Below are 105,532 nucleotides of genomic sequence, written 5' to 3'. Positions count from 1 at the left end.
CGCGAGACGATTGCGGGATTGCGGAGAGCGCGTCCACACGCAGAAGTGTGCCACATAATTAGCACAGAAGTTCGCCAAATAATTAGCAAAACGACAATCTGTGGTCGTCGCAAAAAGATTTATTGGTAGAACCGCTTCCCATCGCTGAAGCCCCCGCAGATGCAGATACGCTGGGTATATTCACCGCTTTTGGGGATGGATCGCAACGCGCGGCGCTTCCGGTAGGCCAGGTACTACGAACAGTTTGGGTTGATTGATCTGCTCGTCGGGATAGCGCAAATCCAGCAGTTTTCCGACGCGAAGGGACAATTCAGATAGTTCTGCGAGCGCAGTCTTCATATATTTGCTTGCTTCTGGTCCACCCTGACTGGCTAAGAACATTGTGTTCGTCAAGCTCTGAAGAGGATTGTTGATCTGGTGCGCCAGACTGTGCGCGCGTTCTGCTGATGCTTCCACCCTTGCTAGATGCCGGGCTTTTTCATTCAAAGCCTGTTGCCTAATAATCACGGCGACGTAGTCCGAAAGGCTTTTCAAGAGTTCGTAATCCTGCCGGTCAAACGCCTCCTCCGATCCGTGCGAGACGGCCCAAATAGTGCCTCGGATCTGCTCTGTTTCCCATGGGATGAGGATTCCATCTGTAATCGGCTTGGCGGTAACGCCAAGGAAGTCGTAGTAGGCCTTTTCAAGTCGGTAGAGATGGGGTCTGCCCACATCAAGGCACGTACCGCAAGGACTGAAGAATCGAGGCGTCCGACCCCCAAGATATTGAGAGAAGCTTCCGGCGATGGCGACCCATCGGAAGGTCGGCTTCCCTTCGAGATCGGGCTCCTCCAAACTGATTCCTGCGCTATCCGCGTTGCAGCAGGTCATCGCGACGTTGACCAATTCCTGAAGGACGTCCTCTGGATGTGTGGCAAATGTTTCCGTCAGGCGACGGAGTGCGTCGAACGGCTGTTGGATGTCTCTCGGCTTCGCAGGTCTATTGAGAAATGACTCATCGCTGAGTAAATCTCGGAGAGACATTCCAGTGTCAGTCGTCGTGCCCAAGCTGCACCTCTGAAAAAATCCTACGCCACCAGAGCTGGGACAGCCAGGGAATTAGGTTCATTGCACGTCCGCAAATTCAGGACAAACTACAAGCGCACCCCGCTCTCGGGATGGGGGAAGAGTTGAAAACCAGCCCGCCGCTTGCCAAGGGAACAGCTCACGCCCTAGTCATCCAACGCGAACGGGCCAGTAGTACGAGGGCTCGCATCAAACCTCGCTCCCTTCACGTCGTGATGCCGCCGCATATTCACTCAGGATGTCGGCTCCGTGAACTTGTCTGAGAGAGTCATCGCCCGACTTGCCGAAACCTGGCCAATTCCGGCACAAACAACGATAGTTTGGTGTATGGATGCTCTAGCTGTCACACTTTACGGCCCGTATGTGACAGCAGAATGGGCAGATGCGAACCGATTCCGCTCTTGGGACCGGTTACCTCGGTTTGCAGTCCACGGGAACTAAAGATTTAGCAAAATCAACTCCATAGGCCAGATTGGGAGCGTCGTAAAGGATAGACCAGCTTTTCCAAGGAGTTTGACCACGATGCATACAACAAGTAGAACCATCCTAAAAGCACGACGTCTTATCCTTCCTTGTCTGGCAGTGTTGTTTTCGGGTTTGGCATTGCCGCTCTTTGCGGCACCCGGATCGAACCCAGTTCCCTTTGTGATCTCAACACCATCGGCGATACCCGGCGCCGTTCTCAGCCCCGGCAACTACACCATTCAGATCGTAAATCGACTCTCGGATCGCGTTGTCCTTAGAGTCGAGGGTAGCAATGGAACTATCCACTCCACATTTCTGGCAGTCGAAGATGCGAAGTTGAGCAAACCGCGCACAAGTGGTCCTCTCGCGTGGGCCAACCCGGTGGAAGGAACGAAGTACCTGCGAGGTTGGTCCTTCAACGGCGCTCCTTCAGCCGTGGAATTTGTCTATCCGAAGGACGATGCAGTCAAGATCGCCACGGCAAACCCTGCGAAGGTTCCGGCAGTGGACCCGGGTTCGGAGGGAAAGCCTGTCGACAATACTTTATCGCAGAGCGATATGGAGCTCCTGAACCTGTGGTTGCTGCACCTTGAGCAGGTCGAAGGCGTCCAGGGAAGCATCAAGGCAGAGCGGTACCAGCAGGCTGCGGCTCCCAAACCAAAGCCGGTGATCGCGGCCCTTCCCCACATGGCCAGTTTGGTTCCCGTTCCCCTCGTCTGGCTCTGCGGATTTGCATCGGTACTCGTTTCCGCATGGCTGCGTGTGATTCGTAGAAGAGCTGTCAGGAGAGGCCATGCCGCGCTGGGTGCACATTGAATCTTTGTTCTGGATCGTAGGCGTGTGCTGCCTGGGATATGGAACTTTTCTTGCGGCGCAGGCTAACGCTTACCGCAACTCTGCTGCCCTGCTCGATGGGCAGCAGGCAGGCGGGGGACCGTCAGGTACGCCGCATATCCCGATTCAACAGAAGCCGCGAGATCAAGACCAGGGTGATCCCATCGGACGTATCGATATTCCTGCGCTTCACCTCACAGTGCCGATCGCCGGGGACTACGACCCCGGGAGTCTGCGCAAAGGGGTCGGGTATATCCCCGGGACGGCTTTGCCTGGAGGACTTGGGACGGTAGGGCTGGTCGGACATCGCGACTCCTTTTTTCGTCCACTCCGCAACGTGAAGAAGGCCATGGAGATCCAGCTGACGGACCGCACAGGAACTTTTCGTTACGGCGTCGATTCGATGGAGATCGTCACACCTGAGCGAGTAGATGTACTGGATGCTGGGACCGAACCTGGCCTGACACTGATCACCTGTTTTCCATTTGACTATGTCGGATCAGCGCCAAAACGATTTATTGTTCACGCACACCTGCTTTCTTTAGTTCCGGAACACATTCTGTCTTGGTAAAGAGGGCCTCTTGAGATTTCAAACGATAACCCGGATTCCGGGTCAGAGTCCGGAGCAGGTTTTGGGGGTATTGGAAGTTTGTCTTCGTTCGGTATCGAAGGATGTCGTGCGTGAGGGTAGGAGAATCACGCTCTTCGGGCTAGGCCCTTCGCCTCGTGGAATCAATCGCCGCGACAGAACTGTCATAGACGTCAACGCAGAGGATGGCGTAACCACGATCGATGCGGACGTCAGCTTCCAGGCGTCTGCGTTTCTGGGAAATACTCCGCAGGGTAGTGTCGTACAGGCGAAGCTCGATCGCGTATTCGAGGATTTGAGGACACAGCTGGGAGTGGATCGGTGGCTCACGTCTGCGCAGGAGAAGACTCCTGTCTCCGCAGAGCCAGAGACACTTGCTTATTTCGAGGCGCTGCCGGAAGCACCATTGGCAGAGGAAGCCGGGCTCTCGAGTGCCACCGATGAAGTCTTCGAAGACAGATCCTCCGGTGAGCTCGAGCCGTCGGTGACCTCTTCGAAGGCGGAGACGTTTGTCGAGACGGTCCCCGAAGAAGTTCCCGATGCAAAGATCGCTGAGATAGAGATACAGCCTGAACCGGAACCTGTGGAATCGACCGCCGCGGAGGTATATCGTACCCCGAAACCTTCGGCAGAAGAGCATGAGGAAAATGCACCATCCACGCCCATCGTTAGGCCCGAGCCGATCGTCGCTGAACCCCCGCCTGCGTCACAGGCCGCTGCAGAGAAGGTCCAGCCGGAAGTTGTAACTGTTCAATTCCCGCCAGCGGTAAAAGAAGCCCTGGCTTCTGAAGAGAAGCAGCCGAAGCCCCCGCCGCAAACAGTGGGTGTTGAGCCCCGATCTGCCGAGTACAGACCTGTGAGCGCGGGCAGGCCCAATCTGCCGACAGCAATCGCGATCGCCACGCCTGGCGCTGTCATGTCGAAGCCCCCCCCGCAAGAACCTCTCAGGGCAACGCAGACTTTTTCTACCCGCTCTTCCAATACGCTGCTAAATGGCTTGAACTCCGAAGATGACGAAAATAAGTCCCGGCTTCTGAAGTGGAGCGCACGGGTGGCAGCCATCATCGTTCTCGTTGTCGCCCCGGCCGCCTGGCTCTATCTTCCCCGTCATCTGGAAGAGAGGGCTCCCACAGCTCATGTGCATCAGCCGCCTGCCGCTTTGCCGCAGGCATCTCCAGCGCAGCCCGCGGTAGAGACTCCTGCCCCGAAAGAACCTGGCTCGGATAAAGATCCAGCGGCGGTGGTGAAAGATTGGGAGCTCGCGCTGCGTTCCCGCGATGCCGTTGCCCAGGCTGCTTTCTATGCCGACCCGGTCGGACGATACTTCCTTCGTCACGATGTCAGCCGGGATAAGGTTCTGGCCGACAAACAAGCGGCGATCGACAAGCGTAAGGGCATCTGGACTGTGAAGATGGAGCGAGTAAACCTAACACGTAAGGGCGGTAGAAACGCGAAGGTAAATCTGGTAAAGCACTATATGGTGCAGGAGAACGGTGAACCCGTCTCCGAGTGGTTTGTCCCCTCCCAGCTTAAACTGGTCCGGGCCGATGGCAAGTGGCAAATCACCTCGGAACGCGATCTCGGCTTGGCGCCTTCGATGGACGATCTGGATTACTGAAGCGTCTAGCCCTTCTGTTTTCAGCGGGGCCAGTACCTCTTCCGCATGCCCTTCAGGCTTGCAAAGCACTGCAGCGGGTGACAATCGCCTTCGGCAAAACGATAAGTATTCACCCTCGCTTGAGGTTGCGTTTCGAATCGCGCATGTCTTCGGCGTTCCGCTGGAGCAGGTCTTTCAATACAGCCCACCACGCTCCCGCGCGAAGTGAGTCGCAGGAAATATTTCCGGAAGGGCCGCCAGTCACTCACGCCGGCGCCGCTGCCCCTTCAAACGACTGTGGAGGCAACTGGCCTTTTCGAGCTTTAATCGATACAGCTGAAACCCAGTTGTTTGGATCCAGCGCCTCGGTCTTCTGAAGGCATAGGTCACGCGTGCACAGAGAGTGGAATTGTTGTTGACTGGCTAGACGGTTACCTATAGAATGGATATGTGCCAAGACCCAAGAGCGACGAGAAGAGGACCGCGATTCTGGAGGCAGCGACGCGCATCATCGTGCTGCAGGGCCTGAGTGCGCCTACGATGGTCATCGCTAAAGAAGCTGGCGTTGCGAACGGATCGCTCTTTACCTACTTCGCGACCAAGACGGATCTCTTCAACCAGCTTTATCTTGAGCTAAAAATGGAGATGGCAACCGGCGCGATGAACTTTTCAACGGATGCCGAAGTCCGTGAGCAGTTCTTCGACCTGTGGAAGAAGTGGATGAACTGGACGATCTCTAACCCGGAGAAGCGGAGAGCACTCGCACAGCTCAACGTATCCGACGAGATCACTCCAGAGACGCGCGCAGTGGGACACAAGATGATGGCCCCGGTCGCCGATTTGCTGGAACGTGCTCGCGCCAACGGACCCATGCAGAAAGTGTCAAAGGGTTTCCTGATTGCGCTTATGAACTCTGTGGCGGAGGCGACGATGGATTTCATGACGCAGGATCCGGCTAATGCAAAGAAGCACCGCAAAGAGGGTTTCGATGCCCTATGGCGGATGCTGAGTTGATTTTTTTGGCAACAATAACAACTGTCTAGACAGACAATATATAAGCAAAATGGAGAGTGAAATGTCGATAGCAACAGATGCAGTTACCCCAAATAAAATTGCGATTGTTACCGGTGGCAGTCGTGGAATTGGACGCAGTGCGGTAGAGAACCTCGCGCGGCGCGGCGTCCATACGATCTTCACGTACCACACGCATAGAACGGACGCGGAGGCGGTGATTACCGCGGCTAAGGACGCAGGAGCGGAAGCCATAACCTTACAACTGGACACCGGCACCGTCGCACCGTTCGGTGTCTTCGTCGAAGGTGTGAAAGATGCTCTCGCTAAGCTCGGAGCGACGCGCTTTGATTTCCTGGTGAACAACGCCTGGAACAGTCACCGCAACATGCCTTTTGAGACGGCGACCGAGGAAGAACTCGACAACATCTACAACGTCCACTTCAAAGGCGTCTTCTTTCTCACGCAGAAACTTCTTCCTCTCATCAACGATGGTGGCCGGATCGTCAACGTGTCGACAGCACGAACTCGCATGATCGGTCCGGGCGGTTCCGTCTATGCCTCGATGGAGGGCGCGCTTGAGGTACTGTCCAAGCACATGGCGAAGGAACTTGGCCCGCGGAGGATCGCTGTCAATGTTGTGGCGCCGGGAGCTACGGAGACAGATTTCAGTGGAGGAATCGTCCGCGACAATCCTGCCGTGAACAGAAGGGTGGCGAAGGGGACAGCGCTGGGGAGGGCAGGTGTTCCCGACGACGTCGGTCGGATGATTGCGTCGCTGCTCTCAGAGGACAATCGCTGGATCAATGCGGAACGTATCGAGGTTACGGGTGGCTACGTTTAGGCGGTCCATACACCTTAGCGATTTAGTTCTACAAAGAGGATTGATTCAATGAAAACAGTCGTTATGACAGGCGGAACTGCCGGTTTCGGTGCAGTTGCCGCCAATAGAATCTCCGACACTCCAAACACGAGACTGATCCTTGGGGCGCGAGACAACAAGAATTCGTCGATCGAGACCCTGCCGTTGGATCTGGTGAGCCTTTCGAATGTTCGGTCCTTCGTTCACTCGCTCACGGAGAAGTTGGACGGCACAAAGATCGACATCCTCATTCTGAATGCCGGGGCGCAGTTCGGAAACACCAAGCATCGGACCGTTGACGGATTCGAATCCACATTCGCAATCAACCACCTTGCGCACTATCTTCTGCTGAGGCTTCTAACGCCCAACCTCGCGAAGAACGCCACCATCGTCGTCACCACGAGCGATGTCCACGACCCCAAGATGGTTCCATTCGGACCGAAGGAACTCAATCCCGAGGCGCTGGCTCATCCCAAAGCTAAGGGCAAGGGCTTTATGCCAGGAATCAAGGCTTATGCAAGCTCGAAGCTCAGTAATCTCCTTACGGCGCGTGCCTTCGAGGCCTCCATCGATTCGCAGATGAATGGCATGCGGGTCATTGCCTACAATCCTGGACTGACCCGCGGCACGTCGCTGTTTCGCGAATGGCCTTGGTGGGCAAAGTTGATGATGACGGTGGCTTCCAGACTTCGGACCGCGAACACGCTCGTGCAGGCAGGAAATGCGATTGCCGATCTGGGTTTCGGAACGATTGTGCCGCCGTCTGGCCGCATCTACGCCTCACTCGTGAAGGGCAAACTAACGTGGCCGGATCCTTCGGATTTGACGCAAAGTGAGACGACCATAAGGGGATTGTGGATGGAAAGCGCGCAAATGGTCGGACTGCCTGGACAAGCTGAAGAGAAATACTAACGCCCGCTAAATCCGCCACGTCTGCTGCACATATGTGAGGTGCCGCTCGGGGAAGGATGTGGAAACGCTACGATCGGATCAGTACTGATAAGTCGGCTTATCGTCAGTGACAGTGTAATCCCAGCAAAACATGGTTTTCAGAAACGGAAGCGAAGTTGTCGAAATCCGACTATTAGGAAATATCATCGTTTCGGCGCCGCTTCACTTGCGTCACAAATGGATTCTCATCAAGTGCTCGGAACGTGCAAGCTGGCCCCGGGTCAATTAGCCACTCCGGGAACAGTCCTTTATCAAAGCAAGATTGTGCAGAACTCTCCGAGGAGGCAGTTGATGAGACGCTTAGTGTTTGTCCTTACGTTACTAGTAGCAGGCTTGGCTTATGCTGGCCAGCTCACCAATCAAGCTTAAGAAGAGCGAGCAATTCGCACAGTGTTAGCCAGGTTTTATGCCGGGTGGAATGCACACGACCCAGACGCAATGGTCTCCATCTATTCTGAAGACATCGATCACATCAATGTTTTTGGTGAATGGGATAAAGGAAAAGCGTCGATTCGCGAAGACCTTGTCGCCATTCATTCGGCTTCCGCCCGCAATAGTCAGAGGAATTACACCATCGAAAAGATCCGCTTTCTTCCCGGCGATGTTGCAGTCGTCCAGGTATCTACAGTGCAGGTGTCTTCCCAAAGTACCGCGGGGCCTACGCTAGGAACCTACGTCATGCAGAAACAGAATGGTAAGTGGCTGGCAGTCAGCTTCACCAACGTGGAACCTCACGCCCCGCCATACAAGCGATAGGTCCACCCACCGTCCTTTGGCGCTGCAGCGGTCCGGACACAATACATCCCCCACCGGCCCAGCACAACCCAGCGGCAAAAGGTCGGGCAGTGTGACGGAGCTGTCATGACGGTGGTACGAACATGGTACACGGCCTTTTGCCAGTCCCCATTTATTCATAGCGCAGGGCAGTCACAGGATCGACCCGCATCGACGAGACGCCGGAATGTAAGTCGCGCCGGCGCAAGAGACAGAAAAGAGTTGCGACACTAACAAAAATTATCGGATCGGTGGCGCTTATTCTGAAGAGAAGGTTGGAGATGAAGCGTGTGATCGCATCAGCTTGATGACATGCTCGGCCACGTTCTGGATGTCCTGGTCGTTGGGCATATAGGCGATGTTCAGCCCCAAATCTCCGACGACGGCGTCGATCGCAAAGCCACCAGCATCTTGTGGTAAGAGATAGGCGAGATCGCCATAACCGGTGCCGTCGATCTTCCGAATCCCATGGCCCCGCACCGCGGCCATCCGAGTCATCATGGCCATGAAAAAACTGGTGACTTGCACCATCGATGCCGACCCTGATCGGCAGCCGCTGCCCCGGTATCGTCACCAGGCACATTCTGAGGACCGTGTACGGCAGAGAGCCCCCGACTTCCTGGCTCTTCGCCGTGCAATCCTCAACTGTTCCGATGGGGCCATGAGCTGCTGCGATCGCACGGCCTATGTTTTCGCAGCTCGGAGCCGCTGCCGCCGGGGGTTGACCGGGGCGGCAGAAGTGCTGAAAGGCGATGCCAGCACACCAACGGCGATGATCATAAATAGGCTTCGACGCACGCTCACTCCTACCAGTCGCCCATCGGGCTAGTTCACCATTATGTGTCTCGAATACTGAGGCATCGAACTGTTGTCGCCTAGCCTCTGCTTAGACTATAGATTAGCCTCGGACAAGACCACCAAGCAGGCCTCGGAATTGACGCTGACCTGTACGGGATAAAGATCCCCACATCCCCTCCTGAAACTGTCAATCACGGCGGGAAGTTCGGAAGCACTCAATCGAAGGAAGATCATTCTATGTAGGCAGTGGCGCTCTCTGTTAGTTTCGCCATGGGGTACGCAGGGTTTGCCGCACCATTCACAGGGAGCGTGTAGCACTAACGCCGAAGCATCTCCATAGTTAGATGGATCACGCCGATTTCAGGTCAGAGCAGGATTTGGTTTCTCCGGCCCCGGACCTCACGTTTTCGGCGACTACAAACAATAGCCGATGCCAAGACGTACTACCCCAGAGACAGTGATCGTGTCTCAATGTACTCGTATGATTATATCGAGCTCGAAGGATGGAAGAGAGAGGGACCATCTCGCGAAATCAAAAGCGATCCTGTACCTCTTAGGCTGGTGTCTTAGGCTCAACTTCGTTTTCCTTTAGGCGATGTATTTTTCCAGATACCCTGCCGTCAGGGAGATATTGTCACAAACGGTCGCACCGAAGCCACACGAGAGCTAATCGGGACACCGTTCAACTCATGCGCCTGATTCGCTCTCGGGCAGCACGAGCAACATAAAGACGATACCGATGGAGGCGAACATACGAAATGCCTCTTCCTGGCCGTTCCAGAGCTTCGATTGCCACATCAGGAACCACTCGCCGCCTACACTGATAAAGGCGAATAACCACAGCAACAACCCGAGAGTGAGAGCGAGGGTTGAGAAAGACTTGGCGGCGTTGAAGGCAGCCGCCGGTTTGCGAATTGCCCGCAGGAGATGAACGACTCCGATCCACGACAGCACCGTGACGACCGCTTCCCACGCGATAATTCCGTCGTAGAATATCGTTTGGACGAGGGGTGAGTGGATCGCCCTCCACATGCCACGATTTCCTGGAAAGGTTGTATCCATCAGCAGAACGTGGTGCACGAATTGATAGTTCGATCCATAGTCAGTCAGGTTGTTGAAGACGACCAACGTGTAAAAGAAGGCAACGGCTGCGACTAGTGCAACTTTCGCGAGGCGCAGGGTCATCTCTGCTGTTCCGTCGCGAAGGTTTTGAAGTAGGCGGTCAACGCAGAGAGAGTCGCTTTGTCATACATCGGGAAGCCCGGCATGTGAGCGAAGGCATTCACCGATCTGGGGTTCCTGATGTAATTGGCGAATTTATTGGGGTCTGCAATCGCGGTGTGACCAATCGTAGTCCATGGTATACCGGCCTTGTGGCCACCATAGGCTCCTTCGTTGTGGCAACGGAGGCAATTACCCCGGGCGATGCGATAACCCGATATTTCGGGCGAATTCAGGGGAAAGCTCTCGGCCGGGTGAATGGCGCTGAAGACCGCAGTCTCATTCAGGAACCGCAGTTCGAAGACGCCGTTGGGAATCTGCGACATCTCTGAATACGCAAGGACCCGATAACGGGGAGCGAACGACGCGTGCGAGATCAGGTATGGACCGTAGGTTCCACCGTCACTGTTTCGCTCCTGTGCGTTCAGCCTTTTCCCGTTGATACGCAGGACAAGGATGGGATGGTGTGTCGCACGATACTCAAAGGTGTAGTGACCTTCGTACTGATCGTCGCAGATGGCAGCAACAAGGGTATTTTGCTGGGGTATGTTCAGCATCCGCAGAAGATCGTCGAGATAGATGCCGGTTATATACGTCTTCCCTTTGAAATTGGAGTCGTCTTCAACCGTGAAGGTGACTTGAGGAAGTTTAAGAAGGTCTGAGTAGGCGACGTAGCGGTGAGATCCCGGAGGCAAATCGGACAAGTTGCCAGAGAGCTTGAGATCGTTTGTCGCGAGACGCGTCTCGTGCATCGGCAGGCTCTGTTGAACAGTAGATTTATTTGCTCCCGGCAGCGCCATCGGAAGGCAGGTTGCCACCACAAGAATACGACCCATCCATGCAAGGTTGATATTATCTACGGCGATCACTGGACCACACTCCCTGAACCAAATCTTCTAGTGATTTAAACCCTCGTCCTGGGCATATATTCCGCAAGCGAGTCACGAGGGCAGGGCCGGCATGGTCCTCATTGGGATGCCCGGTATCGAGAAGCGCATCACCCGCTTTCCGCAGTTATATTACTGGAGCCATCGTAAGATCAGGCTTACCGTGGCGGCGAGCCGCGTGGAATGCCGTAATCCTTGTATGGCTTGCGAGTAACTTAAGATAGGACTGCTCCGCGGCATTCGAGGAGGGTCTGTGCAAATTTCAGATTCAGGTTCGATGCTGCGTTGCCTAGTCGTCACGGCTCTCGCCATCACTGGGCCAACATAAGGGATCATTTGAATATCCTTGTGTGCTTTGGCTGGAACCGACAACGCGCTTAGTCAAAGTCGCCTCCGGTTGTAAAACACCATGGCGGTCCGGTTTATTCCCTTGAAGTTTTTCAAGCTTGACTTAATGGTATTACGCTATCATTATTATTAACATTTGAAAAAAATTTGCCCTCAAGAGGAACTCAATATTCCCCATGTATTCCAGTAAGAGATTTCTGTTGTACTTTCTTCTTTGCTTGTTATCTGGCCTCCATTCGTTCGCTCAGGAGTCGCAGTCAGAAATCTCGGTACAGGGCGAAGCTCGGACCAGCAACGGTGAAAGGCTCACTGGCGCTGTAGTCCGCCTACTCAATTCATCGGATAAAACTGTCGATTCGGTCAAGCTTAGCGACTCCGGAGGGTTCAAGTTTCAGAACATCTACCCAGGGGACTATCGCCTTCAAGTCTCCGTGTCCGGGATGACTGTGTACGACAGAGAACTTCCTCAGTCGGCTTTTAAAGGAAATAGCATTGATGTCGAGATCACATCTGAGAAGGTCCTTGCAGATCTCGCGCTATTGCATCCGGAGCAGACGGTTGAGGTGACGGCGATTCGTCAATCAGAAGATGTGCAGACCTCCGCTGCCTCGGTGAGCGTTATCTCTCGAAGAGAATTGCAAGCTCGCAATGTCCAGACACTCGACGAGGGCTTGGATCAGGTACCTGGTCTGTATGTGCAGCGCATTCAGGGCTTGGCCGATACGGAGACCGCAGCGCTTTTGAGAGGCTTCAATGGACCGAATCGAACTTTGGTTTTACTCGATGGCCAGCCGATCAATGACTCTTTCTTCGGCGGTGTTCCCTGGAATGTAATCCCCGTTAATGATGTCGAAGGAATTGAAGTTGTTCGAGGACCCTTCTCGTCACTGTATGGCGGGAATGCTCTTGGTGGCGTGATCAGTATCCGGACACGACGACCTTCCCAACGCAGTTTTGACGTCGGTGAAGAGTACGGTTCGAACTCGACAAATCGCAATCTGGCCCATCACTCGGAATCCTTCGGCAAGTTAGGTCTCGTCCTTGGATACGAACGATTGAAGTTCGGCGGATATCAAAACGCTCCGATCACAGCCTTTCTCTTCCCGGGAACGGGAGATCCGGTCTTAGGCGCGAAGCTCACCAGCGATCCTTATGGAGACCAGGTCGTGCTCGTAGGCAACGGCGGTCGAAACTGGCTCAGCCAATACAGTCTGCGAGCGGCGGCAGACTACGCCTTCACGAACGCGACGAACCTCCGAGTGCAATACATTCGTGAGAGTCTCACGTACGGTCATGGCCCCTATGCAAGCTTCTTGCGTAACGCGGCAGGTGTGCCGGTGGATACGGGCCTCTTCCAGGTCTCGACGCCGAGTGGTATTCAGGCCTTCGAGATTAGTCCCTCCTCCTTCTTGCAGGTTCCCGGGGGCCAGCAGACTAACTTTCTAAGCGCCTCTGTCTCGCATGCGTTTAACGACAACCGCGCGGTGCGCGTCGACGCCGGCTACAACGCACTACCGACCTCGCACTACAGTTCTCCCGATCCAACCTCTATACTCACCGGTGGTGCTGGAGCCTATACCGACACCAACGCCAACAACTTCCACGCGAACAGTCAGTACTATCAGACCTTTCATGGCAACCTCCTCACCTTCGGCGACGAAGTTCGCCATGATGAAGCGAAGAACGCGAGCTACGCGATGTCGGATTGGCTGCAGCCCGCAACACAGCAGCAGCAGACCTATCTGGCCTATGGCCAGAGTGTCAATGAAGCAGTCTACGCTCAGGATGAGGTAACGCTCTTCTCTCAGCTCCGTCTGGTTGCTGGAGGTCGTTACGAGTATTGGAAAACCTACAGCGGACTCATCAACGACTACAGCTCGCTCACCTCTCGAACACTCTATTCTGACCGAACCGATCACTTCCTCGGGGGTAAGGTCGGTGCATCCTATAGTCTGCCAGGCGGAGCGATCCTGCGCGCCAGCGTAGGATCGGCCTTCCGCAATCCAACCATCTACGAGCTCTACGCCGCCTTCAACGCCGGTGGGACGATCTACGCAGCAAGTCCGAATCTCCGTTCAGAGCATGTTCGCAGTTGGGAGGCGGGTATTAGGAAGTCCTTTACGAGCCGCTTGAACCTGGATCTCGACTACTTTGAGAACGACATCAGCGGCCTCATCTACCGCTCTGCCGATCTCGCCGTCGATCCAAGAGGGAATTACCTGGTGAACGTCAACGCTGGCAGCGGACGTACCCGTGGCGTCGAAGTGAGTCTGCAGCAGAGGATTCTTCCATGGCTGAACTTCCGGCCAACCTACACCTACCTGCAGGCGATCATCACCGATAACCCAGCCGATCCGACGACGGTGGGCAAGTACATTCCTAATACGCCGAAGCATATGATCGCGGGCCAGCTACTTGCCGTGAAGAGTAAGTGGACCGGCGCTTTGACCGCTCGTTATGCCAGCGCGACCTTCGAGACCGATCAGAACCTCGATACGATTCGTGGGGTTCCCGGAGCTTATGACCCGTTCTTCCTGATGAACGTTAACGTCAACTATCGAGTCACGAATCACGTCGAGCTCTCCGGCACCAGTGACAACCTGCTTGACAGGCAGTACTTCCAGTTCTATCGCACACCGGGGCGCTCTACCTACGCCGGTGTTCGGTTGCACTTCTGAACTGCATCGCCAACGCATGAGAAGGCTCGTACGAGAGGAAGCTGTCATGAACGTGGTTAAGAGAACACAAGCTCTGCTCGTTGTTGTGATGTGTGCTGTCGGCTCGGTCTGGTCGCAGCAAGCAGCCTCGTCTGAATCGAAGAGCATCCCGAACGTCATCATCGTCCTGCACAGTTCGCAGGTGATGCCCGTCGCGATGGTCCAGTTTCAGAAACGCTTTGGCACGAACGTCTGTGACTGCTCGCTTCTGCGAGAGGACGATCTCACACCCGAGCGACTGCTTCAGGCGAAAGTGATCTTCATGCAACACCCCACCATCGAGATGTTGGAGAGGCTAAGGCCTGCTGCGAAGCAGGCCTTAGCCCACGGGCTTCAGGTCGCGACCGACGTTCCAGAGTTTCTTGAGCGTGGATGGAATGCGGAGCCGTCGGTGAAGTTGACGACCAAGCTCATGCCGTACTTCAATAATGGTGGAGAGGAAAACATGCTCAGCTTCCTGCTGAGTATGTATCAGGCAGCGGGAGGAAAGTTATCAGACCCCATTCCTTCTCCCATCCAGATCGCCAACACCGGAATTTATCATCCCGACGCACCGAAGATCTTTCCCACGATGTCGGAGTATCTCGCCTGGTACCGAAAGGCAAAGCCCAATCAGGGGGAGATGGTCACGGTCAATACCTTTTATAGCTATATCAAGGATCGAGACACCGCCGTCATCGACGGGTTGTTGCGCGAGCTAGAGCGACAAGGCATGGCGTCCGCCGCAGTCGTCGGCTTTCCCCACGCAAGTCTTGCCAAGCTCTTCGATCAGCCATCGACAGATCCCATTCGCCTGATGATGATGTTCACACTGGCACTCGGTAAGCCAGAAGATCGCTTGCTGCTCGCGAAGCAAAATGTCCATGTCATGAACCTAATGATCTCGCAACAGACGCGCGCCGCTTGGGAGGCAGCGGATAAGGGCATCACTCCAGATCGCATCAACTCGAGCCTCTCGAATCCAGAAGCGGCTGGTGCAACCGAGCCGATCGTCGTTGGCACCACTGAAGTGGGTGCAAAAGGTATTCCACCTCATCTTGAGGCCATCCCGGAACGCGTACACGCCGCAGTGGCGCGTGCACACCGCTGGATCGTGCTGCATGACAAGCCGAATGCTGAGAAGAAGCTCGCAATCATCTACTACAACAATCCTCCAGGCAAAGGGAACATTGGTGCCAGCTACCTCAACCTCGCTCCGAGTATCCGAGCCGTTCTTGAGACTCTGAAAGCGGCTGGATACAACACAGGCGAAAGGCTTCCGACAACGGACGAGATTCTGACCCAGCTTGCAAAGGTCGGCCACAACGTCGAGAACTGGGAGCCGGGTGAGTTGGATGCAATCGTGCGCAAGGGCGGAGCGATCCTCGTTCCTGTCGCCCAGTACAACAAGTGGTTTGCAGAGTTGCCAGAGAAGTTCAGGAACGCAGTAAACGATCGCTGGGGCAAACCAGAGGACGCGAAGCTGATGGCGTGGACCTCTCCCGCTGGCAAGAAGTTCTTTGTGATTCCCGGAGTGCAGCTTGGCAACGTCTTCTTAGGCCCGCAATTGCTTCGCGCCTCGTTCGCGGAGCACACGAACGTCCAGCACAGCGCGACGTTGCCCCCTCATCATGGCTACGTCGCATCGTTCCTCTATTATCGCAATACGCTCGGAGTCGATGCCATGATCCAGATGGGACGGCACGGTACCCTCGAATGGCTTCCAGGAAAGAACGCTGGTCAGGCTGGATGGGACACCAGCGAAGTTCTTCTTGGCGACCTTCCAAATATCAACTACTACATTATGGACGGAGATGGCGAGGCGATCCAGGCGCGACGTCGCGGCGCTGCTGTGCTCATCTCCCACCTGACACCGATGCTGGCTAAGACGGGCTTCGAGGAGCGCTTTGGAACCTTGAACGAGGCGCTGAGCCGCTGGACAGAGACCCACGAAGCTGCTCCTCCATTGGCCGCAGAGTACGTAAAGACAGCATCAGCGGAGATGGATCGTCTTGGTCTGATTAAGCAAATCAACCTCGATATGGGCAAGCCGGATGAGGCTATGGAGAAGGCAATCTCCTTCCTAGACACAATCGAAGAGTCTCCTCTCCCGTTGGGCCTCCCGACGCTCGGCCAGCCTCCCTTGGAGGACCGTATGCGTGCTGGTCTTGAAGCCTTCGTCGGCAACGGCTTCATGTCTGATGAGGAGAAACTCGTGGCTCCGTACATCAAGCAGTGGAGCGATGCGATCTTCGAGGGCCGTGACATCATTGTTCCATCCGATCTTCCAGAGAAGACGCGTGCCAAGTCAGTCTCAAGCATCGTTGAGGCGCGCACATGGATCGCCAATCTCCGCATCTCTCCCGCACGGGAACTTGATGAGTTGCCAAAGGTGCTCCATGCCGAGTATCTCCCAAGCGGACCAGTGGGAGATCCTCTCAATGTCCCGTATGGGCTCCCCACTGGACGAGACCTGCATCAGGGCGATCCGAATATGCTCCCCACGCGCGCTGCATGGGAACTGGGCCAGCGCATGGGCGATGAGCTACTCGTCCGCTACAGGCAGGATCACGGCGAATATCCGGATCACATTTCCATGATTTTGTGGCAAGGAGAGTCTGGCCGCACGCAGGGAGCGATGGAGGCTGAGGCTCTGTATCTCATGGGGACACAGCCTGAATGGAACGGGCGTGGAGCGGTCGATCGCGTCTCACTCATCCCTGATGCAAAGCTCACCCATCCGCGCGTCAATGTCGTCTTCACCGCAAGCGGGCTGTATGTGGATGGGCTTGCCGAGAAGATCATCCTGCTCGACCGTGCCGCACGCATGGCTGCCGCCGCTGGTGAAAACGCTCTAAGTCGACAGAACCGTGAGACAGCGAAGGCCCTTATGGCAACGGGAATGAGCGCAGAGCAGGCAGCTGAGTACGCTGGTGCGCGTATCTTCTCCACCGCACCCGGTAACTATGGCTTCGGTCTCTCCAACATGGTCGAGCAGTCGCGTGATGTCGACGAACATCAGACGATGGCCGATCTGTACCTCTCCAAGATGAACTATGTCTACTCCGAGAAGACCTGGGGCACCACGGTTCCGAAGCTCCTTCAAAATCAGTTGAAGGGCAACCAGGTCGTGTTGCACAGTGTGACATCGAATCTCTATGGCGCCGTCGATAACGACGACGTGTATCAATGGATGGGCGGCCTAAGGATCGCCTCCGAAGCGGCGGGAGCCCATCCGGAGCTTGTTATCAACAATCTGCGGCGCACCGGACACGAGAAGGTCGAGGGAGCTAGGGACTTCATCGCGACCGAGCTGAACGCGCGCAACTGGAATCCAAGGTGGATCAGCGAGATGCAGAAGGAGGGCTACGCCGGAGCCCGCGAGATGACCAAGGCCGTCGAGTATCTCTACGGTTGGAAGGCAACTGCCCCCGAGACCGTCTCGCCCGAGGTCTGGAAGAAGATGTACGACGTCTACGTTAACGACGACTATCACCTTGGCGTGAAGGAGTTCATGGAGAAGGCGAACCCAGCTGCGCGACAGGCATTGCTTGGACGGCTGCTTGAAGTGGATCGGCAGGGGACCTACAGGTTCACCGCAGGAGAGCGTCAGCAGATGATCCAGGAGTATGCTCACAACGTCGCGAGGAATGGACTCGCATGCACTGCCAACACCTGCGGCAACGAGAAACTGAAAGACAGTATCAACGAGCAGGTGCGGCAGCTCTCGCCGAAACAGTTCAAACCAAATGAGCAACGGGAGTTCAAGCGCACAGTCCAACGGACTACGCTGGTGCCAAAGCCGTCTCCTGCCAAACCTCTGAACGAGGTAAAGGTCAGTTCGCCGCCTCACCTTCCGAGCTCACTCAAGGGTTACAAGATTACCTACATCAGAATCGCTGAGATCACTCGATCTACCCGCCGATTGGTGAGTGAACATTTCAGGGTGTTTTTGGCTATGTGGTTCATCTCAGTCTTCGGAGGTGTAATCCTTGGCTTCGCTCGTAGAAGGTGGCTTAAACATAACTTCCTCCAGCTTATGCCTAGGGGTTGATCGTCGTCGGAACGGTGACGATAGCTATCGAAATTGTTGGGTATGGTAATAATCATCGCAAAGTGCCCGTAAACCCGCATGAAGACTGAGCCTAGGATGTAGAGTCCGCTCGCCCCACAATCGGTTCAGATGGATATGGAACTTGCGTACACTTGGCACTGCCGGATCGGCAACTCTCCGAGTTGTAGGCGAATAATCCGGCAAATCGAAGCATCAAGCATGAGGCAATTTTAGCTGCAAATTCGATTCGCAGCTCCGTCAGAAGTGAGCTCTATCGAGTGCGCTCCCGAATAGCCACCTGACTTCCGGCGTCAAAGAAGTGGTCTCTTTCTATTTGTATTGGTAAGCTAGTAGCGACACGATTATGCCTTCGAGTATTCTTCAATCCCGGAACACAAAGCAAAAGGATGCGATTCGGCAGGCACTGCTTTCCGCGGATCGGCCGTTGTCTCCGAATGAAGTCCTAGCGATAACGCAACAGCAAATTGAGAACATGAGCCTTGGAACCGTCTACCGAAACATTGCAACGATGACGGACGAGAAGTTCCTCACGGTGGTCGAGCTTCCCGGAGAAGCGCCCCGATATGAAGTAGCCGGAAAAGAACATCATCATCACTTCCATTGCAGGACTTGCGGGAGGGTCTTCGAGATGAGTGGTTGCGATATCCAGGTCAAACCGAAACTCCCGCGTGGATTTCGCGTGCTTGGTCATGAGTTTTCTCTTTTTGGACTTTGCGCAGACTGCAGATAGAAGGGCGATCTGAGAACCGGCTTTTGTGGCTGGTCAGACGTTATGTAGAAGCTTTTCTATCTTGTCGGCCATGTTCAGCCAAGTCGTCGCTGAGTGTCGATCGATTGACCTTCTGGCTTTTGAATTGGCGACTCTCTGAAGTTGATACTTTGCTGAAGTCCGATTCTTAATCCATTCTTCATAGACTGCAATCCACCGCAGCAAACCAGGCATCAATCGAAGGTCTCGCTCACGGGGTAGTCCCTCCATCTCTTTACCTTGCCAGCACGCGCAGAGAAATGCGCATCGCGGTACAAAGGAATACCGATTCAAGAAGATTCCTTTCTCACCTCCGTAGTAGAGGCCGAATCCCCACAACCTCACATATAAGGCGTCGGCCACCATCATGGTGTATTGGCTCGATCCGGTCAGGCCCTCTGGCGGTCTTTGACGTTGAAATCCATAGTCCAAAAGAAGGTTCCCCGCTGGGCACTTGATGTCCTGTCCCCAAGACAGGCACTGTCGATGCAAGAGGCTCGAGCCTGCCTTGATTACGTCATAGGGAATTTGTTGTTTGTGCATTTAAGTTGAGCTGTGTGGAGATAAGGGGTCGCGATCTTTGGGCTTGGTTAGTGGTGACGCGAGCAATACAATTTGCCTATGCTTTGGCTTCTCGATACAGGACGTGCTTCCGCACGACGGGATCGTACTTTCGTAATTCCAGCTTTCCACTTTGCAACTTAGGGTTTTTGTTTGTCGTGTAGAAATGCCCGGTTCCTGCCGTAGAAACTAGCTTGATGATGGTTCTCATGAGCCGAATCCTTTCTGCAATGCGGCTTCGACTCCAAGCTTCTGCATCATCCTCAGGGCTCGTGTACTGATTCGCATCCTAACGAAACGTTTCTGTGAAGGGATCCAAATGCGCTTCCGTTGCAGGTTGGGTTCCCATCTGCGCCGGGTTTTGTTGTTTGCGTGCGAAAGTTTGTTGCCGCTTCGCGTCCGTTTGCCTGTGATTGGGCAGATCTTCGCCATGCTTCCTCTCCTTATGCTTCGATTGCAGTACCATCGCTAAACATAGCTGCGAAGGGATCGTTCCAACGTTTCCAACCCTCAGGTCCCGCAGACATCTCTTCATTAGTGAGGAGCGCATCATTCAAACGGCGTTCGAACTTCGGCCGATCCATCTGGACGCCGATGAAGACAATCTCCTGTCTACGATCCCCGTAAGGAGCCTCCCAAACCTTTCCGATATACTCCGGCGTATCCGGGTCGTGCTCCGCATCGGAATCGACCGCTAGCCAGTGAGCCTGCGGCTCGACAGAGAGGGTATTCCCTGCGATGGAGAATAGGATGAGGTCGTCGTGGTGCGAAGATAACCAGGGGAAGCCCTTTGCGCGCAAGACGTTGGGAAATCCTTCGTCGGTGAGATCCTCGAGTCTCTCTGGATGAAACGGGCGCCTAGCGCGATAGACGAAGTTGCCGATTCCATATTCTTCGGTTTCTGGGGTGTGCGTCCCGTTTAACTCACGCACCCAACCGGCGGACGTCTCCGCCGTCTCCATGTCGAACAAATTGGTATCGAAAATGAGATGCAGCGGGACGCGGCCGCTGATGGTGATCGATCGTTGGGGTCAATAGGAGCCCATTTTCGCCATCCAGGCGCTCTTCGTTGTTAGAATCCCGCCAGGGCTTGCAGTGACTGGCTCTAAGGTGAGCAGGGTTGTCCACTTGGGTCACTCGACAATGAGTCTCGATCTGCATCACTCGCTGCTTGTACAGACCCTGACCACGGCGGGCAATAATCAACGTCTCCCGATCGGTTTCGGGGAGGGTCTGTAGCTGTTCGAGCGATTGTTCGATGTGATGCTCCCAGATCTCCAGATCCGCTGTTTCTGGACGAACAGAGGCGAAGGGTAAAACCTGGGCCGCGCGAGCCACTAATAATTCTGCTTCCGTTCCGATAAGTCCGATCAGAGCTTGTGCCATGAGATCGGGGACCTCAGCGAGATAGACACCCTGCTTTCCGTCTCCGGAGTTCTGCAGCGGCGAGTATCGATCGGGAAAGGTTTGGAGCAACAAGCCCATGTGATCTTTCGGACGTATCCTAGACCGGAGGTGAGTGAAGTCAACCTGAACTCGCCATCCTATCTTTTCCCAATTCATTCCGACGGAACCAAATTCTGGAGGCTTCGGGCTCTCGTAGCAATAAGAGCCGACGATCCCGATAGCCATGATCCGGGTGTCGACAAAGGAGAAAACCATGTCGCCGGGCGCAGTCTCGCGCATGAACTCATAAAAGGGATTTCTTGCGCCGTTGGAGTTACGCTTTGGGGACCATAAGTAGCCGCCGCCGATCTCGTGGCGATGCGTCTGATTCTGATTGACCCACCAATAGCGCATTCTCTAATCAACCTGCGACGTCTATCGGAATTTGAAACCAGGTTGGGGTAACCCTGGTCCATCGGGCACAGGAGGGCTACTTATGACGTCCGTAGCGGCGTGAACCGGTTGGGCTGGTGTAGTGTCCCCCTTTGTGGCTGGATCCCCCGCGATGGTACGACCCGCCATGAGATGAGATATGGGATCCGCCGCCATAATACGGACGGGACCCGCTATTGCGGGAAGAGGTGGTGGAATGGGAACCACTGCGACCTCGGGCGAAGGACGGTGTTGCAAGCAGAGAAACCCCAACCACGAGGGTGGGGAGAAGGCGTTTCAGGGTCATCGTTCACTCCAAAACATAATTGATGAATGCCGATAACTTTACATGTTAGAGTCTGGAAGCAATACTTTTATTTTCCAAACGCAGCCCTCTTCGGAGGGCATATTTTTGCGCTGAGGAAAGAACGGACGACATTCCATTTGTCCGAGGTCAGGTGCGGTGTTTATCCAGCTTCCGAGAATTGAACGTTCTCAGATGCCAGGCGCTTCATGTCATCAGAATTCGACGCCGCTCCCTAGGATCTGGCCATATCCTGTGGGGGCTGTAGCGGTCATTTGCGGAAATGCGAACAGCTTGCGCACTGAAAGCGTGTGACATCATCTAAGTGCGTTTGTCGTTACTAATCCACGAATCACTCCCGGATTGCCCGCCACCTCAACATTACCCCATGATTTTCGCCTCGCACTCTCAACCACGAAAGCTGGTTCCGCATCAAACCAGAACGTCAAACCTTTAGGAGTTGACCATGATCAACGCGAAGAAGGCGTTCAGCAGTTTTTCGGTGAACGATATTCAGAAGGCAAAGGAATTCTATGGCAAGACCCTCGAGCTGGACCTTTCCAGCGGTCCAGAAGGTACGTTGGTTGTGCCACTTTCCGGTGACACCAAAGCTCTGATGTACCCGAAACCTAATCACGAGCCGGCCACTTTCACGGTTCTGAATTTTCCCGTAGAAAGCGTAGAAAAAACTGTCGAGGAATTGAGCCGACGCGGCGTGCAATTTGAGGTTTATAACGAACCGAGCCTGAAGACGGACGCGCGCGGAATCTCTCGCGGGAATGGGCCAACCATTGCATGGTTCAAGGATCCTGCAGGGAATATTTTGTCGGTAGTGGAAGCGGCTTAAACACAATTCTAACCGCTGGAATGATGAGTCCATTAAGAGATTGGCAAGCGTTGGAGGGACCAACTATGGGGCAACGAGTTTTGCATTTCGAAGTCATCGGGACAGATCCAGCCAAGCTACGAACCTACTACAACGATCTTTCGGATGGGAGTTCGACACGAGCGGCCCGATCTCGGAGGCTGTCTCCCAAAGGGGAAATTACGGCTTCGTGAACCGCAACACGACCAGTGACGGGACGGGCATTCCCGGCGGCGTCGGCGGAGGCACAGGCTATCAAAGCCATGCACTCTTTTACGTCGGAGTTCCCGATGTCGAGACCGCGCTCGAAAAGGCCGAGAGCCTCGGAGGGAAGCGCTTGACGGCCCCCGAAATCAAGCCTGGGGGAGGCCTGGTTGTCGGCCACTTCAGCGATCCCGAAGACAACTTGATCGGCTTGCCGGCCCGAAGTAAGGTGATGCTTCGCTGGCATGGTCGATGGACACAGATTGTAGGTAACGGAGACCGCCGAAGAAATCTACTAGACGATGTCGTTCGGACGGAGTTATGAACTCTTTCGTCCCTACTCTGTTTTCTCGGCGGAGTTTTGTCCGCACATACCTATTTACAAAATAGGTATTGTAGCCATACCATTTCTGGGATGGCGAAAAATCCCGAACATCGCGACCTTTTCCCCGGCGCACTGGAGATCATGATTCTCCAATCGCTGCGGTTGAAGCCTATGCATGGTTATGCGCTGGTGAAGCACATCAAGCAGGTTTCCGACAACCTGCTCCAGGTGGAAGAGGGTTCGCTCTATCCGGCGCTGCAGCGAATGCTGAAGGAAGGCTGGCTGGAAGCTGAGACTGGGACCTCGGCCAAGGGTCGACCAACGCGAATTTATCGGCTTACTGATGCGGGCATTCGTCATCTCGAAAGACAAGTTGTCAGTTTCGAGAGGATGTTTGAGGGATTTACCCGTGTGCTTGCCGCAGCCAAAGCATAGGAGGTGTGGGTTGTCGCGATTCAGTCGCTACTTCTTCAGAAATCGCCGGTATGACGATATCTCTGTCTCCATTCAGGAACACATTGACGAGCGGATCGATGAACTGATGGAAGAGGGCATGTCGCGCCATGAGGCCGAACGAACCGCGCGTCGCGATTTCGGCAATGTGACACTCCTCCAGGAGCGGAGCCGTGAAGTGTGGCAGTGGCAGAGACTCGAATCGCTGCTCGTGGATCTGAAGCATGTGTGCCGCCGGCTGCGGCGGTCGCTGGGGTTCGCGGCCACCGTGGTGGCCACGCTCGCCATTGGCATTGGGGCGAATACAGCTGTGTTCAGTGTGGTCAACAGCGTGCTGATCCGGCCGCTGTCCTACCCTGAGCCGCAGCAACTGGTTGCGATGCGTCTGCTCGCCCCCGGCGCGGCCGGGCTGGCCAACTTCCGGGATGAACTGCGTATGTCGGCCTCGATGTATCTCACCTTTGCGGCGCACAATCGTACATTCCAATCCGTGGGGGTATGGCAGCCGGGGACTGGAAGCATTACGGGACTCGGGCAGCCCGAGCAGGTTGATACGGTTCTGATTACCGATGGCGTTCTCCAGACGTTGGGTGTGCCTGCCGCCGCCGGGCAATGGTTGACCGTTGCGGACCAGGACCCGCGTGGGGCGCGGCGGGTGATGCTGGGCTATGGATACTGGCAACGGCGGTTTGGCGGCGACCCGAGTGTGGTTGGCCGCGTGATCAGCGTCGACTTGACACCGCACGAGATCGCCGGCGTGATGCCGCGCGGATTCAAGGTGGTCAATTACGACTTCGACCTGCTAGAGCCGATGGCATTCGATCCGGTCAAGCAACCGCTGGCCGGCTTTGCGTACCGTGGCATCGGGCGGCTCCGACCGGGCGTTACGATCTCGCAGGCCGACGCGGATTTGGCGCGTCTGCTCAATGTCTGGATGGATTCGTGGACGAACGGTCCGGGCACCAATCCGCACTTTTACGAGACCTGGAAGATCACGCCGGAGCTTAGGCCTTTGAAGGATCAAGTGGTCGGCAGCGTCGGCAATGTGCTGTGGGTAGTTATGGCGACGATCGGCGTAGTGATGCTGATCGCATGCACTAACGTGGCCAACCTGCTGCTCGTGCGTGCCGATGGGCGCCAGCAGGAGCTTGCGGTCCGCTCGGCGCTCGGGGCGGCACGATGGCGGATTGCCTGCGAGCTGTTGTTGGAGAGCGTGACGCTTGGCCTGCTAGGCGGTGCAGCCGGCGTGGGAGTTGCGTATGCGGGACTGCGCTTGTTGATAGCGATTGGACCGGAGAATCTGCCGCGTCTTAGTGAGATCTCACTCGACGGCCAGTCGCTCGCGTTCACCCTGATTCTCTCGGTGCTCTCCGGGCTGCTGTTCGGCTCGATTCCCGTGCTGCGTTACCTTCCTTCGCGCCAAACCGTGCCGCTGATTGGTTCCATGCGAACGGCAAGCACGAGCCGCGAGCGGCAGCGCGGACGCAACCTTCTGGTGGTGGCACAGGTCGCTATGGCGCTGGTGCTGCTCATCAGCGCCGTCCTGATGATCCGTACCTTCCATGCGATGCGCAACGTCGATCCGGGCTTCTCCGATCCCGCGTCGCTGCAGGTGATGCGCGTTTCGATTCCGGAGACGCTGGTTCGCGATCCGCAGACAGTCGTGCGGATTCAGAACAGCATCCAGGACAAACTCGCCGCGATTCCCGGAGTTTCCTCTGCAGGCTTCGCCGTTTCAGTTCCCATGAGTGGAGCAGAACCGGCCTGGAATGAAATAACCATCGAAGGAAAAAGCTACGAAGGCGAAGGGCCTCCGTTGCGCCTGTTCAACTACGTCTCGCCGGGTTATTTCCATACCGCCGGCACGAGAATGGTCGCGGGGCGCGACTTTGCATGGACGGACATATACGGCCTGAGGCCAGTGGGTATCGTGTCTGAGAGTCTGGCTCGCGAGCTATGGGGAACGCCCAACGCAGCTGTCGGTAAGCGGTTCCGCGAATTTTCCAGCATGCCGTGGCATGAGGTGGTCGGTGTAGTTCAGGATGTGCGCGAGAACGGTATCGACCAGATCTCACCCGCAACCGTGTACTGGCCTTCGATGATGCGAGACATCTTCGGTCCTGGATCTTTCGATGCCAGGCGCACTGCTTATTTCGCTTTGCGGAGCGGCCGGGCGGGGACGCAAGCCTTCATCAACGAGATGCAACAGGCCGTCTGGTCGGTGAATTCGAATCTGCCGGTTGCGGCAATCAGCACCATGCAGGATATCTACAGCCAATCTATGACGCGCACTTCATTCACGCTTGCCATGCTGGCCATTGCCGGAATAATGGCGCTCGCTCTCGGCATCCTCGGCATCTACGGTGTGATCTCGTATGCGGTCTCGCAGCGCACACGCGAGATCGGCATACGGATGGCGCTGGGCGCGAAGAAGAGTGAACTGCTGTGGATGTTCGTTCGCTCAGCGTTAGTGCTTACCGGAGTTGGCACAGCTGTTGGCCTTGGCGCGGCAGCCGGCCTCATGCGTCTCATGCGAACGCTATTATTCGGCATCAGTCCGCTCGATCCGGTCACGTTCACAGCGGTACCAGTTGTCCTGGTTGCTGCAGCGGCACTGGCAAGCTATCTGCCGGCTCGCCGCACCGCTGCTGTCGATCCCGTCGAAGCGCTTCGAGCCGAGTAATTAGGCTGCGGGATCCGTAGCTGCAGCCATAGGCCGGAGGCTGCCAACTCGATTAGGAACCATATGTCGGCTCTCTCATCAGTAATTGTATGCAGGGGCTATGTGCGGCTCAGCTTGGGCTAAGGCCACGGCTACGTTTCCTCGCGTTCGTGCTCTTTCTCGGATTGAGTAGCGGCTTGCCGAACGGTGTAGTTCCAGTTGCGAAGGAGTTTTCAATTGAAATTGCATCAGGGAAGGTCGCCACCACTGCAAACCTGTAGCTGAGGTGCTGATGGATGTACACGCGTGTCATGGCGTCCAGAGACAGCTTCCCTGCAGCAATCTGATTGATTTGGTCTGACGTGAGTTGCGGCAGAACTAGTCTGTCGCAGACATAGACTCCGAACTGATCTCCCGATCTTCTTCCGTACCAGTGACTCCCGAGCCGATCACGAATGCCGCGCATCCGTTTGTGCTCGACGGTCAGGTCAAGGCCTCGGCCGGCAATGCCGACATAGATAAACTCCGGACCTCTCCAGATGGTGTAGACCCCTGCTTTTGCTAGAGGAAGGTCATCGTGAAGGCCTTCGCTGAATGGATAACTTCTGCCGCTGGTAAGGGAATGAAATATTTCAGGAGGGATATTGCTCGCCCGGTCGTCCACGTTCCGGATCATATCTCATGTATGTCTCTCGGCTGTCAGATGCGCACCCTCAAACCAAGCCGCGAGAACCGAATATTCTCAGGTGCTGACCCGTTGTGTTCCCTAATTCTTGAACCTTTAGATCCGGCCAGAAACTAGCCATATGCAAGTTCGGAGTGTGGGACCAGAGACTTAATGAGTGCATTGCCTAGTTGTCAACAACTGAGAATCGAACTTGCCGATAAGTTGACTTCCGAGGAAGTGCCATATGGGTCTCGCCAATGAGAAAACACGAACGGACGTCTGGCCTCAGTCGAACAAAGTCGGCGGTTGATCCGCGAGGTAAAGCTCGGAGGCCTCATTAATCTGAAACTCGACGGCGAGAGGTCGGGTTCGATTGAGGATTTCATCCAGTACCTCCGGTTCAAGTTCCCACTCGGCACGGATTGCCCTTGCGTCCGCAATCACCCGCTTACTGAGCTCGGATTCGGTACCACGCGACCCTTCGCCAAGCGGTTCAATACCCATTGCTTCCAAACGCTCATAGAGCGGCAACAGGGCTTGCTCGGGCTTTCGGAAATATTCAGATCCCCGGATACGGATAAACCGCCAACCAAGGCGTTCTAATATGGCCTGCCGTTCCAAGTCAGCTTGAAGATTCTCAAGGGTATGAAAGCGATCTCCGTCACATTCGATCGCAAGCCGCTCCTTTGCGCCCTCGACAACGAGATCGATTCGATAGCTGCCCACCTTCCACTGAGGAGTAACCCGGAAGCCTTTCATCTTCAGGTCCTTCATGACGAGCCGCTCGAACTCGGAATCAACAGCAGCGGATGATTCCCCAGGCTTGTCCATCGCTGCAGCAGGATCATGTGCATGATCCAGTAGCCGGCGGCGCAGATCGGCAGCGGTGAGATTCGACTGGCGGTCCATCGAATGGACTATCCAGAGCTGATCCTGAGCACGGCTGGCGGCGACGTTGTAGCGCTTCTTGTACATGTCGCGTGCGCCGGCGGCGACAGTATGCATCAGTCCTGGAGCTTTTGGAGAGTCCACGAATGACAGAAACACAATGTTCCGCTCATCGCCTTGGAAATGTGCCGGGTTCCCACACATCAGTTTGCGCTCGTCGTATACAGCAGCGCTCAATTTATGGCGGAGCAACTTGTCAATGAGAGCCGCTTGGCTATTGCCGACCATCGCGATGACACCAAACGTCGCCCCTGCGTATTCAGGAATGCTGATGGCAGCCGCGATCAGAGACGCGATTGTAAGCGCTTCTTCATCGTTATGATCTCCACGTCGTTGACCGTCGGACACGCAGCACGTCACTAAAGGAGGTTTAACCTTGATTGAGGTCGTGTCTCGCAGAGGCTTAATTTGTCTGTTGTATGAAAGATTGTTGCTGAACTGAATGATTTCCGGTGCGCAGCGGAAATGCTCACGAAGACAGACTGTCCCTCCGAACGATTGGCGAGCCAAATCATACAAGGACAATTGCCCGTCGTAGAGGTGCTTGTTCGGAATTTCTTTGAGATATGTCTCTTGGAGCGCCGCAATTTGCTGTACTTGCTGCCCAACCGCGTCTGGACTCACTTGCTCATGATCTCCAACAACGATCACTTCCTTTGCCATCCAGAGAGCTATAAGGCCGCCCAGGTCGCATTGACTCGCTTCGTCGATGATGACGACATCAAAGGTCGTCTTTATGGGGTCAAAGCTATCTACAACGCGCGACATCGGCATGATCCAGACGGGAACCGCGTCTTTGCATTGATTCATGAGCTTGCGAGCCTCGGATAGGAAGCGTGCTGCCTGTATTCCAGTCCCTGCTCCCACCCGGCGCATCGTATCGACCCAGCCTTGAAGCGCGGTGCGCTGGTCTTGCCTGTTCGTGATTCTGTTCAGCTGATGCTTCCATGCCAAGCGATCGATCAACTCGGACGTTATGTTGAATACTTGTCTCTGGCAGGAGTCCAGTTCCGACTGCAATGCGTTCACATGGACGGAGTTTCTTGCATCCAGCTCCTGGCTGTATTGTCTCCATATCCACGCCGATTGTGAGTTTCCCGGGGCGAAGGAAGCGGCATGCGGTTCTTTCCGCTGAACGATGCTCTCTGCCCAACCCGGCGCGAAAGGCTTCAGTTTCGCAAGGAGCTTCTGGCGGAGTTCGAATGCCGGACGAAGAGCGATCAAAGCTCTCAGCCGTGCATAGGATGCGGAGTATAAGTCTCCGTCAAGTGAGGACGCTGCCCGCCGCAAGTCTCTGACGACGTTTGCCGCCGAACCTGACGAAAGCCGGCTTAGCTTCTCGACCGTTCTTTCAAGCTCATTCCTCCGCAGTTGGAGAAGACGAACGCGGATCAGATCGCCAACCTTTGATGCATGCCCCTTGAGCGTTTGCAGCTCTCCGTCAACGGTTAGGGCCACGGGCTGACTGGACGCAAACGCCTTCCACTCCAGGCCGAGTTCTACAAGTTCCGTCTTCAAGGGCTGCCATTCAGCGTCGTGCCAGCCAAGGGCTCGATCTATGCTCCCTATCGCTTGGTAGGCGATTTGCTCCGGCTGATACGTCATGTCGACCGTCGCCGTCGTCGTTGAAATTGCCAGCCAACGACTCCGCAAGTCTTGCCGCTGCAACTCCAAATCGCAAAGCGACTTCAAGCAGCGGAAGTCTTCAATGGTCGAGGGGGTTCGTTCCTCTACACGCGAGTCGTCCATTAACTTCTTCCACTCACGCTTGATGAGAAGGGTTAGGCGTCCGAGCCCTTTTCCGGCCGAGAGCGACGTTATGATTTCGTCTAAAAGTTGCTGTTGTTCCTTCAAGGGTGCTGTCGGAAGTTGGGGTCTCAGCAAGACTGATTCGGCCTCCATCACGATGGCTCGCTCCCGAACTTCGCGCGCAAAGGTAGTCAACATTCGCCAAGACCGCTGAGCAGATTCCCCCCGAATGCCGGCGAGAATGCACACATCAGTCCACGGTTCGGCGCTTGTCGAGAGGACCCGTATTACAGTCGGCACCCGAAACGCGAGTGCCTTCAGCCTTTCCGCAAGTGTGGCCGTCTCATTCGGCTGCCAGAACCTCAAAAGCGGGTGTTCATTGGCGGTTGCTAGACCCTCTGACTCGCTCACGACGGACTGAAAGTCCTCGGGACTGAGCAAGTCCGCCAAGTCGGGCAGTTCGGAGTCTAATTCGGAGATGTCGTGGTCGCTGAGTTCTTCATTCGAAGCATAGAGGGCAGTTACTTCCTCTGGGCCGAGCGGCAAGACCGCCAAGGGCTTCAAAGGGCTTGGTATCCACTCCAGCGTGTCTCGCCCTTTCCTGACGTATCGAGCAGCATCGGCCGGTGATATCTCTTCATCGCCGATGCGTATAGTTCTGTATTCGCCGAGCGCCGCTGAAAGTAGTTTTCTACGCAACTCCTCGATTCGGTCGAGTAGCCGTTGGCGCTCAATCTCCAAGCGGATCGCTTGGGACTCTAGCTGCTGTGCCGAATCTGACCCCAGCCGCGCCGTTATGCCGCTTACGGAGGCCTCAAGCTGTCTCCTCCCAACCTCGTCGCTGGAGACAACGCTCACGCAGAGAGGTTGCAGTTCAGGCACAATCTTGTCCCTCAGTACTCGTAATGGCTTGCTTGCTTGACTAGTAACCAAAACGGTCTTGCCTTGAGCGAGAAGATCGCCTATCAGATTCGCGATGGTATGCGTCTTGCCGGTGCCTGGCGGGCCCTGGACCAGCACTGTCCTTTGGCTTCTCAGCCGGTGCGCGATCTCGAATTGTTCGGCATTCGATTCCTTACTAAATAGGACCTTCCTGTCATCCAAACGCCGTTTTTCTGGCGCGTCCGTAATCGGTCTGGAACCGTCGCCGCCAGACCCTCCTTCACCGAGCCCATGTAGCGTCCCCTCTAAACCACTGCCGACCACGCCAACGATCTTGAGGATGGCTTCCGAAGCCGACGTTCCGGCGGCGATTGCCTGCTCAATGGCGGTGAGCGCACGGCTGAACCCAGTATCTCGTCGCCTAAGGAACAGCACTTGTTTCCTATAAAGGCTCGGCTTATCTGCGGGGGAACTCGTCTTGGACTCGGCGAAAACCCCGTTTCCAAAACGCTGGATAAGGCCCTTGAGAAATGCGGAGGTCTCGTCGGCTCCGAGGGGAGAGTAGCCACCGCCGTCCAATTCCTCCTGGAGCGCATTGAGATATCTGCCCTCCATACCGAGCACGGTCAAAAGCGCCACATAGAGTTCGGTGGACTTCATAGCAGTTGTGACGGTGAACTCGGGAACCTTCGGATTGAAATCAAGCTGCAAGGTGTGCGTCAAGAGGGGATGATCGACCTGTGCCGCGCTATGCAGCAAAAAGCCGTCTCCGACAGCCAGTTCCCACAATTCGTTCTCCCGTTCGAGCCTGCCGTGCACTTCGTACAACTTCTCGAACAGCTTCAGCGCGGCCTTAGCCCGACGGTCCGCATCACTCCAGATCCGAAACACTCGAATCCAAGTGTTAAATTCCTCGACGCGCTCTGAAGCGTCGTCGAACCGTTCGATCACTAGCTCATCTTGGACAACGGTGTCGCGTTGTGGGATCGGTTGAGGTTCCTGCTGTGTTTTCCAATCGGCTTCGAGCCATTCGAGAAGTACATCGGGTGGGTTAGGGGGGTCGGCGAGCTTCGCTCGACCTACCTTGAGCAAAACCCATCCGGATGCACTATCACTCGAGGCGGGAGGTGTGAATTGGATAGTCTCGTGATGCGGCACTTCGCCCAGGTATTGTGACCATGGCTGTTGCATGATGTTGCGCGCACATGGCGTCTTTATCTGTGTGTATGCAATGACATACTCGAACAGATTTCGGACGAGTTCCTGTCCGGGTGGTGGCATCCTGTGTCCTCGAAGAGTTGCTCTATTGGGTACTTCAAGAGATGAAAAAGTCGATTTGTTTGGTGTGAGACCGCGATCATGAATCTATCAACAGAAACCGAACGCTGATTCAGCTGCCTTACTTAACGATGAGCCATATACTGCACCCTAGGATAGCGTCCAGTCTAGCGGGAACGATGCGGCAACAACAGAAAATTCACTCTTCGTTTTCGTCCTCTCCTGTCGCAGTAACTAAGATGAGATGCTCTGGATCTTCGGTCTGTTCGATATCTTCATCGTCTGCCCCGGCAGCCTTGAGAATATTTGCTACTTCTCCCAATACCTTCTTGCTCTTTCCAAGTGAAGACGTATTTCTGGCACCAAGGGCTGTCAGGCTTAATGAGCGTTTCGCAATCTGATTTTCAACTCTGCGTCTGCTGCTCCCGAAAGCCTCGTTTACAGAATCGAGGGCAAGACTCAATTTCGCGAAGTCTGCGAGGAATTTGACGATTTCGCCATTCAGTTTGGAACCTTCATCCGCAATCCGCTGCGCATTCTGAGCGATTTTTTGCTCGTTCCAGCCAAACTGGACAACTTTAAGAAGTCCGATAAGTGTTCCAGGCGTGGCCACGAGGACCTTCCTCTTTAAGGCTTCCTCCATAAACGTCGGTTCTTTCTCTAGGGCCATAGCTAGGAACGATTCGTTTGGTAGAAACATCACGACGAAGTCTGGACTCTCTGCGATTTTCTGCATGTAGTCAGTTTTTGCTAGATCCCCGACGTGTTTCCTTACGGACTTTCCATGATTTATCAGCGCCGTTTGTCTTTCGTCATCTGTGGAGGCTTCGATATAACTTAGAAAGTGAACCATTGGAGTCTTAGAGTCCACGGTTATTTTTCGCCCTCCTGGCATTCGGACTATCATATCGGGCCTGAGAGCCTCATCCTCTGCGCTTAGCGTGGTTTCCTGGAACTCAACATCGCAGTGCTCCTCCATACCCGCCAGTTCCACACAGACCTTTAGTTGAACCTCACCCCATCTTCCTCGCACATTCGGCCTCTTTAGCGCGTCTTTGAGAGCGCCCGCTTGCTTGGCCACTTCCACAGCAGAGGTGATTGACTGTCGTAGTTGTTCCTCGATTGTTCCGAATGCTATTGCTCGCGTTGCCTCCATCTCTCGAGTCGCTTCACCAACGGCTTTAATGCCTTCTTCTATAGGTCTAACAAGGCTTTTAATCTCTTCTTGTCTCTTATCTAGTTCGCCTTCAGCGGCTTGGTGTTGTAGGGCCAGAACACGCTTTGCGGTCTCTAGGAATTTCTCGCCGTTGTCTTTAAGGGCCTCCGCGGATAGCTCAGCGAATTGCGCCCTGAATGCTGTTTTAGTTTCAGCGAACTGTATTCGCTCGTCTCGAAGGGCTGTTTCTCGCTCAGCGATCGTCGATGACATCGCCGCCCGATCTATTTCCAGCTCAGTCAGCTTTCTCCTGTTTTCTGTGGCCTCCTCGGACATTGCAGTAATCTGATCTTTCAGTTCGCTAATTGCTTTGTCTCGATCGCCTACACAGGCCGTTGCAGTCGAGTGCTTTCCGGTCAAATCAAGAATTGCTAAGCGATTCTTTTCCGACTCGGCAGTCAATTCGCCAATTCGGTCCGCACCCCCCCTCCAGATGGAGATTTCAATCTCCAGCCTCTGGCGTGACGCGTCTAATTCGTTCGCACGTAGTCGCTCCGTAATCGCTTCAGTTTCGGCGAGCTTCACCCGGGGCTTGACCAAAAAGTAGACTGCTAGGCCGCCTATGAGTAAACCGACCAAAATCCAAAGAGCTTCCATATGTGAACGAAGTATATGGGGTGATGACTGCTTCGCTTCACCGCCCCCACCTACAACTTTTTGGTACCCTTCCATTGTGCTCTGGTATGAAGCGCGCATCTGCTTATATCCTTGGCGGGAAGAGAATCGGTTGGTCTACAATCTCTCAACACTGGGGAATGCGCGCAAGCACCGTAGCGTGCCTCCCAGTCAATTCTGGGTGGGGAACAGAAAGGTCTCAGGAGCTGGCCACAAACCGACTATGCGGAGGATTATCCTGATTGCAGCATAATCCACACTCTGGAGATTCCTGTCGATGTCTGAACTCACTCTTATGCCCCATGCGGCCGAGATGACCGCCCTAGTAGAACGGGCAGAGGAATTCGTTCGGGCCGCCAAAGCGCCCGCCACTATTCGGGCATACCGCTCCGACTGGGAGCATTTCGAGGCGTGGTGTCAGGGTCATCAGCTTCCCTCGCTTCCCGCCACGCCGGCAACGGTGGCCCTTTATATCGCCGATATTGCTTCCTTCCGCGCGGCAGGAACTATCACACGGCGGCTCACTTCTATCACGAAGGCTCATCAGGCCGCTGGCGTCGAAACACCATCTACGACACGCCATCTGGTCGTGGGCGAGACACTGAAGGGAATTCGGAGGACCATCGGAACGGCTCAGAAAGGCAAAGCGCCCCTCCTGACTAAAGACCTTAGGAAGATCGTCGAACACCTCCCCTCGAGTCTTATCGGTGTACGGGATCGAGCGCTGCTACTCGTCGATTATGCGGGAGGTTTCCGACGATCTGAGATCGCAAACCTGACGATCGAGGACGCGAACTTCAGCGAAGACGGGTTGGTTATCATCTTGAGGCATTCTAAGACCGATCAAGAAGGGCACGGACGAAAAATCGCTATCCCCCAAGGAGTCCATCCTGACTCATGTCCGGTGAGGTCGCTCCGGCAGTGGATTTCTGCAGCTGGAATGGAGGCCGGTCCTCTATTTCGGCGGGTATCCAGACATGGCAAGGTCGGTAAGAAACCCCTAAACAAGGATTCCGTCGGTTTAATCGTCAAACGGGCTGCGGAACGGGCTGGCTATGATAGCTCCACCTTAGCCGGACACAGTCTGCGCGCCGGCTTGGCTACCCAGGCAGCACTGAATGGAGCTACGGAGATGACGATCATGAAGCAAACAGGCCATCGCTCTCTAGCCATATTGCGGCGATATATCAGAGACGGCGATTTGTGGCGCAATAACGCAGCTGCGACTCTCGGATTATGAGTGGCTAGCTGTTTTAGTGGACAATCGAAAGTGGGACACCAAGCTGCTAATGGAGATCCTTTGGTGGCGCCTTGAAGCAAGAGTGAAGGCTGGCCCTATTTCTAGTGACGCTGGCTAAAGCAGACGAATCCAGGAGATCGCATATCGTTGGCCACCGATGAACATGTCTTGCACGTCTGCAATTCATCTGTCTCCAGAAAATCCCCTTCTTAAAAACCATTCGAGGAATTCAAAGTTAGTTTTTGTTTCAGAGATAGCATTCCAGGCTGGCCTGATCTGAGACGGCTCTCGGTAGGTATGGCAATATTCTAGTCACGCTATGAACTGCGGCAGAAAAGCAACGAGCTTAGGGCTGGTTTCGCTCCACTAAGATGAGGAGCCCGCTATTTACCTCGTGGTTCTCGGGCTGATGCGGGTACGGAAGAGTTGACATCGTTAGAACAAAATGGCGGTCTAATCAATACTTCTGATCATCACATGCGAATATATTCAGGTACCGCCGGAGAATAGGAGACGCTATTCCATGTCCCCCTCTCAAGAACTTTCTAGCAGAGATTTTCCAAAGGCATAATGTCCAAGAAGTCAAATAGACAGAAGCAACTCCCGTTAGAATTACGCAACCAACTGCGGGGCTCACGAGATGCGTTCGCACTACTTTCAACTCTCAGGCGATCCGTCCCTTCATCGCAGCTCCAAAGGTTATTTGAGTGGGTTCCGAGAACTAGAAAAACTGAACCATCCTTGTGGGATAGGTTGTTTCCCCGGCGCCTTACGTCCCTTGGTTCGGGTCGTATTCTTCTTCCAGTCTCTTTAGAACGAGAGATTCAATGGTGTGCGTTTTCGTTTTTAGCAAATAGTGAAGCATTAAGAGTATTCGCTGATATGCGTCGCCAATATTTTGATGCGCTGGTCGTCGGTGATTACGAGAGTTGCACAGGCTTACTGGATGTCCTCGATCGGGACTGCGGGTTTTCTTTGTGGAGTATCGGACAGCGTATCACTCTGTTGTCTCATTCCGAAGGGCTCGAAGCCCAAAAAAAATTTAGTGCGCGCATACACGAAACCGCTCCGAACTCATTGGCGACATTCTACGCATATCACCACTCCCGAAGAGCGGAGCCAACGATCAATCCGCTTAAGTTTGCATCAGATTTCTTAGACTTATCATCTCGCTGGAATCTTGAAGAAGATTTCGCATCGTATCTGAACTTTCTCATTGCTCGAGAAATGCCATCAACACATCGAGCTGTCGCCGACGTATTGCTCTATGCGCAACGAACCTCTCTCATCGATTTGTACGAAACCTTCGTTCAATGTGCCGTGTTCCATTTCTGCCATGTCGAAGAGAATCCGGCTTCTGCTCATTTTGGTTATGTATTGGAACAGTTGGCCGCTGTTATTCCTGACAAACGTCTGGGCCGGTTGCTATATATTTGGCGAAGTACCACTGCATATCTTTCTCCTGCTGATTTTCGGTCCGAACCATTTATCAGATGTTTATTCACAGGTGATTTGTCAGAAGCTAGACGATTGTGTCACGATCGCCGAGATGTTTTTGGGATCATCTTCAGGGCAATTCTCAGTGCTGAGGATTCAGTCGCTGCACCCCAAAACGATATAACCGCTCCGTTAGCAATAGAGAGATCGATCACTCAGCTTTATAAGAAAGATCGACTCGGTGACGACATCTATTTGGATCTTCTGCGTCTAATAGAACCTATATCTGGAAGCGAACCCTACGCATATATTACGAACGTAGCAGATGATCAAATGACGAGCCAGCCTCAGCTCCCAACCGCCAGTTGGAAAGAGCAATTCGTCACAGTAAACACTTTAGACACTAGTCTCCTTCGGTTCCCACCTTTGGATCGGAGAGACTTCGTCGAAGGCTTAATCAAATTCTTGCAATCGTCAGCATCCGCTCATGCCCATGTGTTGACGGAATCATCACAGAATTTTGCCAATCTCACACCTTCCCACGACCGTGACCTGCGAATCATGCACGCTTTGGCAGAGGACGATTTGGATTCAGTTCTGTCGCTTACCGCTAGTGCGACAGTGGAAGAGTTTCCATACCTTCGCAGAAGAAGATTGAGGGCCAGGGCAGTTGCGCTACTTAAGTCAAATCTCCTTCTGGAAGCACTGGGCCTGATCATTGATACGTGTATTGCGGACGCTGGTTCGATCCGAATGGTGCCGCTCAGCGAATGTGTGGATTGTTTAGATAAGAAAACTCTTAAGAATCTGCGCTCTCATATCGAGGTTCCGATCATTTTTGACCTCTACACAAGGCACGAGGATGACAAATACGGCGATCTACGCGGGTATGCGTATGAAGACTTTCTCATCGCTCATGGTTTGGAGCGTCCTTCTCAGATTGATCCCATGACTATCTCTCTCGAGATGTCCTACGCAATCTACTATCTGCGACACGTTTGTGTTCCGGAAGTTATGCAGGTTTCGACCGCCTTTCAGAGCTCAAGAGAATTGGAGGAAGAAAGGATCGCAGTGTGTGGGATTCTTGAGCGCCTTGATCCTGCTAACTATGAGGTCTATGAGACTGAGATTAGAACAATTACACGACGCCAGGTCATTCAAGGTGGAGTGCGTCAGATTGAACAAAGCAAAATTTCAATAGATGCTGATCCACTGAAGCGGTGGGCAGACCGCAATCTTTCAGATGGGTTCAATCGATTTCGCAGCCTCATTGCTGCAGGCATCGTACCCGATGCTGAGAGCATACGGTCGGTATTGCAAGGACATCACCTCGCAGTACAAAACGCTTTGACTGATATTCCTCTCAATGAGGCTAGTCATTTGTTGGTTCAAATAGTATCCATATTCGTGGATCAATGTTTTACGCATGCCTATCATGGTCTTGATTGTTATCTAAGTATGAGAGTTCGCCACGGGGTCTTAGCGGGACAAATGCGCGCACCCCTTGAAGACGAGCACTTGATAACACAGAAACGTGCCGGAACAATTCAATACGCGAGGAACGAATACTGGTTTGAGCAAATATCTCAAATTGATTTTAGGCTAGCGGTAAAAGTAGACGAGCAACTGCGGCGGTTCTCTGCTGAATACGACGCCTTCATTGCGGACTTTGTTGATTCGCGAATGCAAATTCAAAGCGACGATAAACCTGACGGACTTTTTGATAGTCGTGTATCGGAGGAGTCGATCCTCAGCCTAAGCAATGTGGCTGGAGCTAATTCATTCGATACCTTCGTTGATCAAATGATAGAGGTTTTTTGGGGCGTTGTTGAGGACGATTTGGCGAAGGTAAGGGAATATATTGGGTTTGGACTCACTCCTCGTCTAAACGAGATCTTTACGAAACTCCTGAAGCAGATTGAAGAGACTACTCGTGGGCACGAAACTCACGAACTCAACAACTCAATACGTGTGTCGCAAACGAAGGCTCAGAATGCTCTCGAAGCAACGAAAGATTGGTTTAAGACAAGTCAAATTGTCACGCCAGTGAGCTTTTCGTTCGAAGAACTTGTCCATATCGGTCTAGAACAAGTGAAGAAGCTTTGGCGCGAGTTTAACCCGACGTTAGATCTGACTACTGCCGAGCTCCCAAGTTTCTCGCAGCTTGTTCGGTTTTCCGATATCTTTTATTTGATTTTTGGAAACATCGCCCGTCATAGCGGCATGAAGAACCCAAACGTAAACGTCTGCGCGACGTTGGAAGAAGCATCACTACTGATTGACGTGAAGAGTCAAGTGGCAGATGGTGTCTATTCAAATCATATCGAGGATCATGTGAGACGAATCCGAGAGAAAATTGAAAGCGGAGAGGAATTAACTGCAAGCAGATTGGAAGGTGGAACCGGACTCATGAAACTGCGGAGTCGCTTGGGCACGCTAACACCCCAGCCGCTTCAGTTTGGCTTTGAAGGTCCCAACGCATTTGTAGTGCGGATGACCGTTCCATTATCCGCGGGTTAGCTACAAATCGGGCTATCGTGAATGGAGGTTGTTATGCATGTTTTGGTTGTGGAAGATGACGACAATAAGAGGCTGCAATTAGGTAATCTTCTTGCTCGGCTACCAAATATAAAAATCTCGAATGCGCGGTCCCTTCAATCCGGCTTGAGGGCCGTTCGCAACGAGGATTTCGATCTAATCGTTCTGGATATGACTTTGCCAAATTTTGATGCAGGCCCCGATGAGGCCGGTGGACTCACGCATCCATTCGGCGGCAGGGAATTCTTGAGTCAGATGGACCGATTTGACAGGATTATACCGGTGATTGTCGTCACTCAGTTTGAAACATTCGGCAGGCCGCCACATGTGTTGAAGCTCGCTGATTTGGGAGAGGATCTCGCCAGATCCTACCCGGAGACGTACCGCGGGATGGTTTATTATCACGCTGCGGTCGAGGGGTGGCAGAGCGAATTGGAGTCTCTTATTTCAAAAACCATTCGAGGGCTAAATGAGAATTCTCGTCATTGAAGACGATGCGGATAAACTCCGACGGGTTCTTCAAGCGATTCAAGAAGTGCCTGATCTGACCTTGGACCACGTGGTGGTGGCGAGAGACGCAATCGAAGGAAAAACCAAACTCCGGCAAGTACGGTTCGATTTGATGATTCTGGATCTAGCTATACCTGAACGATCGGATCAAGTGCCAACGCCATTAGGCGGAATCTCTCTACTCGACGAAGTGATGGAGCGTGACATCTATTTGCGTCCTCGAGAAATTGTTGGTCTGACCGCTTATGAAGAGGTGAGAGATACTGCGGCTCCGCGATTCGCAGAAGATCTCTGGGACGTTGTGTTTTATGATCACTCGGCAGAAGACTGGAAGGTTTTCATTCAGAGAAAATTAAGACATCTGCAACTTGCAAATGCAGTGACGGATGAGATCGAGTATGGAGTCGACCTGTGTATTGTGACAGCTTTGCCCTCATTAGAATTGCAAGCTGTCCTCAACCTAGATTGGCATTGGAGTATAAAACCCTCGCCTGGTGACGGTACTGTTTACCATCATGGCTCATATGTCTCTGATGGAAAAAGCCGGAAGGTTGTTGCATGTGCGACGCCCGGAATGGGGATGACTGCTGCCGCGGTAACCGCAACAAAGATGATTTATACCTTCCGTCCACGCTATCTCGCGATGGTTGGCATTCTCGCGGGTATTCGCGGAGCAAACGAATTTGGTGACATCATCGTGGCAGATGCGGTTTGGGATTGGGGAAGCGGTAAACACTTGGTGGATGGCGGTTCCCCTATCTTTTCGGTGGCACCTCGACAAATTCCGATTTCTTCGTACGTTCGCGGTAAGTTGATTTTGATGGCGAACTCCTCGGAAGTTTTCGATGAAATTCGAAGATCATGGCAGGCCGACTGCCCAAAGACTAATCTTCGGATGCACATTGGACCAGTAGCCTCCGGAGCCTCTGTCCTGGCAGACCAACAAGTAGTGCGGTCGATACGGGAGCACAATCGTAAACTGTTGGGGGTTGAGATGGAGCTCTATGGTGTGTACGGAGCGGTTGACGAATCGCCTCTACCTCAGCCCAAAGTGATAGGCATGAAATCGGTCTGCGATTTCGGAGATGAGGTGAAGGATGACCGATATCAGCGCTATGCAGCGTATACGAGCGCACAAGCCCTCCGAATCTTAATGGAGCGTTTCGTCGTTTAGAAAAATATGCGGATAACTGCAAGTACATTGAGCTCGATTGAACGATCGGCGACATCCGGTAGTGTTGGATGTTCCGAAATGTCAGGCGCGGACTTGCGCTTAATTAATGCGGTAGCCGGTTCTGTAATGGAATGCTGTTAAACCCAGGAAGTTCTAAAAGGACCAGGAGTATCAGTCTGCACCGGAACAGCCAGAATAGGCACAACAATGACCTTTCAAGGTATCGTGTGAAATTTCATGCAACGCTGACGGTCTGTTCACGACTAAGGTCACCCCCGATCAATTTGTAGAGGTAACTGGATATGGCTCAAGTAATCCGGGTACTTGAGTTCTGACATCTGAGAAACTCCTCTTCTCAGATGTCAGAAAGGATCAATAGCAAGATCGACTCACTGACGATTGCACTTGTTTCTCCAACCAGACCACCCCAACATCGATATTTTTTACGTTCTCCGCGTTGCGACACAGTTACGCCACGCATGAGTGATCGGCCGGCAGCCAAAAATGCGCACGGAGATCTGAACACTGTCTTGTCGCAACGGATGAACATGATGATCTCTCAGGTAGCAGCGCCATTGAGCGAACGAGTGGCATGTCCCATGCAGAACTAGCAGTGATCGAACAAGAGGCCTAGGATGCACCATAATAGCTATCGAATTTAGCTATCGCTGGGTTTTACCCAAAAGCTTTATGTGGCGTATGCCTTTGCGGATACCCTTTCCGGAGATTCCGTTGTCCTCCAATTCAGTCTGGCTCAAATCCAGAATTCGCGAGAGCGACCCGAAGCTTTGTGATGGCATCTCGCATGTTGCAGGCATTATGGTGGTCCAAGGCGCATTCCTGAATGTGTTCCCATCGAATCCGAATGAGGAATTGAGCTAAATCTATTCCCTCATCCTCGGATAGATCAAGACTTACAGGCGTACGGTGTGTTGACATGGGGACCATTAATACTGCGGTTTGCATTTTTTTGCAACTAGAACGTAATCACCGTCATGACAGCTCTAATTCGAGCCATTGTCCAACTGAATTGGAAATTTGAGTTCTCAGCGGACGAAAGCATACGGCGGAAGGGAACTGCCGCCTTTTCATTTTGGACACCCCGCAGCAGCGGTGGGATACTCGCTGCCACCTCCCCTGAAATCCGTTAGGAGCCTTCTCTATCGCTGGGCCGCGCATGGCCCACCTTGTGCCGCATGCTCCCAGACATCCCAGACGCAATCTTCTGCTCCGTTTTTCGAATCATCTGCGGCCACAACGAACCCGGATCCGAGTTGAAAACCACCCCAGGGTCCGCGGGGAGAATAAACCACGCGCCCAGTTCCACTTCCTTCCGTAATTGATCGCTGTCCCATCCCGCATGACCCAGATAAACATGAAAAGCTTGTGGGTCGGGCCGCATCGCAAGGGTTTGTTCTAAAAGAGTTTTCGTGGAAATCAGGTAAACCCCACCGAAGATGCGATCAGCCCCTTCGACCTTGTCCGGCGACTTGAGCAACGCAATCACCGATGGAACTTCGACTGGACCTCCTAGATAGGCTGGGTCGGAACGGTCTTTTGTCCCTGGGAGGCTCTCCAGGACTCGCGAAAGCGCAAGGTTTGTCCGCCGGTTGAGAATTAGTCCGACGAAACCTTGGTCATCGCTGTGAACCAGCAGGATCACCGTTCTGGCGAAATTCGGGTCAGCTAGGTTCGGGCTCGCGACCAGTAACTTGCCGACGCCCAGATCCTTGGCGTCCCTGGAGTAGGCCGGAACAAGCACGGCCGGCGGTGTTTCGCTCCTCGTACGGACTACGTTGACCCGGTGCGATCGACCTGGCTCATTGGCCGGCTGGCCGCCATACCAAGGCAACCAATTCGCGGCGAGCGCGGGCCCGAGCAGGAGGCTGCCCGCCTTGGCCACATTAAGTTCTTTGGTGTAATAGTTCAACGTTCCTGCCGCCGCAAAGACGAAATATCCGGTGCCCATACAGATTAAGACAAGGACTGCACTCAGAAATGCACCCAGCTTCCCCAGATTTGATTTTGGGGCCATACAGGAATTCTAGAGCGTTGAATCAAGTTGCGGGACTGCCCATTTCGAAATCAATTCTCTAATCGGAGGTTTCCGCAAAAGCTGTCGACGCGCCAGCATGGTCTCCGAAACGACCGCGGAGAAAACTTAGCGCCGAGGCAAAAGCAAAGATTGCAGCGGCTCCACTAAGCGCGGTGAGCGAAGGCGAAGAGGGATGCATAGCGGCTGCGGGCCTGTCCCTTTGATACTCAGAGCCTATACATTTAACGCCCTGAATGAAGGAGCAAACGCTCGTTCAGGGGTGTGACACCACGTCAAAGTGATGATAGATATATCATCAAACCCCGATCATTTCTCCAGTGGAATTTTCGGCGCTCTGGACTAAGCTTGTTAAGTTGCTTCTGAAATCGTGCTGGTGTCAGAGAAAGATATCGTTCAGCTGAACCGAGACCTGATTGCCCCATATAAGCTGCGAGCGCCGGTAGCATCCGATTGAGATCAGCACCGTTCCTGATCCACGATGTGATCCTGTGCACCGCGAATGTGCATTTTAGATCGCATAGCCTGGGCTGATACGAAGCTCCGTCGAACCGCGAAACACCAGCCTTCTTCCGAATCTTTTCGAAATACCGGGCAGCATTTGCCGCGCTAATAGGTGCGTCATTTTTTGTGATCAAGAAAGTCTGGCCGAGATGGCTTCGCTTGGTACGCCACTTAACATATTTACGCAAAATCTCAGCCAGGCCCTCCCCTATCGGAATTTGGCGATCTCTGGGCCCTCTTCCCTCTATGTTGATCAAGCGTTCGGTGAAACGAACATCATTAAGGTGCAGGCGCAGGATTTCTTCGGTTCTCGCACCCGTTGCATATAGAAGCAGCACTAGGGTACGCATGACTGGGGCATCGATATGGTCTCTGCTGTTTTGACAGTATGTAGTAGCTTTCAAGAGGTCACGCAATTGATTGCGGCTGAATATATATGGAACGAAGGTTGAACGTGGCTTCGGCCTTCTAGTGGGCATTTCCAACTCAGGCATTTCGTGCCTATCTGCCCAATAACTAAAGAAGTTGGACAAAATTCCATATTTGGCATGCCAATGAAGGCATCCGCAATTGGTCTCGTTAAGAAAAGAACTTACAAGGTCAGTCGTGATATTGCAGAGGTCTGTGTCGCCGAAACGTCGAGAAAACCCATTTAGGGATTTCCGTCCATTTGCAAACGCGTATCCGGTCTGACGCTTAAGGTCGATATATTTTGTGACGGCTAAAGCTAATTTCAATTCAACCATCGCAAGCTGAATGATGCCACCTGTTCCAGTGTCTTCAGGTCAAACTTCGCGTAGATGCTCACCGAAGACATGTCAGAATGCCCTAGGAAGTCTGCAACATCCTTCAACGGCGAGCCTTCACGCAAGAGCTTTGTGGCGCAAGAATGTCGTAATGCGTGAAGGCCAAAATTCTCAGATTTTATATTCAGATACCTCATTCTTTCGGCAACGATGGCATACGTAACCGTGGGATTCATGGGTCGATAAGGTGGTCTGATCGCGATGAACAAACTTCTGCATGAGCATTTCGCGCGCCCATTACGGAGATAATTCAGAATTTTCTCGCCGACTTCGAATTGAAGCGGAAATTGTTGGATTTGCCTTGATTTGCCCCGATGAACAGTGATTGTTTCAGCTGTCCAATCGATGTCGCAAAGTCTCAAACGCGCCACTTCACATTGTCGCAAGGCATAGATTGCACTTAGCGCCACAAACGCCGCAGCCCTCAAATCTGAGGGTGTGGATCCGAATCCATGGTCGAGTAGACGTCTGACGTCTCGCCACTCGGGGCCTTTGGGTTTGTTCTCATATCGACAGACTGGTTCATAATTGATTCTTGGAGCTATTTTAGAAACGTTGAAACCGTCGGACGTTGCGTATCGAAAAAACGCGCGCAACGCGGCGACTATCCCGTTGATTGTCTTGGGTCGGAAACCGCGTTCGCGGCAATGTTCCAAGTATTCCTCGACATCCCCAATATCAATCTCGGCAAACGACGGAATCCTCGTACCTGCCCATACAAGAAACTGGGTTGCACGCCGCAAATAGTGGCGCGTGGAATAATCTGAGCGCCCACAGTCCACAGTTATGTGACGATTAAACCGTTCGAGTAAAGTATCACTTTCATTCTTTACTGTAACCATAGGGCTGATGACGTTCGCAAATTGAAACCATCTCATCGCGACGGTGCTGAAGTATTTTGGAGATTTAGAATGCCGTCCTCTACCCCGATAGGAGTCCTTGCACCACCGCGCGGCGGCATCCGCCACTTCCGAAGTTTGAATTGATCGCAATGACTCTAATCCTAATAAGCGAACGATGTTAAGAAGAGTCGCCGCGATTGCTTTGAGCTGAATTATCGCTATCCCTCGATCGTAAAGGAAGGTCAGAAAAGCCTCTCGCTCGAGCAAAAGGGGAGCAGCTCGATGACGAAGACGTGTGCTTTCGTAGGTGAAGATCCGGTCGATCATTGCCAACTCTCGAGCTGTCGACATTCCTAGCGTAACGTCCAAGAACTTTAGATTCGAACCTAGCCCACGTCAATCTAAATGAAGGCCTAGATCTAAGTATTTCAGTAGGTTTGCAGTTGGCTATTTATCTATTGCTGATAGCTAAATTTGAGTCTTCGTGCAAACCACGAAGAGCTCTAGGGCAGACCACAACTGTCGACGATTGTTGTTCTGCTACTAGATCCGTGCAGAGCAGGAGATCCTTTGTTTTGTTTGTCTCAGGTATCGGCAGATCCTTCTGACGTTTTTAGCCGCCCGATGCATGCTGGATCCCGATTATGGATCTCGTGAAGTGCTTAGGACGCCTATTTTTTGGTTTGCCGAAGACTGAACTTTCCAGGAAAAATCTTGACAAAAACAACGCAGGGTGGAAAAATTTCTCGCCGATGTGTGTTGTTCTGAACACACAAATACATATTTATTGGTCCAGTGTCAGGACCGGGGAGTTTGTATTTCCCACTGTTGTTAGACCAAGCCGACCGAGAGAGCCGTTCGTATCTTTCTAAAATCGTGAATCGGTGCGGTGTTTCCTTTATTCATCGATGCTCTGTGGGCGCTCGTTCGAGCATACCCTTTAATGACACGGCACCGGACAATCGCGATCCTGTATGAACTTTTTCGATTACTGTCGATCATATCGCGACCAACAGCGGAGGTAGTCAGATTTGTAGAGCTCATCACGAGACGGGAGTTGGTTAGGCAAAACCTCTGACGGTGCGAGGTGTCAGATGCCGGTAAAGAAAATTCTCAAGAATTATCGGAGCTTGACGGGATTCATAGTCGCCGAAAATGGCAATCCTGTTCATTATCAGTCTTCCTTAGAACGTGATCTCATCGTCATCGCGGATTTCCTATCCCATTCGATAGTCGAGCGGTTCGAGGAGCAGCCCTGCAAGATCAAGTACAGTTACGGTAAAGCGCCGTTGCGTCCCTATACCCCTGACCTTTGTGTTTGGTTCAGACTGGGAGGTGGGCCGTTCATTCGCCGTTGTTCTACCGCAAAACCTTGGCTGATTGAGACGAAATACAGGTCGGATCTGGTCAAGAATTGGAACGATTATCGACCTCGGTTCCGTGCGGCAATTCGATTTGCGGCCTTGTCCGGATACGCCTTTCATCTGATGACCGAGAGGTACGTCAGGACCCCATTGCTTCGAACTGCTCAATTTTTGCGGCCGTTTAGGAGAATTCCATTAGATCCCGAATTCGCTACAAGCATTATTGGTTTCGTGAAGGTCACGGAAACACCAACACCGGCGACGATCTTAGCTGCGCTTGTTGGAAATGATGAGAAGGCTAGACTGCGAGCTTTGCCACAGTTCTGGCGTCTTCTTGCGTTTGGGGAACTCTCCATGAATCTAAAACAACCGCTCACAATGAACACACGAGTATGGCAAAGGGGGCGATGATTTATGCCCGGCAATGTCGTAAACCTCAAACCTGGCTCCGAATTACAAGATAGTAGGGGTCGCTGGGTAGTGACTAGCTCGATCGATTTACAAACAATGTCGATCCACAATTTATCTACTGGCGAACGCGAAATATGCAAGCTGGCCACTATCGCTTCGCGGTTCTTTGGCACCTCGCGGTTATCTTCAGGGAAGTGCCGCATCATGAGCCAAGAGTGTCTTGCGCTGGCACAAAAACGACTGGGCCTACTTAAACCGTTTCTCAATCCGGCGCACAGAACTCGTTCAGCGATCAAGAAGGTTGCCAACGACCTTAACAAGCACCACTCGACAATCTATCGTTGGCTAAAAAAATACGATGAGACGCAGTCTGCATCAGTGTTCGTTGCAGAGACTCCTTCAGGTGGGAGAGGTAAAAAAAGACTTGCCTTACCCGTAGAGAAAAAGATGCTGGAGATTCTAGAGCGCGAGGTTAAAAGACAACCTAGGCCAGAATGGGACGAACTCGTGAAAATTGTGCGCGGCACGATCCGGGCAATGGGTTTCTTCCCACCCCACGAGAACACGATTCGTGACCGCTGGCAACATGAGATCGGCAAAGCGAAACAAGCTGGCAAGAGGACATGGCCCGACCATTATGATCCGGGACCTTGCGTTTGGCAGATAGACCACCTCAGGGTCAACACTATGGTTGCCGATGAGGAATTTCGCTTCTATCTTGAACGTCCGTGGATCACGATCGCAGTCGATGTACTTAGCCGAGCGATTCCGGGGTTTGCAATTTCAGACACACCGGACGCTGATTCTGTCGGTCTGTGTCTTGCTCGATGCATTCTTCCAAAGGATAACTGGCTCAAAGAACTCGGGGTACCCGGCGAATGGCCCATCCATGGACTGCCAATGACCATTCACGCTGATAACGCTAAGGTGTTTAGAGGAAACATGTTGAAGCAAGTCTGTTTGGATTACGGAATGGACTTGCAGTGGCGCAAAGTGATGACTCCGCAATACGGAGGGCACATTGAGCGCTACGCTGGAACGCTTTCGAAGTTCTTCAATTCGTTGCCTGGCACCACAGGTCCGGCCCCTGACTGCAATGATGCCTACGACTCGGCGGCCGAGGCCTGCCTCACACTGAACGAACTCGAAATTCTTGTGGCGGATGAAATTGTAAACCGCTACCACCTTAGCAAGCATGCTGGAATTGGAGGGTTAGCACCTCTCGAAAAGTATCGCCGTTGCATACTGGGAACGGATGATCAGCCCGGAACAGGATTACCGTTTGTACCACTCGACGAACGTAAACTCCGGATCGAACTCAGCCCGATTTTCTATCGAACGATCCAAAAAACAGGAGTCGAAATCGACAATATCCAGTACTACGATCCAATCTTGGATCCGTTTATTCAAACTGCCAAGAAGGGCACCAAATATAAATTTCACCGTTTCAACGGCTTCATTGCGCCAATCTATTTCTGGAATCCTAACGATGAGTTCTATTACGAGATCCCTTATAGGAATCTCGAGCACGACATCATCAATATCCATAATCTCCGTGAAGCGCGAAGTGAAATCATCAAAGCGCGGGAAGAGCTTAACGAAGCTCACATCTTTGAGTATTACTGCCGCAAGCGAGCTCGCGAGGACGAAGCTAAGGAAAAATCAAGAATGGCACGATTGGCAATTAGTAAGCGTCCAGAGAATCTTGCTCTTTCGGGACGCCTGAATGTACCTGTACCGGCTGTACCAAAGATGCCGATTTTGCCTGATCAACAGGAGGTTGAAGGCGAGTGCGAGCCCTTCGAACATCTGGAGGAATTATGATCACATCCCAATTGATGCGGAGAGCGGAATCTCTGCTCCAATCCTCTGATCAAGACCGAATCGAGTATCTCAGGTCTGATAGGTGGATTGGATACGCCGCCGCCGAGGACATTCTGGCTCATCTAAATCGCCTCATAACCGGTCCGAAAAAAACCCGCATGCCTGGTTCGCTTATTGTCGGACGTTCCAACAATGGAAAAACCACCCTTGTAGAATACTTCCGCGATAAAACTAATCCTCCCGAAGATCCTGAAGCGGAATGCAGTCGATTCCCTGTTGTTCTAATTGAAGCTCCGCCAACTCCGACCGAAACCGGCATATATCGATATCTTCTTGAGGCGGTGCGGGTACCAGCATCTGCCCAACGGGGCCCAGAGTCACTCTTTATTCAAATCCTTTCGGTATTTCCTGCGTTGGGTGTAGAGATGATCATATGTGAGGAGATTCACAACACCCTCGCGTGTAGCGGGAAACAGCAGCGTCGAGCCTTAAATACTCTTAAGTTCCTCACTAATAGACTTGGAATTTCGCTCGTTCTGACCGGTACCCGTGACGCATTCAATGCTCTTGAAGTCGATGATCAGAGCGCCACAAGATTCCCCCCTGTCTGGCTTCCTCAATGGAAGCTCGGGCAAGAATATAAGAGGTTGCTGTTGTCGATTGAGAGATTTCTCCCGCTGAGGAATCCGTCTTATCTTAGCCAACAGCCAGAACTTATGAATTCTATCCTCACGATGAGCGATGGAACGATCGGTGGGATATGCGACCTGGTCAATGCGGCGGCAGAAGTTGCCATCCGAGATCAGTCCGAAGCTATATCTCCATCAACCGTAAAAAAAATAAAGTGGATCCCTTTGCGTGAGGGCAGAAAACATGCGATGACAGCCCTCTAGATGTATGTGATAGGTGGATGATTGTGTACAACGACAACATTAATCTGTTGGGATGTAGACCGAAACCATTACTTGATGAATTGTTCTCCTCATGGTTGATTAGAGTCGCTCATGCGCAGAACCTGAAGCTCCAGACGTTCTGTCATATGGTGTGGCCGAACGTCGCATTGTGGAATCGCGACTGCGATCGTCGTGCAAACTCCAATGTGGTCACCGACCTCGCAGATATGACAGGAATTTCTAAGGATGAGGCATTTGCTACTCTTCTGACATGCTACGAAGGCATTCTTTTCGACCGGACGACTCGAACCGGACACACTAAATGGATTCTTCCGCTGGGAGTTTTCCATCGCTTGAGACGCAGAAGGGGTCTTCAATATTGCCCTCAATGCCTTCAAAGTCAAACGCCATATTTCAAAAAGACGTGGCGGCTCTCTCTCTATACAATTTGTGAGGAACACCAGTGTTACCTCCATGATGCGTGCCCTCACTGTGCTAGACCAATTCATCCGCATCGCGGGGAAATGGGGGATAGAAAGCGCGTCGAACCGCGCGGCATCTTTCGTCTGCTGTATGTGTGGCTGTGACCTTAGGGAGGCCTGTGACAACGAAAGAGTTCCTGGCGCACTGTTCAGATTGCAGCACGGTCACTCACTCATATTGAACCATGCGATAGATCCGCCTGACTCGGAAAGCACCGCGTCGTACTTCAATACACTCGCTCAGATTCTAGGTCTCATCACGAGCACCCGCCCGCGCGCGTATAGATTTCGGAAACTTCTCTCTGAAGCATCAGGAGTTTCAATATCTGAGATCACACCCAAGGAAAGGTTTCCTATACACTTCGACGCATTTTGCGTTACTGACCGAGCCAAAGTACTGCAAACAGTCGCATGGCTTTTTGATGATTGGCCGGCGAGGTTTCGATCACTGATAGTCCTGGGTAAACTCCGAACCTCCGATCTAAAGGGCCAGCTTGTTGATGCTCCGGAGTGGTTCTCGGCCGCTATACGTAGACCGATGCGATATCGTCCCGCTCTCCTCGCTAAGAGGCGGCCGTTCCGTGGTAATCCCCTATCGATGTTAGCGGACGACGGATTCCAATGAACTCAAAATAGGGAGTTTTGTTGGTGAAAATATTTAAGTTATGGGCCAGAGGTTATGACTTTGTTGCCTCTCGGAATAACTCTGACAGCGGTTCGCGGAGAAGGTCCTTTGGCGAGAGACAGCCGCATGAGGATTACCGTTGACGGTTGCACAACCTGCAATGCCAAGTGCCTTAACGCGATACAGAGATTTCGCGCGAGTGTTTCTGAAGGTCCTAATAACTTCTCTGTAGATCGTCATACATGATCGTCGGGCCCGCCGCCAAATCGGAATTGAGCACGACAAATGCTACCCATGTTGCCGGAGTTCGCTAGAATCGTCATGCTATGCAACGCACTTCCGCAGCCTCCCTGTCAGCGAACGAGATCCTCGGTCTTCTTGACAAGGACGAGCTCGCTGACCTTGCCAAACAAGTTGAATCACAAGGGAGCGGTACGACTGAGGCACTTCTGGCCCTGTCCCCCGCTCGGTTGCTGTTTGAGATGGTGAAGTTGCGGCTGCCATTTGTCCGAATGATGAATGATGTCGCGACGATGCTCGGCCAAATTGAAGCGAACCTGAAAGGAAACATTCGGTTCATCGTTTTACCCGGACTAGCGTCCGAAGTTGAACTGGATTTCGGGCCTCAACTCCGCGGAGCGGTAGCGACCGCGCTAAATCAAAGCTTCCTTGTAGAGCACTCCCAATGTATAGCAAAACGACTGAGCGATTTAGACCGCCTTGTCCACTCGATTTGCGAGAACGTCAAATCGACGCGTGTCAGTCACAAGGGTCAGAGGGCAGAAATGCTTGAGCGCCAAGCTCAGATGTCTGATCCGGCGAGAGCATTACTATATCTACGGTTAGCAGAAAAAGACACGCGCTACCAGTTCGAATACAACCCGACCGATATTTATCGACTGAAAGGTCTGAGTGAAAGGCTGGAGGAGCTGGAGGCATTGATAAAAAAGGTTCTGGTGGCAAGTCCAGATATTTCGGCGCTGATTTCAGGATTGCCTGAAGGCGTTGTCAAGTTGTCCGCTGTTTTGCGGCAAAAAGCGCGCTTAGGTCCGATCAGTCTAGGCTATCCAATAGCGAGGCGAAGAGTTGAAGATGGCAAGTTCAATACTGTTGAACGTGCTGCGTATGACTTGCGAGAGGCAACCTTGGCAGCAAGCGAGTATGCGGACGCCGTGGACGGTATCTATGACTTCTTGAATCTTCAAATCTGGCGGCAGCGCTGGCGGGTCTACGAGTTATGGGTCCTTGCGCGAATTGTCCGGGTGATGATTATCGAAGGGGCGTTGATTGAGGACCACAGCGCAGGATTCGTGAGTCCACGAAGCCCGCGAAGCCGCCATCAATCTCATTCAGGTGAAATGGAAGACGCGGATACTGTCCCAGTTGCAGAATGGACCAGCCCGCTGAGGCGAACTGCAGCGAATGTTTCCCTAGGCGAAAAATGTTCGCGCGACATCGAAAATATAACGTTGACGTAGCTTGCCGCCCATGGTAGGTTCAGGAGCATTCCCGGGCCATGATCCGAAGTTGAGTTGTGCTTAGGTTATGGAGCCTCATGGCTTCAAATCTCGAGCGGTGGAGAAGTTATGCTCGTTGACTCGATAGGCTACTGCCGAGAACGGCCAATTAGATTTCTTTTTCGAATCGTCTTGCTATCGTTCTCGTGTCTTCCAACCTTGTTTTGTCAGCAAGAATTAAACCTTACAATAGCGGGTCAAAATATTCATCTAGTTCAACGTCCGGGTTCTCTGGCAATAAGAGTGGTCAAACCTTCCGTGGATATTGCGGTCACCGAGAGGTTCACTAATGTTTTTCAAACTGTTCAGGCAAGGACTCCGGACGCCGGGTTGCTTGGGATATCTAAGTCGACAATCGCAGGCGCACTTCCCTCGAGTGCAATTGCCTTAGAAAGAACCAATCAGATTCAACAAGTTCCGGTGTATGCAACCGATTCGGATTCAACAGATGTCGCGCTTTTCCCTGAGTTGATAGTCCAGTTCAGAGAGGGAACAGGCGACGATGTCGCTCGGCAAAGGCTCAGAGTATATGGAGCGCAAGTAGCAACTGCCACACGGATCCCTGGACGATATATCGTGAGTATGCCCCATCCCGAGAGTGTGGTCGCTGCCACTAAGAACATGCCGAAGTTCGTAAAGGAGATCTTATACGTCGAGCCGAACTTCTATTTCATCCATCGGTCAAATTCGCTCCCTCTAAAGCCTTCGGAAAAAGCTCCAGCGCCCTTACAGCCGTCGACCGTGCCCGCAGCTAATAGCTTTCCAGACCAGTGGACGCTCTCGAGCACACCTATCGATTTTGGCATCGTTCATTCGTGGACAGCATTCTCTGCGAAAGGCGACAATGTTAGGGTTGCCATAGTAGATGACGGCGTAGATCTCAATCACGAAGATTTGAAGGATGCCATCGAATCATATTGGGATACTACGACACGAACACCAATAGGAACAACAAGTCAGCTTCCCTATATCCTTCAACCTGAAGCAGTCCACGGAACGGCTTGCGCAGGCATTATTGCGGGAAGAGCTTTCAACGGAAACGTGATGGGTGTTGCCCCCAATGTCAAAATCATCGCAATAAAAGCTGCAAATTACGTAACGATAGACGGAGAACCGCAATGGGTGAACAGCACAGCCGCGCTGGCGGATGCCCTAGATAAAGCCAGCGAACTTGGCGCCGACATAATTAGCGCGAGTTGGGGGATGCCAAACGGATTAGTTTCTCAGGATATAGCACTCGCGATCGACCGCAGTCTCAACGGGAAAAATAAAAGGCTTGTTCTTCTATTTGCTGCAGGTAATGTGTTCGCGTCCGATCAACAACAAAAATTTGATATGGATTTTCCGGCAAGTTTGGCTGCTACAAAGTTGGGGGTAATCTCAGTCGCAGCTAGCTCACCTTGCGACGAGCTAAAGAGCTATTCCAGCTGTGACAACCAGGCCAACTGGTCGTCTAGGTATTTGCCAGTGCCCACGATTGTCGCCCCCGGAACTGCAATGCAGACGACCATACCGAACAACTCCTATTCCTCCTTTTCCGGGACCTCCGCAGCCACACCGTTTGCTGCGGGCGTCATTGCGCTCTTGATGAGTAAAGAACCCTTACTCACACGAGAACAGATCGTTTCTCGTATAACTCATTCGGCTAGATCCGTCGCAATGGGCAACACTCGGTATCCGCGTCTAGATGCATTCTGTGCTCTATCGGGCGACTCTGCTTGCCAAAACTAACTGGTATAGCCATCACACTCATTAGCGGTGCTTTGCACGCTAGTGGGTTGATGTCAATTGGTCAGCAACCTAAGCCTAATACCACCTCAGATTCGCAGATATTTGCATTTATGTCTAAAGACACTGGCAAGCCTAGGGGTGCCAATTGTGCTGCGATTCGTGTAAGCCCGCGATGCATGAGTCTATCTATCCCTCAAGCCAGCGATTTTGGAATATTCGTATGTTCGTGTTCATCAAAAAACGAACGACTCCAGGCTGCCTTCGTGGATTTCAGCAGGCATTTCCAACTACTGCAAGCTGAAGTGACAAGTTCGAATCGCGGTTGGGTCATCTACACGCGGGACGTCAAATTACTGATCACCCCCGGAAAATCGCGGAATGAGGTCGTTGCCAATCTTTATAAGACACCGTTTACAGTGTCGGATTCCGATCAGCTTTCTCCTTATCGATTATTCGTTCGCAGAAAAGACGGTGCTATACCCACAAGAAACGATCTTGATCACCTTAGGGCCTCTTTGGGACTTGATGTAGAAGTAGAAACAATTGTTATATCGAGATAAGCGAAAGGACCACCCAACATGGTTCGCAATTTGATTTTGCTCATTGCATTTGCCTTCGCGTTTTCAATGGTTAACACTGGCTTTGCTCAATCGACCGATTCGGACGATCTTTCGGTCAAGATCAGTGATTTACAAAAACAACTGCAACTTGCCCAAGCGAAGCTGGCTCTTGATGAACAGAACACTGCGTCAGCTGCGCAGAAATTGAAGGACCAAACTGATCTTGTTACGGCCCAAAGCAATTTACTCTCTGCTAGACTTACAGAACTGCAGAATAAGCAAGCGCTCGCTCAAAGTGCTTTGAGCCTAGGCACTTCATCGTCGAATGCTCAAAGCGATTTTGCAACTGCACAGCTCAAAGCGCTGCAGTCACAACAATCACTGTCGGATAGTGCTGTCAGTCTTAAAACCGATTCGGTTAACGCCCAGAATGATTTTGTTTCGGCACAAAATAACCTTCTTAATAGCCAGATTACCGGCATGAAGATGTTGCTGCCCTCGGTACAATCTGGCGTCCAAGGCTCAATATCGGGCGACGGGGGCACGATTAGAAGTACAGTCGAAGGTTGGAAGGCGCTAAACCCTGTTGTGGCGTCGTTGGCGGGTCGAGTTCACACGGACCTAAACGTCCCATCGAGAGGATCTGCCTGCAACGTCATAGTGAATCCGTCAAATCTTGATGACTATGTACTCTCGAAATGGCTCACAGGCTCACTGAACGCCGTCTCCAAAGCTTTACCAAATAAAATTATTTCCCTAAGGAATCAAACACCTAAAGACCTACTATCGGTAAATTCCCAACAGGGTGCTGGCCCATCGGGACTGTTGGCTATTCCGGCCCTCAGTGGCGCGGTGGTTGACTCCATTGTAAGTATTTCAAAACTGTTCAGGGTAGACAGATCTATAACCGGGGGGTCGATAACTACTTCAAATGAGGTGTTATTTAATGCATGGGCGGCGGGATTTGCCGGAAAATGCCAAGTTTTAGACATTGATCATTTACTCGTGCCAAATGATCAATACATAACAATTCTAGAGCAATCAAAATTCGAAGCGAGCATAAAGGCTGTCTCAGAACCCCTGGCCGAACTCGACCGGCTTTATCAATCAGTCAGCGCTACTGCAACGGCGCTCGAATCAGATCCAACGCTATCCAAAGCGAAAGCCGCTCTCTATGACACCGCTGTTGCTCGTTGGAAGGATACGAGCGATAAGCTACATCAAGCTATCGATCCAATCGCCTCCATTCCGATTACGTCAACAGATAGCTTAAGTCTCAAGATCCTGCGCGGGGTGATGTTGGATAATTTTTTTGAGACTCAACATGGTGCAGTGCTCTATTCGAAGGTGGAAGCACTCGGCAATACTCGGGTGATAAAGAAGACTACTTTTGTCTCAGATAAGGAGTACGAATCTATAGGATATGTAGTTTCTTTTCGTTTAATCGATCAGTCGGGAAGCGTGATTGACGCCTCGATCAACGCAAGCAACTCTCCTTATACTCGTGAGCAATTGCCATGATTTGCTAAACATTCATCCAATGCTTGTGGTCACGCCGACTCGTAAATCGATCATCTACTGGGGACGATTGTAGGCAAGTTGTGCGAATTCTGCCAGTGTTGGGGGCAGATCGACTCGATGAGCGCCCCGGGATTTCAGCGTTGGCCTATCGATTGAAAAACTGGCCAAAGGTAAGACCGAAGGGTGCACAGACGGTCATTTCAGTTGGCGCGCCTACAGACGGGTACTTACATTTTATTGTGCGGTAGTTAGCCCAGAAAGAGCCGCCTGCAGGGCGACATCGGCGGACTCGTCCGGTTGGCTCATAGGCTCTGGAAAGGAAACGTCCGGTTCGATGCCTTCGTTGTACACACGATTCGATCGATCTGCGTTGACTGCGTTGTTGAGCAACAGAGTAGCTCCATCGGACAGCGGGTATTCCGAATTTGAACTTGACAGCCCATAGGAATGGGTTCCGAACAACCGCGTACGTGAACGACTTTCAAGGGCGACGGCAATTGCTTCTGCGGAGCTCGATGTGCCACTCTCGATGAGAACGGCCACAGTTGGTAGCTTTGAGAGTGTCAGCGGAGGATTAGGCTAAATCCGTTCACATGGTTTCGTCTTTCGTCGCTTTACGCGTGAAAGGCCCGACTACCAGGAACCGCTAAGCGGGATAGTAACCTGTCGCCAAATTGGTGTCTCTTTTTTCGTTGAAACCTCGATGAGTGCATTGGCGATTTATCGCTCTTCGAGAACTTGGATTTCGCTTCCTATGTCCAGATGACGAGAAGAGCGTTTTCTATGAGCAGGTCACTGATGTCAAGGTTTGGCTTTCTATCTTTTCCTTCATAGAGCTTTTTTGTTGCTGGTTGCATTGCGGCGCCCTGTTGCTCTCCACCGGGTTTCTATTCGCACTCTGGATAAGCTGACTTGATGCGAGCTCGGTGCCGGTTGGGGTTCGAGAGGAGAGTCGATGCTGCTATTTATCGGTCGGCCTCGAAGGACAAAACGCTCACGCAGTCATCGGAACACGGTGTCGTCGCAACAGGTAAACATGGTTATCTCCTAGGCTACAGCGTCGTGGAACGGGATGTATGGCTCCTGCTTAGTCCAGATGCGATGAAGCAAGACAGCGAGCTTACGAGCAACGGCAACGACGGCCTTGCTCTTGGCCTGCTTGCCACCTCGTGCTGCCAGATGCGGGCCCCCACTGTCGGAATGCCGAGTCCCTTCCCGTGAGGTCGGAGGATGTGGTTCGCACACTCGATCAGCAGACTTCGGCGGAGATCGGTTTTACCCCGAAGCTTTTTGCGCGTATTACGCGGTTCCAAGTGGCATTAGACACAAAACGTGGTGCGCCGCGTTGGTCGTTGATGAACATCGCCCATCAGCTTGGTTACTTCGATCAGATGCATATGGTGCGAGATTTCCAGAGTTTGGGTGGCGCCCTACCGGGAGAGGTTCTTACGCAGATCGGAGACTACCAGCAGTGGTCTTTGGGGCCACAGGATCGTCCGTATACCTTTCCGACATGATGTGTTGTCGTTGTTGCGCTCCCAAAGAATCTCCAAATGGGGTCCGCTGATATGTAAGTCAGCTTGCATTTGATGATCACCAGCGCTGCAAAATCTCATTTGGTGCTAACAGTCAGCTTGCATTTGATGATCACCAGCGCTGCAAAATCTCATTTGGTGCTAACAGTCAGTATGGAGTGACCGGCGCCGATGCGCTGACCGTGGGTTAGGCTGTGAGTTCAGAAGGACGCACAGCTCAGAGCCACAAGCGGAAGGGAGCCGGTCATGAAGGAAAAGCTACGATTTTTGGGTTTGGATGTCCATGCCGAAACGATTGCCGTGGCGATCGCCGAGCCAGATGGCGAGGTACGAAGCCTGGGAACGATTCCGAACCGCACCGAATCGATACGCAAGCTGATCAGGAAGCTTGGCCCAGTAGAGAAGTTGCGAGCCTGTTATGAGGCAGGACCGACGGGTTATGTCGTTTACTGGCAGCTGGCAGAACTGGGCATCCAGTGCGAGGTTGTCGCACCCACGCTGGTACCGGTCAAGGCTGGTGATCGAGTAAAGACGGATCGGCGGGATGCTGAGAAGCTGGCACGTTGCTATCGATCGGGAGATTCTGACGGCGGTGTGGGTTCCAGATGAGGGTTCCGAGGCGTTGCGGGATCTGGTGCGTGCCCGCGAAGCAGCCAAGCAGGATCAGATGCGGGCACGGCATCGGTTGAGCAAATTTCTGTTGCGCTCAGGCCAGCGTCCACCGACCGGAGTTCGGCCGTGGACACGCCCCTATCTGATCTGGGTCGCGCAGCTACGTTTCACACAGATAGCTCAGGAGGCCACGCGACAGGATTATCTGCACGAGGTCGAGCACATGCGGGAGCGGGTAGCGCGCCTAGAGCAAGCCATCACCGAGGCGGTGAAGCTGGCCTCGCCCGCGTTACAACAAGTCATTAACGATCTACAGGCACTGCGCGGTATCGCAGATATTTCGGCTGTGACCATTGCGGCCGAATTGGGCCAGGTATCCCGCTTTGGCAGTGCTCGGCAACTGATGGGTTATTGCGGTGCTGTGCCCAGCGAAGACTCCAGCGGCAAGCGAACCAGACGCGGAGGCATCACTAAAACCGGAAACGCGCACTTGCGAAGAATCGTCGTCGAAGCCGCATGGAGCTATCGTCGCCCACCCTGTATCTGGTACGGACTGCGCAGACGCCAGGAGAGCATCTCCGAAGAGGCGAAAGAGATTGCGTGGAAAGCGCAACACCGGCTGCACAAGCGGTATATGAGACTGGGCGCAGCCGGCAAGGACCAGAGGAAGATCGTCACAGCAGTAGCCCGAGAGCTGCTGGGCTTTATCTGGGCTATTGGAATCAGAGCCGAGACTATTTCCAGGCAGCAAGCTGCAGCCTGACAACAACCAAAGCAAAAACAAAACTTCCTAAGAAGGAAAAAGCTAAGAACAGTGAATCGATGAACGCTGACACCCATCTCGAACACAGGGCCAGCAGCAGCCAGGGCAGGCACGAAGGAGAACCCTCGCTTGGCCTATGCGACAGGCTCGACCGGACTCGCGATAACAGTCAGAGGCAGCTCCCGACGGATCATGATTATGCGGTTCCGACCCGCGAATATCAGACTGATCAATCGTCGCTCAAAACTGCTCCGACTGCTGCTCGCTCTGTCTTCGGGAAAAGAAAACGCAAACCACCAAAACATCCCACAGATCGCGCCCAGTTGACACGGTCACTCCATATCAGGCCAATGCACTCATTGAACCGAGACCAGACCTTGAGGACAGGTCTGACCAAGTTTCGTTTTTCACGTCAAGAAGTTTTGGTGCATCCACTTCGCAGTTTTGAAAAATTGCTGCATCGACTCGGCATTTTTGCAGCTTTGGTGCATCCACTTCATAGTTTTTGTCGCATCCTCTTTATATGTAAGTTATTGAAATCTGGTTGAGGTTGTCGCATCCTCTTTTGTCTCTGACACCAGAAGAGGGTGCGACAAATACAAAAGAGGATGCGAAAGAAGCGCCCTAAACGCGAAATAAAACCGAAAACTGAGGCAAGCCTCACGCTAAAGCAGAGCTAAGAGGTGAGACCACCCCCCTACGGAAAGAGTGGTTCAACGAGATCGAAGCCCCTGATCTTGAGGTCGGCGACGACATCATTCCTGAGGAATTCAACTCGGATGCGTGGTGGAAGGCGCGATCTTAGCTATGACGTTTCCGAAAACGCGACTCTGCGGGTGCTTACCGGAATGGTCGCGGCAATCCCATTAGAAGGGCGAGCTGCTACGCTGACATCCATGCAAACGAAGACTATTTATGTCCCAATGCTGAATGAGGGAACGGACGTTTGGAAACCTGTGATGGCACAACCCATCAGCAGTGCAACGTACCGCATCGTAAGCGAACCCGTTGATTCAGATGACGAGGAATGGGCCTATAAAGCAGGGCAAGAAGTGGCTGTCGAGGAGCATGTCTTTCAGGACGGGAATCGCGGTCTGGTAGCAGTAGCGAAAGCGGCACACGCTCGATTGGACCTCACGCGAGAAGAGTTCGACATTGTCCAGAATGCACTGAATGAGATTTGCAACGGCATTGACCTTGAAGACGAGTTTGAGACTCGAATAGGTGCTACGCTCGGCGCGGCCCGCATTCTGCTTGAGCGTGTTGCGAGATTAGGGCGGCAGTAAGGTCCGTGCAACATACCGGTACGCTGGCAGCGGCTTCGCTACCGTAAAACGGGACTTTGCAGGCACTACTCGGCTTATTGGTAAACACAACGGCGTTTCTCGTTACAAGCTGGCAATCTCCTTGGATTGCGGGGTGAGCGACCCCGGGTCACGAGACGAGAGGCTCTTTCAGGCCGATGCTCGCACCTGTCAGTTCGCTTCGGGAATGCGCGGCAGTCACACCCGAACGAGCCCTACAAACCGAATTTCTTCATGTCTTGTTGCAAGCGCGCCGCTTCTTTAGGGGCGTTCCGTTGTTTGTAGACTTGCTGCGTGTGCGTCCGCATCGCAGCCTGGAGTTCATCGATATCAGCGATCCACGGACCTTTGATGAAGCCAGAAATGCTCCCGAAGCTTTCGTAGAAATCCGGGCTGTCTGGTCCGTACGTGACAGTTCTCCGCATATCGAATTCGTAGACCAAATCGCCGTTAACCTTGAGAGCGAAGGTCATAGGTGTTGTCGTGCTGTCATCGCTTCGATCTCTCTCGTCTTTTCCTTTGCAGCATTGCAGATGATAAGACCCGTCCTTGAATTTGAACTCATAAGAATCGCCGGAGTGGACGAGCGACTGAAGAACTTCGGGGAGGATCAGTTCAGGGTCTTTCTTGAGACGATCGTCGATGTATTGAAAGTTCGAATTGTAAAGTGACCATATCTTTTGGCTTAATTTCATATCGCGAGCGAGTTTCTTCCGGTTTTCGATTTCTGCGCGAATCTCTTCGGGGTTCATGCGTTTGTTCTCTCCAGAGCTTTCCATTTACTTTTTCCTATTCAGATCGATGAAAACTGATAGTGGTGTCTTCTTGCGGAAGGCGCTCCGCTTCATGTGCGCTTGAATCAATTCATTGACTCCATTTAGACCGAACCCTCCACCGGGCAATGCCAAACCATAATGACCTGTGAGTATTGCCCCGGCAGCTTGTATCGTTCCGCCGATGGCAGGAATCGCCCATTTCATCAGATCTCGATCAATCTCTGACCATTCGCCCTGCGCCTTCGCATACTCTCCCGCCAACTCGTCTTTGAAATCGCGTGCAAGCGATTCAGATCTCGCAGGGTCAGGTTCACCATCCACAGTGTCCCAAAGCTTTCGCATATACGCTCGAAACCCTGCGAGGCGACCTTCTTTGCGCATCTCAACAGCGAAGTTCGAATCGACATTATTGAGAAACTTGAAATCCAAGTTGGCAAAAGCGTTCGTTAGGGGACTCCAAACCTGTGCCCCAGAATCCAACTGATCAGCAGCACCCAATATCTCCTTCCAGCGAAACTTTACGTTTGTATACGGGAATGCTCCCATGGTCTGACACATGAAAAGACCCATCTCAAGATTGGCCCCCATCCGCATCGCCGTCATCTGGCCTGGCATGTTATCGAGTGTGTCGTTAGGGAGCAGTGGATTTTCGGCGCGACGCTTTTCCATGTAGGCGACTAAGTCGGTGACCTCTTTTTCCGAAATGCCAGGGATCGCTTCCTTCGCTTTCCTTGCCAGATATTCAGGAGGGGAAAGATAGAAGAGATCGGAGGTCTTTTGACGTCCGAACGAAGCTTCGACGTCTTCCTCACTCACGGGGTTCGGCCCAAGGCGGCTCAGCGCCATATTCCAAGTTTTCTCGCGGAGCTTGCGGTCAAAGTCCCCCGGATCGGGGATCAATATGACTAGACCAGCTGCTATCCAAGGAGCAAGGACTCGAAGGTGATACACCAGTCTGAGTGTTTGAACGCGCCATTCTCCCGGATTTACTACCGGGTTGTACTGTTCCGCCACAATGTTGGGGTTGTCGAATGGATTTACGAGTATGATCTGATCGGCATACAAGCTGAACCTGAAGACATTTTGCAGCATCATTTCAGGATCGTTTTCGCCAAGATAGAGAGCCCTCAGCGTGCTATCAGGCTTCGGCAAAAGGCTACGGTAATCGGTATTGACGGGCCACAGCCCTGCGATGAACTGGTAAAACTCGCGGATTCGCGCGTCCGACATGCCGCTCTTTACTTTTTCCCAAGGTTTACGGAGATTGAAGATGTCGGCTGCGCCGGCGATTAGGGTCAGATTCTTTTCGAAGAGGGTATTGGCACTACGAACCATACCGATTCGGTTGGCCTGACCTTCGTCTAAGGACATACAGCAATTCTTATATTTCTTGGGTAGTCCACAGTGGCATTGCTCATTTCGTCCGGGAGCCATGGCACCGATGATACTGGACGTTCCAGAGAGGGCGCGTCCGTGTCAGAGCGCGATAAAATGCAACGAGTCGTCGATCTTCTTTATGACGACAATGCTATCTCGCAATCGTGTGAAACTTCTGCTCATCAACGGTTATCGGGCCTCACTAAACCGAAAGAGTTCTACGACGTTGGCAAGTTGATGGGTTTGCAAAACGCAGACCAGATTAGTATCGAAAAGTCGGCTTCTCGGTAGTAATCCCGGACGGATCGACCATTCCTACCGGAAAACGGGAATTTGACCAAGTTCGACTCGTGATCGAAGCTGACCCGCTGAACTTGCTCAAAACCCGACTTTTCGAGAACAGCTCGAAGTGAACGCACTGGAAGAGCGACAGCAATAGGATTGAGCCATGTCTGATGGACAAGCACGACACCTGCGGCCGGATGAGACTGCCCTAATAGTGGCGATGCTCGCTTCTAAACGCGAAGAGCACTCACTCCAGCAGGAGCTTGCTACGGCTCTGGTAGAAGAGATGAAGGACGGCGGCATGGGGAGCCTGAAATTCGTCGGCGCCGCTGGACGGAAGTTCGGAGAACAGTTGGCCGAGGCGGAGTTTCAGGATGCGGACGGCGTGCCGCTGAGTATCACCATCAACGTCGATCAGCATGGATCGCTGTTCGAGATGGATGTTTGGAAGGTGGACTTCACTCCACTGATCCGTCTGCCTTCGCCGCCAAGAACCTCAGACAAGTGAATGATTCCCCAAAAACGGAGTTATCACCAAGCTCGACGCCCGAACCTTTTGGCCAGGTGAACTTGCTCAAAATCCGACTTTTGAGGCACGTCATCGGAAAGCCGACGCCACTTGTTCGAGAAGCCGGTTTTTCGGACACTTGCCTAGAACACTGATCGACTTGAATAGCTCAATGAGTGCATAGCTTTGTTATCACAAGTTGAGAGCTTGGACTTGCCGAAGATCCGAGTTTGCGGGGCATTACGGAATTTTTTCCGGTTTGTCAGGCCCGGTCGGAAGTTGCACCTGCGCGAGCGATGAAGATTTCCGCCCCCGCATTGTCTCCTGCTCGGCCCGGCTGCGCACGAGCTCCCGTCCCTCACCTCGGCCCGGCATCCAGACTTGGTAGAGGTAATAGTTGCTGTCTCCATATCGCCGAAAGATCAGGTGCCCCCAGCCCTTATCGTTTTGCTCCCAGGTGGGCTGGACCAACATCAGGTACTGCTTCTTGGTGGACTGGGTGTCGACGAACAAGAGATACCGCGGTGCCTGCAGTGAGATGCGATATTTGCCCGCAGGCACATTTTGGTCGTTGGCTGAGAAATCAAATGGAACCTTAACGGTGACCGACTTATCTTGTGCTGCCACCGGTCCAGATAGCGCCGCGCTGAGCGACAGCACCAGAGCTGCACAGGTAAGGATGGAAGATATACGAAACATGGCGAGCCTCCTCGATGATCCTGCGGCTTTGTCCTGCTCCAACTACCGCTCGGGAATATTCGCAATGTGCGCCGCCGCGGCGATCCGCTCAATGCTTTGGAGATCATTCCGTCATCATCTGCTGATTGCGCTCTCCGCCCTTGACACCAAAGGACTTTGTCTATCGAGTAAGTTGGTGATTCGGGTTCGATTGGCCTGCCGATCGGGAAAGGTGTAAAGTTTGTCCAGCCCAGAGGAGCGCGCTAATGGGCATGCCGGTCAACACACCACGGACCTGGCGCTTCGGCGTCTTCGAACTGGACGCCTCGAGTGGAGAACTACGCCGCAATGGCACAGGCATCAAACTGCGCGAACAGCCGGCGCGCATTCTGCTCCTGCTGCTCGAGCACGCCGGACAGATGGTCACGCGCGAAGAGTTGCGGCAGCATTTATGGCCATCCGACACTTTCGTCGATTTCGACCACAGCCTGAATTCTGCTGTCATGAAGCTCCGCGAAGCCTTGGGCGACTCGGCCGACAAGCCTCTCTACATCGAAACCATTCCGAAGAAGGGTTATCGCTTTGTCGCGCCCGTCTCCCAACCTGGGGATACGCAGAATGGCGGCGCTTCGTCTCGATTGACTGCGGGATCCGAACCAGTTGGACTCAACACGCGGGAACAGAGCAATGGGGGCGTTGAAGTCCTTACCATTACACCTGGCGAGAAGCAAGATCGTCGAAGGCTGCTCTCCAGGAAGTTAGCCCTACTAATCGTATGCGTCGTGTCAGCGATTGGAATCGTCGCGCTCATTCGATCCTCGTCTCTTCGATCCGCCCTTCAGCCTAAGCCGCCCTCGGGCGAGCCGAACATGAAGTCCTCGAATCTGCGTTCTTCGATTCTCACGAGCGCGCCCGGAGACGCGAATTCCCCATCGTTCTCACCCGATGGACGTCAGATCGCGTTTGTTTGGAATGGTGTGGAGCCCACACACTACGACATCTACGTGCAGTTGGTAGGAGGCGACACGCCGCTACAAATCACACACCACAAGCGGGGCGACGGTGTTCCCGGCCCCCCGCAATGGTCGCCGGATGGACGGGAAATTGCCTTTGCCCGTTGCAACAGCGAACGCGATGGGGTCTACACGGTGCCCGCACTCGGTGGCGCCGAGCGCCGACTGACGAACTCGCCCTGCCGGGAGAATGTCGCGGGCCGGCCTATCTGGACTCCGGACAGCAAAGGCATGGTGATGCTCGACCAATGCACCCCAGGTGGCCCGCGTGCGCTTGTGCTCTTCTCCTTCGCAACGGGTGAGAAGCGCTGTCTCGCTACCGGATCTCACGGAGACTTTTCCGCCGACGATGCGCTCTCCCCGGACGGACGAACCGTTGCATTTCTTCGTCAAACCGACGCAGGCTATGGCGAACTTTATGCCGTGCCGCTCTCCGGCGAAGGACCGAGGCGCCTTGTTTCACCCGGTAATCACTTCTGGAACCTGATGTGGACACCCGACGGCAAATATATTGTTTCCTATTCCAACCGGGGACAGATGGTGCGCGCCTGGAGGGTGCCTGTCGCAGGCGGCCCGGTCGAAGCTGAGATGGTCTACCCGGCCGTCGGATCGATCTCCCGGGACGGGCGCAGGCTTGTCTATGCAGAGAAGCAGATGGGGGGTCCTTCCAGTGCCTTTATTCCCGCTGCAATCTGGCGAGCGGATCTTTCGAAGGCAGGTGGCCCAGTATTTCGTACAAGGAAGCTGATCTATTCACAGTTCCTGGAGGATTGTGCGCAGCCCTCTCCGGACGGGACGCGTCTTGCGCTGCAATCAGCACGTTCCGGCACAAACCAGATTTGGCTGAACAGTATTGACGGCGATCATGCCGTGCAGCTTACGAATATAGGCTGGCTCTCGGGCACTCCGCGCTGGTCTCCCGATGGACGATGGATCGCCTTCGATGCCCGCGCAGAGGATAACGTTCATATCTACTCCCATATCTACGTCGTTGATACAGAGGGTAGGAACCTTCATGCGATCACGCATGGTGACTCCGACAACTACGTGCCGAGTTGGTCCCGCGACGGCAGGTTCATCTACTTCGCCTCCCCGCGTACGGGAAGCCGGCAGATCTGGAGGCACTCCCTTGAGGACGGGTCAGAGCGGCAGTTGACCGAGCATGGCGGCTTTGATCCTCTTGAGTCTTACGACGGGAGAACCATCTACTACAGCAAATTTGATGAACCTGGGATTTGGAGCATGCCCCCAAGCGGAGGCAGCGAGTCGCCTGTGGTGACCGGCAAACCGCAAGTAGGCTACTGGGGACACTGGGCCGTGACGGAGAGCGGGCTCTACCTGCTGGACGCAGATGCGGAACCCCGGCCCACGATCGAGTTCTACAACTTTGCCACTCGCCGCATTACGCCTGTTCTGTCACTTGAAGAAAAAACCAACGAGTGGCAGCCCAGCCTGAGCGCGTCGCGAGACGGGCGCACACTCTTCTACACTCAGACCGATCGCCAGAGCGTTATCAGGATGGTAGAAAACTTCCGCCAGGAATAGCCGACAGCGTTACATGCAGTCCGATGCCTAATGCAAGTCACTACATCTTCTTGTCAAACGAGGTGGAAGTGCTGCGCAAACGAATACAATTCCTGGTGAAGCTGTCATATCGACCACTACCGAATGAGTGACTACGAACGCTTAGGAATTCGCTGAACCGCTCAACTCCCAGATGGTCGGTTATCCGAAACTCATCCAGTTGGCCGAGTAGTCGGCTTCTCGGACAAGCGGCTCAGGTGGCTGCCGAAAAACGAGGTTTTGAGAAACTTCAACTGAACGTTCCCTAAAGTTGGCAATCACCAGGTTATATCTCGAAGAGCACTCCGAGCCATTTCAGAGGTACGCCTCTAGCTTGGAAGGCTGGCAGAAGGTATGACCAAAGTGTGTCTTTCACGTCACGAACATTTTGGTGCGTTGACTTGGCAGTTTTGAAGGATTGGTGCATCGACTCTGCAGTTTTGCAGCTTTGGTGCATCCACTTCACAGGTTTTTGTCGCATCCTCTTTATGCGAAGTCATTGAGTATTGGTCGACGTTGTCGCATCCACTTTTGGGTCTGACATCGGTGACCGTGACATTGAGTCTGCCCGCGGGGAAAGTTTGACCTGCGGGAACAATTGCTGTCAGATGTGTCGCACTGACATAGCTTGTCTGAAGCGCGACACCGTTCAATTGCACAACACTGGTGGTGGTAAAGCCGGTTCCCGAGACCGTAAGGTTAGCAGCCGGGCCCGCGAGAATCGAAGCAGGCGATATGCCTGTCACGGATAGCGGTGCAGGACTCGTGCCGCCTCCAGGATTCGAGCTCTCGTTACCAGATGTTTTAGGTGAACCGCAACCAGACAACAGACACGACAACACAGCCACCGCGAGGGTGGTAAGAACAGATAGTTTTTCATTGCGCTTTGTAGTAGATCACTAAGAAATTCAAGCGGCAAGACAAAAAGAGAGATTTCTCGGCAGAGATGAAGAAAGTCAGAGTCCTTCGTTCACAGCAGTCCGGTGATCACACCCCAATTTCAGATCCCAATAAGGGCGCTGGCGTTGCCATGGGGAGGATGTCAAAGTTGAGCAGGAGTTGCTGCGGCAAGGTGTGGTGAAGGTAACGATGGACATCTATGCGCAGGCGCGGATGTCCACAAAACGGAGGACGGAGCGTAAGGTCGTGGAGATGGTGGCTCCGCAAGGAACACTGGAAACGATGAAGGTGGGCGCGTGAAATGGATACCCAGGTGGTACCCGGCGATTTTGGGGATTTCCGCGCGTCCTCTGGAATGCATCGCCGTGAAAAGCGTGTCTGTAAACCGCAACTGCAAGAAAACAACACGGGTTCGAATCCCGTCGGGGACGCCAGCCCATCATCGTCATGTAGATAGGGATAGAAACCGAATCGTCGCTGCAATTTTTGCTGGCGTCTTGGTTGGATTAGTAGTCGCTCTTCTGGTCAGTATGTAACCAAGATATATAGACTGCCATCTTAAATTTGCCTCTTAGTTTTTCTAAAACGAGATTATCGGAAACTATGAGGGAATTGTGCAGACCGCGTTCCTCGCCGATTCACTCGTTTCGGGACCGTACCTCATACTCTGTCCCATAGACACGGCGTGCACGCTTCTTGTAACCGATTTTCTCGCTGTTGGTCATCACGTTGATGGCCGATCTGCGATCCTGTCGGGCTTTGACGATGGAGAGTGCATGTCGGAGCCGTTTGTTCTCAATGATCGCCGCAGGATTCACACGTTGATCCTTGTTGAAGACGCGATAGGGAAGTAGATGACCTTGCCACCGGATCTCCAAAGGCTTATCGGAGAACTCGTAGACTTCCACATATCGGCCAGGCAGCCCCTTTGAAAGTTCCGTCTGTTCCAGGATGATCTGCCTCCTGTCGTAATGGAACGTCAGTTGTGCTCCAACATAACGTAGTTCACGATGGCAGAGGATATCGCTCAACCGATTCGCTGTGATCTGTAATGGGCGGTGCAGGTCATTTGGGTTTGCTGGAGCAACCGCAAATCGTTCATTGAAGCGCTGAATGAACTTTGGCAGAAACGCGTTGCCCGCAGCGATATCATTGATTCCAGCAAGTCGGAGTTCTTTTACAAGTCGGTCCTGCAAAGTGCGATTCACTCGGTCCACTCGGCCTTTAGCTTGGCTGGAGTTGGCGCAGAGGATCTCTATGTTCAGTTCGGCCAGGGCACGCCCAAACTGGGTCATGCCAGGACCACCTTTTGCATCTCTATTTACGCGGAATACCGTGTGTTGTCGGAATAGAAGGCGACAGGAGCGCCATGTGCAAGAAGATATCCGCGGAGGGCCTCGAAATAAGATTCCGTGCTCTCGCTGGGAACAAACTGCAACTGCATTAGACGACTTGTGGCGTCGTCGATAAAGACTAGTAGGGTGCATGGCTCACCGCGATCCTCAAACCAGCGGTGCTCACTCCCATCGATCTGAATCAGCTCTCCGATGCGCTCCCGCCGCAAACGGGGTTGGTGGAAGACACGCCGTTGCTTTCGTGAGGTCCAAAGGTCGGCTTCGATCATCCATTTTCGAAGCGTTTCTCGTGAGATCTGGACCTCGTGACGCTCCTTTAGAGCTTCAGCAGCTAATGTCGGCCCGAAGTCACGATAGTTATGTCGAACCAACTCCGTGACATAGGACTGCAATCCAGGATTCAGTTGATAGTTCGATCTCTTGCCACGCGCACGATGGATCAGGGCAGCCCCGCCTCCATCCTTGTAACGGTTCAGCAGTCGCTGAACTTGACGCACGCTTATATCCAGAAGCAACGATGCTGAATCTGACGTAATCCGACCCGCCACTACGTCCACAAGCGCTTTCAATCCGCTTAATATCTCGTCTACTCATCCGCAACCAACCCAAGTCCAACCCTCCAGGGTGAATAACCAAAGGAGAGCAGGCGACATTTCTATTTCGCGGAGTTACGACATTTCAGCTTTGCGTTTACACGTCATGTTGGCGCCCGATAGAAATGTCAGGGGTTCTGGCCCATTAGAAATGTCAGTATAACGCCGTAGTCGTCGCGCGGTGGAAATTGCGGAATCGACGTTCTTTGGCGATTTCCACATTTCCATCCGCCCCGCGGCGCGAAAATATTTCGCGGCGGCGACGATTACTTCCCATAAGCCGGCTTGTCGGGACCTACGGGGCGGCCTATCCGACTGTCTTTCCAGGGCATACCGCATCATCGTGCGTCTGACCAAAGCCGAGGAACCCCTCAGTGTTCCGCTTCGCTGTAACATATGTCCTTGTCTGTTTTGTAACGCAAGTGCTGAGTATACTCAGGGCTCCGCCCCTAGAGCAGCGCAAGGAGTCTCCCCATAATTGTGTTGAGCAAAATCACTCGATCATACCGCGCTCTCGTTCGTTCCAGCGAACTTAGAGTGGGAGATCCCCCTCCCCTTGCAAGCCGTCGTCAAGATTTCTATACCTGTTTTCAGAAGTGAATCCAATGGGCTGTAACTCGTATGCAGAAGGCACAATGTTCCATTCACAGTCGCAACACCGACCGCTTGTTCTCCTGCAATGCCATTCAGTGCAGACGGTCCCCAGAGAGCCTTCACGCTTAGATGGCCGAAGTTACTCTCGTATGGCACTCTTTGCACATTTGTCACCACTAAGTCATATGTCAAGCCAAGTTTCATCAATTGAGCTAACGCTTCGTCATCGTCATCGTACGCAACTACATCCTGAAGCGGTTTTGGTAGCACAATATTTTCAAAATCCTGGGCAGGCGCCAGTGACCTTTTCGACCAGCGAGCAAGCTCCCAGAACTCTGTTTGAGCAGATGAGTCGTACATCACGATTCCGGCAGTCCGCCAAAACGCTATCTTCCCCGAGATTGAGTGCTTTTCGGGTGCTGATAGGCGATAAAACGCGAACTCCATTTTGACTCCAGAATGTCGATATCTTTCGCCCGGCCGTCACGAGAGCCGCGCACAAGGCTGCATGAACCGTGGTTGCTCCTCTCGGGTTCGTTCGATCAGAAGAGATGTTTGCTCTTCGGAAAGTCACAGTCCCTGCACTTGGGGTCCCTCTCCCTTCCGAGGTCGATAGTAATCGACAGGTTTCGGCGTAGTTTCACTCACGTGCACAGGACTTGCTTCGCTGATATGTTCCTTGAACTGTCTGGTGGCTGCGAGCGACGCATAAAATTGTTCCTGTGAAGCAGGTACAGGTAGGATCTCAAGCGCTTTGCCGGAGAGTGTTTGCATCAGATCACGCATAATAAAGACCAGAGACATACCATCGACGACAGTGTGGTGCGCTACAACGATGACGTCGCATCGGTCACCACCCTGTAATAACAACACTCGTATAAGAGGTGCTATTGACGGATCGAAGGGTGTAGCCATTTCTAGCTCGAACTCCTCTTGCCATTGCACAGGAGATTTACGATCTTTGATGACGAGCGGAATAGCACGTCCTTCAAACCATCGATAAGCTAGTTTGGAGTTGGCATTTCTATTGATGGAAGCATTTAGAAAAGGGTGACGCTGTTGCAACTCCCTTAACGCGTATCTCCACATCTCAGGAGTTGTGGCACCAGAGATCTCGGCGGCCATCGCGATATGGTTAGAATGATTGAGGCACATTAACCAGTGAAATCTCTCTATCGAATCAAGTTCTCGTAGGAACTGGGCGTTTTGCATTTCAGACATTTCGTACCTTTCGTGGCGATCAAAGGGATTGGCGTTTGATTTCGCTCTATCAAGTCGGAATGGATCTTTAAGCGCTAGCCTTCGGACCATGCTCTGATTAACCTGCGAGGACGAATGTTATTCCTTCGCAGGTCCGAACCGTCCTGCAAAACTGCATGCACGCATCAGGCGTATTGAACGACGTCCGATCCGTATCTGTAGCGTGGTTGTCTCTTGTATCCGATCTTTTCACTGGTGGTCATAATCTTGACGGCCGGCCTCTAATCCTGTTGGGCTTTCACAATTGAGAGTGCAGCCTGAGCCGTTTGTTCTCGACGATGGCCGCAGGACTGACGCGTTGATCCTTGTAGAAGACGCGATAGGGAAGTAGATAACCTTGCCACCGGACCTCCAAGCGCTTATCGGAGAAGTCGTAGACTTCGACCTATCGGCCAGCCAGTCCCTTAGAGAGTTCAGTCTGCTCCAGGATGATTTGTTTCCTATCGTGATGGTAAGGTAAGCGAGATGATTTATGGCCACTTTGATCGAGATCTATCACTAGTGGAACTGGCGGCAGTGGCAAGTCTAAGCACGAGTTACTTTTCCCAGATGTTTCGTGCAGCAACGGGACAGTCCCCCATCAGTTTGTACTAGCGGCGCGAATTGAACGTGCTAAGGAATTATTGAAAGGGTCTCAACGGGTAATCGACGTTGCCTTACGCTGTGGGTTTAACAACCAACAGCATTTTGCACGCGTGTTCCGCGCAACCTGCAATCTTAGCCCAACGGAATACCGTCGGAATGAAGGAAATCGGTGCCGACGATATCTACTCTCAGAACGGCCCACCGCCTAAGGATCTCACACACGTAAGTCGACAATGCCATCACGAGGCCATACTTAGAATGCTGATGGAATATTCATTGGTCTCATTGAATGAAGCCTCATAAATATCCTCAAGCACGCACTGATTCAGCGTTGCTGCCCTCTGAAACCATCGCCCTCATTCTGATGCTTACGAAAGGCCTGATCAATCGCGTCGGCAGCAACGTCCAGGCCGTGTGTCCGCGCAATTACCTTCTGGAAATATCGGGCCTTCTCGCGGTAATTTGGATTGTCGAGCACCTTCTGCACCAGTGACGAGAGACGTTCCACCGTCAGATCGCCTACTTCCACAAACTCACCCGTCCCGTGGTACGCAATCCTGGCGGCCACACCTGGCTGATCGAATCCAATTGGAATAGCCACTATGGGCACCCCCTGAGCCAGTGACTCAAGCGCTGTATTCATCCCGGCATGCGTAATGCAGAGCGCCGCCTTCTTCAGCAATTCGATTTGCGGGGCTTTGCGTACGATGATCGCGTTCGGCGGAATGGGTCCAAGGTCGGCAGGGTTAATATTCTTCCCCACAGAAAGCACAAGCTACTTTCCCGGAACAGCCCCAGCCGCGGCTAGAATCGCTCGAAAAATATGCTCCATGCCATTCACGAGCGTTCCCATCGAAGCATAGATGATGGGTTCGCCGGTCAGCTTTTCCCATGGAAACGATATCGGCTCTCGTCCTTCACCATCGTGAAAAGGGCCAGCGTAGTGAAACTGGGGCGGCCAATTTGAGATTGGAAAATCGAATTCCTTTGGCGTTTGAGTAACCACCGCCAGCTTGGAAATCGTCGTAGCGGGACTGCTCCAGTCAATCTCCAATCCGTTCTTTTCTGCATAGGACTTGGCCACAGCCAGAATCGGAGCGAGATATCCTCCAATCCGCTTCAACCCCGCGACGTTCCTGGCGATAGCTTCCGGAGTCGTCTCATATGGCCAGCTAAAAAGCGAAGCCGGAGTCGATCCTGTGCGATCATGATGAAGAACATTCCAGACATGGGCGAAAGGCATGCCCAGACGCATCGGCACCAACTCGACAAAGAAATGCACAGTATCGATTACCAGCGCCTCAACACCTGTCTCTGCCAGCTTTGCCGGTAAATATTCCAACGCTGCTTTGCAGAGGCCAGGATGGATCTCGTGAGCCGAATACCGCACTACATCTTCGCCGTGCAGCTTAGCCAAACCCTCATAACCTTTAGCGATGGAGCCAGCGGGATATTCTTTCTCGCCGAATGGAACGAAATCCAGTTTCGCTGCGCGCACAATCGGTTCCGCATCAGAAAAACTAATAAACACCACTTCATGTCCGCGCGATTGCAATTTGCGCGCGAGCGCAGTCATCGGATTCAAGTGCCCCGTCAGAGGTACACTTATAAAACCAATCTTCATTGTCGATACCTCATCGTTTCCGCGAGCTCGAGCATGCTCATGCAGCGCAAAAAACTGTTCTTGTGAATAACACATGTGAAGTGGCCTTATTCCGAAGGCGTCGAGTGTGTTATCGGCTCATCGATCGTAAACGTGTAAGCAACGCATGATGACGGCAGGCAGAGCAATGAGGCTTGGAGATGTTATTTGGAGGCCCAGGCGATGGGCGTGAGTTGGGCGACGCTGTGGATGGAGCGCCGGTTGACGCCTCGCAGCACGGAGGCCAGATAATCGCGCATGGCCACCAATTTCGCAAGCTTCGGTACATCCGTTTTAGAGAGATTATGCTGTCTGGACAGCTCCTGAACCGAGGCATTCCATTTCAAGCGTCCCCCAACATCACTGCAGCTCCAGTAATCGCAAAGCAAACATTCCCCCCTTTTGGCGGTCATCGATTGAGCAATGCTTGTTCGATGATGCTCGCAGCTCCATCGAGCCCCTTAGTATCAGCGATGATCTGTTGGAAGTAACGGGCTTTATTTCTGTATTCCGAACTGTCTAACACCTTCTGTATCAGCTCCAGCAGGCGGTTCTCTGTAAGGTTGTCAAATGTGATGAACTCCCCCACCCCGTGAAATGCAATTCTGACAGCGATTCCTGGTTGGTCGTAGGTAATTGGGAGAGCGACCATAGGCACTCCTTGTGCGAGTGACTCAAGCACAGTGTTGATACACGCATGGGTAATACAAAGGGCTGCTCGTTTCAGCAATGCAATCTGGGGTGCTTTGCGAACGATGATCGCATCTGCCGGAACGGGGCTCAGAGCGTCCGCATTCACATTGTTGCCAATCGAAAGCACTAGCTGGGTGGACGGAAGGCTGGCCGCCGCAGCCAGAATTGTGCTGTAGATTTTCTCGATTCCGTTGACCAGGGTGCCGAGTGAGGCATAGATCAGCGGTTTCCCGTTCAACTTTTCCCAAGGAAATGGTATTTCCTCGCGACCATCGTCGTCGTGGAATGGACCGGCATAATGGAATCTGGCTGGCCAGGGAATATTCGGAGGTCAAACTCGCGTGGCGTCTGCGTGATCTCAGCCAGCTTTGAATGAGTAGCTCTCGGATCATCCCAATCAATCTGCAATCCATACTTCTCCGCATAGATCTTCGCGGAATCTGCTGCCGGCGCAAAGTATCCCTGTACCTGTTTCACGCCTGCGATATTTCTGGCATGGGCCTCTGGAGTGGTCTCATGGGGCCAGGGAAAGACGCAGATAGGGGTCGCCCCGGAAAAGTCCATATGAAGAACGGTCCATATATGTACGTAAGGTATGCCAATACTCATAGGAACAAGTTCCATGAAGAGATGCCCTTTATCGATCACTATGGCGTCGACCCTGTTTTCTTCAAGCTTCTTGCGCAATCCCTCCAACATCACTTTCAGAAGAGCGGGCGTTTTCAGGTGCTGCTTCAGAACGTTATTGCCTTGGAGTGTTGCCACCGTACCAAAGATTTGTGTGATGGAGCCCGGTGGATAATCCTCTTCACAAAAGGGTACAAAGGATAAGTTTGCAGCATACGCGAAAGGCTCGACATCGGGAATTCCGAAGAAGAGAATTTCATTTCCGCGGGATTGCATTTTGCACCCCAGCGCTGTCATCGGATTCAGATGTCCGGACAGAGGGAAACTCAGGAAGCCAATTTTCATACCCACATACTCCTTACGGAAGAAACACGTCCTTCTGCTGTTTATTCCGTTTTGAGAGGGACAATATTTCCGCAAATCGCGGCTCAAGGCGAGTCTGGAATATATTTCTTCCCACAGTATGATGAGAGGCGCGTAGCGGATTCTGGGAAGGGGGTAACGCCGTCTGGTGTCCATTTCTTTTCGAGCAGTTCTTGCACTTAAGCAGGATCAAGAGGTCGGAATTCATGGACGAATCCAAGGCGCGAATATAAATGCGGAAAGCGGGTGATGCGCTTCTCGATACCGGGCATCCCAATGAGGACCATGTCGGCCCTGCCCTTGTGACTCGTTTGCGGAATATATACCCAGGACGAGGGTTTAAATCACTAGATGATTTGGTTCAGGGAGTGTTGTCCAGTGATCACCGTAGATAATATCAAGCTTGCATGGATGGGTCGTATTCTTGCGGTGGCAACCTGTCTTCCGCTGTCGCTGCCGGGAGCGAATGAATCTACTGTTCAACAGAGCCTGCCGATGCACGAGACGCATCTCGCGGCAAACGATCTCACGCTCTCTGGCAACTTGTCCGAATTGCCTCCGCAAGTCGCTTCTAATCCTGCCAAATGGCATGCGACTTCTGCGTATTCTCCACTATTTCGTTCCTGGATGGGGCGATCGCGTGATGCAACGGGCGACAGGATTGACACGAAGATAACCACGTGTGCTTCTACGAAAAGCCCGGGACTTCGAGAGTGACGCTGTCTGGCTGCTGCTTTCCCAATAACGCTGGTCACGCTGATCCCCACAGCTCACTTCGCGAATGATCAGAACCCAAATCAGTGTGAAGATCCATAGGTGATAGGAAGTAAAAATCTGAGAGAGCGTCGTTGTTAGCAAAATGCTTTTGACACCGAGTTGCTAAGCATGACTTGCAAGTCTTCGGGAGATAGCGGAGGAGCAAGTAGGAAGCCCTGCAGCTCATCGCAGTGCAGCTGCTTCAGCTGGGCAAGTTGTGTTGGGGTCTCAATCCCCTCTGCCACAACAACCATATTCAGCGCATGGGCGAGCGCAATGATCGCTGACACAATGGCAAATCCCTCTTCGCCTTGCCTGTCCAACCCTTCTGTAAAGAAGCGAGCGATCTTCAGCTGCTTCACGCGGAACTGTTGCAGATAGGCAAGGCTCGAATACCCCGTGCCGAAGTCGTCAATCGCCATATCGAAGCCGGCCGTCTGAAACTGACCGATCATGTCGGTCGCTAGGTCAGGATTACGCATGGCTACCGATTCAGTGATCTCGAACATGATCAGTTCCGGCTCCACGCCTTCGGCTGCTGTTATCTCTAGAACGCGATCCACGTACTCAATATCCCGGAGCTGCTCCTGCGAAAGATTGATCGCGATGTGGATGAGGGGAACCATAGCTTCTTTCCACTTCCTGATCTGCCGACATACCTGCCGGATCACCCAGTTGCCAATGGCGATGATAAGCCCTGTTCGTTCGGCGACGGGAATAAATTCTGCGGGAAGAATCTCTCCCAACTCAGGATGCTCCCACCGGAGCAGGGCTTCGGCTCCGACAATCTCCTGGTTTGGCCCCCTGAACTTGGGCTGAAACTGTAGAGAAAGGCTGTTATTATCGAGCGCTTCCGCCAGGCTGCGATGAATGAACAGCGTACGTGCGGCAGCGTCTCCCATCCCGGGATGAAAAAAACGGTAAGTGTTCCTGCCCTGATGCTTCGACTCGTACATCGCGGTGTCAGCGTTCTTCAGCAACTCCTCAACCGTATTTCCATCATAAGGATATATGGCAATTCCAATGGAGGCCGTGACCCTCAAAGGAGTTCTATCGATCAGAAATTCCTTTTGCATACGGTGAAGGATCGCCTCCGCAAAGAATGTCGCCTCGTGCTGGTGTTCTAGCAAGACAACAAACTCATCTCCGCTCAGTCTAGCCACCGCGTCGCCGTGCCGGACCGCCATCTGCAGCTGGCGCGAGAAAGCCTTTAGCAAGCTGTCGCCCGCGGTATGTCCCAGCGAATCGTTAATCGTCTTGAATTCGTCCAGATCTATGAAGATAATCGCAAAGCTGCTGTTCCGGCAGTCGCTCTCGCGAATTAAGTGCTCGACCCGCTCGATCAAAGACATGCGATTCGGCAAACCAGTGAGAGCATCCTCGGTGGCCATGGTCAGTAGTTTTTCATTGATGTCTGTCAGAACCGCATTCAGCTCAGCTTTCTCCTGCGATGCTTTCAGACGGTATTCCTGAAGATCGTAGCGTGCGTCGAGCATGGAATAGATAAGAGTCATGGTGAGCACGATCAGAGTGGATGCCGTCACGCCAAAGGCCAGCCAGTTGCTGTCTACGCCATTCGTGGTGGCACATATTGCCCCCTGCTGAAATGTCGCTGCGGCCATACCTGTGTAGTGCATGCCGGCGATCGCAAGGCCCATGACGAACCCTGCTGAGGAACGCTTCAGCAGCACAAAGCGCTGATTTCCATCCCGTAGCATGAAAGCGATCCACAGTGCTACCCATGATGCAGTGATCGCAATTGCAATCGAAGTCAAAACCAGAACAGGCCGGTAATTGATGGGCGGCGTCATCCGTAACGCTGCCATGCCGGTATAGTGCATGGCAGCGACGCCGAGGCCCATTAGCACACCTCCTGATGTCAATCTCAGGCGACCAAACTCATCCCTAGTGACCACGTACAGTGCGAAGCCTGAGACCAAAACGGCGATCAACAGCGAACAACATGTAATCCAGGGGTCGTAGCCGAGACCGATCTGCATACGAAATGCCAGCATGCCGATAAAGTGCATGGACCAGATTCCCAGACCCATCGCGCCGGCGCCACCTATCAGCCATAAAAAGTGCTTTCGCTGAGTACCGTGTATTGAACGTATGCGCCCCGCAAGATCAAGCGCGGTATATGACGCGTACATCGCAACCAGAAGAGACAATGCTACGAGATAGTAGTTGTAAGAACCATGCATCAGGAAACTCCGCGGTGAACGCTAATGCCTTGCTCTTCCTTTTACAACGGGAATAACCAACTGAATCACTCTATCTAGCGTGACACGATCCCATCGTTAGATCATTTCAGTCTACATCTAACATTTTGCAGTATCTCACCGACAGAAGAGTCCTTAGATCGCATCCCACCTGCAGAATTGACCTGTGATCTTGCTAAAACGGACTTCAGTTGAGCGTTTGAACCTGTCGATGCTCAAGGATGGTGGGTACCCAGGTTTAGGTCTTATGAGTTTTCCCGGCGACCGCGAGAATCTGATCCGGAAGGGGCTATGTCGTTACGCTTCTGAAGCATCCGAAAGGTCTGATCCACTAAGCCTCCGGTGTCCGGAAAGCGTTTTCATCCATACGAATTCCCGAACGTTGGCGCGTCAGTATGTTTACCAAATTGGTCAAGTAGGGCTGTATTAGAGTCATCTCGAAAGGAAACCTCATTTTGAAATGGTCCGTTTTGTTGGGATGCCGACTATCTATCTAATCTATAAGCTTCTTGCACCAAGATTAAACCATCAATACACAGCCCAATTGGATGCTCTGGAGCGGCTCGAGGAAGAACTCTACGCGTAGGAATCAATCCGTTACTGATAGCGTGATCGCAGTGGACTATTGAGCCCGCGTGTACACCCGGGACTCAGGATTTCTGCAAGAGTGATTGCGTCATTGCCAAACGCTCCGATATGCGAGCGGAGTCGCTCCTTGAGCCGCAAAGGCAGGACAGAATGGACCGAAAGGGGAGGGAAGGAGACCATGAGTCGGAAACGAGAGACGGTCGAGGTAGCAATGCACTGTCGCTGCGGGTAATCCAAAAGTTCTCGCTCGAGGCCTTTGCTCTACGTACTACACACCGAGGCGGCAAGACGCCGAATATTTCGGAGGCCTACGCGAACAAGTGTTGCAACGAGACGGTTACCCTGTCGGGCCCTGCGCTGTTCTTCTGCACTGGCAGACGGCCTAATCGGGCATATAGATTGAGTCCTGCTTGGGCTACTTGTCCGAGCAGCCGGTTTTTCGTCCACTTGGCCGAGAATACTGATCGATTCGAATAGCTCAATGAACGCTAAGCCGTGCTCTGTTCTCGCTATTTGAAACAGGATCAGAAACATCATCCACGTCAGAAATGCCTATTTTGCGAACTGACGTCTGTACCCGAGATATTGGCTACGACGAAACTTCATCAGAGAAAAGTCCTCCTTGTCATCTTAGTGAGCAAGAAGCTTTCCTGCCGGTCGGAGATTCCCCGCGAGGACGCGTTCCGCGAACCCGGGTCACAGTCAGGCGTGCGGCAATCTCAATGAACGATACGGGCTTGGGCTCTCACCTTCTGCGAAGGGTTGGCACGGAGAGCGCGATTGTCGCACTCCGCACCGATTTCGGGGATGGATTTACCCGGCGATGATGGGTTGTTTCTCGGTAGGAATCTTCTTGAGTGCTGATTCATCGATCTTCAGGTGAGCGGTAGCCATCTCAGGTGGCATACGCCCGATCCAGTTGTTCAGCGAGAAGTCCACGAAGCGTGAGGACTTGAACATTTCAAGGAACACCAGATCCTCGTTACCAGTGTTCTCAATGTAGTGCCCGGCGACGGCAGGAACGAATCCGACATCGTTCGCGCGGAAGTCCATGGTGCGAGCCCGGCCTTCCGGCATGACGATGGTCATCCGACCTTGACCTGCGAGCCAGAACTGCCACTCCGAAGCATTCGGGTGCCAATGCAACTCACGCATGCCGCCCGGCTTGATCTTCACGAGCGCTGCGGCGATGCTCGTGCTGACCGGAAAGTTGCTCGAATCCACGATGCGCACCTCGCCACCATCGCTCTTCACCGACGGAGTCATCGCCCTCATTTTGAAGGTGTACTGCTGCGGCGCGGCGACCTTACTGCCTCCAATCGCAACCTTGTCAGCTGCGAGAGACCTGGGCAGTTCTGACGGGAAGATATACAGTTGTTCCTTCGGGAGTTTCGCGATGTCAGCGGATGACAGGTGCGAATTCTTTTTCAATATCTCCGGCGGAACGTGCGCGACGAACTCGGAGATCAGGAAGGTCCCGTCTTCCGAGAATCCGCCATTATCGAATACCAGAAGAAACTGGCAGCCGTCGGGGCCAAGTCCCTGGATGGAGTGTGGAAATCCAGCCGGAAAGAACCAAAGGTCGCCTTCTTCCACATCGTCAATGAACATCGTTCCATCAGGATTCATCACAGTGACGCGAGCTTTGCCATACTCCATGAAGGCCCACTCGTCCGCGGTGTGCCAATGGAGTTCGCGGAAGCTGCCCGCAATAAGGCGCATGTTGACGCCGGCGATGTCCTTCGAAGGGGGAAGCTCACGCTGGGTAACTTGGTGTGTCCAACCCCCTTCCTCCACCCGCTTGCGAGCAAGGTCGAAGGAATACCAAATTGGTCCGATGTCACCGTGATCAGTCGGTGGGGGTGTGTTAGTGTTCGGGTTTAACCCGAACAATGATTTGTTTTCGGGGCCCGGATCGCTTGAAGAATGGTCGCCCTCTGCTTCGGCTGTGTCCTCACGCTGTTGTGCGTGTGCAGTCAATCCCGCCACCGCCTCGGTTGCTAGCGCTGCTGATCCGACACCTAGGAATCTCCTGCGCGATACTCCGTCGGAAAATGGATTCCGCTGATCCTGATCGCTCATCTGTCTACTCTCCTTCTTCCAGTGCGCTGAAGCAACATTCAAGGCCGCCGCACTTTCATTACTTATTAGAAGAGGTAGGTTGTGATAAGTCCAATCGTATTATTCGTATTCAGTGAATGGTAGGGGATTTTACAGAGTTAATTAAACTTGTTGGCAGACCGGACGGTCGAGGCAGCAGAGGCACACTAAGTCCGGCGACCGCACGAAACAAATCGGGCCGCATCATTGCCGCATGTCATGCTATGGCAGCGCCCCAGTCATGTCCGACAATCGCTGCTTGCTTCTCTCCGAGCGCACCAAGAAGACCGACCATGTCACCTACAAGGTGAAGCATCGTGTAGCTTTCAAGAGCTTCCGGGCGATCCGTTTCCCCATAGCCTCGCATGTCCGGAGCAACAGCGTGGAAGCCGGCTTCGGCAAGCGCTTTGAGTTGATGGCACCAGGAATACCAACCTTCCTGAAAGCCGTGACAGAGCAGGACCAACGGGCCTTCCCCTTGTTCCGCTATATGAATACGAATTCCGTTGCTGTCGACAATGCGGTGATGGATATTAGTCACATATACCTTTCTGAAGCACATATCGAATAATTCGCGAATCCTAACTTCGATGGAAGTGAACTCGTTCGGCGAAAAATCTCACTATAGAGACGATAGCGGCTTCATGACGGCGTGGTCTTGTAGGAAAAGCCGACGATTCTGGGTTATTACTATGAATTTCGGCGATAGTGCAGTGGTGTATTGCCAATGCTCAACCGACGAGCCAGCTCATACTCGTAGCCTCCGTCGCTTCCAACACGATCCGCTGCGGAGAAAGCTTCTTCAGCCTGCGTGTCAGCGTCTTAATTCCAGCATGGCTATTCTGCTGCGACCACGATTCGTCTCCTGGTCGAACGGCTACGTCAAGACGTTGCTTGGAAACGTCAACACCAACCCACACTCCATTCATGGAGTGGTCACCGCCGGATGTCTACCTCCTACTCGCGCTTGCCGGATACGGGCTCGATTCGGCCCAAGCATTCATTCGAGTTGTTGGCAGCAGGTGTGGCGACCAAAAGCTAAGGACGGTCTTCAAGACCAGCGTACGAACGGCCAACCACAAATCCAACATACAAGCGTACATAAATTTCCCTGTGTTGAGGTGTACCCCAAAAGCGGTGGAAAAAGCCGGCCTGATGGAAAACGAGGAAAACTTAAAAGCCGTTTCCCTCGCTTACCACAGCCCTTGGAAATCGCCGAAGAGCGGCGATTTCGCACATTACCACCGCACGGCTGCTACGACGTATATATACTGACATTTCTAACGGGCGAATCACCCTGTCATTTCTATTGAGCGCCAACAGAAGTTGTAGCTGCAAAGTAGGAATGTCCGGTTTCTGCAAAGTTGAAATGTCCAAACTACCCTTCCGCCAGATGGCGGAGGCGAAGGTTGGGATTTTCTTCTCGATGCTCATCTCGATGGCAGCGATTGTTGCACTGGCGAAGATCGGCAGCTTCGCCAAGCCTGCACCGAGTTGGGCAGGTTGGGTGTTGTTGGGGTCGCTTCAGAAAACGGACAATCGAGCACGCTAAGGATGGGTGGCAGCACGGAGGGGCCTGAATTTGCCCTGTTTGAGCCTGGTGCCTTTCCACTGGTAGTCGCCGGTGAGATTGATATGCTCCCAGCCGAGCGGGGAGCGCACAAAGAGCATTCAGCTCGTGAATGATATTTCCAGCCTTTGGGGGAGACTAAACGCCTGCTCTAGCAAGTCTGCTGCATTTTCAAGCCCATTTGTCCGCACTATCGCTTCCCTCATCCTCTTAGCGTTCTGGCGATACTCTGGATTACCCAGAACCTCATCGATAAGAGTCGAGAGTCGCGAAACCGTCAACTCCTTTATAGGTACATACGCGCCAGTTTTCGTATAGGCAATCCTGGCCGCAACGCCGGGTTGGTCAAGTGAAACCGGAATCGCAACCATGGGAACCCCTTGCGTCAGAGATTCAAGCGCGGTATTCAGGCCGGCGTGTGTGATGCATAAAGACGAACGCTTAAGAAGCTCCACCTGTGGCGCGTTGTTTACAACAATAGTGTTGGCGGCCAAGGAGCCAATCTTCTCAGGATCCAGTTTGGGACCGATGGACAGCACAAGCTGCATTCCGGGTCTGGCACCAACTGCCTCCGCGATGGAGGTGAACACAGATTCGAGGCCGTTTTGCAGCGTTCCCATCGACGCGTAAATGAGAGGCTCACCTGTCAAGCGGTCCCACGGAAAATTTGATTCAATGCGGCCAAACTCGTCATGGAATGGACCTGTGTAATGAAATTGCCCGGGCCAGTGAGAGCTTTCAAAATCAAATTCTTTTGGCGTCTGCGTAAGCCATGCCAATTTGGAAATCGTAGCGTAGGGATCGGACCAATCGATATCAAGTCCGACCTTCTTCGCGTAAGCCTGTGCGATAGATTTCATCGGCTCATAGACTTGCAACAGACCGCGAACACCTGCCTGATTTCTGGCCAGTGCATCCGGGGTCGTCTCATGCGGCCAGTCAAATGTACAGACCGGAGTATTCCCTGAAAAATCAAAGTGAAGAGCATTCGAGATATGTGCATAGGGCATCCCCATATGCAACGGAACACATCCTAAGCCGCGCTCGGTTTCATCGAGGACCAGAGCATCCACGTTCTCTTCCCGCAGTGCTTGAGGCAGGTTTCTGAATGCCGATTCGAGATTGCCAGCAACCAGGTGTATGGCGAATTCTAAAGCCGCCTGGCCCTGGAGTTTACTCAACTCAGCTAACGATTTTTCAAGCGATCCAACTGGGAAATCCTTCTCGCAAAAAGGTACAAATGGGAGTTGCGCTGCCTGAACATAGGGCTCGGTATCTGGCACGGATAGGAATACCACGTTATGCCCGCGAGCTTTCAATTTGCGGGCAAGCGTAGTTGTAGGATTAAGATGCCCCGGTACGCGAACTCCTAGAAATGCAATTTTCATTTATCCCTCTTGGGAGCCAGATAGCTAGATCCCTACTCGTTAGAAAACAAAATTCCAGGCAGAATATTCCCCGAGGTTGTCTTTCTTTGGGCCCTCGCACAATTTGTAAGGTGCTTGCCGCTGAATTCCATGAGATATCAGCATTATGGGTGCGCCAAAACATTGCGGCAGGAACCCGGTTCATCGCTCTATGGTGGCAAAGCGATGCGGTTTCAGAGCGTTGCCACCCTAAAGGAACAAGTTTTTCTTGCAGTTTGGCACACACCGAAGGAGTACAACATGAGGCTTGACTCCTAGGTATAGATCTGTCACTTTTCGCTACTGCTGGGGATGTTTGCAGCGGATGCTGCGTATGTATGGGACGAGGCCTCAGAGCCGATGGATCGAGGCCATTGCCGCTAGAGCGACTGCGAGCTTACCGTACGATTTTTGACGTTTGGTGTAATGGGATGGTCCGTCGCCTTCAAGTTTGATCTGTGGCAGGATGAAGCCGAACACAGGAAGATTTTCCGATGAAGGTACAGGTTTGCGGTATTGATATTGGCAAGACAGTCTTTCATCTGGTTGGCCTGAGCAAGGAAGGCCATATCGTCATCAAGAAGCGCTTCAGCCGCAAGCAGTTGATCACCTTTACGGTGAACCTACCGAACTGCCTGATGGGCATGGAAGCTTGTCCAGGAGCACACTTCCTGGCCCGTATTCTTCTGAAGCAAGGCCACGACGTGAAGCTCATGCCGGCCGAATATGTCCGGCCGTTCGTGAAGTCCAACAAGAACGACTATTTCGATGCCGAAGCTATCGCCGAGGCTGTGCAGCGGCCAACTATGCGTTTCGTGCCGGTGAAGAGCGAGGCTCAGCTGGATCTACAGGCATTGCACCGCGTCCCGGATCGCTGGATGGGTCGCAAGACTGCTGTGATTAGCCAACTCCGCGGCTTCCTTCTGGAGCATGGGATCACTGTTGCTGCGGGGCCCGCGCACCTGAAGCGCCAGATTCCTTCGATCCTCGAAGATGCAGAAAACCTGCTCTCGCCACGTATGCGGATGCTGCTTCTGGAGCTTCGGGAGGAATGGAACAGGCTTGAGGAACAGATTGATGCCAGCAATCAGGAACTGGCCCACTTTGCTAAGAAAGAGGACGGCTGCCGGCGATTGCTCACGATTCCCGGCGTTGGGCCGCTGACCGCGACAGCGCTGATTGCCGCGATCGGTAACGGCACCGCTTTCCGCAAGAGTCGTGATCTCGCCGCCTGGCTCGGGCTGGTACCACGGCAACATTCCACAGGTGGCAAGGGCAGACTTCTCGGAATCAGTAAGCGCGGCGATCCTTATCTGCGCAGGCTCTTCGTCCACGGAGGTCGCGCTGTTTTGTCCCGAGTCAAACGTGGCGCTCATCAGTTTGGCAGTTGGCTTGATCGACTCGAAGCGCGATCCCCACGAAACGTCGCCATCGTTGCCATGGCCAACAAGATTGTGCGCATAGCCTGGGCGATACTCACCACTGGCCAGACCTATCGCGCCAGTGCCGACGTCATGGCAATCACGTAACAAGAGGCAGAGATAGCTCCGCGATTTACCCTCTCCTTCGACAGCAGCACGGTTTTATAAAGTTCTCACCAGGTTTGCACGTAGATTCGCTGATGGCAGAACAGGTCACACCAGCCCACCTTGATCCTTCCGGTCACTATGGTCGCAGCTAAGACCGATGGTGTAATCAGCGGAAGAAGGGCGCGGATTCCATCATGGCTCGAAGCAGAACCATCGCTTCACTCAGAAGCCGTAAACATAGAAGCAGACCGCTTCTTCCATCAAAAGATCTGCTTGCAATCAGGCGATGGACCCCTTTCACGACGTGAACTCGAGTAAAAGCTTTCTCTGCCTTTTTATACGAAGCCTGTAACGATCAAGCCCCTTGCGACGTCTATGCGTTATGAATACAGAGCAAAGGACTATCAAAATCGGCCGCTTCGAAGTGAATCGACTTGGCTTCGGAGCTATGTGGCGCACAAACCGGGGCGTCTGGGGAGAGCCAAAAGATCCGGTTGCTGCCAGGAAGGTGCTGCAACGCGCCGTCGAACTTGGAGTCGACTTCATCGACACCGCTGATATTTACGGACCAGAAGTGAGTGAGCGCATCATCGGCGAAACTCTGGCTCCTTACAAACCCGGCCTCGTTATCGCCACGAAATCCGGCCTTGTTCATCCTGGTCCAGATACACCTCCGCCGTTGCCGGCAGTAGGCCGCCCCGAATATATCTCCCAGCAGATCGAGCTAAGCCTGCGTCGCCTCAAGGCCGACGCTCTTGATCTCTGGCAGCTGCATGCGATCGATCCTAAGGTGCCGGTCGAAGAGTCGCTCGGCGCTGCCGTCAAACTGCAGGAGCAGGGGAAAATCAAAGATATCGGGCTTAGCAACGTGACCGTTCCCGATATTGAGAGGGCACGCAAGGTGGTCAAGATCGTCAGTATCCAGAACATCTACAACATCGGCCATCGTCCAGCATGAAGATGTTGTGAACTATTGCGAAAAAGAAGGTGTGGCATTCCTTCCCTATTTCCCAATTGGCGGCGGAGCACTGGTTCAGTCTGGCAGCAAGCTCGACACAGCGGCCAAAAAGCACGGAGCCACTATCGCGCAGATCTCCATTGCATGGCTTCTGCACCGAAGTCCGGCGATACTACCGATTCCCGGCACCTCGTCATTGGCTCACCTTGAGGAAAACATGAAGGCAGCAGACCTCGCCCTCTCCGACACCGAGTGGGCGGAGATTGAAGCTGACGCAAATTCGCAAAACTGACAAATTTAGCATCTCCCAACCCAGCGCGAAGTAGCGCTAGGTTGGGAGCCGTTTTTGCAAAAGACTTACTTTTCCGGTTCTGGTGCAAACTCTGAGATGGTTGGAATGGACGGTGATAATGGTTCAGGATGAGAGCGTTGGATTTGTTCAAGGGACGGCATTTCGATCGCGAAGCCGGGGGAATGGGTTGGAATAAACGCCGTATAGGCGTGTTTTTCTAGTTGTACGGTCAGAGTAGGGGCCGGGCATGAGTTGAGGGGGAGTTGGCTTTCCATTCGGCAGCGGCGCGGTAGGTTCGGACGACGCATTTCTAGTATGTGAGATTTTTCGCCGAACGAGTTCACTTCCATCGAAGTTAGGATTCGCGAATTATTCGATATGTGCTTCAGAAAGGTATATGTGACTAATATCCATCACCGCATTGTCGACAGCAACGGAATTCGTATTCATATAGCGGAACAAGGGGAAGGCCCGTTGGTCCTGCTCTGTCACGGCTTTCAGGAAGGTTGGTATTCCTGGTGCCATCAACTCAAAGCGCTTGCCGAAGCCGGCTTCCACGCTGTTGCTCCGGACATGCGAGGCTATGGGGAAACGGATCGCCCGGAAGCTCTTGAAAGCTACACGATGCTTCACCTTGTAGGTGACATGGTCGGTCTTCTTGGTGCGCTCGGAGAGAAGCAAGCAGCGATTGTCGGACATGACTGGGGCGCTGCCATAGCATGACATGCGGCAATGATGCGGCCCGATTTGTTTCGTGCGGTCGCCGGACTTAGTGTGCCTCTGCTGCCTCGACCGTCCGGTCTGCCAACAAGTTTAATGCCTCGTATGGACAAGTCCATCTGGTACATCCTCTACTCCCAGACTCTCGGATTAGCCGAAGCAGAGTTGGAGAGCGACGTTCGTGCGTCTTTTTTATACGATGCTAGGGTCAGGTTTTGGCGAAAATCAGCCGTCAGATCGAATTTGTATGGTTGATCCTGCGCAGGGTTTGCTCCATGGCATGTCTAAGCCGACGAAACTCCCCTCCTGGCTAAGTGAGCAAGACCTGGATCACTTCATCAAACAATTTACAGATACCGGCTTCACCGGTGGCCTGAACTGGTATCGGAATATCGATCGGAATTGGGAGTTGCTTGCGCCGTTTGCCACCGCAGAAGTAACTGTTCCGGCCTTCTACATTTATGGCGACCGCGATGTTGTTGTTCGTTTTCCGGGCATGGAGCAAACTATCGCGAACCTTTCGAGCCGTGTCATCGATCTGCGTGGAAAGCTGTGTCTCGAGGATTGTGGCCACTGGACGCAGCAGGAACGGCCTGCTGAAGTGAGCACAGCGCTGATCAAATTTTTAAACGATCTCTGAAGATAAAAGTTCATCGCTGTTTATGGAGCTTTTACTGCACGCCGCCCTACATCCGTCCATTCAATGATATTGAATGAACGGAGCTATCGCCTTATGGAACGAACTGCGTTGAGTGTATTCTCACGATTATGCCAAGTCCTTGTGGGACGGTATCGTCAACTTAATGGCCCGATGTTGAGGGGAGACAGGTATGAGCCCAGACGGGATCTATGCGACGAGTGCCGCACCGGTCGTCTTCGGCAATGCTGACAACATCACGTACCGGAATCTATCTGAGATGATGCAGGAGCGCGGCGTGGACGTAGATGCATATATGCGCTGCTATTGCAGAGCCACTAGCCGAAAGATATGGACGTTGTACACGATGACAAAACACAAAAGAAGGCGAGAGGTAAGACGTGCAATTTAAATACTGGACTTGCGTCGCGCTCGGTTTGACAGCATTGATTTCAACAATGCGGCTACAAGCATCGACGCCGGAGGAGCAGGCAATCCTCATGCCTGTTCATAAGATAATGGACGGTGTGGCGCAACGAAACCATGCCATGGTGAAGGAGCAGCTTCTTCCTGGAGGTATGGCGACACTGATTCGTGAAGGTAAGCCTTTGCAGCTTCATTTCGATGCTTTTGTCGAACGGCTGCCAACCACCGGTGCCACCAAGTTGGAGGAGCGCCTTTATGATCCACTCGTTCGCATCGACAACGACATGGCGGTTGTGTGGGTCCCATACAAGTTTTTCATCGACGATAAGGTCGATCACTGCGGGACCGATCTGTTGAGTCTGATTCATCAAGATGGACGCTGGCTGGTCTCAGGCATCGCCGATAATAGTCGAAAGGACTGTTTATCAAAGTAGGTGGCCAACCTCAACTCTCCCTGGTTATCTCAAGTGGGGTAGTGGTTCCGCCATCCACCGCGCGATTCCAATAGAGATTGCGCCGAAAGCAGCTCGGCAATCGTGATCTCCCACTGCGTGAGGCCATCGGCTTGTCCACCCACTGGTACGGCGTATGTGCCTGATCGGATCGAGAACCTGCCTGTCATGAGCGCAGACCGCGCTCCCTGAAGCGCTAAAAGCTAGTCTAAAACGGCGTCGCCAATCCGGCGACCGTGCTGCGCCATAGTCGGGGATACCGACCTTTGATTATTTATTTTCAGCAATAGCCAGCCTCACATTATGAAGCTGGCATTTCCATCGATGCCTCAATAGCCATCTGTTGTTTGTAGATCTTGCGTGGTCGCTTCTGGTAGCCGCCTTTTTCACTGTTGGTCATGACCCTTGTCGTAAGCCTCAGATCCTGCTGCGCCTTGACTACGGCTAGAGCATGGCCCAGCCGTTTGTTTTCGACAATGGCAGTGTGGTTGACTCGCTGATCTTTGCTGAACACACGGTAGGGAAGAGGGACGCCATTCCATCGCACCTCCATCTGCCTGTCAGCGTAGTCGTAGAGTTCGACGTATTTGCCAGCCAGGCTCTCCGATATCTCGTTGCGTTCAAGAATGATCTGTTTTGCGATCATAGTGGAAGCTCAGCTGCGCGCCGACATAGCGTTGTTCGCGATAGCACAAGATATCATTCAATCGACGTGGAGTGACGTTGAGTGGACGGTGCAGGTTCTCGGGCTTGGCTGCGCGTATAGAAAATCTCTCGTTGAATCGCTCCACGAAGCCAGACAAGAATTCATTGCCAGCGTCGATGTCAGGGATGCCGGCGAGCCGTAGCTCCTTGACCAGCCGGTCTTGCAGTGTGCGGGTTCACTCGCTCGACACGTCCCTTTGCGTGGCTGGAGTTCGCGCATAGGATCTCGATGTTCAGCTCCGCCAGAGCGCGACCGAACTGTGTCATGCCTTGACCACCTTTCGCATTGCGTCTCAAGACGCGGAAGACGGAATGCTTGTCGGAGTAAAAGGCAACAGGGCAGCCATGACCCTGCAGATATCCACGCAGCGCATGGAAGTACGATTCCGTGCTTTCGCTGGGAACGAAACGAAGCTGCATCAGCTTGCTCGTGGCGTCATCGATGAAGACTAGCAAGGTACAAGGATCTGCACGATCTTCGAACCAGCGATGTTCGCTGCCATCGATTTGGATCAGTTCGCCATAGTGTTCACGCCGAAGGCGTGGCTGATGAAAGGTTCGGCGCTGCTTGCGCGACAGCCACATGCACTCGGCCGTCATCCAACGCCGCAGCGTCTCACGCCCAACGCGAATACCGTGTCGTTCCGCAAGGACTTCTGTGGCTAGGGTTGGTCCAAAATCGGCGTAATGCTTCCTGACGAGTTCCACGGCATGTTTCCGAATGCCTGGGTTCGTGCTGCGTTTGGACTCTCGGCCTCGGGCCTTGTGGGCCAATCCGCTTCCGCCTTCTTCCTGATACCGCGCCAGCAATCGATATGCCTGCCGCTCACTCACTTCCAATACTGATGCTGCTGCCACTACAGTCCTGCGGCCAACGAGAACTTCGCTTAAGACCTCGATCCGCTTCAGATTACGTGCACTCACCCTGATCCAACCCATCCTTCGAACATGACATTTGCTGTCTTCCTAACCAGGAAAACCTGACATTTCTAATGGGCGGGAACATGACATTTCTAAAGAGCGCCTACAAGTTAACTATACATAATGGCCGTTATCATACATAGAATCAGTTACTTGCATGTAGCAACTAATAACAGCTTTTGAGCGAATATGCTATTGTCCTCTTGATTAAGGAATCTATCGTCGCCAAGGAACACGCAGGAAACAGAGCGGCCGCCTCGCAAGTTAGGTGGACTATGCAAGCGAAGATCTTACTGATCGGCCATGAATGTGAGCACTACTCGGTGGTCAGAGCTGACACAGCATCGTCTTTAAGCGTGATTTCTGAGAATTCCTATACAGGCCCGTACAAAATAGCTTGCAAAATACCATGAAGTCATTTAGCTTCTCGTTGAAACGACGCAAAGCTTCGCCTACTTGTAGTTATTGTGTGAATAGCTTGTCGCTTGATTGATCACTTCTCTCCCATCCCTAAAGCAGGCGGCGACCGCTCTTGGACGCCGAGCAATTTCCGACCATGAAGGGAGCAAGACCATGCCGGGAGATACACGCAGCAGACTTGCGCAAATTCGTGCGGTTTTCGATGAGCCTGGATTAGGTCGGCACATTTCTGCCATCCAGGCCGATGTGGGGCGTCGAGTGGTGAAGTCCCGGCGCCCGGACCGTATTGTCACAGCGTCAGAGTTCATGCATGGGAAGCGAACTAAGAATCCTCTGGCACCGATCGAGGGTTCGATCATGATGTTCTGGGCTCGACCAGGATCAGACATCATTCCTCGGCTTGAGAAGGCGTATACGAAAGCCGATGAGCGCACGCTTCATGAGGTCCACGAGATCATCGCCCGACAGATGGCGGACGAACCGATCCCGACTTTGGATGCTGCAGCCGATGCGGTGCTTTCCAGCCCAATGCATTTCGACATTCGGTACGGGACGAAGGTGCTCTCGCGCACCTTGACGCTGCCGGACGGCGCCGATGTTTGCATGGTTGCCTTCCCCTACAACGGCGGCGGCGTGGATGAGCGCCACTTCGCGATCGACCAATACCACCGGGCGGGGGAGACGGTTGAGTATCCGACACTGGTGGTGATATCTCCGGCAGTGCTTTCGGAGATCGAGCGCAGGGCACTTGAGGCGGTTCCGCAAAACCAAATCGGCATCAACGTCGGTGAAGCGAGCTGTTGTCCGGCGGTGACGGCGCTGGTGCTGATTGCCGTGGCGTTGGCGACGAATGCCGGTATCTGGCAGGAGATGGGCGAGCAGATGAACGAGGTACACCTATCCGAAGATCAGATCAAGCGGCTCGGACCGATGGCTTCGGCGCAGGAGCTCGTCGCCATGCGGCGGGAGATCTTCGCGGCGCACGGGTTCTGAGGGTTGTCAGCGCTCGACTTGGTCGTGGTGGCAGTTCTCGTCGGTCTGCTGATCGCGACGGTTTTGTATGAGACGGGTCCTCCGTGGCGGTTGGTTCGCGTTCTGTTTCGGCTCGGTCTGGTGCCGCAGTGGTCGTTTTTCGCGCCGACGCCGGGCACGCAGAACCTCTATCTCCTGTATCGGGACCTGTACGCGAATGGGGATGTGACGGCATGGCGGATCATCCACGGGATGGATGAAGACCGCGGTAGATGGACCTTTGTGTGGAATCCGCGTAGGCGACTGCGGAAGGCCTTGCTGGATCTCATCTTGGCCCTTGAGCTCGGTCGGCAGGAGATTCAGCCGGAGTTGTTCAAGTTGTCGACGCCCTATCTGCTTATCCTCAACCATCTTTCAGGTGCCCCGCGGGTACCTGGTGGGGTGGCCACCGAGTTCCTGGTGATGGCGAGCAATCCCAACGAGTCGCCGCATGTGGCGTTCCAGTCCGAGCGGCATCGGCTGAGTGCGGCATGATCGAGGCGACGATAAGTGCACCGCAACAATGGATTTCGCTCGTGGGCGGTGTCGGGATCGTGCTGGCGGCGTCCGAGGAATTGGTGATGAGGCCGATCTACGCCGACGATGGGCTGTTGAGTTGGCAGGTGCTGCAGGTCGGGCGGCCCCGGTCGCTGGTGCCCCAGGTGCAGAGGTTAGTTGATCGGCTCTTCCGGCCGCGTGCTTACATGGGGCTTCTCGTTGTAAAGATGCTAACGGCGCTTGTATTGGTCGCAGTGAGTCTCATTAATCCGCGTGACCGTAGTGCAATGGGGCTGTTGGCTGGTGCTCTGCTGGTGCAACTGCTGCTGATGAAGCGGAGGTCGGTGTACGGCCTCGACGGCGCCGATCAGATGTATGCCGTTGTGTTCCTCGGGCTTGCCGTCTATGAACTCATGCCGCAAGGGTCGCTCGCGTCGGTCGCCGGACTGATCTACATTGGTGCCCAGACCGTGCTGTCTTACTTGATCGCCGGCATCGCGAAAATCACCGGCCCGTCGTGGCGTGACGGCAGGGCGATTGGCGGGATCATGACCACGAAAATCTACGGGAACTCCGCCGCCGCCGCTGTGTTTCGAGGTCGAGCCACGCTCGGCCTGATTACCTGCTGGTTGGTGATCACCTTTGAGGTCACGTTCGTCGCCGCCTTCTTCGTCGACCGCGAAATCATGTGGGTCATGCTTGCAGCGGGCGTGCTCTTCCATGCAGCGAACGCCGCCCTGATGGGGCTCAACAGCTTCTTGATGGCGTTCGTCGCTTCCTACCCGGCGGTCGCGTACGTCAACGAACTCGTACACCGGTTCGTGTTCTGAGACCCGGAAGCTGTCTTCCGCCAGTCAGAGTCTCTGACGTGGTGGACTCAGCGATAACGGCAATCGGAATGCCGTGGAGCGTGCTCCTAAGTCCCTATCTTCGGCATCTTCGCCTCTGAACGGCCTCTCCCCTGCGGGAAGGGACCCCACGTGGCTGTTGACCTCAGAGAAGGGCTCAACCGAGGAAGATGGAATCGGACCAATTTCTTGGCGAAGCTCGGTACAAGAAGCGGCTCTATAGCTTCTCTAAATATTGTGTTCTCGAGGGTTTCGTGCGGTTTGTCGTCAAAAAATCCTTTGATTATCTGCTCTGCTTTCGTGTAGCGGCTACAGCCAATCGTTGTGAGAAGGCGTAGCTGTTCGAACTGACCCTGTTGTTCTGAAAAGCTGATAAAAGAATGAACAATGAGGGCGGGTCGAGAATATTAGTTTTGTATGGGGTTTTCGCCCGTTCCTCGAAAAGGAGTTTGAATGCAACGACGTGATGTCCTGAAGCTGCTAAGTTCAGTGGCCGCTCTCTCTGCTTTGCCTCAGGAGGCATTGGCACTCCTTGCTCAGGTTAACCAAGTAGTTGCGCACCACAGTGGAGTAAGAACTCTTAGCCCACATCAGGATGCTACGGTCACGACCATCGCCGAGTTGATCATTCCGGAAACCGATACACCCGGCGCCAAGGGCGCCAAGGTCAACGAGTTCATCGACCTGCTGCTTACAGAGTGGTATGAGCCAGCGGAAACGAAGCAGTTTCTCAGTGGCCTCAGCGATGTGGACGCACGTAGCAAGAAGCAGTTCTCAAAGGACTTCGTCTCCTGCTCTGCCGATCAGCAAGTGCAGTTGCTGAAGGCGCTGGATGCTGAGGCCATGGACTTCGCAGCGAAGCAGAGAGCTACAGTCACGAACAGTAGAAGATCGCCGCTTCAGCAGACGACCGCTCCACCTAGCAACTTTTTCTACACGATTAAGAAGCTGACGCTGACCGGGTATTACACTTCGGGAATCGGCTTCAGCAAAGAGCTTGGCCAGTATATCATTCCACCGGAGCACTCCGGCTGCGCTCCCGTAAAGATCTCGGGGGTGGCTCAATAACATGCAGACACAGAAGACGAATACTTACGATGCGATTGTCGTCGGCTCGGGCATTACGGGTGGCTGGGCCGCCAAAGAGCTTACAGAGAAGGGCTTGCAAACGCTGGTGCTCGAGGCCGGTCAGACAATAGTGCCGGAACGCGACTATGCTGAGCACGTGCCTCCGTGGAATGTAAAGTTCCGCGGCATGCAGGACCGACAGTACATGAAGGTCCATCAGCCTGTGCAGCGTCACATCGCCGACGAGTGGAACGCCAAGTTCTTCGTTGACGATCTCGAAAACCCGTACACCACGCCTGCCGATCAGCCGTACCTCTTCCTACGCGGGCGTCACGTTGGCGGACGCTCGGTGATGTGGGGACGCCAGAGCTATCGCTGGAGCGATCTTGATTTTGAAGCAAACCTGAAAGACGGTCACGGTGTCGACTGGCCGATCCGCTACAAGGACATCGAGCCTTGGTACGACTACGTGGAAGATTTCATCGGCGTCAGCGGACAGGCCGAGGGACTGCCGCAGCTACCCGACGGCAAATTTCTGCCGCCTTTTGAGATGAACTGCGCCGAGTTGGAGATGCGCGACATCGTGGCTAAGCAGTTTCCTGATCGTCGCCTGACCATGGGTCGTACGGCTATTTTGACTGTCCCCCACCGCGGACGTGCAGCCTGCCACTACTGCGGGCCGTGCGGACGCGGCTGTATCACTCGCTCGTACTTCAGCAGTATCCATTCGACTCTGCCCGCCGCCGAGGCAACGGGCAAAATGACGCTTCGCCCTTTCAGCGTGGTGCACAGCTTGGTCTTCGATTCGAAGACACAACGCATTACCGGTGTACGTGTAATTGACGCACAGACGAAAGAGTCGATTGAGTTTCATTCGAAGGTCGTCTTTCTATGTGCCTCGACGCTGGAGTCGGCGCGCGTCCTGATGAACTCGGCAACGCCGGAGTTCTCGACCGGCCTGGCTAACTCAAGCGACCAGTTGGGACGCAATCTGATGGACCACATCTTCCACGCCGGAGCCAGTGGCATCATGCCCGGCCACGAAGACCGCCAGCAGTTGGGCAACCGGCCGAACGGTATCTACATACCCCGCTTCCGCAATGTCAAGGACAAGCATCCGGACTTCGTGCGTGGTTACGGCTACCAGGGCGGCGCCGGGCGCGAGGACTGGGGACGCGGCAGCGAGATGCTGGGCTTCGGGGCAGACTTCAAGCATCAGCTGCGACAGCCTGGACCGTGGCGATTCGCCTTTGGTGCCTGGGGCGAGTGCCTTCCGCATCCAGAGAACCGCATGGTTCTTGATAAGAACAAAGTAGATGCCTGGGGCATTCCTGCTATGAGGATCAGCCACAAGTGGCGCGAAAACGAGCTAGCTATCTTCAAGGATGCGACGACGACCGCCGCCGAGATGCTGCAGGCGGCAGGCGCGAAAGATATAACGCTGATGATGACACCGTCACTGCCTGGAGAGTGTATTCACGAGATGGGAAGCGCCCGCATGGGACGCGATCCGAAGAGTTCAGTGTTGAACCAGTGGAACCAAGCGCACGATGTCAAAAACCTCTTCATAACAGATGGTTCGTTTATGACATCATCGGCCTGTCAGAACCCCTCCCTTACGTATATGGCAATGACCGCACGAGCCTGCGATTACGCAATAAAACAGATGCGACAAAGCGAACTCTGAGTGACAAAAGTTCCTGATGTTTTCAATCGGAGGAGAGGATGATGGTATTTTCAAGGGCGCGGCATCGATGAGTTCTTGAACAGAGATTTGCAGGTGATAGGTTTCGAGTTAGCCATATGATTGCCCCACCGGTTGGCGATCCTGGTTAGCGGGTCCGCAAGCACTGAGGACGGAAGGATGGAATATACTTTGATCGCCGCAGATCCGTTTTCGATCCTCACAATCGTGGTCGCACCCGCAGTGCTCACGAATGCATCCTCCGTTTTGGCGCTTGGCACGAACAATCGCCTCGCGCGCGTAGCCGATCGCACTCACGCCGTGACCGACCAACTAGCAAAGCTCGAGCCGGGCGCCAGAGATCATGAGATTTTGGCCGCCCAGCTCCCCGACCTGCAAATGCGTGCCCAACTGCTGTTACGAGCGCTTCGCTGCTTTTACTTGGGTCTCGGGCTGTTTGCCAGTTCGGCTCTCATCTCGATTGCCGGTTCTATCGTGGCGTATTCCGGTTGGCGATCAGCGTTCCAGATAGCAGCCGGAGTTGGCGTCGTCTGTGGAGCATCAGCGGTCATCGCGCTGGTCTGTGGCTGCGTCCTGATGATTCGCGAAACGCAGTATGCCGTCAAAGGTTTAGCCAACGAAGCGAAATCTCACATCAGACCTTGATCACCGGTACCGGAGTTGAAACCGCGGTTGGGCTGTTGTTTCGCATTGGCCGAATACCGCCATCTTCATCATTGAAGACGATGCTCAGGATGGAGCCGATCATGTGGATGCGCGCCGCACTGGGGGGCTGGTTATCAGTCCATATGTGAAACGTGGAATTGTTGACAGCACACTGTACTCAACCAGTTCAATGCTGCTGTCCATGGAACTTTTGCTGGGGTTGCCGCCCATGAGCCAGTACGACGCTGCGGCAATGCCCATGTACGCCTCTTTGGGCGCAACGCCTGATCCGGCACCGTTCCGCGTTATCAAGCCGCTAATCGACGTGTATGCGAAGAACACAAAAGACTCCTATGGAGCAAAAGCCAGCAGCAAGATGGATTTTTCCGGCGTGGACCGCGTGCCATGCATGCTCTGAACGAAATCATTTGGAAGAATGCCCGTGGCAAGGATTCCGTAATGCCGCCCCTGTGCATCGTTTTCGTCCCCTTATTGATGTAGGTGAAGCAGACGATAAAGACGGCGACGAGGACCGCAAAGACAGTCGGGCAACGCCACGACTCCAGTAGGGAGAATTGCATGACTGCGCGTTTCGAAAGGAGCACGTGCAAGTCGATGAGGAGCCTCTGAAGTTTCGAGCCGCAAACCTTTGTTTAGGTACCCAATACCAGAGACAGATCTGTATATAAGGCGCAGGCGTAAAGACCTCTCAGAGCTTTGCACTCAATTCATTGCCTCTTCATTCGTTGTTGAATGTGATTGTGTAAACGGATACATGAAGACGAATCGATAGATTTTTCAGACAGCTGGCCGCACGAGCACTTTCGCCTTTATGCGGACAACTCTATCTGGCGAACTAACAACAGCAAATCAAAGTCCGGAAATCAAATGAAAATCATGAAGGTGTTGTCTCGCTCTCGAGTACTGTTCACAGCCCTTTTTATCGTTCTTCTCCTCGCATATGGAGCGTCTTTACACGCGCAGACGACGACAGGATCTATTTACGGATCGGTCATGGATCAAAGCAATGCTGTGGTTTCGCACGCTTCGATTACGGCAATCCGCGTCGACACCGGTGAGACCCATATCCAGATGACGAATGAGGCAGGAGATTACTCGTTTCCCGCACTGACCCCTGGAGACTATTCCGTGTCTGCACAAGCCAAGGGATTCAGCACACAAACTCAGCAGGGCATTCGACTTGATATCAGCCAGAATGTCCATATCAGCTTCTCACTCACGCCCGGTGCGACTAGCGATGTCGTAAGCGTTACCGCAGAGACCACAATGATCGACACGCGCGAGTCACAGCTCGGAGAGACCGTAGATCAAAAGCGGATCGCAGATCTTCCTCTTAACGGAAGAAATGCTTATTCGCTAGTACAGCTTGTTCCTGGCGTGACGAACTACAGTGGAGAATCGGCAATCGGCGACTCAACCGGAGCATCCTTCAGCGTGAACGGAATTCGCACCGCACTAAACTCGTACTATCTAGACGGAGTATTTGATACGGCGATCTACCGCGACGGCGGCAACCTGATTCCAAATCCGGATGCACTCCATGAGTTCCGTTTGCTCACCAGCAACTTCGATGCAGAGTTCGGACGAGCACCCGGAGGCGTCGTTAATCTGATCACGCGGTCGGGAACCAATCAGTTTCATGGGCTGCTTTACGACTATCTCCGCAACAATGTTCTGAACGCGAAGAGCTACTTCAACAACGCTGTTACTCCACTGAAGCAGAACCAGTTCGGGGGCAATATTGGGGGGGCCATCATCAAAGAGAAGCTGTTCTTCTTCTTCTCCTACGAAGGTCTGCGTATCTCCAGTCCCGCGACAGTTTCCTCAGCCAGTCTGATTACGCCAACAACAGCGCAGGCAACGGGTGATCTCTCTTCGCTGCCATCCTCCAAATGGCCGAAGATGCCCGATGGTAGCTTCTATAGTTGCAATGGCAAACAGGGAGTGATCTGTAGCAATCTTCTCGATCCAGTTGCTCAGAACCTGCTGAAGACGGTTCCTTTATCCGATCCGGTTACTGGGCACCCTGGGCAGCAGACCTCTCCTGGAAATACCGCTGCCAATCAGTATCTTACCCATGCGGATTATCAGATTGCTCCGAACCATACTGCCTCGCTGATGTACTTCGATTCGCACGGCACAGGCCGTAATCCTACAGCCGGCAGCAATCAGATTCTGGACTTCAGCGGAGTTTCGCTCAAGAGCATTCAGGACAACGCGGTTCTCAGCGAAACATGGATCGTATCCCCGAACAAGCTTAACAACATTCGATTTTTCTATTCGCTTAATCACAGCATCCTTGGCAATCTGTTCGAGAACAATACGCTCAGTGATCTTGGCAGTCTGGCCCCCGCGGGCTCTGCCTTGACGACACAACCGCAGATCAGCATCACCGGATACTGGTCTATGGGCTCCGGTAGCAGCGGCGTCGACAACCAGGCCCAGCAGGCGATCGGCGTAGTCGATACATTCAATTGGACACATGGCAGTCACGATCTCAAGTTCGGCGGCTCCTTCCTCTGGAACAAGTATGCAGAGACTGGCGGCTATGCGGGCTCGGCGCAGTGGGGCTTCACCGGATCGACAACCGGCAATGCTCTGGCTGACTTCCTGCTCGGCAAGGCGAACAGCTGGCGGCAGAACAGCGGTGTATTCCATCGGCTTCACGCTCCCGACCCTTCGCTCTTCGCGCAGGATGATTGGAAGATCACCCATAGGCTGACGCTCAATTTGGGACTACGCTGGGAAGCATTCGCTCCTTACACCGGACAGAATGACTTCGGCACATTCTCGCCCTATGTACAGTCGCGGCGCTTTCCTTCGGCGCCTCTCGGTATTCTCGCAGCCGGGGACCCCGGCGTCCCGGACGGAATCATCCATACGCAGTGGAGAGACTTTGCCCCTCGAGTCGGCTTTGCCTATGACGTCTTCGGCGATGGCAAGACCTCGCTGCGTGGCGCGTACGGTCTCTTCTATGCGGCTAGCCAGGCGACCTTCTCCGCGAACCTTGAGCAGCAGCCGTTCCTGTTGGACATTACCATCAACAAGACGCCGAATCTCGTCACCCCATTCGGTCCTGGTGCCGATCCTTTCCCCTATATCGTGAACCTTCAAAATCCTACCTTCCGTTCGGGAGCGGCAACAGTCGGTCTCGCGCCGAACGCCGGGGGTACACCTTATGTGCACGAGTACAATCTGACCCTTCAGCAACAGTTGAGCTCGCGATGGTCCGCACAGGCCACTTATGTCGGCAACGGAACTCGTAAGACATATCTTTTGCGCGATGCGAACTCTGCTGTGTTCGCTCCTGGTGCCAGCACAACAACCAACGGTCTTAACAGCCGTCGCCCCTATCAGCCGACACCCACAACCTATGCGTTCGGCTCCATCACTCAACTCACCCCTGCGGCTAATGCATCCTATAACGCGCTGCAGCTGATATTGACGCGGAGGTTTGTGCATGACTTCTCGATATCGGCAAGTTATGTCTGGTCGAAGACCATCGACTTTGTCTCCGCCGATCCTGGCAGCCTCTCCGGAACCTCATTGGTCGATAACAACAATATCGGAAGGGATCGGGGACTATCGAGCCTGGATATGCCGCAGCGCTTTGTCGCGTCGTATCTCTGGGCTGTTCCCGGCGTCAAGCAGTGGGGTATGTTAGGTCGGGAAGTCTTGAGCGGATGGCAGCTCAATGGAATTACGACCCTATCGACCGGAACACCCTTCAACATCACCTCGGGAGTCGACACTAATCTCGATGGAAATACGAACGATCGTCCCAATGTTTCAGGTAATCCTAAGTTGCAGGGTGGCCGCAGCAGAGGCGACAAGATCCAGCAATTCTTCAACACGTCTGCCTTTACTCCTGTGCAGACAGGGAAACTGCAGTATCCCTATGGCAACACACCTCGCAATATCTTGGTGGGACCTGGCACCGTCAATACTGATTTCTCCGCGTTCAAGAGCTTTCCTATCTGGCGTGAGAGCAGCCTGCAGTTCCGCGGCGAGCTCTTCAATCTCTTCAACAACGTAAACCTCAGCAATCCAAATGGAACGATGACAAGTACACAGTTTGGCAAAATCACTGGCTCAGGATCGCCGCGTATCGTGCAGTTCAGTCTGCGCTATTCGTTCTAATCAATACCTCATCCGCACAAAAACATATCAGGGTGGAACACCGAATCCAGGTGCTCCACCCTTGCTTTTTACGGTTACCGTTACGATCGCAGTGAATGCTCAACAGATCCCCTCCTCCGGGAGGGAGATCTCTATAAGCAATCATTAATCATCATCGTCATCGCCGGTATACTTCTTGGCGGCTTTAACGAAGCGACCCGGCATGAGCAACTTGTCTTCTCCGGGATATGGACGCTTCCAATCCGTCGCGGAGTACCAGGTCACGTGATTGAGAAAGTTCGGGTCCACCGCATCGGCTTTATCGTACTTCCCCTTCATCACTTCGGCCGTGGCTTTGAGCCATGCCTTCTGCAGCGGAGTGTAGTCAGATACGGTCTTTCCCGCCGGTAGACCCGGACCCTCATCTAACGGGACAACGGCAGCCAGATGATCGTAGGGGGTAAGGTCCGGCGTATTCTGGAACGCATCAAACATAGGTGAAGCAACCAGATCGAATTGGGTCAGAGGCTGCATCCCTAGAATGTTCTCGATGGTGCGGTTAATGTTTTCGGCTGTGTACGTGGTGTGGATTGCCTTGCCCTGACCGGGCATCTGCGGTGCCGCTGTGTATGGGCTGATGATGTAGACCGGTTGCCGGTGACCATCGACATGGTCGGCCCCGGCTTGCGAGTCATCCTCCTCTACGAAGATGGCTGAGTCCGCCCAAATCTTGCTGTGACTGATGGCGTCTACCATGCGGCCAAGCGCGAGATCGTTGTCCGCCTGGTAGTTCACAGGATAAGGCTGGCCTTTTGTGGTGCCGGCGGTATGGTCATTCGGAAGCCAGAGAATCGTGAGATTGGGAACCCGATCCGCCGCATCCAGACGCTTGAACTCAGGAATCCAGTAATCCATGCGGTACTGATCCGGAATCACAAGGTTGAACGGAGGATAATGCGGATCCATAATCTTCGCTGCGGATGGAATCTCAGAAGATACCTTAATCGCGTCATCTGGAACGATGCAGCTAGATGTTGGTGCCTTGCCTTCCTTGCACAGCGACGTGTTGTAGAAATCGCTCCATGCATAGGCGCTTCCATCGACTTTTTTGGCGATCGTTACGCCGCCGCTCCATTCGCCGTACAGGCGGACGGAAAGTCCCCTGGCCTCCGCCGACGTCCAAAGGAAACCTTTGGGGGTATAGGTTAAGGCATCTTCCGAGGTGCCGCCGGGATAGGAACGGATCCAGTCCGGCGATAGGATGTCGTTGGAGTAGAACGATCCGGACATGCCGATCCATGGATGGCCATCAGCAGACTGACGGCTCGGAGCGTACACATTATCGAGAAGAGGGAAGCGCTTTACGAGCTCATGTTGATTCGGTACGACGGATCCAAAGATCGCAAATGCCGAAGCTCCATTGCCCCAAGCGACATCTCCGAGTATCTGGTCATAGGTGCGATTCTCTTTAATGATCAGAAAGACATGCTTGATCAAAGAAGGCTCACCGATATGCTTGGGAACCGCTACCGGCGTAGCGTGCGGATCGACATATTGCGGTCCAACCTCGATGTTCGTGGTCAGATCCCAGTGATTGTTTGTGAAGACCTGCTTGCTGAGCGTGGCCAATTCGCTCGCGTTCGGCTCCTGAATCAGATTCACAACCCCGGTATCGGCGTGCGTGTTGTATCCGATCACTTCATTCTTCCTACTCGTACTGCCTCTCGACCCCAGCCCCTTGTCGTCGGCGATCACAAGCTGCTTCTGTGCCTTGTCGTAAGAGATGGAGGTCGGGAAATAGGCTGTCGGAATATAGCCAATGACCGGATTGGCATCCCGGCCCTGGAGGTTGACGACAGCCACGGCGTTGGCTTGCCCCAGTGTTACATAGGCCTTTCTATCCTGCGTCGCGGCGACGCCGTTCGGGCCGGAGCCAAAGACGCCTCGAGCGATCGGAACGCTGAGATTGATGGTCCGGGTGACCGCATGGATACGGAGATCAATCACAGATAGGCTGTCACTGTAGGCGTTGGCCACATAGAGATTGGATCCGGAGATCGCCATGCCCGCCGGGTGCAGGCCGACTTGAATCGTCTTGACCTCCTTCCCCTCGGCGAGATCGACGACAGACACCGTGCCGGTGAGGGTATATGCATCCTTTCGGTCTACGACGATGGGGGTTCCATCGGAGTAATTCGTGAAGTCTCCATTCGTAGCAGGCCGTCCACCTTCATTGCTGACATAGGCATACTTGCCATTCACAACCACACTGTTCGGGACATTGCCGACTCGGATTTGCGAGATGAGCTTTGCTGGAGAAGTCGTAAGATCGATCACGCCGAGCGTGTTAGCGGCGTTGAGTACCACATACGCTCGCTTGTTGTCTTCAGAGAATGCAATGCCGCCCGGATTAATCGACTTCGCGTTGTGATAAGGACGTCCATCCGCAGGTGGAGCAGGTAAGTCGACCCTCTGCTCGTGAGTCAACAAGCCCGTCTCGCGGTTCACGTTGGTCACAACTACATAATTGTTGTCCTGGCTGAAGAGCAACTTCGACCCGTCCGAGGAGTAGGTGATTCCGGTGAACGATCCGGTCTGCAACCCCTTGGGAGAATCTCCCGTAGCGCCTGTCGGAATGAAGCGCTGAAGAACTTTTCCGGTCACGGTATCGAATACGATGATCGGTTGCGGCGATCCCATCAGGAGCACAGCACCGGTATGTGTGGCGGCTTTCGGATTGAGCGTGATCGCCTTGGCACGCACAGGCGATCCGAGTTCAATGATCCTTCCGGCCGGTGTCAGCCTCTGGTTATCCGAGACGACAATGGACCCATCCTGCTGGGGACCAACGGTGCGATCCGGGCTGCTTGATTGGGATGTTGGAGAGCCGAGTGAAGCCGCGTTCTTTCCGGCCGGTGTGACTCCCGTAGCCGCATCCTTTACCGGACCAACGTTGAAATCAGAGCTATTTTTCGGAGGAGGTAGTGTCTGAGCGTGAGCCAAGCCAGGACCTGCTAGCAGGCAAAACAAGATCGAATGGGCCGCAGGGGACGTGAACGAACATTTAAAGCGCATGTTTAGCACTCTCTTTCAAGGGTGTATCGTAGATAGATTTTTTCGCAGTGTGATGAACACCTGATGAGCGGCACCATCTGACGGCGTAGATCTGATGTCCTGTTGGCACCCGATAGAAATGTCAGGGTTTCTAGCCCATTAGAAATGTCAGCCTCGCCGTTTTGCCCGCGAATCCGCATGCCCCAGGAACCACCTTCCAGTTTGCCCGGATGCATCACTGCCAGACAAGAATCCCAATGCTACCTTTGCTTCGGTGGATCAGTACTGAAGACTATTTTCCCTTACCCGAAGGCGTTGCGAGAAGACCCGGCACCTCTCTACCTCCCTTATCTTTCATAACAAGCGCCGGTTGATCTGTACCGTTTACGGAGTCCTATCCCGATGATAAGCGGACGTCTCGCGACTTGTCGGCAATCTCGATTTTCGCAACACGAAGCGGCTTAGACTCTGAATGCCCAAAGAGGTTAACGCCGACCATAGATATGGCCGAGGACAATATAACACCGTTTGCTCGCAATCATTGGTAAAACATTCAATTCGCAGGTAAATTACATTGAGCGGACGGAATCAAGCTCACCATAAAGAAGGGCGAGCTTGCCAGTTGATTTTCCGAATCTCTGAAGAGGACATCATTTGCTATGCGGCTGATCGTTTTAGCTGTTGTTACCCTGCTTCCAATGCCTGCCGCTCTCTCGCAGGTTGGTCGCGCGGGCCGTTCTGCAACCGCGTCTGCCGGCCGTTCGGGAACTCCGTTACGACTTTTGTATGACCATCCCGCTACCAATAACAATGATGGATGGGTCAGTCAGTCCCTGCCGCTGGGCAATGGCTATATGGGTGTGAACTTGTTTGGCGGCGTACAGCAGGAGAGGCTACAGATTACCGAGAACAGCCTGGTGGACGCTCCAACGGAAAAGATAGGCGGCTTGAATAACTTTGCCGAGGTCTTTCTAGAGTTTCCACACACGGCACCCAGCAACTACTCGCGGGACTTGGTGCTGAACAGCGCGACTGCCCATGTTTCCTACGACGATGCGGGCGTGAACTACCAGCGAGAATATTTCGCCAGCTACCCTGACAAGGTATTCGTGATTCGCCTGCGTGCCTCGAAGGCCGGCGCTTTGGAGTTCACGCTCCATCCCACAATTCCCTATCTTGTCGACTTCCGCCATGCCAAAGACGACAACCGCGGCAAGCACGGCACAGTCAAGGCTGACGGCAATACCATCACTCTGGCGGGAACGATGGACTATTACGGAATCAAGTTCGAGGGACAGTTCAAGGTGATCCCTCAGGGTGGAACACTGATAGCGGCTAATTCTGATGGTGGCTCCATCAGCGTGCGGGGTGCTACCAGTGCCGTCATTCTGATCGCCGTTGGCACCAATTACCAAATCGGGAATCCCCAGGTGTTCTCGGTTACTGATCGGCTGGAGAAGCTCAACGGTTTTCCCGATCCCCACAAGAAGGTCAGCGACGCAATTGCTGCGGCGGTCACCCGCAGTTATGACGACCTGTTAGCGCGCCACGAGGCGGACTACACAAAACTCTATGGCCGGGTAAATTTCAGTCTCGACACTCCGATGCCGTCGATAACCACCGACAAACTGATCGATGCGGTCCGATCGGGTGAATCAAGCGACTACCTGGACGAGTTGGCCTTCCAGTTCGGACGCTATCTGTTGATCTCTTCGTCCCGATCCGGGGCATTGCCGCCAAACCTGCAGGGCGTATGGAACGTCTATCAAGATCCTCCCTGGACAGCGGGCTACTGGCACAATGTGAACCAGCAGATGAACTACTGGCTCGCGTTCAACACCAACCTGCCGGAGTTGTTTGATCCATATATTGATTTCTATCGAGCCTATCTTCCTGCCCATCAAGCCCTGGCGAAGCAGTACCTCACCCAATATCACCCTTCCGGCTTAGCTGCCGACGGTGACAACGGCTGGGCGCTGGGCAATTCCATGCGCCCGTACGAGCGTAGCGGGAAGGTCAGTCATTCCGGGTTCGGCACCGGCCCGTGGACCACAATGCTGTTCTGGGACGACTACGATTTCACGCGAGACAAAAAGCTGCTCCGCGAAGTCGTCTATCCGGCCATGCGTGGACAGGCAAATTTCTTGTCGCGCTTCGTGCAGGATATCGGTGGCAAGCTGCTCGCCAAGCCATCGTCGTCACCGGAAAATGCCAACAGTTCGCAGACATTGGGCGCGACATTTGATCAGCAGATGATTTATGAAAACTATCGCGACGCGCTCGAGGCGGCTCGGGTCCTCGGAATCCGCGACCCGTTAGTGCCCGTTCTCGAGGC

The 105,532-nt window shown here is 53.4% G+C and carries 82 protein-coding genes and 3 pseudogenes; 50 read left to right on the top strand and 35 right to left on the bottom strand.

Going from position 1 to position 105,532, the window contains the following annotated elements; translation table 11 throughout:
- Positions 1–180: 180 nt before the first annotated feature.
- Positions 181–1,047 (bottom strand): GAF domain-containing protein, encoded by an 867-nt coding sequence (locus tag AC5S26_RS26980; RefSeq protein WP_494188053.1) that lies wholly within the window; start codon positions 1,045–1,047, stop codon positions 181–183.
- Between the two features lie 540 nt (positions 1,048–1,587).
- Here AC5S26_RS26980 and AC5S26_RS26975 point away from each other — a divergent pair.
- The 7 genes from AC5S26_RS26975 to AC5S26_RS26945 all read left to right on the top strand — a co-directional run bounded on the left by AC5S26_RS26975 (position 1,588) and on the right by AC5S26_RS26945 (position 8,130).
- Entirely contained in the window at positions 1,588–2,346 is a 759-nt protein-coding gene (locus tag AC5S26_RS26975) for a hypothetical protein (RefSeq protein ID WP_494188052.1), read from the top strand.
- Positions 2,324–2,935: a class D sortase gene (locus AC5S26_RS26970; RefSeq protein ID WP_494188051.1), complete on the top strand. Its 612-nt coding sequence runs from the start codon at positions 2,324–2,326 to the stop codon at positions 2,933–2,935. The genes AC5S26_RS26975 and AC5S26_RS26970 overlap by 23 nt, the downstream gene beginning before the upstream one ends.
- 10 nt (positions 2,936–2,945) lie before the next feature.
- Complete coding sequence (locus AC5S26_RS26965; RefSeq protein WP_494188050.1) at positions 2,946–4,571, top strand: hypothetical protein; 1,626 nt, start codon at positions 2,946–2,948, stop codon at positions 4,569–4,571.
- A gap of 429 nt (positions 4,572–5,000) precedes the next feature.
- Positions 5,001–5,564 (top strand): TetR/AcrR family transcriptional regulator, encoded by a 564-nt coding sequence (locus AC5S26_RS26960; protein ID WP_494188049.1) that lies wholly within the window; start codon positions 5,001–5,003, stop codon positions 5,562–5,564.
- A 61-nt stretch (positions 5,565–5,625) separates the two neighbouring features.
- Positions 5,626–6,405 carry an SDR family NAD(P)-dependent oxidoreductase gene (locus AC5S26_RS26955; protein ID WP_494188048.1) on the top strand — a complete coding sequence of 260 codons (780 nt, stop codon included), beginning with the start codon at positions 5,626–5,628 and terminating at the stop codon, positions 6,403–6,405.
- 48 nt (positions 6,406–6,453) lie between these two features.
- Positions 6,454–7,335: an SDR family NAD(P)-dependent oxidoreductase gene (locus AC5S26_RS26950; RefSeq protein WP_494188047.1), complete on the top strand. Its 882-nt coding sequence runs from the start codon at positions 6,454–6,456 to the stop codon at positions 7,333–7,335.
- Between the two features lie 420 nt (positions 7,336–7,755).
- Positions 7,756–8,130, top strand: a complete 375-nt coding sequence (locus tag AC5S26_RS26945) for a YybH family protein (RefSeq protein ID WP_494188055.1) — start codon at positions 7,756–7,758, stop codon at positions 8,128–8,130.
- A 276-nt stretch (positions 8,131–8,406) separates the two neighbouring features.
- Here AC5S26_RS26945 and AC5S26_RS26940 read toward each other — a convergent pair whose 3' ends face one another.
- The 3 genes from AC5S26_RS26940 to AC5S26_RS26930 form a co-directional block, all read right to left on the bottom strand.
- Positions 8,407–8,679: a hypothetical protein gene (locus AC5S26_RS26940; protein ID WP_494188046.1), complete on the bottom strand. Its 273-nt coding sequence runs from the start codon at positions 8,677–8,679 to the stop codon at positions 8,407–8,409.
- Between the two features lie 954 nt (positions 8,680–9,633).
- Entirely contained in the window at positions 9,634–10,131 is a 498-nt protein-coding gene (locus tag AC5S26_RS26935; RefSeq protein WP_494188045.1) for a DUF2165 family protein, read from the bottom strand.
- Positions 10,128–11,036 (bottom strand): c-type cytochrome, encoded by a 909-nt coding sequence (locus AC5S26_RS26930; protein ID WP_494188044.1) that lies wholly within the window; start codon positions 11,034–11,036, stop codon positions 10,128–10,130. The genes AC5S26_RS26935 and AC5S26_RS26930 overlap by 4 nt, the downstream gene beginning before the upstream one ends.
- Positions 11,037–11,602: 566 nt before the next feature.
- Between AC5S26_RS26930 and AC5S26_RS26925 the strand changes: the two genes are divergently transcribed.
- From AC5S26_RS26925 to AC5S26_RS26915, 3 genes are all read left to right on the top strand, one after another.
- Positions 11,603–14,080: a TonB-dependent receptor gene (locus AC5S26_RS26925; protein WP_494188043.1), complete on the top strand. Its 2,478-nt coding sequence runs from the start codon at positions 11,603–11,605 to the stop codon at positions 14,078–14,080.
- A 46-nt stretch (positions 14,081–14,126) separates the two neighbouring features.
- Complete coding sequence (locus tag AC5S26_RS26920; protein WP_494188042.1) at positions 14,127–18,152, top strand: cobaltochelatase subunit CobN; 4,026 nt, start codon at positions 14,127–14,129, stop codon at positions 18,150–18,152.
- 364 nt (positions 18,153–18,516) lie between these two features.
- Positions 18,517–18,903 carry a Fur family transcriptional regulator gene (locus AC5S26_RS26915; RefSeq protein ID WP_494188041.1) on the top strand — a complete coding sequence of 129 codons (387 nt, stop codon included), beginning with the start codon at positions 18,517–18,519 and terminating at the stop codon, positions 18,901–18,903.
- 637 nt (positions 18,904–19,540) lie between these two features.
- Here the strand turns inward: AC5S26_RS26915 and rpmG are convergent.
- The 5 genes from rpmG to AC5S26_RS26890 all read right to left on the bottom strand — a co-directional run bounded on the left by rpmG (position 19,541) and on the right by AC5S26_RS26890 (position 21,607).
- Complete coding sequence (gene rpmG / locus AC5S26_RS26910; RefSeq protein ID WP_494188040.1) at positions 19,541–19,693, bottom strand: 50S ribosomal protein L33; 153 nt, start codon at positions 19,691–19,693, stop codon at positions 19,541–19,543.
- Entirely contained in the window at positions 19,690–19,914 is a 225-nt protein-coding gene (gene rpmB / locus AC5S26_RS26905) for a 50S ribosomal protein L28 (RefSeq protein ID WP_494188039.1), read from the bottom strand. The genes rpmG and rpmB overlap by 4 nt, the downstream gene beginning before the upstream one ends.
- An 11-nt stretch (positions 19,915–19,925) precedes the next feature.
- The gene (locus AC5S26_RS26900; protein ID WP_494188038.1) at positions 19,926–20,414 is read right to left on the bottom strand and encodes a CobW C-terminal domain-containing protein; all 489 of its coding nucleotides are present in this window, start codon (positions 20,412–20,414) and stop codon (positions 19,926–19,928) included.
- Entirely contained in the window at positions 20,407–21,282 is an 876-nt protein-coding gene (locus tag AC5S26_RS26895; RefSeq protein ID WP_494188037.1) for an HNH endonuclease, read from the bottom strand. The genes AC5S26_RS26900 and AC5S26_RS26895 overlap by 8 nt, the downstream gene beginning before the upstream one ends.
- 76 nt (positions 21,283–21,358) lie before the next feature.
- Positions 21,359–21,607 (bottom strand): hypothetical protein, encoded by a 249-nt coding sequence (locus tag AC5S26_RS26890; protein ID WP_494188036.1) that lies wholly within the window; start codon positions 21,605–21,607, stop codon positions 21,359–21,361.
- 463 nt (positions 21,608–22,070) lie between these two features.
- On the opposite strand from AC5S26_RS26890, the gene AC5S26_RS26885 reads away from it, so the two are divergent.
- The 4 genes from AC5S26_RS26885 (at position 22,071) to AC5S26_RS26870 (ending at position 26,134) form a co-directional block, all read left to right on the top strand.
- On the top strand, positions 22,071–22,451 hold the full coding sequence (locus AC5S26_RS26885) for a VOC family protein (protein WP_494188035.1): 381 nt from the start codon (positions 22,071–22,073) through the stop codon (positions 22,449–22,451).
- A 208-nt stretch (positions 22,452–22,659) separates the two neighbouring features.
- Positions 22,660–22,998 (top strand): VOC family protein, encoded by a 339-nt coding sequence (locus AC5S26_RS26880; RefSeq protein ID WP_494188034.1) that lies wholly within the window; start codon positions 22,660–22,662, stop codon positions 22,996–22,998.
- Between the two features lie 36 nt (positions 22,999–23,034).
- The gene (locus tag AC5S26_RS26875; protein WP_494188033.1) at positions 23,035–23,433 is read left to right on the top strand and encodes a PadR family transcriptional regulator; all 399 of its coding nucleotides are present in this window, start codon (positions 23,035–23,037) and stop codon (positions 23,431–23,433) included.
- A 10-nt stretch (positions 23,434–23,443) separates the two neighbouring features.
- Positions 23,444–26,134 carry an ABC transporter permease gene (locus AC5S26_RS26870; protein ID WP_494188032.1) on the top strand — a complete coding sequence of 897 codons (2,691 nt, stop codon included), beginning with the start codon at positions 23,444–23,446 and terminating at the stop codon, positions 26,132–26,134.
- A 109-nt stretch (positions 26,135–26,243) separates the two neighbouring features.
- On the opposite strand, the gene AC5S26_RS26865 is transcribed toward AC5S26_RS26870, so the two are convergent.
- The 3 genes from AC5S26_RS26865 to AC5S26_RS26855 form a co-directional block, all read right to left on the bottom strand.
- Positions 26,244–26,789: a hypothetical protein gene (locus tag AC5S26_RS26865; RefSeq protein WP_494188031.1), complete on the bottom strand. Its 546-nt coding sequence runs from the start codon at positions 26,787–26,789 to the stop codon at positions 26,244–26,246.
- Positions 26,790–27,065: 276 nt separating this feature from the next.
- Entirely contained in the window at positions 27,066–31,640 is a 4,575-nt protein-coding gene (locus tag AC5S26_RS26860) for a PDDEXK-like endonuclease domain-containing protein (RefSeq protein WP_494188030.1), read from the bottom strand.
- A 196-nt stretch (positions 31,641–31,836) separates the two neighbouring features.
- Entirely contained in the window at positions 31,837–33,549 is a 1,713-nt protein-coding gene (locus tag AC5S26_RS26855) for a DNA recombination protein RmuC (RefSeq protein WP_494188029.1), read from the bottom strand.
- Between the two features lie 196 nt (positions 33,550–33,745).
- Here AC5S26_RS26855 and AC5S26_RS26850 point away from each other — a divergent pair, with 196 nt between their 5' ends.
- The 4 genes from AC5S26_RS26850 to AC5S26_RS26835 all read left to right on the top strand — a co-directional run bounded on the left by AC5S26_RS26850 (position 33,746) and on the right by AC5S26_RS26835 (position 40,367).
- Positions 33,746–34,708, top strand: a complete 963-nt coding sequence (locus tag AC5S26_RS26850) for a site-specific integrase (protein ID WP_494188028.1) — start codon at positions 33,746–33,748, stop codon at positions 34,706–34,708.
- 882 nt (positions 34,709–35,590) lie between these two features.
- On the top strand, positions 35,591–38,665 hold the full coding sequence (locus AC5S26_RS26845; RefSeq protein ID WP_494188027.1) for a hypothetical protein: 3,075 nt from the start codon (positions 35,591–35,593) through the stop codon (positions 38,663–38,665).
- Positions 38,666–38,698: 33 nt separating this feature from the next.
- A complete protein-coding gene (locus tag AC5S26_RS26840) occupies positions 38,699–39,172 on the top strand; it encodes a response regulator (RefSeq protein ID WP_494188026.1) in 474 nt (157 codons plus the stop codon).
- Positions 39,153–40,367 (top strand): 5'-methylthioadenosine/S-adenosylhomocysteine nucleosidase family protein, encoded by a 1,215-nt coding sequence (locus tag AC5S26_RS26835; RefSeq protein ID WP_494188025.1) that lies wholly within the window; start codon positions 39,153–39,155, stop codon positions 40,365–40,367. The genes AC5S26_RS26840 and AC5S26_RS26835 overlap by 20 nt, the downstream gene beginning before the upstream one ends.
- 744 nt (positions 40,368–41,111) lie before the next feature.
- On the opposite strand, the gene AC5S26_RS26830 is transcribed toward AC5S26_RS26835, so the two are convergent.
- The 4 genes from AC5S26_RS26830 to AC5S26_RS26815 form a co-directional block, all read right to left on the bottom strand.
- Positions 41,112–41,306 carry a DUF7706 family protein gene (locus AC5S26_RS26830; protein WP_494188024.1) on the bottom strand — a complete coding sequence of 65 codons (195 nt, stop codon included), beginning with the start codon at positions 41,304–41,306 and terminating at the stop codon, positions 41,112–41,114.
- A 208-nt stretch (positions 41,307–41,514) separates the two neighbouring features.
- Entirely contained in the window at positions 41,515–42,336 is an 822-nt protein-coding gene (locus tag AC5S26_RS26825) for a YqgE/AlgH family protein (protein WP_494188023.1), read from the bottom strand.
- A gap of 359 nt (positions 42,337–42,695) precedes the next feature.
- Positions 42,696–43,403: a tyrosine-type recombinase/integrase gene (locus tag AC5S26_RS26820; protein ID WP_494188054.1), complete on the bottom strand. Its 708-nt coding sequence runs from the start codon at positions 43,401–43,403 to the stop codon at positions 42,696–42,698.
- 254 nt (positions 43,404–43,657) lie between these two features.
- Positions 43,658–44,899 (bottom strand): tyrosine-type recombinase/integrase, encoded by a 1,242-nt coding sequence (locus AC5S26_RS26815; protein WP_494188022.1) that lies wholly within the window; start codon positions 44,897–44,899, stop codon positions 43,658–43,660.
- Between the two features lie 767 nt (positions 44,900–45,666).
- Here AC5S26_RS26815 and AC5S26_RS26810 point away from each other — a divergent pair.
- From AC5S26_RS26810 to AC5S26_RS26780, 7 genes are all read left to right on the top strand, one after another.
- The gene (locus AC5S26_RS26810; protein WP_494188021.1) at positions 45,667–46,347 is read left to right on the top strand and encodes a TnsA endonuclease N-terminal domain-containing protein; all 681 of its coding nucleotides are present in this window, start codon (positions 45,667–45,669) and stop codon (positions 46,345–46,347) included.
- Positions 46,348–46,350: 3 nt separating this feature from the next.
- Positions 46,351–48,171, top strand: a complete 1,821-nt coding sequence (locus AC5S26_RS26805; protein ID WP_494188020.1) for a TnsB C-terminal domain-containing protein — start codon at positions 46,351–46,353, stop codon at positions 48,169–48,171.
- Positions 48,168–49,064 (top strand): TniB family NTP-binding protein, encoded by an 897-nt coding sequence (locus AC5S26_RS26800; protein WP_494188019.1) that lies wholly within the window; start codon positions 48,168–48,170, stop codon positions 49,062–49,064. Before AC5S26_RS26805 ends, AC5S26_RS26800 begins: the two co-directional genes overlap by 4 nt.
- A gap of 17 nt (positions 49,065–49,081) precedes the next feature.
- Positions 49,082–49,651 (top strand): TniQ family protein, encoded by a 570-nt coding sequence (locus AC5S26_RS26795; RefSeq protein WP_494188018.1) that lies wholly within the window; start codon positions 49,082–49,084, stop codon positions 49,649–49,651.
- Positions 49,652–50,497: 846 nt separating this feature from the next.
- Positions 50,498–51,649 carry a hypothetical protein gene (locus AC5S26_RS26790; protein WP_494188017.1) on the top strand — a complete coding sequence of 384 codons (1,152 nt, stop codon included), beginning with the start codon at positions 50,498–50,500 and terminating at the stop codon, positions 51,647–51,649.
- Positions 51,650–51,946: 297 nt separating this feature from the next.
- Positions 51,947–53,419 carry a S8 family peptidase gene (locus tag AC5S26_RS26785; RefSeq protein WP_494188016.1) on the top strand — a complete coding sequence of 491 codons (1,473 nt, stop codon included), beginning with the start codon at positions 51,947–51,949 and terminating at the stop codon, positions 53,417–53,419.
- 578 nt (positions 53,420–53,997) lie between these two features.
- Positions 53,998–55,500 (top strand): hypothetical protein, encoded by a 1,503-nt coding sequence (locus AC5S26_RS26780; RefSeq protein ID WP_494188015.1) that lies wholly within the window; start codon positions 53,998–54,000, stop codon positions 55,498–55,500.
- Between the two features lie 234 nt (positions 55,501–55,734).
- Here AC5S26_RS26780 and AC5S26_RS26775 read toward each other — a convergent pair whose 3' ends face one another.
- Positions 55,735–56,043, bottom strand: a complete 309-nt coding sequence (locus AC5S26_RS26775; protein ID WP_494188014.1) for a S41 family peptidase — start codon at positions 56,041–56,043, stop codon at positions 55,735–55,737.
- Positions 56,044–56,415: 372 nt separating this feature from the next.
- Between AC5S26_RS26775 and AC5S26_RS26770 the strand changes: the two genes are divergently transcribed.
- The 4 genes and pseudogenes from AC5S26_RS26770 (at position 56,416) to AC5S26_RS26755 (ending at position 59,696) form a co-directional block, all read left to right on the top strand.
- Complete coding sequence (locus AC5S26_RS26770; RefSeq protein ID WP_494188013.1) at positions 56,416–56,721, top strand: hypothetical protein; 306 nt, start codon at positions 56,416–56,418, stop codon at positions 56,719–56,721.
- A gap of 11 nt (positions 56,722–56,732) precedes the next feature.
- On the top strand, positions 56,733–57,017 hold the full coding sequence (locus tag AC5S26_RS26765) for a helix-turn-helix domain-containing protein (RefSeq protein WP_494188012.1): 285 nt from the start codon (positions 56,733–56,735) through the stop codon (positions 57,015–57,017).
- A 264-nt stretch (positions 57,018–57,281) separates the two neighbouring features.
- Positions 57,282–58,410, top strand: a pseudogene (locus AC5S26_RS26760) (IS110 family RNA-guided transposase).
- A 779-nt stretch (positions 58,411–59,189) separates the two neighbouring features.
- Positions 59,190–59,696, top strand: a complete 507-nt coding sequence (locus AC5S26_RS26755; RefSeq protein WP_494188011.1) for a hypothetical protein — start codon at positions 59,190–59,192, stop codon at positions 59,694–59,696.
- Positions 59,697–59,929: 233 nt separating this feature from the next.
- On the opposite strand, the gene AC5S26_RS26750 is transcribed toward AC5S26_RS26755, so the two are convergent.
- Entirely contained in the window at positions 59,930–60,493 is a 564-nt protein-coding gene (locus AC5S26_RS26750) for a hypothetical protein (RefSeq protein ID WP_494188010.1), read from the bottom strand.
- Positions 60,494–61,924, bottom strand: a complete 1,431-nt coding sequence (locus AC5S26_RS26745; protein ID WP_494188009.1) for an SEC-C domain-containing protein — start codon at positions 61,922–61,924, stop codon at positions 60,494–60,496.
- Positions 61,925–62,315: 391 nt separating this feature from the next.
- Between AC5S26_RS26745 and AC5S26_RS26740 the strand changes: the two genes are divergently transcribed.
- A complete protein-coding gene (locus AC5S26_RS26740; RefSeq protein WP_494188008.1) occupies positions 62,316–62,660 on the top strand; it encodes a DUF6984 family protein in 345 nt (114 codons plus the stop codon).
- A gap of 240 nt (positions 62,661–62,900) precedes the next feature.
- Here AC5S26_RS26740 and AC5S26_RS26735 read toward each other — a convergent pair whose 3' ends face one another.
- Positions 62,901–63,359 carry a hypothetical protein gene (locus AC5S26_RS26735; RefSeq protein WP_494188007.1) on the bottom strand — a complete coding sequence of 153 codons (459 nt, stop codon included), beginning with the start codon at positions 63,357–63,359 and terminating at the stop codon, positions 62,901–62,903.
- A gap of 251 nt (positions 63,360–63,610) precedes the next feature.
- Here AC5S26_RS26735 and AC5S26_RS26730 point away from each other — a divergent pair, with 251 nt between their 5' ends.
- Positions 63,611–65,896, top strand: a complete 2,286-nt coding sequence (locus AC5S26_RS26730; protein ID WP_494188006.1) for a winged helix-turn-helix domain-containing protein — start codon at positions 63,611–63,613, stop codon at positions 65,894–65,896.
- Between the two features lie 395 nt (positions 65,897–66,291).
- Here the strand turns inward: AC5S26_RS26730 and AC5S26_RS26725 are convergent, their stop codons facing one another.
- A complete protein-coding gene (locus AC5S26_RS26725; RefSeq protein ID WP_494188005.1) occupies positions 66,292–66,660 on the bottom strand; it encodes a choice-of-anchor Z repeating domain-containing protein in 369 nt (122 codons plus the stop codon).
- A 313-nt stretch (positions 66,661–66,973) separates the two neighbouring features.
- Between AC5S26_RS26725 and AC5S26_RS26720 the strand changes: the two genes are divergently transcribed.
- Positions 66,974–67,114 (top strand): hypothetical protein, encoded by a 141-nt coding sequence (locus AC5S26_RS26720; protein WP_494188004.1) that lies wholly within the window; start codon positions 66,974–66,976, stop codon positions 67,112–67,114.
- A 380-nt stretch (positions 67,115–67,494) separates the two neighbouring features.
- On the opposite strand, the pseudogene AC5S26_RS26715 reads toward AC5S26_RS26720, so the two are convergent.
- The 3 genes and pseudogenes from AC5S26_RS26715 to AC5S26_RS26705 form a co-directional block, all read right to left on the bottom strand.
- Positions 67,495–68,778: pseudogene (locus AC5S26_RS26715) on the bottom strand (ISNCY family transposase); the annotation flags it as partial.
- 485 nt (positions 68,779–69,263) lie between these two features.
- Positions 69,264–69,803, bottom strand: a complete 540-nt coding sequence (locus AC5S26_RS26710; protein ID WP_494188003.1) for a hypothetical protein — start codon at positions 69,801–69,803, stop codon at positions 69,264–69,266.
- Positions 69,804–69,926: 123 nt separating this feature from the next.
- On the bottom strand, positions 69,927–70,577 hold the full coding sequence (locus AC5S26_RS26705; RefSeq protein ID WP_494188002.1) for a condensation domain-containing protein: 651 nt from the start codon (positions 70,575–70,577) through the stop codon (positions 69,927–69,929).
- Between the two features lie 504 nt (positions 70,578–71,081).
- Between AC5S26_RS26705 and AC5S26_RS26700 the strand changes: the two genes are divergently transcribed.
- Together AC5S26_RS26700 and AC5S26_RS26695 are read left to right on the top strand one after the other, a co-directional pair.
- On the top strand, positions 71,082–71,210 hold the full coding sequence (locus AC5S26_RS26700; protein ID WP_494188001.1) for an AraC family transcriptional regulator: 129 nt from the start codon (positions 71,082–71,084) through the stop codon (positions 71,208–71,210).
- Between the two features lie 29 nt (positions 71,211–71,239).
- Positions 71,240–71,410, top strand: coding sequence for an AraC family transcriptional regulator (locus AC5S26_RS26695; RefSeq protein WP_494188000.1), 171 nt, complete (start codon positions 71,240–71,242; stop codon positions 71,408–71,410).
- A gap of 116 nt (positions 71,411–71,526) precedes the next feature.
- On the opposite strand, the gene AC5S26_RS26690 is transcribed toward AC5S26_RS26695, so the two are convergent.
- From AC5S26_RS26690 to AC5S26_RS26660, 7 genes are all read right to left on the bottom strand, one after another.
- A complete protein-coding gene (locus AC5S26_RS26690; protein WP_494187999.1) occupies positions 71,527–71,964 on the bottom strand; it encodes a nucleotide disphospho-sugar-binding domain-containing protein in 438 nt (145 codons plus the stop codon).
- A gap of 12 nt (positions 71,965–71,976) precedes the next feature.
- The gene (locus AC5S26_RS26685) at positions 71,977–72,825 is read right to left on the bottom strand and encodes a glycosyltransferase (protein WP_494187998.1); all 849 of its coding nucleotides are present in this window, start codon (positions 72,823–72,825) and stop codon (positions 71,977–71,979) included.
- 427 nt (positions 72,826–73,252) lie between these two features.
- Complete coding sequence (locus AC5S26_RS26680; protein ID WP_494187997.1) at positions 73,253–73,774, bottom strand: glycosyltransferase; 522 nt, start codon at positions 73,772–73,774, stop codon at positions 73,253–73,255.
- A complete protein-coding gene (locus AC5S26_RS26675) occupies positions 73,771–74,508 on the bottom strand; it encodes a glycosyltransferase family protein (protein ID WP_494187996.1) in 738 nt (245 codons plus the stop codon). Before AC5S26_RS26675 ends, AC5S26_RS26680 begins: the two co-directional genes overlap by 4 nt.
- 869 nt (positions 74,509–75,377) lie before the next feature.
- On the bottom strand, positions 75,378–77,486 hold the full coding sequence (locus AC5S26_RS26670; RefSeq protein ID WP_494187995.1) for a putative bifunctional diguanylate cyclase/phosphodiesterase: 2,109 nt from the start codon (positions 77,484–77,486) through the stop codon (positions 75,378–75,380).
- 1,419 nt (positions 77,487–78,905) lie between these two features.
- Positions 78,906–80,174 (bottom strand): cupin domain-containing protein, encoded by a 1,269-nt coding sequence (locus AC5S26_RS26665; RefSeq protein ID WP_494187994.1) that lies wholly within the window; start codon positions 80,172–80,174, stop codon positions 78,906–78,908.
- Between the two features lie 235 nt (positions 80,175–80,409).
- Positions 80,410–80,754: an alpha/beta fold hydrolase gene (locus tag AC5S26_RS26660; RefSeq protein WP_494187988.1), complete on the bottom strand. Its 345-nt coding sequence runs from the start codon at positions 80,752–80,754 to the stop codon at positions 80,410–80,412.
- Positions 80,755–81,561: 807 nt separating this feature from the next.
- On the opposite strand from AC5S26_RS26660, the gene AC5S26_RS26655 reads away from it, so the two are divergent.
- Positions 81,562–81,744 (top strand): hypothetical protein, encoded by a 183-nt coding sequence (locus AC5S26_RS26655; RefSeq protein ID WP_494187993.1) that lies wholly within the window; start codon positions 81,562–81,564, stop codon positions 81,742–81,744.
- 119 nt (positions 81,745–81,863) lie between these two features.
- On the opposite strand, the gene AC5S26_RS26650 is transcribed toward AC5S26_RS26655, so the two are convergent.
- Complete coding sequence (locus AC5S26_RS26650; RefSeq protein ID WP_494187992.1) at positions 81,864–83,150, bottom strand: glycosyltransferase; 1,287 nt, start codon at positions 83,148–83,150, stop codon at positions 81,864–81,866.
- 512 nt (positions 83,151–83,662) lie between these two features.
- Here AC5S26_RS26650 and AC5S26_RS26645 point away from each other — a divergent pair.
- The 6 genes from AC5S26_RS26645 to AC5S26_RS26620 all read left to right on the top strand — a co-directional run bounded on the left by AC5S26_RS26645 (position 83,663) and on the right by AC5S26_RS26620 (position 88,164).
- On the top strand, positions 83,663–84,697 hold the full coding sequence (locus AC5S26_RS26645; protein WP_494187991.1) for an IS110 family RNA-guided transposase: 1,035 nt from the start codon (positions 83,663–83,665) through the stop codon (positions 84,695–84,697).
- A gap of 448 nt (positions 84,698–85,145) precedes the next feature.
- Complete coding sequence (locus AC5S26_RS26640; protein ID WP_494187990.1) at positions 85,146–85,655, top strand: aldo/keto reductase; 510 nt, start codon at positions 85,146–85,148, stop codon at positions 85,653–85,655.
- 7 nt (positions 85,656–85,662) lie between these two features.
- Positions 85,663–85,947: an aldo/keto reductase gene (locus AC5S26_RS26635; protein ID WP_494187989.1), complete on the top strand. Its 285-nt coding sequence runs from the start codon at positions 85,663–85,665 to the stop codon at positions 85,945–85,947.
- A 378-nt stretch (positions 85,948–86,325) separates the two neighbouring features.
- Positions 86,326–86,670, top strand: coding sequence for an alpha/beta fold hydrolase (locus AC5S26_RS26630; RefSeq protein ID WP_494187988.1), 345 nt, complete (start codon positions 86,326–86,328; stop codon positions 86,668–86,670).
- Between the two features lie 178 nt (positions 86,671–86,848).
- Positions 86,849–87,307 carry an alpha/beta fold hydrolase gene (locus AC5S26_RS26625; RefSeq protein ID WP_494187987.1) on the top strand — a complete coding sequence of 153 codons (459 nt, stop codon included), beginning with the start codon at positions 86,849–86,851 and terminating at the stop codon, positions 87,305–87,307.
- Between the two features lie 398 nt (positions 87,308–87,705).
- The gene (locus AC5S26_RS26620) at positions 87,706–88,164 is read left to right on the top strand and encodes a nuclear transport factor 2 family protein (protein WP_494187986.1); all 459 of its coding nucleotides are present in this window, start codon (positions 87,706–87,708) and stop codon (positions 88,162–88,164) included.
- A gap of 29 nt (positions 88,165–88,193) precedes the next feature.
- Here AC5S26_RS26620 and AC5S26_RS26615 read toward each other — a convergent pair whose 3' ends face one another.
- Together AC5S26_RS26615 and AC5S26_RS26610 are read right to left on the bottom strand one after the other, a co-directional pair.
- Positions 88,194–88,352, bottom strand: coding sequence for a hypothetical protein (locus AC5S26_RS26615; RefSeq protein ID WP_494187985.1), 159 nt, complete (start codon positions 88,350–88,352; stop codon positions 88,194–88,196).
- Between the two features lie 185 nt (positions 88,353–88,537).
- Positions 88,538–89,826, bottom strand: a pseudogene (locus tag AC5S26_RS26610) (ISNCY family transposase); the annotation flags it as partial.
- Between the two features lie 555 nt (positions 89,827–90,381).
- On the opposite strand from AC5S26_RS26610, the gene AC5S26_RS26605 reads away from it, so the two are divergent.
- From AC5S26_RS26605 to AC5S26_RS26570, 8 genes are all read left to right on the top strand, one after another.
- On the top strand, positions 90,382–91,221 hold the full coding sequence (locus tag AC5S26_RS26605) for a hypothetical protein (RefSeq protein ID WP_494187984.1): 840 nt from the start codon (positions 90,382–90,384) through the stop codon (positions 91,219–91,221).
- Positions 91,222–91,224: 3 nt separating this feature from the next.
- Positions 91,225–91,734 carry a hypothetical protein gene (locus AC5S26_RS26600; RefSeq protein WP_494187983.1) on the top strand — a complete coding sequence of 170 codons (510 nt, stop codon included), beginning with the start codon at positions 91,225–91,227 and terminating at the stop codon, positions 91,732–91,734.
- Positions 91,731–92,567 carry an HTTM domain-containing protein gene (locus AC5S26_RS26595; RefSeq protein WP_494187982.1) on the top strand — a complete coding sequence of 279 codons (837 nt, stop codon included), beginning with the start codon at positions 91,731–91,733 and terminating at the stop codon, positions 92,565–92,567. Before AC5S26_RS26600 ends, AC5S26_RS26595 begins: the two co-directional genes overlap by 4 nt.
- 471 nt (positions 92,568–93,038) lie before the next feature.
- The gene (locus AC5S26_RS26590) at positions 93,039–93,653 is read left to right on the top strand and encodes a gluconate 2-dehydrogenase subunit 3 family protein (protein ID WP_494187981.1); all 615 of its coding nucleotides are present in this window, start codon (positions 93,039–93,041) and stop codon (positions 93,651–93,653) included.
- Position 93,654: 1 nt separating this feature from the next.
- On the top strand, positions 93,655–95,340 hold the full coding sequence (locus tag AC5S26_RS26585) for a GMC oxidoreductase (RefSeq protein WP_494187980.1): 1,686 nt from the start codon (positions 93,655–93,657) through the stop codon (positions 95,338–95,340).
- Positions 95,341–95,517: 177 nt separating this feature from the next.
- Positions 95,518–96,003: a DUF2721 domain-containing protein gene (locus tag AC5S26_RS26580; RefSeq protein WP_494187979.1), complete on the top strand. Its 486-nt coding sequence runs from the start codon at positions 95,518–95,520 to the stop codon at positions 96,001–96,003.
- Between the two features lie 103 nt (positions 96,004–96,106).
- Positions 96,107–96,421, top strand: a complete 315-nt coding sequence (locus tag AC5S26_RS26575) for a hypothetical protein (RefSeq protein WP_494187978.1) — start codon at positions 96,107–96,109, stop codon at positions 96,419–96,421.
- A 470-nt stretch (positions 96,422–96,891) separates the two neighbouring features.
- Positions 96,892–100,164, top strand: a complete 3,273-nt coding sequence (locus AC5S26_RS26570) for a TonB-dependent receptor (RefSeq protein WP_494187977.1) — start codon at positions 96,892–96,894, stop codon at positions 100,162–100,164.
- Positions 100,165–100,308: 144 nt separating this feature from the next.
- On the opposite strand, the gene AC5S26_RS26565 is transcribed toward AC5S26_RS26570, so the two are convergent.
- Complete coding sequence (locus AC5S26_RS26565; RefSeq protein WP_494187976.1) at positions 100,309–103,146, bottom strand: bifunctional YncE family protein/alkaline phosphatase family protein; 2,838 nt, start codon at positions 103,144–103,146, stop codon at positions 100,309–100,311.
- 710 nt (positions 103,147–103,856) lie between these two features.
- On the opposite strand from AC5S26_RS26565, the gene AC5S26_RS26560 reads away from it, so the two are divergent.
- Positions 103,857–105,532: glycoside hydrolase family 95 protein (locus AC5S26_RS26560; RefSeq protein WP_494187975.1), on the top strand; the 1,676-nt coding region annotated here is incomplete at its 3' end.

The sequence above is a fragment of the Edaphobacter sp. FHG110511_03 genome, assembly GCF_059115365.1.
This window is presented reverse-complemented; position numbering and strand designations above follow the sequence as displayed.

What these genes read in the sequence shown, in the direction of transcription:
- AC5S26_RS26805 (WP_494188020.1), top strand. Translation starts at nt 46,351, where the DNA reads ATGCCCGGCAATGTCGTAAACCTCAAACCTGGCTCCGAATTACAAGAT.
- AC5S26_RS26630 (WP_494187988.1), top strand. Translation starts at nt 86,326, where the DNA reads ATGTGCTTCAGAAAGGTATATGTGACTAATATCCATCACCGCATTGTC.
- AC5S26_RS26890 (WP_494188036.1), bottom strand. Translation starts at nt 21,607, where the DNA reads ATGACCCTGAAACGCCTTCTCCCCACCCTCGTGGTTGGGGTTTCTCTG.
- AC5S26_RS26585 (WP_494187980.1), top strand. Translation starts at nt 93,655, where the DNA reads ATGCAGACACAGAAGACGAATACTTACGATGCGATTGTCGTCGGCTCG.
- AC5S26_RS26800 (WP_494188019.1), top strand. Translation starts at nt 48,168, where the DNA reads ATGATCACATCCCAATTGATGCGGAGAGCGGAATCTCTGCTCCAATCC.
- AC5S26_RS26655 (WP_494187993.1), top strand. Translation starts at nt 81,562, where the DNA reads ATGTCCAAACTACCCTTCCGCCAGATGGCGGAGGCGAAGGTTGGGATT.
- AC5S26_RS26860 (WP_494188030.1), bottom strand. Translation starts at nt 31,640, where the DNA reads ATGCCACCACCCGGACAGGAACTCGTCCGAAATCTGTTCGAGTATGTC.
- AC5S26_RS26840 (WP_494188026.1), top strand. Translation starts at nt 38,699, where the DNA reads ATGCATGTTTTGGTTGTGGAAGATGACGACAATAAGAGGCTGCAATTA.
- AC5S26_RS26790 (WP_494188017.1), top strand. Translation starts at nt 50,498, where the DNA reads ATGCAACGCACTTCCGCAGCCTCCCTGTCAGCGAACGAGATCCTCGGT.
- AC5S26_RS26770 (WP_494188013.1), top strand. Translation starts at nt 56,416, where the DNA reads ATGCGAGCTCGGTGCCGGTTGGGGTTCGAGAGGAGAGTCGATGCTGCT.
- AC5S26_RS26810 (WP_494188021.1), top strand. Translation starts at nt 45,667, where the DNA reads ATGCCGGTAAAGAAAATTCTCAAGAATTATCGGAGCTTGACGGGATTC.
- AC5S26_RS26730 (WP_494188006.1), top strand. Translation starts at nt 63,611, where the DNA reads ATGCCGGTCAACACACCACGGACCTGGCGCTTCGGCGTCTTCGAACTG.
- AC5S26_RS26795 (WP_494188018.1), top strand. Translation starts at nt 49,082, where the DNA reads ATGATTGTGTACAACGACAACATTAATCTGTTGGGATGTAGACCGAAA.
- AC5S26_RS26705 (WP_494188002.1), bottom strand. Translation starts at nt 70,577, where the DNA reads ATGTCTGAAATGCAAAACGCCCAGTTCCTACGAGAACTTGATTCGATA.
- rpmG (WP_494188040.1), bottom strand. Translation starts at nt 19,693, where the DNA reads ATGAGAACCATCATCAAGCTAGTTTCTACGGCAGGAACCGGGCATTTC.
- AC5S26_RS26855 (WP_494188029.1), bottom strand. Translation starts at nt 33,549, where the DNA reads ATGCGCGCTTCATACCAGAGCACAATGGAAGGGTACCAAAAAGTTGTA.
- AC5S26_RS26955 (WP_494188048.1), top strand. Translation starts at nt 5,626, where the DNA reads ATGTCGATAGCAACAGATGCAGTTACCCCAAATAAAATTGCGATTGTT.
- AC5S26_RS26640 (WP_494187990.1), top strand. Translation starts at nt 85,146, where the DNA reads ATGTGGCGCACAAACCGGGGCGTCTGGGGAGAGCCAAAAGATCCGGTT.
- AC5S26_RS26710 (WP_494188003.1), bottom strand. Translation starts at nt 69,803, where the DNA reads ATGGAGTTCGCGTTTTATCGCCTATCAGCACCCGAAAAGCACTCAATC.
- AC5S26_RS26580 (WP_494187979.1), top strand. Translation starts at nt 95,518, where the DNA reads ATGGAATATACTTTGATCGCCGCAGATCCGTTTTCGATCCTCACAATC.
- AC5S26_RS26830 (WP_494188024.1), bottom strand. Translation starts at nt 41,306, where the DNA reads ATGTCAACACACCGTACGCCTGTAAGTCTTGATCTATCCGAGGATGAG.
- AC5S26_RS26570 (WP_494187977.1), top strand. Translation starts at nt 96,892, where the DNA reads ATGAAAATCATGAAGGTGTTGTCTCGCTCTCGAGTACTGTTCACAGCC.
- AC5S26_RS26590 (WP_494187981.1), top strand. Translation starts at nt 93,039, where the DNA reads ATGCAACGACGTGATGTCCTGAAGCTGCTAAGTTCAGTGGCCGCTCTC.
- AC5S26_RS26650 (WP_494187992.1), bottom strand. Translation starts at nt 83,150, where the DNA reads ATGAAAATTGCATTTCTAGGAGTTCGCGTACCGGGGCATCTTAATCCT.
- AC5S26_RS26665 (WP_494187994.1), bottom strand. Translation starts at nt 80,174, where the DNA reads ATGAGCGATCAGGATCAGCGGAATCCATTTTCCGACGGAGTATCGCGC.
- AC5S26_RS26750 (WP_494188010.1), bottom strand. Translation starts at nt 60,493, where the DNA reads ATGGAAAGCTCTGGAGAGAACAAACGCATGAACCCCGAAGAGATTCGC.
- AC5S26_RS26740 (WP_494188008.1), top strand. Translation starts at nt 62,316, where the DNA reads ATGTCTGATGGACAAGCACGACACCTGCGGCCGGATGAGACTGCCCTA.
- AC5S26_RS26970 (WP_494188051.1), top strand. Translation starts at nt 2,324, where the DNA reads ATGCCGCGCTGGGTGCACATTGAATCTTTGTTCTGGATCGTAGGCGTG.
- AC5S26_RS26845 (WP_494188027.1), top strand. Translation starts at nt 35,591, where the DNA reads ATGCGTCGCCAATATTTTGATGCGCTGGTCGTCGGTGATTACGAGAGT.
- AC5S26_RS26895 (WP_494188037.1), bottom strand. Translation starts at nt 21,282, where the DNA reads ATGCGCTATTGGTGGGTCAATCAGAATCAGACGCATCGCCACGAGATC.
- AC5S26_RS26940 (WP_494188046.1), bottom strand. Translation starts at nt 8,679, where the DNA reads ATGGTGCAAGTCACCAGTTTTTTCATGGCCATGATGACTCGGATGGCC.
- rpmB (WP_494188039.1), bottom strand. Translation starts at nt 19,914, where the DNA reads ATGGCGAAGATCTGCCCAATCACAGGCAAACGGACGCGAAGCGGCAAC.
- AC5S26_RS26950 (WP_494188047.1), top strand. Translation starts at nt 6,454, where the DNA reads ATGAAAACAGTCGTTATGACAGGCGGAACTGCCGGTTTCGGTGCAGTT.
- AC5S26_RS26920 (WP_494188042.1), top strand. Translation starts at nt 14,127, where the DNA reads ATGAACGTGGTTAAGAGAACACAAGCTCTGCTCGTTGTTGTGATGTGT.
- AC5S26_RS26975 (WP_494188052.1), top strand. Translation starts at nt 1,588, where the DNA reads ATGCATACAACAAGTAGAACCATCCTAAAAGCACGACGTCTTATCCTT.
- AC5S26_RS26670 (WP_494187995.1), bottom strand. Translation starts at nt 77,486, where the DNA reads ATGCATGGTTCTTACAACTACTATCTCGTAGCATTGTCTCTTCTGGTT.
- AC5S26_RS26735 (WP_494188007.1), bottom strand. Translation starts at nt 63,359, where the DNA reads ATGTTTCGTATATCTTCCATCCTTACCTGTGCAGCTCTGGTGCTGTCG.
- AC5S26_RS26660 (WP_494187988.1), bottom strand. Translation starts at nt 80,754, where the DNA reads ATGTGCTTCAGAAAGGTATATGTGACTAATATCCATCACCGCATTGTC.
- AC5S26_RS26935 (WP_494188045.1), bottom strand. Translation starts at nt 10,131, where the DNA reads ATGACCCTGCGCCTCGCGAAAGTTGCACTAGTCGCAGCCGTTGCCTTC.
- AC5S26_RS26885 (WP_494188035.1), top strand. Translation starts at nt 22,071, where the DNA reads ATGATCAACGCGAAGAAGGCGTTCAGCAGTTTTTCGGTGAACGATATT.
- AC5S26_RS26755 (WP_494188011.1), top strand. Translation starts at nt 59,190, where the DNA reads ATGCGTGGTGGAAGGCGCGATCTTAGCTATGACGTTTCCGAAAACGCG.
- AC5S26_RS26745 (WP_494188009.1), bottom strand. Translation starts at nt 61,924, where the DNA reads ATGGCTCCCGGACGAAATGAGCAATGCCACTGTGGACTACCCAAGAAA.
- AC5S26_RS26615 (WP_494187985.1), bottom strand. Translation starts at nt 88,352, where the DNA reads ATGACAGGCAGGTTCTCGATCCGATCAGGCACATACGCCGTACCAGTG.
- AC5S26_RS26645 (WP_494187991.1), top strand. Translation starts at nt 83,663, where the DNA reads ATGAAGGTACAGGTTTGCGGTATTGATATTGGCAAGACAGTCTTTCAT.
- AC5S26_RS26850 (WP_494188028.1), top strand. Translation starts at nt 33,746, where the DNA reads ATGTCTGAACTCACTCTTATGCCCCATGCGGCCGAGATGACCGCCCTA.
- AC5S26_RS26915 (WP_494188041.1), top strand. Translation starts at nt 18,517, where the DNA reads ATGCCTTCGAGTATTCTTCAATCCCGGAACACAAAGCAAAAGGATGCG.
- AC5S26_RS26700 (WP_494188001.1), top strand. Translation starts at nt 71,082, where the DNA reads ATGATTTATGGCCACTTTGATCGAGATCTATCACTAGTGGAACTGGCG.
- AC5S26_RS26780 (WP_494188015.1), top strand. Translation starts at nt 53,998, where the DNA reads ATGGTTCGCAATTTGATTTTGCTCATTGCATTTGCCTTCGCGTTTTCA.
- AC5S26_RS26820 (WP_494188054.1), bottom strand. Translation starts at nt 43,403, where the DNA reads ATGCCCACTAGAAGGCCGAAGCCACGTTCAACCTTCGTTCCATATATA.
- AC5S26_RS26865 (WP_494188031.1), bottom strand. Translation starts at nt 26,789, where the DNA reads ATGATCCGGAACGTGGACGACCGGGCGAGCAATATCCCTCCTGAAATA.
- AC5S26_RS26825 (WP_494188023.1), bottom strand. Translation starts at nt 42,336, where the DNA reads ATGGGCACCGGATATTTCGTCTTTGCGGCGGCAGGAACGTTGAACTAT.
- AC5S26_RS26685 (WP_494187998.1), bottom strand. Translation starts at nt 72,825, where the DNA reads ATGAAGATTGGTTTTATAAGTGTACCTCTGACGGGGCACTTGAATCCG.
- AC5S26_RS26835 (WP_494188025.1), top strand. Translation starts at nt 39,153, where the DNA reads ATGAGAATTCTCGTCATTGAAGACGATGCGGATAAACTCCGACGGGTT.
- AC5S26_RS26675 (WP_494187996.1), bottom strand. Translation starts at nt 74,508, where the DNA reads ATGAAAATTGGCTTCCTGAGTTTCCCTCTGTCCGGACATCTGAATCCG.
- AC5S26_RS26815 (WP_494188022.1), bottom strand. Translation starts at nt 44,899, where the DNA reads ATGATCGACCGGATCTTCACCTACGAAAGCACACGTCTTCGTCATCGA.
- AC5S26_RS26605 (WP_494187984.1), top strand. Translation starts at nt 90,382, where the DNA reads ATGCCGGGAGATACACGCAGCAGACTTGCGCAAATTCGTGCGGTTTTC.
- AC5S26_RS26595 (WP_494187982.1), top strand. Translation starts at nt 91,731, where the DNA reads ATGATCGAGGCGACGATAAGTGCACCGCAACAATGGATTTCGCTCGTG.